This window comes from Streptomyces sp. T028 (genome assembly GCF_048159505.1).
Lineage (GTDB): Bacteria > Actinomycetota > Actinomycetes > Streptomycetales > Streptomycetaceae > Streptomyces.
On record NZ_JBLRVZ010000002.1, the window covers coordinates 1 to 112723 of the forward strand.

102 protein-coding genes, 7 tRNA genes and 4 pseudogenes (1 of these 113 cut by a window edge) are annotated in these 112723 nt (G+C 71.0%); 44 read left to right on the top strand and 69 right to left on the bottom strand.

Going from position 1 to position 112723, the window contains the following annotated elements; genetic code table 11:
• Positions 1–154: 154 nt before the first annotated feature.
• A pseudogene (locus ACLZN2_RS01480) lies at positions 155–268 on the top strand (DNA-binding response regulator); the annotation flags it as partial.
• A gap of 14 nt (positions 269–282) precedes the next feature.
• Here ACLZN2_RS01480 and ACLZN2_RS01485 read toward each other — a convergent pair.
• The 3 genes from ACLZN2_RS01485 to ACLZN2_RS01495 form a co-directional block, all read right to left on the bottom strand.
• A complete protein-coding gene (locus ACLZN2_RS01485) occupies positions 283–927 on the bottom strand; it encodes a hypothetical protein (protein ID WP_416976471.1) in 645 nt (214 codons plus the stop codon).
• Between the two features lie 104 nt (positions 928–1031).
• A complete protein-coding gene (hisS, locus tag ACLZN2_RS01490) occupies positions 1032–2294 on the bottom strand; it encodes a histidine--tRNA ligase (RefSeq protein WP_416976472.1) in 1263 nt (420 codons plus the stop codon).
• A 12-nt stretch (positions 2295–2306) separates the two neighbouring features.
• Positions 2307–3017, bottom strand: a complete 711-nt coding sequence (locus ACLZN2_RS01495) for an MBL fold metallo-hydrolase (RefSeq protein ID WP_416976473.1) — start codon at positions 3015–3017, stop codon at positions 2307–2309.
• Between the two features lie 152 nt (positions 3018–3169).
• On the opposite strand from ACLZN2_RS01495, the gene ACLZN2_RS01500 reads away from it, so the two are divergent.
• Both ACLZN2_RS01500 and ACLZN2_RS01505 read left to right on the top strand, forming a co-directional pair.
• Positions 3170–3991 (top strand): peptidylprolyl isomerase, encoded by an 822-nt coding sequence (locus ACLZN2_RS01500; protein ID WP_416976474.1) that lies wholly within the window; start codon positions 3170–3172, stop codon positions 3989–3991.
• Positions 3992–4158: 167 nt separating this feature from the next.
• The gene (locus ACLZN2_RS01505; RefSeq protein WP_416976475.1) at positions 4159–5388 is read left to right on the top strand and encodes a DUF349 domain-containing protein; all 1230 of its coding nucleotides are present in this window, start codon (positions 4159–4161) and stop codon (positions 5386–5388) included.
• A 65-nt stretch (positions 5389–5453) separates the two neighbouring features.
• Here the strand turns inward: ACLZN2_RS01505 and ACLZN2_RS01510 are convergent, their stop codons facing one another.
• The 15 genes from ACLZN2_RS01510 to pgsA form a co-directional block, all read right to left on the bottom strand.
• Complete coding sequence (locus ACLZN2_RS01510; RefSeq protein WP_416976476.1) at positions 5454–7949, bottom strand: RelA/SpoT family protein; 2496 nt, start codon at positions 7947–7949, stop codon at positions 5454–5456.
• 172 nt (positions 7950–8121) lie between these two features.
• Positions 8122–8661 (bottom strand): adenine phosphoribosyltransferase, encoded by a 540-nt coding sequence (locus tag ACLZN2_RS01515; RefSeq protein WP_416976477.1) that lies wholly within the window; start codon positions 8659–8661, stop codon positions 8122–8124.
• Complete coding sequence (secF, locus tag ACLZN2_RS01520; protein WP_416976625.1) at positions 8658–9758, bottom strand: protein translocase subunit SecF; 1101 nt, start codon at positions 9756–9758, stop codon at positions 8658–8660. The genes ACLZN2_RS01515 and secF overlap by 4 nt, the downstream gene beginning before the upstream one ends.
• A gap of 2 nt (positions 9759–9760) precedes the next feature.
• On the bottom strand, positions 9761–11551 hold the full coding sequence (secD, locus tag ACLZN2_RS01525; protein WP_416976478.1) for a protein translocase subunit SecD: 1791 nt from the start codon (positions 11549–11551) through the stop codon (positions 9761–9763).
• A 130-nt stretch (positions 11552–11681) separates the two neighbouring features.
• A complete protein-coding gene (gene yajC / locus ACLZN2_RS01530) occupies positions 11682–12206 on the bottom strand; it encodes a preprotein translocase subunit YajC (RefSeq protein ID WP_416976479.1) in 525 nt (174 codons plus the stop codon).
• 177 nt (positions 12207–12383) lie between these two features.
• The gene (ruvB, locus tag ACLZN2_RS01535) at positions 12384–13457 is read right to left on the bottom strand and encodes a Holliday junction branch migration DNA helicase RuvB (protein ID WP_416976480.1); all 1074 of its coding nucleotides are present in this window, start codon (positions 13455–13457) and stop codon (positions 12384–12386) included.
• A gap of 58 nt (positions 13458–13515) precedes the next feature.
• On the bottom strand, positions 13516–14121 hold the full coding sequence (gene ruvA, locus ACLZN2_RS01540; RefSeq protein WP_416976481.1) for a Holliday junction branch migration protein RuvA: 606 nt from the start codon (positions 14119–14121) through the stop codon (positions 13516–13518).
• Positions 14118–14660, bottom strand: a complete 543-nt coding sequence (gene ruvC / locus ACLZN2_RS01545) for a crossover junction endodeoxyribonuclease RuvC (RefSeq protein WP_416976482.1) — start codon at positions 14658–14660, stop codon at positions 14118–14120. The genes ruvA and ruvC overlap by 4 nt, the downstream gene beginning before the upstream one ends.
• 205 nt (positions 14661–14865) lie before the next feature.
• Positions 14866–15618, bottom strand: coding sequence for a YebC/PmpR family DNA-binding transcriptional regulator (locus ACLZN2_RS01550; protein WP_416976483.1), 753 nt, complete (start codon positions 15616–15618; stop codon positions 14866–14868).
• A gap of 48 nt (positions 15619–15666) precedes the next feature.
• Positions 15667–16272: a pyridoxal 5'-phosphate synthase glutaminase subunit PdxT gene (pdxT, locus tag ACLZN2_RS01555; protein WP_416976484.1), complete on the bottom strand. Its 606-nt coding sequence runs from the start codon at positions 16270–16272 to the stop codon at positions 15667–15669.
• A 12-nt stretch (positions 16273–16284) separates the two neighbouring features.
• The gene (gene pdxS / locus ACLZN2_RS01560; RefSeq protein WP_133913352.1) at positions 16285–17190 is read right to left on the bottom strand and encodes a pyridoxal 5'-phosphate synthase lyase subunit PdxS; all 906 of its coding nucleotides are present in this window, start codon (positions 17188–17190) and stop codon (positions 16285–16287) included.
• Positions 17191–17309: 119 nt separating this feature from the next.
• Complete coding sequence (locus ACLZN2_RS01565) at positions 17310–17852, bottom strand: hypothetical protein (RefSeq protein WP_416976485.1); 543 nt, start codon at positions 17850–17852, stop codon at positions 17310–17312.
• 355 nt (positions 17853–18207) lie between these two features.
• A complete protein-coding gene (locus ACLZN2_RS01570; protein WP_416976486.1) occupies positions 18208–19380 on the bottom strand; it encodes a glycosyltransferase family 4 protein in 1173 nt (390 codons plus the stop codon).
• Positions 19377–20297: a phosphatidylinositol mannoside acyltransferase gene (locus ACLZN2_RS01575; RefSeq protein WP_416976487.1), complete on the bottom strand. Its 921-nt coding sequence runs from the start codon at positions 20295–20297 to the stop codon at positions 19377–19379. The genes ACLZN2_RS01570 and ACLZN2_RS01575 overlap by 4 nt, the downstream gene beginning before the upstream one ends.
• Entirely contained in the window at positions 20294–21028 is a 735-nt protein-coding gene (gene pgsA, locus ACLZN2_RS01580) for a phosphatidylinositol phosphate synthase (protein ID WP_416976488.1), read from the bottom strand. The genes ACLZN2_RS01575 and pgsA overlap by 4 nt, the downstream gene beginning before the upstream one ends.
• Positions 21029–21331: 303 nt before the next feature.
• Here pgsA and ACLZN2_RS01585 point away from each other — a divergent pair, with 303 nt between their 5' ends.
• Together ACLZN2_RS01585 and ACLZN2_RS01590 are read left to right on the top strand one after the other, a co-directional pair.
• On the top strand, positions 21332–23524 hold the full coding sequence (locus ACLZN2_RS01585; protein ID WP_416976489.1) for an elongation factor G-like protein EF-G2: 2193 nt from the start codon (positions 21332–21334) through the stop codon (positions 23522–23524).
• A gap of 186 nt (positions 23525–23710) precedes the next feature.
• Positions 23711–25363 (top strand): hypothetical protein, encoded by a 1653-nt coding sequence (locus ACLZN2_RS01590; RefSeq protein ID WP_416976490.1) that lies wholly within the window; start codon positions 23711–23713, stop codon positions 25361–25363.
• 36 nt (positions 25364–25399) lie between these two features.
• On the opposite strand, the gene ACLZN2_RS01595 is transcribed toward ACLZN2_RS01590, so the two are convergent.
• The gene (locus tag ACLZN2_RS01595) at positions 25400–25957 is read right to left on the bottom strand and encodes an HIT family protein (RefSeq protein ID WP_416976491.1); all 558 of its coding nucleotides are present in this window, start codon (positions 25955–25957) and stop codon (positions 25400–25402) included.
• Between the two features lie 67 nt (positions 25958–26024).
• Between ACLZN2_RS01595 and ACLZN2_RS01600 the strand changes: the two genes are divergently transcribed.
• Positions 26025–26693: an ion channel gene (locus ACLZN2_RS01600; protein WP_416976492.1), complete on the top strand. Its 669-nt coding sequence runs from the start codon at positions 26025–26027 to the stop codon at positions 26691–26693.
• Between the two features lie 28 nt (positions 26694–26721).
• On the opposite strand, the gene thrS is transcribed toward ACLZN2_RS01600, so the two are convergent.
• The 3 genes from thrS to ACLZN2_RS01615 form a co-directional block, all read right to left on the bottom strand.
• Positions 26722–28698, bottom strand: coding sequence for a threonine--tRNA ligase (gene thrS, locus ACLZN2_RS01605; protein ID WP_416976493.1), 1977 nt, complete (start codon positions 28696–28698; stop codon positions 26722–26724).
• A gap of 157 nt (positions 28699–28855) precedes the next feature.
• Complete coding sequence (locus ACLZN2_RS01610; RefSeq protein ID WP_416976494.1) at positions 28856–30079, bottom strand: hypothetical protein; 1224 nt, start codon at positions 30077–30079, stop codon at positions 28856–28858.
• Positions 30076–30642 (bottom strand): DUF4365 domain-containing protein, encoded by a 567-nt coding sequence (locus tag ACLZN2_RS01615; RefSeq protein ID WP_416976495.1) that lies wholly within the window; start codon positions 30640–30642, stop codon positions 30076–30078. Before ACLZN2_RS01615 ends, ACLZN2_RS01610 begins: the two co-directional genes overlap by 4 nt.
• A gap of 215 nt (positions 30643–30857) precedes the next feature.
• On the opposite strand from ACLZN2_RS01615, the gene ACLZN2_RS01620 reads away from it, so the two are divergent.
• Positions 30858–31583 carry a 3'-5' exonuclease gene (locus tag ACLZN2_RS01620; RefSeq protein ID WP_416976496.1) on the top strand — a complete coding sequence of 242 codons (726 nt, stop codon included), beginning with the start codon at positions 30858–30860 and terminating at the stop codon, positions 31581–31583.
• 189 nt (positions 31584–31772) lie between these two features.
• Here the strand turns inward: ACLZN2_RS01620 and ACLZN2_RS01625 are convergent.
• Both ACLZN2_RS01625 and ACLZN2_RS01630 read right to left on the bottom strand, forming a co-directional pair.
• A tRNA-Val gene (locus ACLZN2_RS01625) sits at positions 31773–31844 on the bottom strand.
• A gap of 39 nt (positions 31845–31883) precedes the next feature.
• Entirely contained in the window at positions 31884–32330 is a 447-nt protein-coding gene (locus ACLZN2_RS01630) for an SRPBCC family protein (RefSeq protein WP_416976497.1), read from the bottom strand.
• A gap of 102 nt (positions 32331–32432) precedes the next feature.
• Between ACLZN2_RS01630 and ACLZN2_RS01635 the strand changes: the two genes are divergently transcribed.
• On the top strand, positions 32433–34757 hold the full coding sequence (locus tag ACLZN2_RS01635) for an SCO7613 C-terminal domain-containing membrane protein (RefSeq protein ID WP_416976498.1): 2325 nt from the start codon (positions 32433–32435) through the stop codon (positions 34755–34757).
• A 7-nt stretch (positions 34758–34764) separates the two neighbouring features.
• Here the strand turns inward: ACLZN2_RS01635 and ACLZN2_RS01640 are convergent, their stop codons facing one another.
• From ACLZN2_RS01640 to ACLZN2_RS01670, 7 genes are all read right to left on the bottom strand, one after another.
• Entirely contained in the window at positions 34765–37497 is a 2733-nt protein-coding gene (locus ACLZN2_RS01640) for a Tat pathway signal sequence domain protein (RefSeq protein ID WP_416976499.1), read from the bottom strand.
• Positions 37498–37579: 82 nt separating this feature from the next.
• Positions 37580–38170 carry a hypothetical protein gene (locus tag ACLZN2_RS01645; protein WP_416976500.1) on the bottom strand — a complete coding sequence of 197 codons (591 nt, stop codon included), beginning with the start codon at positions 38168–38170 and terminating at the stop codon, positions 37580–37582.
• Positions 38171–38189: 19 nt separating this feature from the next.
• A complete protein-coding gene (locus ACLZN2_RS01650; RefSeq protein ID WP_416976501.1) occupies positions 38190–39062 on the bottom strand; it encodes a carbohydrate ABC transporter permease in 873 nt (290 codons plus the stop codon).
• Positions 39059–40015 carry a carbohydrate ABC transporter permease gene (locus ACLZN2_RS01655; protein WP_416976502.1) on the bottom strand — a complete coding sequence of 319 codons (957 nt, stop codon included), beginning with the start codon at positions 40013–40015 and terminating at the stop codon, positions 39059–39061. The genes ACLZN2_RS01650 and ACLZN2_RS01655 overlap by 4 nt, the downstream gene beginning before the upstream one ends.
• Positions 40016–40029: 14 nt before the next feature.
• A complete protein-coding gene (locus ACLZN2_RS01660; RefSeq protein ID WP_416976503.1) occupies positions 40030–41319 on the bottom strand; it encodes an extracellular solute-binding protein in 1290 nt (429 codons plus the stop codon).
• Between the two features lie 554 nt (positions 41320–41873).
• A tRNA-Val gene (locus ACLZN2_RS01665) sits at positions 41874–41945 on the bottom strand.
• A 78-nt stretch (positions 41946–42023) separates the two neighbouring features.
• Positions 42024–42485, bottom strand: a complete 462-nt coding sequence (locus tag ACLZN2_RS01670) for a TIGR02611 family protein (protein ID WP_416976504.1) — start codon at positions 42483–42485, stop codon at positions 42024–42026.
• 191 nt (positions 42486–42676) lie between these two features.
• Between ACLZN2_RS01670 and ACLZN2_RS01675 the strand changes: the two genes are divergently transcribed.
• Both ACLZN2_RS01675 and ACLZN2_RS01680 read left to right on the top strand, forming a co-directional pair.
• The gene (locus ACLZN2_RS01675) at positions 42677–43090 is read left to right on the top strand and encodes an SsgA family sporulation/cell division regulator (protein ID WP_004002642.1); all 414 of its coding nucleotides are present in this window, start codon (positions 42677–42679) and stop codon (positions 43088–43090) included.
• Positions 43091–43418: 328 nt separating this feature from the next.
• Positions 43419–43979, top strand: coding sequence for a CGNR zinc finger domain-containing protein (locus tag ACLZN2_RS01680; RefSeq protein ID WP_416976505.1), 561 nt, complete (start codon positions 43419–43421; stop codon positions 43977–43979).
• 666 nt (positions 43980–44645) lie between these two features.
• Here ACLZN2_RS01680 and ACLZN2_RS01685 read toward each other — a convergent pair.
• On the bottom strand, positions 44646–44798 hold the full coding sequence (locus ACLZN2_RS01685; RefSeq protein WP_416976506.1) for a hypothetical protein: 153 nt from the start codon (positions 44796–44798) through the stop codon (positions 44646–44648).
• 175 nt (positions 44799–44973) lie between these two features.
• Positions 44974–45432 (bottom strand): hypothetical protein, encoded by a 459-nt coding sequence (locus ACLZN2_RS01690; RefSeq protein ID WP_416976507.1) that lies wholly within the window; start codon positions 45430–45432, stop codon positions 44974–44976.
• 237 nt (positions 45433–45669) lie between these two features.
• Between ACLZN2_RS01690 and ACLZN2_RS01695 the strand changes: the two genes are divergently transcribed.
• Complete coding sequence (locus ACLZN2_RS01695) at positions 45670–46212, top strand: DsbA family protein (RefSeq protein WP_416976508.1); 543 nt, start codon at positions 45670–45672, stop codon at positions 46210–46212.
• A gap of 66 nt (positions 46213–46278) precedes the next feature.
• Here ACLZN2_RS01695 and ACLZN2_RS01700 read toward each other — a convergent pair whose 3' ends face one another.
• From ACLZN2_RS01700 to ACLZN2_RS01710, 3 genes are all read right to left on the bottom strand, one after another.
• Positions 46279–47103, bottom strand: a complete 825-nt coding sequence (locus ACLZN2_RS01700; protein ID WP_416976509.1) for a GNAT family N-acetyltransferase — start codon at positions 47101–47103, stop codon at positions 46279–46281.
• A 75-nt stretch (positions 47104–47178) separates the two neighbouring features.
• Entirely contained in the window at positions 47179–48000 is an 822-nt protein-coding gene (locus ACLZN2_RS01705; RefSeq protein WP_416976510.1) for an aminotransferase class IV, read from the bottom strand.
• Complete coding sequence (locus tag ACLZN2_RS01710) at positions 47997–49040, bottom strand: chorismate-binding protein (RefSeq protein WP_416976511.1); 1044 nt, start codon at positions 49038–49040, stop codon at positions 47997–47999. Before ACLZN2_RS01710 ends, ACLZN2_RS01705 begins: the two co-directional genes overlap by 4 nt.
• 268 nt (positions 49041–49308) lie before the next feature.
• Here ACLZN2_RS01710 and ACLZN2_RS01715 point away from each other — a divergent pair.
• The 5 genes from ACLZN2_RS01715 (at position 49309) to ACLZN2_RS01735 (ending at position 49786) form a co-directional block, all read left to right on the top strand.
• A tRNA-Gly gene (locus ACLZN2_RS01715) sits at positions 49309–49381 on the top strand.
• Positions 49382–49418: 37 nt separating this feature from the next.
• Positions 49419–49492, top strand: a tRNA-Cys gene (locus ACLZN2_RS01720).
• A gap of 1 nt (position 49493) precedes the next feature.
• Positions 49494–49565: transfer RNA gene (locus ACLZN2_RS01725), tRNA-Val, on the top strand.
• A gap of 34 nt (positions 49566–49599) precedes the next feature.
• Positions 49600–49671: transfer RNA gene (locus ACLZN2_RS01730), tRNA-Val, on the top strand.
• A 43-nt stretch (positions 49672–49714) separates the two neighbouring features.
• Positions 49715–49786, top strand: a tRNA-Val gene (locus ACLZN2_RS01735).
• 69 nt (positions 49787–49855) lie between these two features.
• Here ACLZN2_RS01735 and ACLZN2_RS01740 read toward each other — a convergent pair.
• From ACLZN2_RS01740 to ACLZN2_RS01755, 4 genes are all read right to left on the bottom strand, one after another.
• On the bottom strand, positions 49856–50143 hold the full coding sequence (locus tag ACLZN2_RS01740; RefSeq protein ID WP_416976512.1) for a zf-TFIIB domain-containing protein: 288 nt from the start codon (positions 50141–50143) through the stop codon (positions 49856–49858).
• 81 nt (positions 50144–50224) lie between these two features.
• Positions 50225–51202 (bottom strand): phosphotransferase family protein, encoded by a 978-nt coding sequence (locus tag ACLZN2_RS01745; protein WP_416976513.1) that lies wholly within the window; start codon positions 51200–51202, stop codon positions 50225–50227.
• Positions 51203–51679: 477 nt separating this feature from the next.
• A complete protein-coding gene (locus tag ACLZN2_RS01750) occupies positions 51680–51859 on the bottom strand; it encodes a hypothetical protein (protein ID WP_416976514.1) in 180 nt (59 codons plus the stop codon).
• Positions 51860–52056: 197 nt separating this feature from the next.
• On the bottom strand, positions 52057–52332 hold the full coding sequence (locus ACLZN2_RS01755) for a hypothetical protein (protein ID WP_416976515.1): 276 nt from the start codon (positions 52330–52332) through the stop codon (positions 52057–52059).
• Positions 52333–52528: 196 nt separating this feature from the next.
• On the opposite strand from ACLZN2_RS01755, the gene ACLZN2_RS01760 reads away from it, so the two are divergent.
• Positions 52529–53950, top strand: coding sequence for a serine/threonine-protein kinase (locus tag ACLZN2_RS01760; protein ID WP_416976626.1), 1422 nt, complete (start codon positions 52529–52531; stop codon positions 53948–53950).
• A 24-nt stretch (positions 53951–53974) separates the two neighbouring features.
• On the opposite strand, the gene ACLZN2_RS01765 is transcribed toward ACLZN2_RS01760, so the two are convergent.
• The 8 genes from ACLZN2_RS01765 to ACLZN2_RS01800 all read right to left on the bottom strand — a co-directional run bounded on the left by ACLZN2_RS01765 (position 53975) and on the right by ACLZN2_RS01800 (position 65793).
• The gene (locus tag ACLZN2_RS01765; protein WP_416976516.1) at positions 53975–54793 is read right to left on the bottom strand and encodes a TrmH family RNA methyltransferase; all 819 of its coding nucleotides are present in this window, start codon (positions 54791–54793) and stop codon (positions 53975–53977) included.
• A 79-nt stretch (positions 54794–54872) separates the two neighbouring features.
• Positions 54873–56105: a uroporphyrinogen-III C-methyltransferase gene (cobA, locus tag ACLZN2_RS01770; protein WP_416976517.1), complete on the bottom strand. Its 1233-nt coding sequence runs from the start codon at positions 56103–56105 to the stop codon at positions 54873–54875.
• Between the two features lie 245 nt (positions 56106–56350).
• Positions 56351–60613, bottom strand: a complete 4263-nt coding sequence (gene cobT, locus ACLZN2_RS01775; RefSeq protein ID WP_416976518.1) for a nicotinate-nucleotide--dimethylbenzimidazole phosphoribosyltransferase — start codon at positions 60611–60613, stop codon at positions 56351–56353.
• A gap of 367 nt (positions 60614–60980) precedes the next feature.
• Positions 60981–62192: a precorrin-6y C5,15-methyltransferase (decarboxylating) subunit CbiE gene (gene cbiE / locus ACLZN2_RS01780; RefSeq protein WP_416976519.1), complete on the bottom strand. Its 1212-nt coding sequence runs from the start codon at positions 62190–62192 to the stop codon at positions 60981–60983.
• 95 nt (positions 62193–62287) lie between these two features.
• Positions 62288–62926, bottom strand: a complete 639-nt coding sequence (locus ACLZN2_RS01785) for a GNAT family N-acetyltransferase (protein ID WP_416976520.1) — start codon at positions 62924–62926, stop codon at positions 62288–62290.
• A 176-nt stretch (positions 62927–63102) separates the two neighbouring features.
• Positions 63103–63939: a MetQ/NlpA family ABC transporter substrate-binding protein gene (locus tag ACLZN2_RS01790; protein WP_416976521.1), complete on the bottom strand. Its 837-nt coding sequence runs from the start codon at positions 63937–63939 to the stop codon at positions 63103–63105.
• 88 nt (positions 63940–64027) lie between these two features.
• Positions 64028–64765 carry a methionine ABC transporter permease gene (locus ACLZN2_RS01795; protein ID WP_416976522.1) on the bottom strand — a complete coding sequence of 246 codons (738 nt, stop codon included), beginning with the start codon at positions 64763–64765 and terminating at the stop codon, positions 64028–64030.
• On the bottom strand, positions 64762–65793 hold the full coding sequence (locus tag ACLZN2_RS01800; protein ID WP_416976523.1) for a methionine ABC transporter ATP-binding protein: 1032 nt from the start codon (positions 65791–65793) through the stop codon (positions 64762–64764). Before ACLZN2_RS01800 ends, ACLZN2_RS01795 begins: the two co-directional genes overlap by 4 nt.
• Positions 65794–66188: 395 nt before the next feature.
• On the opposite strand from ACLZN2_RS01800, the gene ACLZN2_RS01805 reads away from it, so the two are divergent.
• Positions 66189–66548, top strand: a complete 360-nt coding sequence (locus ACLZN2_RS01805; protein WP_416976524.1) for a hypothetical protein — start codon at positions 66189–66191, stop codon at positions 66546–66548.
• A gap of 1 nt (position 66549) precedes the next feature.
• Complete coding sequence (locus tag ACLZN2_RS01810) at positions 66550–66969, top strand: hypothetical protein (RefSeq protein WP_416976525.1); 420 nt, start codon at positions 66550–66552, stop codon at positions 66967–66969.
• A gap of 92 nt (positions 66970–67061) precedes the next feature.
• On the opposite strand, the gene ACLZN2_RS01815 is transcribed toward ACLZN2_RS01810, so the two are convergent.
• From ACLZN2_RS01815 to ACLZN2_RS01825, 3 genes are all read right to left on the bottom strand, one after another.
• A complete protein-coding gene (locus ACLZN2_RS01815) occupies positions 67062–67559 on the bottom strand; it encodes a GNAT family N-acetyltransferase (RefSeq protein WP_416976627.1) in 498 nt (165 codons plus the stop codon).
• 45 nt (positions 67560–67604) lie between these two features.
• The gene (locus ACLZN2_RS01820; protein WP_416976526.1) at positions 67605–68120 is read right to left on the bottom strand and encodes a sigma-70 family RNA polymerase sigma factor; all 516 of its coding nucleotides are present in this window, start codon (positions 68118–68120) and stop codon (positions 67605–67607) included.
• A 67-nt stretch (positions 68121–68187) separates the two neighbouring features.
• Complete coding sequence (locus ACLZN2_RS01825; RefSeq protein ID WP_416976527.1) at positions 68188–69375, bottom strand: glycerophosphodiester phosphodiesterase; 1188 nt, start codon at positions 69373–69375, stop codon at positions 68188–68190.
• A 403-nt stretch (positions 69376–69778) separates the two neighbouring features.
• On the opposite strand from ACLZN2_RS01825, the gene ACLZN2_RS01830 reads away from it, so the two are divergent.
• Positions 69779–70450, top strand: a complete 672-nt coding sequence (locus tag ACLZN2_RS01830) for a lysophospholipid acyltransferase family protein (protein ID WP_133913638.1) — start codon at positions 69779–69781, stop codon at positions 70448–70450.
• Positions 70451–70717: 267 nt separating this feature from the next.
• Here the strand turns inward: ACLZN2_RS01830 and ACLZN2_RS01835 are convergent, their stop codons facing one another.
• Positions 70718–71689, bottom strand: coding sequence for an aldo/keto reductase (locus tag ACLZN2_RS01835; protein ID WP_416976528.1), 972 nt, complete (start codon positions 71687–71689; stop codon positions 70718–70720).
• A 178-nt stretch (positions 71690–71867) separates the two neighbouring features.
• A complete protein-coding gene (gene argH, locus ACLZN2_RS01840) occupies positions 71868–73298 on the bottom strand; it encodes an argininosuccinate lyase (protein ID WP_416976529.1) in 1431 nt (476 codons plus the stop codon).
• Between the two features lie 190 nt (positions 73299–73488).
• On the opposite strand from argH, the gene ACLZN2_RS01845 reads away from it, so the two are divergent.
• The 3 genes from ACLZN2_RS01845 (at position 73489) to ACLZN2_RS01855 (ending at position 76949) form a co-directional block, all read left to right on the top strand.
• A complete protein-coding gene (locus ACLZN2_RS01845) occupies positions 73489–74400 on the top strand; it encodes a hypothetical protein (protein WP_416976530.1) in 912 nt (303 codons plus the stop codon).
• A 111-nt stretch (positions 74401–74511) separates the two neighbouring features.
• Positions 74512–75096: a pyridoxamine 5'-phosphate oxidase family protein gene (locus ACLZN2_RS01850; protein WP_416976531.1), complete on the top strand. Its 585-nt coding sequence runs from the start codon at positions 74512–74514 to the stop codon at positions 75094–75096.
• A gap of 164 nt (positions 75097–75260) precedes the next feature.
• The gene (locus tag ACLZN2_RS01855; protein WP_416976532.1) at positions 75261–76949 is read left to right on the top strand and encodes a peroxidase family protein; all 1689 of its coding nucleotides are present in this window, start codon (positions 75261–75263) and stop codon (positions 76947–76949) included.
• A gap of 57 nt (positions 76950–77006) precedes the next feature.
• Here ACLZN2_RS01855 and ACLZN2_RS01860 read toward each other — a convergent pair whose 3' ends face one another.
• Positions 77007–78491 (bottom strand): sensor histidine kinase, encoded by a 1485-nt coding sequence (locus ACLZN2_RS01860; protein WP_416976533.1) that lies wholly within the window; start codon positions 78489–78491, stop codon positions 77007–77009.
• Entirely contained in the window at positions 78488–79228 is a 741-nt protein-coding gene (locus ACLZN2_RS01865; RefSeq protein WP_416976534.1) for a response regulator transcription factor, read from the bottom strand. Before ACLZN2_RS01865 ends, ACLZN2_RS01860 begins: the two co-directional genes overlap by 4 nt.
• Before the next feature lie 150 nt (positions 79229–79378).
• Between ACLZN2_RS01865 and ACLZN2_RS01870 the strand changes: the two genes are divergently transcribed.
• Genes ACLZN2_RS01870 through ACLZN2_RS01890 form a run of 5 tightly spaced genes read left to right on the top strand, consistent with a single transcriptional unit; the run spans position 79379 to position 84635 of the window.
• Positions 79379–80749, top strand: coding sequence for a ferric reductase-like transmembrane domain-containing protein (locus ACLZN2_RS01870; RefSeq protein ID WP_416976535.1), 1371 nt, complete (start codon positions 79379–79381; stop codon positions 80747–80749).
• A 19-nt stretch (positions 80750–80768) separates the two neighbouring features.
• A complete protein-coding gene (locus ACLZN2_RS01875) occupies positions 80769–81212 on the top strand; it encodes an FMN-binding protein (RefSeq protein ID WP_416976536.1) in 444 nt (147 codons plus the stop codon).
• Positions 81213–81272: 60 nt separating this feature from the next.
• Entirely contained in the window at positions 81273–82655 is a 1383-nt protein-coding gene (locus tag ACLZN2_RS01880; RefSeq protein WP_416976537.1) for a ferric reductase-like transmembrane domain-containing protein, read from the top strand.
• A 59-nt stretch (positions 82656–82714) separates the two neighbouring features.
• On the top strand, positions 82715–83839 hold the full coding sequence (locus ACLZN2_RS01885; RefSeq protein ID WP_416976538.1) for an FMN-binding protein: 1125 nt from the start codon (positions 82715–82717) through the stop codon (positions 83837–83839).
• Positions 83832–84635, top strand: coding sequence for an FAD:protein FMN transferase (locus tag ACLZN2_RS01890; RefSeq protein ID WP_416976539.1), 804 nt, complete (start codon positions 83832–83834; stop codon positions 84633–84635). Before ACLZN2_RS01885 ends, ACLZN2_RS01890 begins: the two co-directional genes overlap by 8 nt.
• 232 nt (positions 84636–84867) lie before the next feature.
• On the opposite strand, the gene ACLZN2_RS01895 is transcribed toward ACLZN2_RS01890, so the two are convergent.
• From ACLZN2_RS01895 to argC, 5 genes are read right to left on the bottom strand one after another with little or no spacing between them, the layout of a single operon-like run.
• On the bottom strand, positions 84868–85413 hold the full coding sequence (locus ACLZN2_RS01895; RefSeq protein ID WP_416976540.1) for an arginine repressor: 546 nt from the start codon (positions 85411–85413) through the stop codon (positions 84868–84870).
• 7 nt (positions 85414–85420) lie between these two features.
• Positions 85421–86617, bottom strand: a complete 1197-nt coding sequence (locus ACLZN2_RS01900) for an acetylornithine transaminase (protein ID WP_416976541.1) — start codon at positions 86615–86617, stop codon at positions 85421–85423.
• Positions 86614–87537, bottom strand: a complete 924-nt coding sequence (argB, locus tag ACLZN2_RS01905) for an acetylglutamate kinase (protein ID WP_416976542.1) — start codon at positions 87535–87537, stop codon at positions 86614–86616. The genes ACLZN2_RS01900 and argB overlap by 4 nt, the downstream gene beginning before the upstream one ends.
• Positions 87534–88685, bottom strand: a complete 1152-nt coding sequence (argJ, locus tag ACLZN2_RS01910) for a bifunctional glutamate N-acetyltransferase/amino-acid acetyltransferase ArgJ (RefSeq protein WP_416976543.1) — start codon at positions 88683–88685, stop codon at positions 87534–87536. The genes argB and argJ overlap by 4 nt, the downstream gene beginning before the upstream one ends.
• Positions 88682–89710 (bottom strand): N-acetyl-gamma-glutamyl-phosphate reductase, encoded by a 1029-nt coding sequence (argC, locus tag ACLZN2_RS01915; protein WP_416976544.1) that lies wholly within the window; start codon positions 89708–89710, stop codon positions 88682–88684. The genes argJ and argC overlap by 4 nt, the downstream gene beginning before the upstream one ends.
• A 107-nt stretch (positions 89711–89817) precedes the next feature.
• Between argC and ACLZN2_RS01920 the strand changes: the two genes are divergently transcribed.
• Positions 89818–90327, top strand: a complete 510-nt coding sequence (locus ACLZN2_RS01920) for a hypothetical protein (RefSeq protein WP_416976545.1) — start codon at positions 89818–89820, stop codon at positions 90325–90327.
• Positions 90328–90879: 552 nt separating this feature from the next.
• Positions 90880–91957: pseudogene (locus tag ACLZN2_RS01925) on the top strand (UvrD-helicase domain-containing protein); the annotation flags it as partial.
• A gap of 31 nt (positions 91958–91988) precedes the next feature.
• Here ACLZN2_RS01925 and ACLZN2_RS01930 read toward each other — a convergent pair.
• Positions 91989–92576 (bottom strand): TetR/AcrR family transcriptional regulator, encoded by a 588-nt coding sequence (locus ACLZN2_RS01930; protein WP_416976546.1) that lies wholly within the window; start codon positions 92574–92576, stop codon positions 91989–91991.
• A gap of 127 nt (positions 92577–92703) precedes the next feature.
• Between ACLZN2_RS01930 and ACLZN2_RS01935 the strand changes: the two genes are divergently transcribed.
• The 8 genes from ACLZN2_RS01935 to ACLZN2_RS01970 all read left to right on the top strand — a co-directional run bounded on the left by ACLZN2_RS01935 (position 92704) and on the right by ACLZN2_RS01970 (position 103027).
• Entirely contained in the window at positions 92704–93744 is a 1041-nt protein-coding gene (locus ACLZN2_RS01935) for a dihydrodipicolinate reductase (RefSeq protein WP_416976547.1), read from the top strand.
• A gap of 41 nt (positions 93745–93785) precedes the next feature.
• Positions 93786–94880: a hypothetical protein gene (locus tag ACLZN2_RS01940; RefSeq protein WP_416976548.1), complete on the top strand. Its 1095-nt coding sequence runs from the start codon at positions 93786–93788 to the stop codon at positions 94878–94880.
• A gap of 33 nt (positions 94881–94913) precedes the next feature.
• Entirely contained in the window at positions 94914–96842 is a 1929-nt protein-coding gene (locus ACLZN2_RS01945; RefSeq protein ID WP_416976549.1) for a hypothetical protein, read from the top strand.
• A 64-nt stretch (positions 96843–96906) separates the two neighbouring features.
• A complete protein-coding gene (locus tag ACLZN2_RS01950) occupies positions 96907–97938 on the top strand; it encodes a hypothetical protein (RefSeq protein ID WP_416976550.1) in 1032 nt (343 codons plus the stop codon).
• Positions 97939–98202: 264 nt separating this feature from the next.
• A complete protein-coding gene (locus ACLZN2_RS01955; protein WP_416976551.1) occupies positions 98203–99729 on the top strand; it encodes a streptophobe family protein in 1527 nt (508 codons plus the stop codon).
• Between the two features lie 64 nt (positions 99730–99793).
• Positions 99794–100483 (top strand): response regulator transcription factor, encoded by a 690-nt coding sequence (locus tag ACLZN2_RS01960; RefSeq protein WP_416976628.1) that lies wholly within the window; start codon positions 99794–99796, stop codon positions 100481–100483.
• The gene (locus tag ACLZN2_RS01965; RefSeq protein ID WP_416976552.1) at positions 100480–102081 is read left to right on the top strand and encodes an ATP-binding protein; all 1602 of its coding nucleotides are present in this window, start codon (positions 100480–100482) and stop codon (positions 102079–102081) included. Before ACLZN2_RS01960 ends, ACLZN2_RS01965 begins: the two co-directional genes overlap by 4 nt.
• A 124-nt stretch (positions 102082–102205) precedes the next feature.
• Positions 102206–103027: an alpha/beta hydrolase domain-containing protein gene (locus tag ACLZN2_RS01970; protein WP_416976553.1), complete on the top strand. Its 822-nt coding sequence runs from the start codon at positions 102206–102208 to the stop codon at positions 103025–103027.
• Positions 103028–103034: 7 nt separating this feature from the next.
• Here the strand turns inward: ACLZN2_RS01970 and ACLZN2_RS01975 are convergent, their stop codons facing one another.
• From ACLZN2_RS01975 to ACLZN2_RS01985, 3 genes and pseudogenes are all read right to left on the bottom strand, one after another.
• Positions 103035–103331 carry a CocE/NonD family hydrolase C-terminal non-catalytic domain-containing protein gene (locus ACLZN2_RS01975; protein ID WP_416976629.1) on the bottom strand — a complete coding sequence of 99 codons (297 nt, stop codon included), beginning with the start codon at positions 103329–103331 and terminating at the stop codon, positions 103035–103037.
• 35 nt (positions 103332–103366) lie between these two features.
• Positions 103367–103615, bottom strand: a pseudogene (locus ACLZN2_RS01980) (CocE/NonD family hydrolase C-terminal non-catalytic domain-containing protein); the annotation flags it as partial.
• A 64-nt stretch (positions 103616–103679) separates the two neighbouring features.
• A pseudogene (locus tag ACLZN2_RS01985) lies at positions 103680–103856 on the bottom strand (hypothetical protein); the annotation flags it as partial.
• On the opposite strand from ACLZN2_RS01985, the gene ACLZN2_RS01990 reads away from it, so the two are divergent.
• Complete coding sequence (locus tag ACLZN2_RS01990; RefSeq protein ID WP_416976554.1) at positions 103855–104106, top strand: hypothetical protein; 252 nt, start codon at positions 103855–103857, stop codon at positions 104104–104106. The pseudogene ACLZN2_RS01985 and the gene ACLZN2_RS01990 sit on opposite strands and share 2 nt — an antisense overlap.
• A 257-nt stretch (positions 104107–104363) precedes the next feature.
• Positions 104364–105023: a hypothetical protein gene (locus ACLZN2_RS01995; RefSeq protein WP_416976630.1), complete on the top strand. Its 660-nt coding sequence runs from the start codon at positions 104364–104366 to the stop codon at positions 105021–105023.
• A gap of 43 nt (positions 105024–105066) precedes the next feature.
• Here ACLZN2_RS01995 and ACLZN2_RS02000 read toward each other — a convergent pair whose 3' ends face one another.
• Positions 105067–107556 carry an alpha-L-arabinofuranosidase C-terminal domain-containing protein gene (locus ACLZN2_RS02000; RefSeq protein WP_416976555.1) on the bottom strand — a complete coding sequence of 830 codons (2490 nt, stop codon included), beginning with the start codon at positions 107554–107556 and terminating at the stop codon, positions 105067–105069.
• A gap of 153 nt (positions 107557–107709) precedes the next feature.
• Here ACLZN2_RS02000 and ACLZN2_RS02005 point away from each other — a divergent pair, with 153 nt between their 5' ends.
• Positions 107710–107961: a hypothetical protein gene (locus ACLZN2_RS02005; RefSeq protein WP_416976556.1), complete on the top strand. Its 252-nt coding sequence runs from the start codon at positions 107710–107712 to the stop codon at positions 107959–107961.
• Entirely contained in the window at positions 107958–108407 is a 450-nt protein-coding gene (locus ACLZN2_RS02010) for a DUF6314 family protein (RefSeq protein ID WP_416976557.1), read from the top strand. Before ACLZN2_RS02005 ends, ACLZN2_RS02010 begins: the two co-directional genes overlap by 4 nt.
• Here ACLZN2_RS02010 and ACLZN2_RS02015 read toward each other — a convergent pair.
• The 3 genes from ACLZN2_RS02015 to ACLZN2_RS02025 form a co-directional block, all read right to left on the bottom strand.
• Positions 108389–108982 (bottom strand): histidine phosphatase family protein, encoded by a 594-nt coding sequence (locus ACLZN2_RS02015; protein ID WP_416976558.1) that lies wholly within the window; start codon positions 108980–108982, stop codon positions 108389–108391. The two genes, ACLZN2_RS02010 and ACLZN2_RS02015, sit on opposite strands and share 19 nt — an antisense overlap.
• A gap of 128 nt (positions 108983–109110) precedes the next feature.
• Complete coding sequence (locus ACLZN2_RS02020; protein WP_416976559.1) at positions 109111–109563, bottom strand: GNAT family N-acetyltransferase; 453 nt, start codon at positions 109561–109563, stop codon at positions 109111–109113.
• Positions 109564–109590: 27 nt separating this feature from the next.
• Positions 109591–111042, bottom strand: coding sequence for a PLP-dependent aminotransferase family protein (locus tag ACLZN2_RS02025; RefSeq protein WP_416976560.1), 1452 nt, complete (start codon positions 111040–111042; stop codon positions 109591–109593).
• On the opposite strand from ACLZN2_RS02025, the gene ACLZN2_RS02030 reads away from it, so the two are divergent.
• Positions 111041–111955 carry a DMT family transporter gene (locus ACLZN2_RS02030; RefSeq protein ID WP_416976561.1) on the top strand — a complete coding sequence of 305 codons (915 nt, stop codon included), beginning with the start codon at positions 111041–111043 and terminating at the stop codon, positions 111953–111955. The two genes, ACLZN2_RS02025 and ACLZN2_RS02030, sit on opposite strands and share 2 nt — an antisense overlap.
• Positions 111956–112057: 102 nt before the next feature.
• Positions 112058–112261, top strand: a complete 204-nt coding sequence (locus ACLZN2_RS02035; protein WP_416976562.1) for a DUF1918 domain-containing protein — start codon at positions 112058–112060, stop codon at positions 112259–112261.
• Between the two features lies 1 nt (position 112262).
• Here ACLZN2_RS02035 and ACLZN2_RS02040 read toward each other — a convergent pair whose 3' ends face one another.
• On the bottom strand, positions 112263–112723 hold the 3' portion of the coding sequence (locus ACLZN2_RS02040) for a glycoside hydrolase family 10 protein (protein ID WP_416976563.1). It continues 784 nt past the right edge of the window; the window shows 461 of its 1245 coding nt (coding positions 785–1245); its start codon lies beyond the right edge, outside the window; it ends in the stop codon at positions 112263–112265.

The window sequence follows — 112723 nt, forward strand, 5'->3', positions numbered from 1 at the left end:
CTTCGGCAAGCTGGGCGTCGACGACCGCACGGCAGCCGTCACCAGCGCCATGCGCCACGGACTCCTCGACCCATAACCCCCTCACCACCTCCCACACCGAACAGACACCCGAGACCGGCAGGCGCCCCGCGCGGCGGCAGCCGCAAATCGACACAGCATCAGGGAGTCGACGGTGAAGACCCATCTCCTGTGGGTCTTCGGCAAGTTGGGCGTCGACGACCGCACCGCGGCCGTGACCAGCGCGATGCGGTACGGGTTGCTGGACTGAGCCGCCGGTGGTCGTCAGGCTCCCGTGCGGCAGGTCTGGGCCGACTCCAGCCAAGGGGCCAGGGTCGTCACGAGGGTGACGAGGAGTGCGGCGAGCCAGACCCGGTAGAGGTCCTGGGGCCGGGCACGACGGCGCGAGACCACCCACACCAGCCACGCGGCCGCCGACCCGGCCGCCAGAGCCAGCGCGACGCAGAGGGGCACCGCGTAGTCGGCGAGCGGACGCTCGGGCGGGTGGATACCACCGGTGCAGTAGGTGCCACGGGTCTGCTGGGACACCACCAGCAGGACGAGGAAGCTCGCGGGGACCGACGGTATCCAGGCCACGGCGGTCAGCAGCTTGTACCAGGCACCCTTCCAGCCCCGCAGGGCACCCTTCAGGGCCGCCCACATCGGCAGAACCGGTACGGCCATGATCACCGCCGTCTGCCACAGAGCGGCGTAGCGGTACTCGTAGCGCACCTGGGCGTTGTCGGCCCAGTAATAGAGCAGGAAGGCCCCACACAACGTGGTGACGAAGAGAAGGCCGGCCAGCGCGTGCGCGGGAACACGGGCCCTGGGCGTGCCGGGAAAGGAGGCCGGCCACAGGATGTGGCGGGCCTCCGTGCCCGGTCCCGGGTCGATCGCCGCCCGCCACCGCTCACTGATCACGGACTTCACGGCAGGGTGCCCCCTCGGCTCTCACGGTACGGACGCACAGCACTCTTGCGCGCCCGAGCCCCGGATCACCTCCGTGGAAACACGTGCATCACCACGTACCCGTGCTAGCCGAGCCGGGACTCCAGCTCCGCCACGATCTCGTTGACGCCGATCGCCGTCTGCTCTCCGGACTGCATGTCCTTGAGCTGGACGACGCCCTCGGCGAGGTCGCGTTCGCCGGCGACGATCGCGTAGCGGGCGCCACTGCGGTTGGCGTTCTTCATCGCGCCCTTCAGCCCCTTCGCGCCGTAGGAGAAGTCGGCCGCGACACCGAGCTTGCGCAACTCCGTGACCTTGGCGAACAGCAGCCGGCGGGCCTCCTCGCCGAGCGGGACGGCATAGACGGAGGTGGTGGACGGCAGGTCGAGCTCGATGCCCTCGGCCTCCAGGGCGAGGACCGTGCGGTCGACGCCGAGCGCCCAGCCGACGGACGGCAGCGCCGGGCCGCCGATCATCTCCGACAGACCGTCGTAGCGGCCGCCGCCGCCCACCGCGGACTGGGAGCCCAGACCGTCGTGCACGAACTCGAAGGTCGTACGGGTGTAGTAGTCCAGTCCGCGGACCAGCTTCGGGTCGTCCTCGAACGAGACACCCGCCGCCGTGATCAGCTCGCGGACCTCCTCGTGGTACGCCTTGCAGGCGTCGCAGAGGTAGTCACGCAGGAGGGGGGCGTCACCGAGCTGCTTCTGGACCGACTCGCGCTTGTCGTCGAGGACCCGCAGCGGGTTGATCTCGGCGCGGCGCAGGGTGTCCTCGTCGAGGTCCAGGCCGCGCAGGAAGTCCTGCAGCGCGGCCCGGTAGACCGGACGGCACTCCTTGTCGCCCAGGCTGTTGAGGAGGATCCGGAAGTTCCGCAGGCCCAGCGAGCGGTACGCCTGGTCGGCCAGGATGATCAGCTCGGCGTCCAGCGCCGGGTCCTCCGCGCCGATCGCCTCGGCGCCGACCTGGGAGAAGTGGCGGTAGCGGCCCTTCTGGGGGCGCTCGTAGCGGTAGTACGAGCCGGAGTACCAGAGCTTGACGGGGAGGTTGCCCGTCTTGTGCAGGTTGGCCTCGAGGGCCGCGCGCAGGACGGAGGCGGTGCCCTCGGGGCGCAGGGCCAGCTTGTCGCCGCCCTTGGTCTCGAAGGCGTACATCTCCTTGGTCACGATGTCGGTGGACTCACCGACACCGCGCGCGAAGAGTTCGACGCTCTCGAAGCCGGGCGTCTCGATGTAGCCGTAGCCGGAGTTGCGCAGCGGCGCGGCGATCGCCTCGCGGACGGCGAGGTACCGGGCGGAGTCGGGCGGCAGAAGGTCGTACGTGCCCTTGGGGGCCTGAAAGGTGCTCACGGAAGTCTCTCGTCACATTCCTCGTCGGGGAGCCTGGGCCGCTCCCTGGCCGCCGGCGGCCACCTGCCGCAGATACGGGTTGGTGGCGCGCTCCTGGCCGATGGTCGTCTGGGGGCCGTGGCCGGACAGCACCACGGTCGAGTCGTCGAGCGGCAGGCACACGCGGGCCAGCGAGTCGAGCATCTCGGCCATGTCACCGCCGGGCAGGTCGGTGCGTCCGATGGAGCCGGCGAACAGCAGATCCCCGGAGAAGAAGACCGAGGGGATCTCGGTCGTCTCGGGCATCCGGAAGGTCACCGACCCCTTGGTATGGCCCGGCGCGTGCGCGACGGAGAACTCCAGACCCGCCAGGCCCAACTGCACGCCGTCGGTCAGCTCACGGACGTCGTCCGGCTCCCCCACGGTCAGCTCGCCCATCAGCGGCATCCCGATGGAACGGCCGAGCGCCTTCTCGGGGTCGCTCATCATGAACCGGTCCTCGGGGTGGATCCAGGCCGGCACGTCGTGCGCGCCACACACCGGGACGACCGAGGCCACATGGTCGATGTGGCCATGGGTGAGGACGACGGCGACGGGCTTGAGCCGATGCTTCGTCAGCGCTTCCTCGACTCCGGGGGCCGCCTGATGGCCCGGGTCGATGATCACGCACTCCTCACCGGCGGCGGGGGCGACGAGATAACAGTTCGTCCCCCAGGCCCCGGCGGGGAACCCGGCAATGAGCACGATCGTCCTTGGTTGTGTCGATTACGGGAGGCTTCTGGGCGGCACAGCCGCTGTCAGAGCCTACCGGCGCTGCCGTTTCCTCAGCGAACCCATATACGGTACGGGGCACACGCAAGCGGTCGATGTCACGAGACGCATGAGGAGAGAACCCGGTGGTCACCCAGGAACAGCGCAAGCGTCAGCTCGCCCGGGAGAAGTTCTTGCGGCAGCAGCAGCGCCGCACGGCCGCGCGGCGCAAGGCACGCGTGCGCAACTCGGTGATCGCGTCGGTGCTCGGCGTGATCGTGATCGGCAGCCTCACGCTCTACACGACGGGCGTCCTGAAGGACGACAAGGACGACAAGTCGAACACGAGCGCGGAGGCCAGCGCGGAGGCGTCGCCGAGCGCCGCCGAGGACCCGTGCGAGAAGGCCGCCGCCGGCAAGGTCAAGGAGCTGAGCTGGAAGAAGGAGCCGGCGATCACCATCGACAAGTCGGCGGACTACACGATGACGCTGGCGACGACGTGCGGTGACATCGGCATAGAGCTGAAGACGGCCGCGGCCCCGCACACGGTCAACTCGTTCGCCTACCTCGCCGGCAAGGGCTACTTCGACCACACGAAGTGCCACCGGCTGACCACCAACGGGATCTACGTGCTGCAGTGCGGGGACCCGACGGGCAGCGGCAGCGGCGGACCGGGCTACACCATCCCGGACGAGAATCTGAAGGACAAGAGCCTCAAGGACAACATCTACCCGGCGGGCACGGTCGCGATGGCCAACACCGGGCAGGCGCACACCGGCGGCAGCCAGTTCTTCCTCGTCTACCAGGACAGTTCGCTCCCGCCGAGCTACACCCCGTTCGGTACGGTGTCGGCCGAGGGCATGAAGGTCCTGAAGAAGATCGCCGCCGCGGGTGAGAACACCGGCGCCGGTGACGGTGCCCCGAACGCGACCGTTGTGATCAACAAGGCGACGGTCACGAAGTCCTGACGGCCGGGGGCGCCGGGTCCCCGCGTCCGGGGCGGCCAACAGCGGAATTTCGGTCGCGCTGGATGCGGACAGGCGCACCGCCGGTCGCCTATGTTGGCCGTGACGAAACTGTGGACGATGCCCAGGGGCGCCGTAGCCCCTCGGAGGCATCATGTGGAGGAGGCGCTGTGAGCAGCGACCCGTGGGGCCGCGTCGACGAGACGGGCACCGTGTACGTGCGTACGGCCGATGGCGAGCAGGTCGTCGGTTCCTGGCAGGCCGGCTCCCCAGAGGAGGCCTTGGCCTACTTCGAGCGCAAGTACGAGGGCCTGGTTGTCGAGATCGGCCTCCTCGAGAAGCGGGTGCAGACGACCGATCTGTCGGCGAAGGACGCCCAGGTCGCCATCGACCACATCCGCGAGCAGGTTGACGCGCATCACGCGGTCGGTGACCTGGACGCGCTGAAGTCCCGCCTCGACAAGCTGGTGCAGACGGTCGAGTCGCGCCGCGAGGAGCGCAAGCAGCAGCGGGCCAAGCAGTCCGACGAGGCCCGTCACGCCAAGGAGGAGCTGGTCACCGAGGCGGAGCAGCTGGCGCAGTCCGACCAGTGGCGGGCGGCCGGTGAGCGGCTGCGGGCGCTGGTGGACACCTGGAAGGGCCTGCCGCGTCTGGACCGCAAGTCCGACGACGAGCTGTGGCACCGGTTCTCGCACGCGCGTTCGGCGTTCTCCAAGCGCCGCAAGGCCCACTTCGCGCAGCTGGACGCGCAGCGCGAGGACGCCCGCCGGATCAAGGAGCGCCTGGTCTCGGAGGCCGAGGCGCTGTCGAGTTCGACGGACTGGGGTCCGACGGCCGCCCGCTACCGTGAGCTGATGGCGGACTGGAAGGCCGCGGGCCGCGCCCAGCGCGAACACGAGGACGACCTGTGGAACCGCTTCCGCGGCGCCCAGGACGTGTTCTTCGCGGCGCGCAGCTCGGTCTTCGCCGAGCGGGACGCCGAACAGTCGGAGAACCTGAAGCTCAAGGAGGAGCTGGCCGAGGAGGCCGAGAAGCTCCTGCCGATCGGTGACCTGAAGACGGCGCGTTCCGCGTTCCGCTCGATCAACGAGCGCTGGGAGACCATCGGCCATGTGCCGCGGGACGCCCGGCCGAAGGTCGAGGGCCGGATGCACGCCGTGGAGCGGGCGATCCAGGAGGCCGAGGAGGCCGAGTGGCGCCGCACCAACCCGGAGGCACGCGCGCGTGCCGAGGGTCTGACCGGCCAGCTGCAGGCCGCGGTGGACAAGCTGCGGACGCAGATCGACCAGGCCCGCGCCCAGGGCAACGCGTCCCGCGCGGACAAGCTGGAGCGCGAGCTGGAGGGCCGCCAGGCCCTGCTGGACCAGGCGCTGAAGGGTCTGCAGGAGTTCGGCGGCTGACACGTCTGCGAAAGAGGCCCCCGTACGTGGCGTACGGGGGCCTCTCGCGTGTCCGCGGCCGGGGGCTACGGCCGACGGGCCGAGGTCACCCGGTAGACGTCGTACACGCCCTCCACGCCCCGTACGGCCTTCAGGACGTGGCCCAGGTGCTTCGGGTCGCCCATCTCGAAGGTGAAGCGGGAGGTCGCGACCCGGTCACGGGAGGTCTGGACGGCGGCCGAGAGGATGTTGACGTGCTGGTCGGACAGGACACGGGTGACGTCCGACAGCAGCCGGGACCGGTCCAGGGCCTCGACCTGGATGGCGACCAGGAACACCGAGGACTGCGTAGGCGCCCACTCGACCTCCAGGATGCGCTCCGGCTCCCGGGACAGTGACTCCACGTTGACGCAGTCGCTGCGGTGAACCGATACGCCACTACCGCGAGTGACGAAACCGATGATCGGGTCGCCCGGAACGGGTGTACAGCAGCGGGCGAGCTTGACCCAGACGTCGTCGACGCCCTTGACCACGACACCGGGGTCCTGGTTGCTGCGCCGCTTGCGGCCGCGCGTGCGGGACGGCGGGACCGCCTCGTCGATCTCCTCGGTGGCCGCCTCCTCGCCGCCGAGCGCCTGCACCAGCTTCTGTACGACGTTCTGCGCGGCCACATGGCCCTCGCCGATCGCCGCGTACAGCGAGGAGATGTCCGGGTAGCGCATCTCGTGCGCCAGCGTCACCAGGGAGTCGCCGGTCAGGATGCGCTGGATCGGCAGGTTCTGCTTGCGCATCGCACGGGCGATGGCGTCCTTGCCCTGCTCGATCGCCTCGTCGCGGCGTTCCTTGGAGAACCACGCCCGGATTTTGTTGCGGGCCCTCGGCGACTTGACGAAGCCCAGCCAGTCCCGGGACGGGCCCGCGCCGGCGGCCTTGGAGGTGAAGACCTCCACCAGGTCGCCGTTGTCCAGCGTCGATTCGAGCGGTACGAGCCTGCCGTTGACCCGGGCTCCTATGGTGCGGTGGCCCACCTCGGTGTGGACGGCGTACGCGAAGTCCACCGGAGTGGCACCCGCGGGGAGCGCGATGACATCACCCTTCGGGGTGAAGACGAAGACCTCGTTGCGGGACAGGTCGAAGCGCAGGGACTCCAGGAACTCGCTGGGGTCCTCGGTCTCCTTCTGCCAGTCGAGCAACTGGCGCAGCCACGCCATGTCGTTGAGGTGGTCGTCCTTGCCCTTGCCGGCCTTGGGGACGTCGGTGCGCACCTTGGAGGCGCCGGCGACGGCCTCCTGCTTGTACTTCCAGTGCGCGGCGATGCCGTACTCGGCGCGGCGGTGCATGTCGAACGTACGGATCTGGAGTTCGACGGGCTTGCCGTTGGGGCCGATGACCGTCGTGTGCAGCGACTGGTACATGTTGAACTTGGGCATCGCGATGTAGTCCTTGAACCGCCCCGGAACCGGGTTCCAGCGGGCGTGGACGGTGCCCAGGGCCGCGTAGCAGTCGCGGACGGTGTCCACCAGGACACGGATGCCGACCAGGTCGTAGATCTCCGCGAAGTCCCGGCCGCGGACGATCATCTTCTGGTAGACGCTGTAGTAGTGCTTGGGGCGGCCGGTGACGGTCGCCTTGATGCGGGCGGCGCGCAGGTCGGACTGGACCTCGTCGGTCACTATGGCCAGATACTCGTCACGCTTCGGAGCCCTCTCGGCCACCAGCCGTACGATCTCGTCGTACATCTTGGGGTAGAGGATCGCGAACGCGAGGTCCTCCAGCTCCCACTTGATGGTGTTCATGCCGAGGCGGTGGGCGAGGGGCGCGTAGATCTCGAGGGTCTCGCGCGCCTTCTTCTCCTGCTTCTCGCGCTTGAGGTAGCGCATGGTGCGCATGTTGTGCAGGCGGTCGGCGAGCTTGATGACCAGGACGCGCGGGTCCTTGGCCATGGCGACGACCATCTTGCGCACGGTCTCGGCCTGCGCGGCCTCGCCGAACTTGACCTTGTCCAGCTTGGTGACGCCGTCCACGAGCAGCGCGACGACGTCGCCGAAGTCGCGGCGCAGGTCGTCGAGGCCGTACTCGGTGTCCTCGACGGTGTCGTGCAGCAGGCCCGCCATGAGGGTGGCCGGGTCCATGCCGAGCTCGGCGAGGATCGTGGTCACCGCGAGGGGGTGGGTGATGTACGGGTCGCCGCTCTTGCGCTTCTGGCCGCGGTGCCAGCGCTCGGCGACCTGGTAGGCCTTCTCGATCTGGCGCAGCGTCGCGGTCTCGACCTTGGGGTCGTTGCTGCGCACTATCCGCAGCAGCGGCTCCAGGACCGGGTTGTAGGGGTTGGCGCGCTGGACGCCGAGGCGGGCGAGACGGGCGCGGACGCGGTTGGAGGAGGCGGAGCGGGCGGGAGGCTGCGCAGCTGCGGGGCGCTCGGGCGGGGCCGGCTTGGGGCGCGACTGCTCGGCCGGCCTCTCGACGGACGCCGAACGGTCGTGCTCGACCGGCCCGCTGGCGTCGGCCTGCGCAGGCTTGGCTGCGGGCGCCGAGGCGGACTCGGGCTTGGCGGCTGTCAGGTGCTGGGCCTCGTCTGGCAAGAGGGCTCCTCGTGCGCGATCCGGGTCCCCCGGTCAGGCTCCGGAGGACCCATCGTAGCGATCCTGGGCTCCGACATCGCCTTCAGGCCGATGTGAGGACCGTCTACCCGTGAAACGCAAGGGGCGGGCGCCGGATTCCTCCGGGCCCGCCTCTTACGGCGTACGACGGTTCTCAGACGGTCAGCAGGGCGTCCAGCGGGGCGCCTCCGAGTGCCGCCTCCAGGCGCGGTCGGCCGTCGAGGAAGCTCAGTTCCATCAGGACGGAGACGCCCGCGACCTCGGCGCCCGCGCGGTGGATGAGCCGGATCGCGGCCTCGGCGGTGCCGCCGGTGGCGAGCACGTCGTCGACGATCAGGATCCGGTCCCCGGCGGTGAGGTCCTCGGCGTGCACCTCGATCTCCGCCGAGCCGTACTCCAGGTCGTAGGCCTGGCTGAGCGTGGCTCCGGGGAGCTTGCCCGCCTTGCGTACGGGGATGAAGCCGAGGCCGGCGCGGACGGCGACCGGGGCGCCCAGGATGAAGCCCCGGGCCTCCAGGCCGACGATCCTGGTGGCGCCGGTGCGCTCGGCGATCTCCGCGAACGCGTCGGTGAGCGCGGTGAACGCCGCCGGGTCCGCCAGGAGCGGGGTGATGTCCTTGAACATCACGCCCGGCTCCGGGTAGTCCGCCACATCGCGGATACGGCTGAGCAACAGCTCCTTGATGCCGGTCATCGGCGCTTCCCCGACGGACGGCGACGGCTGCGCGGCCCGGACTGGTCGCGCGGTCCGACGACCGCCGGGGTGGCGTCCTCGGAGTCGCCCCCGAAGTCACCGCGGGCCTCGGCCAGTTCCTCTTCGGCGGCAGCCTGGGCGCGCTTGGCCAGGACCCGCTTCTTCAGGGCCTTCATCTGCGGCTCGCGCTCCTTGAGGTCGGCGACGAGCGGCGTGGCGATGAAGATCGAGGAGTAGGCACCGGCGGCGAGACCGACGAACAGCGACAGCGAGATGTCGTTGAGCGTCCCCGCGCCGAGGACACCGCCGCCGATGAACAGCAGGCCCGCGACCGGCAGCAGCGCGACCACCGTGGTGTTGATGGAGCGGACCAGGGTGCCGTTGATCGAGCGGTTGGCGACCTCGCTGTACGTGAAGCGGGTCTGCTTGGTGAGGTCCTTCGTCTGTTCCTTGAGGGAGTCGAAGACGACGACCGTGTCGTACAGCGAGTAACCGAGGATCGTCAGCAGACCGATCACCGTACCGGGCGTGACCTCGAAGCCGACGAGGGCGTAGATGCCGACGGTGATGGTGATGTCGTGGATCAGGGCGACGAGCGCCGCGATGGCCATGCGCCATTCGAAGGCGATCGCCAGGTAGATCACGACGAGGATCATGAAGATCGCCAGACCCTGCCAGGCCTTGTTCGCGATCTGGTCACCCCAGCTGGGGCCGACGAGGTCGGCGGCGATCTTCTCCGGGTCGACCTTGAAGTCCTCGGCGAGCTTGGTCTTGATCTCGTCGGACTGCTGGGTGTCCATGCCGGCGATCTGGATGCGCAGCGTGTCGTTGCCGAGCTTCTGCACGACCGCCTGGTGGCCGGAGGCCTCCTCCGCGAAGGTCTCCGCCTGGGAGACGGAGACGCTGGTCTTCGGGGTGGTGAAGACCGCGCCGCCCTGGAAGTCGATGCCCATGTTCAGGCCCCGGACCGCGAGACCCAGGATGGCCGTGATGGTGATCAGGATCGAGATGCCGTACCAGAGCTTGCGGTGGCCGATGAAGTCGTAGCTGACCTCGCCACGGTGCAGTCGGGCGCCGAGGTTGCCGAGTTTCGACACGCTCACGCCTCCTTCGTCTCGACGGGGCCGGCAGGACCGGCGGGACGGCGGGTGCGGCGGATCGGCGGCTGGGCGCCGAGGCTCTTGGGGTCGAGCCCGGACCACTTGTGGCCGTTCGCGAAGAACTTCCGGCGGGCCACCAGCGTCATCAGCGGCTTGGTGAAGAAGAAGACCACGACCACGTCGAGGACGGTGGTCAGACCGAGGGTGAACGCGAAGCCCTGGACCTTGCCGACGGTGACGATGAAGAGCACCGCGGCGGCGAGGAAGGACACGAAGTCGGAGACCAGGATGGTGCGCCGGGCGCGCGGCCAGGCCCGCTCGACGGCGGGGCGCAGGGTCCGTCCCTCACGGATCTCGTCCCGGATGCGTTCGAAGTACACGATGAACGAGTCCGCTGTGATACCGATCGCGACGATGGCACCGCAGACGGCCGGCAGGTTCAGCGCGAAGCCGATGGCCGGGCCGAGCAGCGACATCAGCACGTAGGTGAGGGCCGCGGAGACCAGCAGCGAGGCGATCGCGATGAGCGACAGACCACGGTAGTAGGCCACCAGGTAGATCACGACCAGGGCGAGGCCGATCGCGCCGGCGAGCAGACCGGCGTGCAGCTGGTCACCGCCGAGTGCCGCGGTCACGGTGGTCACGCTCTGCTCCTTGAAGGAGAGCGGGAGCGCACCGTACGACAGCATGTTGGCGAGGTTCTGGGCCTCTTCCTGGGTGAAGCTGCCGGAGATCTGCGCGTTGCCACCGGTGATGGAGGAGCTCACGTACGGGCTGGAGACGACGTTGCCGTCGAGCACGATGGCGAACTCGTTCTGCGGCTGGGTGTTCTGCGCCAGCTGGGCGGTGACGTCGGCGAACTTCTTCGTCCCCGCGGAGTTGAAGTCCATGGTGACCTGCCAGCCGGACGCGCCCTGCGTGTCGAAGACGGCGGAGGCCTTGTCGATCTCGGTGCCGGCGACGGCGGACGGGCCGAGCAGGTACTTGTACCAGACCCCGGAGATCTCGCCGCAGGCGACGGTGGCGTCCTCGGGCTTGACGCCCTCGCCGGCCTTCGTGCGGACGGACTCCTTGGAGCAGTCCAGCGAGGCGTACTTGGCCTGGAGCGCGGCGGACTCGGCGTCCGTGCCCGAGGCGGAGGCCGACGGGCTGGCGGAGGCCTTCGCGCTGCTGCTGGCGGACGCGGACGACGACGGCGTGGAGTCGGCCTTCAGCGCGTCGGTGACGGCGCGGCCCTGCGAGGTGGCGGTGGCCGACGGTGAGGACGAGGAGCTCGCCTTCTCACCGGTGCCGGAGGCACTCGACGACGGGCTCGCGGTCGAGCTCGGCGAGGCGCTGGAGGAGGCGTCGGCGGTCGCGCTGGGCGAGGCGGTGCCCGCGACGGCGCCGGTGGCCTCCTGCGCCAGGACCGGACGGAAGTACAGCTTGGCGGTGGTGCCGACCTGGTCCCGGGCTTCCTTGGAGTTGGTGCCCTTGGGGATGTTCACGATGATGTTGCGGTCGCCCTGGGTCTGCACCTCCGCCTCGGAGACGCCCAGGCCGTTGACACGGCGGTTCATGATCTCGACCGCGGTGTCCATGTTGGCCTTGTTGATCGCGGACCCTTGGTCGGCCTTCGCCTCCAGCGTGATGCTGGTGCCGCCGGCAAGGTCGATGCCGAGTCGCGGGGTCGTGTTCCCGGAGGCGAACATGCCCCCGGTGAGCCCCACGATGGCGATCAGGATCAGGGCCAGTGAGCGCCCTGGCTTGCTCTGGGCGCTCGCGCTCCGGCCCTTCTTAGGTGCTGCCACCTTCTTGTACTCCCTCTCGGGCCGCCACGCGCCTGGTCAGGGCGACGGCCATGACATGTAGTCGGGATCTCCTGCGAGATGCGCACGCCCCGGGGCCCACGGGTGTGATCCGTGTGCCCCGGGGGCGTGACTACTTCTTCGCGTCGGAGTCGCCGTCGGTCTTCTTCGGCTCCTCGTCGCCCTCGGCCTGCTGGGCCTCGGGCTCGTCGGCCTTCACCGCGTCCTCGTCGGACGCGCCCTTCTTGCCGAGGTCGACGGACTTGTCGTCGGAGGCGGCGGCAGCTTCGTCGGCGGGCTCGTCGGCGTCGGCGGGGTCGGTGAGGGAGGAGGCGTCGTCCGGGACGACGTCGGAGTCGGACTTCAGGTCGTGCTCGATGCCGTGGACGATGCGGTTGTACTCGTCGTCGCTCAGGACGGCGCCGATCGCGTTCTTCGCGAAGAGCAGTTCCACGCCGGGCCCGGCGTCGAGGAGGACCGTGTCTTCACTGACCTCCTTGACCGTCGCGTACATGCCCCCGATGGTGCGGACGCCACTGCCGGGCTGCATCTCGTTCCGCATGTCGGCGGCCTGCTGCTGCTTCTTCTTGGCCGACCGCGTCATCAGGAACATGGCCCCGATGAGCACGATGAACGGCAGGAGGGTCAAAGGACTCACGGGTCGGAACTTCCTTCATGCGACCGCGATGGCTGAGCGGCCTGATGGATGGGGGTTGGTTGTGTGCTGCCGACAAAGGCGGCATCGGCGGAGTCTAAGCGAGTCCGCGTGCATGGAACAACGCTCAGCATGGCACCTGGGTTCCTGGCCTCGCCATTGCCCCCGCCGATGGACCGCTCAGGTCCCGAACAGGTCCTGTTGTCCGTTTCCTGCCGTGGCGGTGCGGGGCGGGGTGAGGCCGAGGTGCGTCCAGGCGGCCGGGGTGGCCACGCGTCCGCGCGGGGTGCGGGCGAGCAGTCCCTCACGGACGAGGAACGGCTCGGCGACCTCTTCCACGGTCTCACGCTCCTCCCCCACCGCGACGGCGAGCGTCGACAGCCCGACCGGACCGCCGCCGAACAGTTTCAGCAGGGCTTCGAGGACCGCGCGGTCGAGACGGTCGAGGCCGCGGCCGTCGACCTCGTAGACGGCGAGGGCCGCCGAGGCGATGTCACGGGTGATCACTCCGTCGGCCTTGACCTGCGCGTAGTCACGGACGCGGCGCAGCAGACGGTTGGCGATGCGGGGCGTACCGCGGGAGCGGCCGGCGATCTCGGCGGCGCCGTGGGAATCGATCTCGACGTCGAGGAGGTCGGCCGAGCGGTGGACGACGCGCTGGAGCTCCGCGGGCTCGTAGAACTCCATGTGCGCGGTGAAGCCGAAGCGGTCGCGCAGCGGGGGCGGCAGCAGGCCCGCGCGCGTGGTGGCGCCGACCAGGGTGAAGGGGGGCAGTTCGAGGGGGATGGCGGTGGCGCCGGGGCCCTTGCCGACGATGACGTCGACCCGGAAGTCCTCCATCGCCATGTAGAGCATCTCCTCGGCGGGCCGGGACATGCGGTGGATCTCGTCGAGGAAGAGGACCTCGCCCTCCTGGAGGGAGGAGAGGATCGCGGCGAGGTCGCCGGCGTGCTGGATGGCGGGGCCGGAGGTGATGCGGATGGGGGCGCCCATCTCGGCCGCGATGATCATCGAAAGGGTGGTCTTGCCGAGGCCGGGGGCGCCGGAGAGCAGCACGTGGTCGGCGGTGGCCCCGCGCGCGCGGGCGGCGCGCAGGACGAGGTCGAGCTGTTCGCGGACCTTCTCCTGGCCGATGAACTCGCCCAGGTCCTTGGGGCGCAGGGCGGCCTCGACGGCCTGGTCCTCACCGTCGGCGACAGAGCCCACCAGCCGCTCGGCCGCGGCCTCGGTGTCGGTCGTGTCGTCCCAGTTCATTGATGTGCCTCAGCGGGGTCGGAGGGGGCCGGTGATGGGTGGGCCCGTGGGGGCGGGGTCAGCGGGCGCGGTTCAGGGTCTGGAGGGCTGCCTTGAGGAGCGGCCCGACCTGCGGGGTGCCCTGGGCGGCCTCGGCCTGCGGGGTCACGGCGGCCACGGCCTCGTCGGCCTCGCGGGTGGCGTAGCCCAGGCCGATGAGGGCGGCGTGCAGCTGGTCGCGCCAGCCCTGGGTGACCGGGGCGCCGACCGCGGGGGCGCCGACCGGCTCGCCGAGCCGGTCCTTCAGATCCAGCAGGAGCTTCTGGGCACCCTTCTTGCCGATGCCGGGGACGGCGATCAGCGCCTTCTCGTCTCCGGTGGACACCGCGCGGCGCAGCGCGTCCGGGGTGTGCACGCCGAGCATCGCCTGGGCGAGCCGGGGGCCGACGCCGCTCGCGGTCTGGAGCAGCTCGAAGACCTGGCGCTCGTCGTCGTCGACGAAGCCGTACAGGGTGAGGGAGTCCTCGCGGACGACGAGGGAGGTGGCGAGTCTGGCCGGCTGGCCGAGGCGGAGTGTGGACAGGGTGTTCGGCGTGCACTGGACGGCGATGCCGATCCCGCCCACCTCGACGACGGCGGAGTCCGGGGCGAGGGCGGCGACCGGGCCGCTGACGAAGGCGATCATGCGGTACGGCCTTTCGATGATGCTTGGGCTGTGTGCAGGGCGACGGCCTGCTGCAGGCGGTTCTGGGCGGGGGCGCGCCAGATGTGGCAGATGGCGAGGGCGAGGGCGTCGGCGGCGTCGGCGGGCCTCGGAGGCGCGCTGAGCCGCAGAAGCCGGGTGACCATGGCTCCCACCTGGGCCTTGTCGGCGCGGCCGCTGCCCGTGACGGCGGCCTTGACCTCGCTGGGGGTGTGCAGGGCGACGGGGATGCCGCGGCGGGCGGCGCACAGCATGGCGACGGCGCTGGCCTGGGCGGTGCCCATGACCGTACGGACGTTGTGCTGGCTGAAGACCCGCTCGACGGCGACGTACTCGGGCCGGTACTCGTCGAGCCACTGCTCGATGCCCTGCTCGATGGCGACGAGGCGGTGGCCCAGCTCGGCGTCCGCGGGCGTACGGACGACACCGACGCCGAGCATGGTCAGCGGCCGGCCCGCGACCCCCTCGACGACACCGACACCGCACCGCGTCAGTCCGGGGTCCACCCCGAGTACGCGCACTACGCCCCCCTCCCCTCCTTGCGGCCAAACCGCCGCCGCTCTCGCGGACCTGGCTGAGCACCGTCGTGGTTCCTCAATTGATGGTTGCGGCCCGGGGACGGTGATCTATGGATGGCGCCAGGCTAGTCGCTGCCACTGACAACAGCGGCGGGCCGGTGAGACGTGTCCCACCGGCCCGCCGGTATCCGCTCAGCCCGCGGCAGCGTTACGCGTCGACCTTCTCCATGACCTCGTCGCTCACGTCGAAGTTGGCGAAGACGTTCTGCACGTCGTCGCTGTCCTCGAGGGCGTCGATGAGCCTGAAGATCTTCTTGGCGCCCTCCTCGTCCAGTTCGACCTGGACGGACGGCACGAAGCTGGACTCGGCGGAGTCGTAGTCGATGCCGGCCTCCTGGAGGGCGGTGCGGACCCCGACCAGGTCGGTGGCCTCGCTGACGACCTCGAAGGACTCGCCGAGGTCGTTGACCTCCTCGGCGCCCGCGTCCAGGACGGCACCGAGGACGTCGTCCTCGCTCAGCTCGCCCTTGGGCACGATGATGACGCCCTTGCGGCTGAACATGTACGACACGGAACCCGGGTCGGCCATGTTGCCGCCGTTGCGGGTCATGGCGACGCGGACGTCGGAGGCGGCGCGGTTGCGGTTGTCGGTGAGGCACTCGATGAGCACCGCGACACCGTTCGGACCGTAACCCTCGTACATGATCGTCTCGTAGTCGGCGCCACCGGCCTCGAGACCGCCGCCGCGCTTGATCGCGGAGTCGATGTTCTTGTTCGGCACCGACTGCTTCTTGGCCTTCTGCACGGCGTCGTACAGCGTCGGGTTGCCCTCGAGGTCGACGCCGCCCATGCGCGCCGCGACCTCGATGTTCTTGATCAGCTTCGCGAAGAGTTTGCCGCGCTTGGCGTCGATCACGGCCTTCTTGTGCTTCGTCGTAGCCCATTTAGAGTGGCCGGACATCTGCCTGTCTCCTTCGCGTAACCATCCACATAACGAATGCCAGAGATCCTACAAGGACTCCGCCGTGCGGTTCGCGCGCACCATGTCGACGAACAGGGAGTGCACGCGGTGGTCGCCGGTCAGTTCCGGGTGGAACGACGTGGCGAGCGCGTTGCCCTGGCGGACGGCGACGATGTGGCCGTCGTGCTCGGCGAGCACCTCGACGTCCGCGCCGACGGACTCCACCCAGGGGGCGCGGATGAAGACGCCCTCCACAGGATCGCCCTCGACGCCCCTGACGTCCACGGCCGCCTCGAAGGACTCGTTCTGCCGTCCGAAGGCGTTGCGGCGCACGATCATGTCGATGCCGCCGAACGTCTCCTGGCCCGAGCGCGGGTCGAGGATCTTGTCGGCGAGCATGATCAGGCCGGCGCAGGTGCCGTAGACGGGCATTCCGGCGCGTACGCGCGCGCGGAGCGGCTCCATCACGTCGAACAGGACGGCCAGTTTGGAGATGGTGGTGGACTCACCGCCGGGGATGACGAGGCCGTCCACCGCGGCGAGTTCCTCGGGGCGCCTGACGGGCCTGGCCACGGCGTCGGCCGCGGCCAGGGCGATCAGGTGCTCCCGTACGTCGCCCTGGAGGGCCAGGACGCCTATGACGGGGGTGTTCATGTGTCCGGTGCCTTACCAGCCGCGGTTGGCGTAGCGCTCGGCCTCGGGGAGGGTGTCGCAGTTGATGCCGACCATGGCCTCGCCGAGGTTGCGGGACGCGTCCGCGATGATCTTGGGGTCGTCGTAGAAGGTGGTGGCCTTCACGATGGCGGCGGCGCGCTTGGCCGGGTCGCCGGACTTGAAGATGCCGGAGCCGACGAACACGCCCTCGGCGCCGAGCTGGCGCATCAGCGCGGCGTCGGCGGGGGTGGCGACACCACCGGCGGAGAACAGCACGACCGGGAGCTTGCCGAGCTCGGCGACCTCCTTGACCAGCTCGTACGGGGCGCGCAGCTCCTTGGCGGCGGCGTACAGCTCGTGGTTGTCGTAGCCGCGCAGCCTGGCGATCTCGTTCTTGATCTGGCGCAGGTGGCGGACCGCCTCGACGACGTTGCCGGTGCCGGCCTCGCCCTTGGAGCGGATCATCGCGGCACCCTCGGCGATGCGGCGCAGGGCCTCGCCCAGGTTGGTGGCGCCACAGACGAACGGGGTGGTGAAGGCCCACTTGTCGGAGTGGTTGACCTCGTCGGCCGGGGTGAGGACCTCGGACTCGTCGATGTAGTCGACACCGAGGGACTGCAGGACCTGGGCCTCGACGAAGTGGCCGATCCGGGACTTGGCCATGACCGGGATCGAGACGGCCTCGATGATGCCCTCGATCATGTCGGGGTCGGACATGCGGGCCACGCCGCCGTCCTTGCGGATGTCGGCCGGGACCCGCTCCAGGGCCATGACCGCGACGGCCCCCGCGTCCTCGGCGATCTTCGCCTGCTCCGGCGTGACGACGTCCATGATCACGCCGCCCTTGAGCTGCTCGGCCATACCGCGCTTCACGCGCGCGGTGCCGGTCTCGGGAGCCTGGTTCTCGGTGATGGACACGGGTTGACCTCACTGGAGTGGAAGAGGGGATGGTGCGGACACCGAGGAAACGGGAGTGGACCAGTCCACAGCAAGGGCCAATGGGAAGGCGGTGGATCGTTTTCGGCTCGGGTGGTGGCTCAGGAGGCGCGGTCCGCGAGGGCGGCGGGGGCCTCGTCGTCCATCTCGAAGGCCATCGGGAACGGGGCGTGACCGGCCAGCCGGAACCAGCGCACCTTGCGGTGCTCACGCAGGCGGCGCGCGGCACCCACTGCGTCGTTGTGGAAGCGGCGGGCCATGGGCACCCGGCGGACGGCCTCCGTCAGCTCATGGGTCGCCGCCTCTCCCCCGGGTGCCTCGCGCACGGCCTCCACCTGCTGGGCGTCCGAGAAGACGGCCCGCAGGGCCTGGCTCAGCTCGCTCTCGGCGACCTCCCGCTGCTCCTCCTCGGCCTGCCGGGCGGCGTGCGCGGCCTCGTACAGCACGATCGACGCGGCCGGGTCGAGGACCCCCGCGGTGGCCAGTTCCTGGGCCACGGAGGCCCTACGCAGCAGCTGGGCGTCCAGCGCCGCGCGGGCGGCGTCGATACGGGCGTGCAGACGGTCCAGACGGCCTGCCGTCCAGCTCAGGTACAGGCCGATCGCGACGAGGACGACGAGGGCCCAGATGAGGGTTGCGGTCACGGGCAGCAAGGCTATCGGGGCAGTCTGGCGCAACGAGCGCGGGCTCGGGGCGCCGTACCGAGGCAGGCGCCCAGCCACTCAAGGCCCGACGCGAGCCGCACGCGGCAGCCCGAGGCACCCCGGTCCTGCCCGTCGCGCACCGATCCGAGCGCCCGGCGGCCCCGGCCCACCCCAGTCACGGTCTGCCACGGACGAAACCGAGCCGCACCGCCCCGCTCCCGACCCGTCGCACACGGATCCGAACGCACGGCTGCGCCGCAGCGCCCCCGCCGCGGTCTGCCACGGGGCAATCCGGGCCGTACGGCAACCCCGCAGCATCCCGGCCGTCGTCAGTCGCGGGACGTCCCCGTCGGTGTCAGTCGCGGGCCAGTCCCAGTCGGGCGCGGAGGCCTGGGCCGCCCCGGTCGTCGTCGGCTGCGGCGACCGCTGCCGCGCCCGCCGTGACCGTCTCGTACACCGAGAGGATGTCCGCGCCGACCGTCGACCAGTCGAAGCGGCGGACGTGGATGCTGCCCCGGTCCCGCAGCTCGGCGCGGCGCTCCGGGTCGCCCAGGAGCCGTACGGCCGCCTCGGCCAGCGCGTCGGCGTCCTCGTTGGCGAAGAGTTCGCCCGCCGCTCCCTGGTCGAGGACCTGGGCGAAGGCGTCCAGGTCGGCGGCGAGGACGGGCGCGCCCGCCGACATGGCCTCGACGAGGATGATGCCGAAGCTCTCGCCGCCGGTGTTGGGGGCGACGTACAGGTCGACGCTGCGCAGGAAGCGGGCCTTGTCCTCGTCGCTGACCATGCCGAGGAACTCCACGCGCGGGCGCAGTTCCTTCGGGAGGTTCGCCACCGCCTCCTCGGCGTCGCCGCGGCCCGCGACCAGCAGCCGCGCCTCCGGCCGCTCGGCGAAGATCCTCGGCAGGGCCTTCATCAGCACCGGCAGGCCCTTGCGGGGCTCGTCGATCCGGCCGACGAAGCCGAGCGTCCCGCCCTGCCACTCGGGCCTGGGCTCGGCCTTGGCGAAGAAGTCGACGTCCACGCCGTTGGGGATGACGACCGCGTCCCCGCCGAGATGCTCCACGAGCGTCCGGCGGGCGTACTCGCTGACGGCGATCCGCGCGCTGATCTTCTCCAGGGCGGCCTGGAGGATCGAGTACGCGGCGATCATCGCGCGCGAGCGCGGGTTGGACGTGTGGAAGGTCGCCACGATGGGGCCCTGCGCCGCCCAGCAGGTCAGCAGGCCGAGGGACGGCGAGGTCGGCTCGTGGATGTGGATGACGTCGAACGAGCCGTCGTGCAGCCAGCGGCGCACGCGCGCGGCGCTCAGGAAACCGAAGTTCAGCCGGGCCACCGAGCCGTTGTACGGCACCGGGACCGCGCGGCCGGCCGAGACGACGTACGGCGGCAGCGGGGTGTCGTCGTCCGCGGGGGCGAGGACGGACACGTCGTGGCCCAGCCGGATGAAGTACTCGGCGAGGTCGCGGATGTGGAACTGGACGCCGCCCGGCACGTCCCAGGAGTAAGGGCAGACGATGCCGATCCTCACGCGGTCCCCCCGGGACCGGGGCGCGCGGGGTCGAGATCCGCGCGCCACAACCGCTGAAGCATGTGCCAGTCCTCCGGATGGTCGGCGATGCCCGAGGCGAAGGCGTCTGCCAGCGCCTGTGTCATGACAGACGTCCTCTCCGGCCGCGTACCTGACTGGGGTACCTCGATCGGGGGATGGACGCGGCCCTGCATGACGGGCGAGTCGTCGTACCAGAGCGTCACGGGGAGCAGGAGGGCGCCGGTCTGCTGGGCGAGCAGGGCCGGGCCCGCGGGCATCGTGGCGGTGTCGCCGAAGAAGGTCACCTCGACGCCCGAGGCGGACAGGTCGCGCTCGGCGACCAGGCAGACCAGGCCGCCGTCGCGCAGCCGCCGGGCCAGGGTGCCGAAGGCGGTGCCGCCGCTGTGCGGCAGGACCTCCATGCCGAGGCCCTCGCGGTAGGCGACGAAACGGTCGTACAGGGATTCGGGCCTGAGGCGTTCGGCGACCGTCGTGAACGGGGTCTCGAGCTTGGTGGTGACCCAGGCGCCCGCGAGGTCCCAGTTCGCCATGTGGGGCAGCGCGAGGATGACGCCCCGGTCGGAGGCGATGCCGTCGGTGAGGTGGTGGACGTCCTTGGGGTCGAAGCCTGTCCTTATCCGCTCCTCGCTCCACGCGGGCAGCCGGAACGACTCCATCCAGTAGCGCAGGTAGGACCGCATGCCCGCGCGCGAGAGCTCGGCGAGCCGCTCGGGGCCCGCGTCCGGCACCACGCGCGCGTAGTTGCTCTCCAGCCGCCGTACACCCTTGCCGCGCCGCTTCCAGGCCAGGTCGGCGACGGTCTGCCCGAGGCGCACCGCGGCCGGCTCGGGGAGCTTCTTCACTGTGCCCCAGCCGAGGCCGTACAGCGCGTCGGTCAGCCGCTCCTGGGGGCTCACTTCGCGGCCTCCCTCCCCTGGGCCTCGTGTCCCTGAGCCTCGTGTCCCTGTGCCTCATGTTCCTGGGGGTTGTTCTGTCCCTGCTCGTCCTGGGCCGCCGCGGCCTCCGCCTCGGCCGACTCCCGCCGGACCGTGACGACCCGCTGGATCAGCGTGACCAGGCTGCCGACGGCGACGACCCACAGCGCGACCGGCAGCAGGTACTGGATGCCGGGCACACCGAAGGCGTGCAGTCCCGCGAGCCCGGCCGCGACCAGGGAGACCACCAGGCGTTCGGCCCGCTCGACGAGCCCGTTGACGGCGACCGGCAGGCCGATCGATTCGCCACGGGCCTTGGTGTACGACACCACCTGGCCGCTGGCCAGGCAGAAGATCGAGACGGCGCACAGGACGTTGTCGTCGCCGTTGCCCGCGTACCAGAGGGCGAAGCCGCCGAAGATCGCACCGTCGGCGACCCGGTCTAGCGTGGAGTCCAGGAAGGCGCCCCAGCGGCTGGAGCGGCCGAGCTGGCGCGCCATGTTCCCGTCGACGAGGTCGGAGAACACGAAGAGCGTGATCACGACCGTGCCCCAGAAGAACTCTCCCCTGGGGTAGAAGACCAGCGCTCCCGCGACCACACCGGCGGTGCCGATCAGCGTGACCGTGTCGGGGCTGACCCCCCGCCGGATCAGAAATGCGGCGAACGGCGTGAGAACACGCGTGAAGAACGCACGCGCGTACTTGTTCAGCATGGCCTTCCCGAGGGTCGGTTGGCCGGGCGGCCCCTGCTGGCCACCGGCTGGCCCATCGTAGCCACGCGCGCGTGTGTGCGACGGGCGGGCACCCGCACCCCGTGTCACAGCACGACGGCATCCAGGTCACGCCCCGGTCGCGGCCCGGCCCCGGCCCTCCCGGCCCGGCTTCACGTCCGCCGTATGGACGCGCGGTGACGGGAGTGGAAAGCTCGAAGGACCGCGGGCGTCGCCGGAGCCGCCAGCACGCGGGGCCGTCGTGCCCGCGCCCCCGATGACCTCACCGTGCACGGGAGGCAAGAAATGGGCGACAAGGCCAACACACACCCCGGAGCCGCCGGCAGGGCTACGGCGGCCGACCATCCCGCGTCCGTACGGAATGTGGTGCTGGTCGGCCACTCCGGTTCGGGCAAGACGACATTGGTGGAGGCTCTCGCGCTGACGGCGGGAGCGGTGAACCGGGCGGGCCGCGTGGAGGACGGCGGCACCGTCTCGGACTACGACGAGATCGAGCACCGGCAGCAACGCTCCGTACAGCTCTCCCTGGTGCCGGTCGACTGGGACGGCATCAAGATCAACCTACTGGACACCCCCGGATACGCCGACTTCGTCGGGGAGCTCAGGGCCGGTCTGCGCGCGGCGGACGCGGCCCTCTTCGTCGTCTCGGCCTCGGACGGCGTGGACGGCTCGACCCGCATGGTCTGGGAGGAGTGCGCGGCGGTCGGCATGCCGCGCGCGATCGTCGTCACGCACCTGGAGGCGGCCCGCGGCTTCGGGGAGATGACCCGGGTCTGTGCGGAGGCGTTCGGCGGCGACGACCCGGACGCCGTGCTCCCGCTGTACCTGCCGCTGCACGGCCCGCAGGCGCCCGACGGGCACGCGCCCGTGACGGGGCTGACCGGACTGCTGTCGCAGAAGCTGTTCGACTACTCATCCGGCGAGCGCAAGGAGTCCGAACCGGGCGAGGACCAGCTGCCGGACCTCGAGGAGGCCCGTAACCGGCTCATCGAGGGGATCATCGCCGAGAGCGAGGACGAGACCCTCATGGACCGCTATCTCGGCGGCGAGGAGATCGACGTCAGGACACTGATCGAGGACCTGGAGCGGGCCGTCGCGCGCGGCACGTTCTTCCCCGTCCTGGCGGCCGCGCCCGCCGCCGACGGCGCCCGGCAGGGCATCGGCACGGTCGAGGTGCTGGAGCTGGTCACCAGAGGCTTCCCGACGCCTCTGGAACGCGAGGCGCCGCAGGTGACGACGGTCGACGGCAGGCCGCGCGAGCTGAAGCTGTGCGATCCCGGCGGGCCGCTGGTCGCGGAGGTCGTGAAGACGTCGTCCGACCCGTACGTCGGCCGGGTCTCGCTGGTGCGGATCTTCTCCGGCACCCTGCGCCCCGACGAGACGGTCCATGTCTCCGGGCACGGTCTGGCCGACCGCGGCCACGAGGACCACGACGTCGACGAGCGCATCGGCGCCCTGTCCGCGCCCTTCGGCAAGCAGCAGCGGACGCTGACGCACGCCATCGCGGGCGACCTCGCGTGCGTGGCGAAACTCAGCCGCGCGGAGACCGGTGACACGCTCTCCGCGAAGGACGACCCGCTCCTCATGGAGCCCTGGCAGATGCCCGACCCGTTGCTGCCGCTCGCCATCCAGGCGCACAGCAAGCCCGACGAGGACAAGCTCTCGCAGGGCCTCGCGCGGCTGGTCGCCGAGGATCCGACGATGCGCCTGGAGCAGAACCAGGACACCCACCAGGTGGTGCTGTGGTGCCTGGGCGAGGCGCACGCCGACGTGGCCCTGGAGCGGCTGCGCGCCCGCTACGGCGTCCAGGTCGACGTCGTGCCGCACCGGGTCTCCCTCCGGGAGACGTTCGCGGACCGGTCGGCCGGGCGCGGTCGGCATGTGAAGCAGTCCGGCGGGCACGGCCAGTACGCGATCTGCGAGATCGAGGTGGAGCCGCTGCCGGGAGGCTCGGGCATCGAGTTCGTGGACAAGGTCGTCGGCGGCGCGGTGCCGCGGCAGTTCATCCCGTCCGTCGAGAAGGGCGTCCGGTCGCAGGCGGCCAAGGGCGTCGTGGGCGGGCATCCGCTGGTCGACGTGCGGATCACGCTGCTGGACGGCAAGGCGCACTCGGTGGACTCCTCCGACGCCGCGTTCCAGACGGCCGGGGCGCTGGCGCTGCGAGAGGCGGCGGCCGACGCGAAGATCCATCTGCTGGAGCCGGTGGCCGAGGTGAGCGTGCTGGTCGGCGACGACTACGTGGGCGCCGTGATGAGCGACCTGTCGGGGCGGCGCGGGCGGGTGCTGGGCACCGAGCAGACGGCCGGCGGGCGCACGCTCGTACGGGCCGAGGTGCCCGAGATCGAGATCGGCCGGTACGCGGTCGACCTGCGCTCGCTGTCGCACGGTACGGCGCGTTTCCACCGCGTGTACGCCCGGCACGAGCCGATGCCACCGCAGGTGGCCGAGAGGGTCCGCCAACAGGCGGAGGCAAGCTAGGGATTGAGGCTCCGGCAGTCTCAAGTGACCAGGGAGGAAGGTGATCCTCCGGTTCGGCGGGCGGCTTCGGCCGTCCGCCGACGGATGTCGGTGGCTGGGGATACGCTGATGACCTGATCAACAGGTGTGCGGAGTACGGAAGTCGGGAAGGCCGCAGGAGCGGGACGGCGGCGAGTGGGGGCGGGAATGACCGTGGAGGACTTCTTCGGGCCACAGGTGCCCCGGACGGGCGGAGCGGGGCAGGGCCCGACGTTCGCGCTCGCCTCGGCGGCCTACCGGGACACCCCGATGGAGGAGATCAAGAAGGCCGACAACGAATGGCACCAGTCGACGGTCAACGAGGGCCGCAAGTGGGCGAAGATCTTCCGGCCCAACTTCGGTGAGGCGTACTCCCAGGCAGTGATCGACCGCATGCTGGGCGTCGGCCGCAAGCCGCTCATCCAGTCCTTCGGCAGCGAGCCCCAGGTCGTCGTCGAGCACTGTCTCGCGGCCACCCGCATCAGGCGGCAGCGCGACACCAAACTGACCGGCATCATGCTCCTGTGCGGGGTGCTGTTCCTGCCCGGCCTGCTGGTGTGGCTGCTCGTCTTCCAACTCCGGGCCGGCATGGCCAAGACGGACAACAAGCGGATCTCCGGGCTCGGCACCGGCCTGCTCGTCGCCGTCGCCGCCCTCGCGGTGATCTTCCTGGTCCGGATGCCGTTCACCGGCTTCTGGGGGTGGTACGCGCGCGGGTGCATCGTGGCCCCGGTCGCCGGCTGGTTCCTCGCCAAGCGGATCTGCGAGACCACTGCGAAGGACCTGCGCGAGCGCTGGGACGGGCTGCTGTCCGGCGGCAGCGTCGGCGCGAAGGTCCCCGAGGCCGTACCGACCAGCCCCGACCAGGCGGCGGCCGAGCAGCTGCGCCAGTCCCTGGCCCGGCTCAGCGCCGAGCAGCAGTCCAACTCGGTCTTCTACGCCGGCACCAAGGGCATACTCGGCATGGGCACCCGCTGGGGCGCCTGGCACCTCGCGGAGGAGCTGGTCCCGCTCGACCCGGTCAAGGGCATCCACGAGTTCCGCAGCTGGACGGTGATCCGGGCGATCCACGAGGAACTGACCGTGCTGCACCGGCAGCGGCTGAAGACCGGCGGCTTCCCGGAGCCGCAGGTACGGCACTGGGTCGTCACGCATGTCGGCGAGGGCGCCAAGGAGGTGTCCAGGCCCGAGGGCACGGACATCGAGGCGTACCAGTTCAAGCCCCGGGCCATCGAGGACATCTGCAACAACCAGCAGTTCGACAGCGGCAACCGGCACTACCTGGGCGTGCAGTGGCCGCACCTGTGGAACGGCAGTCTGATCCTCACCCTGATGGTCACCGTGACGGTGCTGAAGGAGACCCTGCGCATCGAGGTCACGGGACACGCCCTGGGCCCGGTCAACGGCCTGTTCGGCGGCAAGCCGGAAGCCCCCACCAAGGAGGTCGCCAAGACCGTCCGCTTCTGGGAGACGCGGACGATCAAGCTGCCGCTGGTCACCACCGACGAGGTGGTCCGGCTGGCCGCGCGGGCCACGATCAGCTGGTACCCGCCCCTGCTGAAGTGGCTCGGCGGCTCGATCGGCCTGCCCGAGCCGTTCGGCCTGCGGCACGCCTGGGCGGACCAGCCCTGGCGGCACCGCTTCATGGCGGACGACGCGCTGCGCACGGCCACGCCGGTGCTGCGCGCGGTGCACCGGGCCGCGTTCAGGGTCCTCAAGGAGCACGACGTGGACCTGGAGAAGTTCAGCTCGCGCTCGTCGGTGCTGAGCGGCGGCGTCCAGGAGGTGTCACCCCGCAAGGCGGACACCTACGACGCGTAGCCGCCCGGGGGCGGCAGCCCCCGGACCCGCTCACGGTCACACAGGCCAGGCCTCGGCCAGCATCTTCCTCGTGTCCGCCAGCAACTGCGGCAGCACACGCGTGTGGCCGACCACCGGCATGAAGTTCGTGTCCCCGCCCCAGCGGGGCACGATGTGCTGGTGGAGGTGGGCGGCGATACCCGCGCCCGCCACGGTTCCCTGGTTCATGCCGATGTTGAAGCCGTGCGCGCCGGACGCGGTGCGCAGGGCCGTCATGGCCTGCTTGGTCAGTTCCGCCAGCTCCACGGTCTCCGGACCGGTCAGCTCGGTGTAGTCGGCGACATGCCGGTAGGGCACGGTCATCAGATGGCCGCCGTTGTACGGGTACAGGTTGAGCACCGCGTACACGTGCTCGCCCCGTTTGACGATCAGCCCGTCCTCGTCGGACTTCGCCGGGATCGAGCAGAAGGGGCAGCCGTCTTCGGCCCCCGGGCCGGTCGGCTTGTTCTCGCCCTGGATGTAGGCCATCCGGTGGGGCGTCCACAGGCGCTGGAACGCGTCCTGCGTCCCCACTCCGATCTGCTGCTCCGGCTCACTCGTCATGCAAGGCAGCATATGGCTTCGCCCGTTCGCGGCGTGTCGCCGGGGTTGAGGGAAAAGCCCGGCAGGCCAAGCTGGGCCGATGGACGAAGTCAGCCGTCAGGCACGCTGGGAGCAGCGCACCGAGATCCCCCTCGCCTTCGCCTCGCTGCTGTTCCTCGCCATGTACGCGATCCTGGTCCTCGCCCAGGGTCTGCCGGACGCCTGGCGGGACCTGTGCACGGCGGTGTTGTCCCTCACCTGGGCGTTGTTCGCCGTCGATTACGCGGTGCGCTGGCGGTTCAGCGGACAGGGGCTGCGTTTCGTCTCCACGCACAAGCTGGACACCGTGGTCGTCGTGCTGCCCCTGCTGCGCCCGCTGCGGGTGGTCAAGGTGTACGAGGCCGTCCAGCACCGGCGCGGAGAACCCCGGCTGTCGCTGTACGCGCGCGTGATCACGTATGCCGGGCTGTCCACGGTCCTGATCGGTTTCGCGTGCTCGCTCGCCGTCTACGACCGGGAACGGGGGGCGCCGGGCACGCAGATGCACAGCTTCGCGGACGCGCTGTGGTGGGCGTGCGCGACGCTGACCACGGTGGGCTACGGCGACGTCGTCCCGGTCACGGCCGGTGGCCGGACGATCGCGGTGGGCCTGATGGCGTGCGGGCTGGCGCTGCTGGGCGCGGTGACGGGCTCGTTCTCGTCGTGGCTGGTCCAGGTGTTCTCGCTGGAGAGCGACCGCGACGACGGCGAAGGGCCCCCGGAGAGCTGAACTCCCCGGGGGCCCGCGCACGACCGGATCAGACCTGCGTCCGCTCCTCGACGACCTTCGCGATCTTCGCGATGGCCTCGTCGAACGGGATGCCGTTCTCCTGCGAGCCGTCGCGGTAGCGGAAGGACACCGAGCCGTTCGACATGTCCTCGTCGCCCGCGATGACCATGAAGGGCACCTTCTGCTTCTGGGCGTTGCGGATCTTCTTCTGCATGCGGTCGGAGGAGGAGTCGACCTCGACGCGCAGCCCCTGCTTGCGGGCGGCCGCGGCGAACTTCTCCAGGTACTCCACGTGCGCGTCGCCGATCGGGATGCCGAGCGCCTGGACCGGGGCGAGCCAGGCCGGGAAGGCGCCCGCGTAGTGCTCCAGGAGCACCGCGAAGAACCGCTCGATGGAGCCGAACAGAGCGCGGTGGATCATCACCGGGCGCTGCTTGGCGCCGTCGGGACCCGTGTACTCCAGGTCGAAGCGCTCCGGCAGGTTGAAGTCGAGCTGGATGGTCGACATCTGCCAGGTGCGGCCGATGGCGTCCTTGGTCTGCACGGAGATCTTCGGGCCGTAGAAGGCGGCGCCGCCCGGGTCGGGCACGAGCGGGAGGCCCTGCTTCTCGGCGACCTGGCGCAAGGTCTCGGTGGCCTCCTCCCAGACCTCGTCGGAGCCGACGAACTTCTCCGGGTCCTTGGTGGAGAGCTCCAGGTAGAAGTCCTCCAGGCCGTAGTCGCGCAGCAGGCCGAGGACGAAAGTGAGCGTCTTGTCGAGCTCCTCCGACATCTGCTCACGGGTGCAGTAGATGTGCGCGTCGTCCTGGGTGAAGCCACGCGCGCGCGTGAGGCCGTGCACCACACCCGACTTCTCGTACCGGTACACGGTGCCGAACTCGAACAGGCGCAGCGGCAGCTCACGGTAGGACCGGCCGCGCGCGTCGAAGATCAGGTTGTGCATCGGGCAGTTCATGGGCTTGAGGTAGTAGTCCACGCCCTCGTCGAGCTGCATGGGCGGGTACATGCCCTCGGCGTACCAGTCCAGGTGCCCGGACGTCTCGAAGAGCTTCCCCTTCGTCGCGTGCGGGGTGTAGACGAACTCGTAGCCCTCCTCCTCGTGGCGGCGGCGCGAGTAGTCCTCCATCACGCGGCGGACGATGCCGCCCTTGGGGTGGAAGACGGCGAGGCCGGAGCCGATCTGCTCGGGGATGGAGAACAGGTCGAGCTCGGCGCCCAGCTTGCGGTGGTCGCGCTTCTCGGCCTCGACGAGGAAGTCGAGGTAGGCCTTCAGCTCGTCCTTGGACGGCCAGGCGGTGCCGTAGATGCGCTGGAGCATGGGGTTCTTCTCGCTGCCGCGCCAGTAGGCGGCCGCGTTGCGCATCAGCTTGAACGCCGGGATGAGGCGGGTGGAGGGCAGGTGGGGACCGCGGCAGAGGTCCTTCCAGCACAGCTCGCCGGTCTTGGCGTCGAGGTTGTCGTAGATCGTCAGCTCGCCGGCGCCGACCTCGACGTCCGCGCCGTCGTCCGAGGACGCGGAGCCCTTGAGGCCGATCAGCTCCAGCTTGTAGGGCTCGTCGGCGAGCTCCTCGCGGGCGGCCTCGTCGGTGACGACACGGCGGGCGAAGCGCTGCCCGCGCCGCTGGATCTCCTGCATCTTCTTCTCGATGGCCTTGAGATCCTCGGGCGTGAACGGCTTCTCGACATCGAAGTCGTAGTAGAAGCCGTCCTTGACCGGCGGGCCGATGCCCAGCTTGGCCTCGGGGAAGATCTCCTGCACGGCCTGGGCCATCACATGCGCGGTCGAGTGGCGCAGGATGTTCAGGCCGTCCTCGGAGGAGATCTCGACGCCCTCGACCGCCTCGCCGTCGGAGAGCACGTACGACAGGTCCCTGAGCTCGCCGCCCACGCGCGCGGCGATGACGGAACGCTCGCCGGCGAAGAGGTCGGCGGCCGTGGTGCCCGTCGTCACCGTGCGCTCTTCCCGCTCGGAATCGCGTTGGATGATCACACGGACGTCTGACACCGGTCTCTCCTGACTGCAGGTGGGGTGCGGCGCCATACCGGGAGCGCGCGCATGAGTGGGATCGTACCGACCCGCACCCACCGACCGCGAAATCATTCCCCGTCCCCTGCCGTCCCGCAGCGGTCCCGGCCCCGGTCCCCTCCTGCCCCGAGCGGTCTCAGTCCCCGTCGTACTCCCCGCCGCAGGCCTCCTCGAAGAAGTCGAGATGCTCCTGGAGGGACTTCATCAGCCGGTCCCGCTCGGCGTCGTCGACCTGCACCGGTACGACCCCGCACGCGCCGGTGAGCCTGCGGAAGCCGCCCCTGCTCTCCAGCCGCCCCTGTACCCGCACCGGCAGTCCGACGAGGTGGGCCTGGCCTGCTATGCGGTAGTCCTCCTCGTCGAGGGTGAGCCGGACGCCCGGGATCTCGGCGCCGGCGAGCACCCGCAGCCGTACGCTGCCCTCGCCGCGCGGCCCCGACCTGCGCAGCCGGACCACGGTGCCGGTGATCCGCACGGACACGGCGGGCTCCTCGCGCAGATAGCGGGCGCCGGCCTCGCGCAGCACGGGCAGGTCGCCGGGCGAGAACTCGACGGGCTCGGTGGTGGCGCAGTCCTCGGGCACTCCGGCGGCCGGGGACCATTCCACGGCGACACGGGCGCCCTCGGTGCCGCGGACCAGGGCGATCAGAGCGTCGGTGAGCTCTCGGCTGGCGCCGGCCTCCACAGCGCCGTCGAAGGCGTCCATGCCGCCGGTGGCCCGCTGGTAGTCGATGGCCTCGCGAACCGCGTAGAGGGCCTGGTGGAGGCGGACGGCGAGAGGGCGGGCCGCGCCGGCCGGCACGAAGGCGGTCAGCCGGCGGCTGCCCGTCCCGGAGCCGACGAGGACCTGGTCGAGCAGCGCGGAGGCGGCCCGCCGGTGCCGGGCGCCGTAGTAGCCGGCCCGCGCGCGGGTGGCGAGGGCGCCGGCGAGGAGCATCTGGCGGGCGGCGCCGCGCAGTTGTTCCTCGACGGTCCAGGGAGCGGCTCCGGCGGGCCCGTGCGGGGTGTCGCGCCACCAGCGGATCTCGTCGCTGGGCACGGCGAGCCCGACGAGCACCTCGCGCGCGGAGGGCGTGCCGCTGCGGGCGAGCGCCTGGAGTGCCTCGCCCAGCAGGTCGTCGCTGTCGGGGAAGGCCCGGCTCTCGGGGACGAGCAGGCTCGTGCCGCCCGCGCCGGGCCCGGGTGGGGTCCACCGGCCATAGCGTCCGGGGGCGCCGCCGCGCCGCTGCCACCCGTGCCGGCGCAGCAGGGCGCCGAGGACGACGGGGTCGACCTCGCCGGGCTCGGGGGCCCGGTCCCAGCAGGGCTCCGGGTGCGGCCGTACCGCCCTCAGGGGCTCGTCGAGGGGCCGGTGGGTCATGGTCTGCCTCCCGTCCCGACCCGCGTCATGATCTCGCACAGGGCCCGGTCGTCGAAGATGCGTGAGGTCGGTATCCGCACGGTGGTCCGGGTCCGCCCGGTGATCGGGTGGCCGGCGAGATTGACCCAGTAGCAGCAGTGCCGCAGGTCGAGGCGGTCGTGTCCGGCACGCAGCCACTGGTCCTGCGAGCGGGGGACGATCATCACGACCAGGATCTTGTGCACCGACACCGGGGTGCGGGCGAGCTTGCGCAGGTGGTCGTTGTCGAGGGTGAAGGAGAAGAACCGGCCCGAAGGGCGGGGCGGTATCTGGTAGGTGGCCTTGAGCTGCACCTTGATGGTGACCTCGTCGTCCACGGTGTGCCCGGGGGCGCTGTGGCTGACGTGCCAGTCGATGCCGTTGTCCGGGAACGGCTGGGACAGCGAGCAGCCGGCGGCCGCCGCGACCGCGTGCAAGTAGCCGACCTGCAATGTCTCCATGCAGGCGGTGGTGGCGAGTGTGCCGCGATGGGGGCCCGTCTGTTCGGGCAGCAGCCCGCCCCGCTCGGGCTGCGCTATCGCCATGACCAACTGCCTTCCACGACAAGTGAGATGCCCGCGACCGGGCCGTACGAAATACCGAGTGAACCTCGGTGTGAATCCCGCCGCGGGCCGCTGAACTGCAAAGACCCGTACTCCTGTTGTGTCCTTCCGGCGTACGGCGCAAACAGCCCGGGTATCACCAAACGGGCAGAAGACGGTGCGTCAGCTGCCGTGGGTGAACGAGGGGTTGTGTTGGTATGTCGTACTGGTACGAGGGCCCGCTGGCCGCTTTCGACACGGAGACGACGGGCGTCGACGTGGAGGCCGACCGGATAGTGTCGGCCGCCCTCGTCGTCCAGGATGCCCCGGGGGTACGGCCGCGGGTGAGCCGCTGGCTGGTGAACCCGGGCGTGCCGGTGCCCGCCGAGGCGACGGCGGTGCACGGGCTGACGGACGACCATCTGCAGCGCAACGGCCGCTGGCCGGCGCCTGTGATGTTCGAGATAGCCGAGCTGCTCGCCGAACAGGCGGCGGCGGGACGGCCGTTGGTCGTGATGAACGCGCCGTTCGACCTGACCCTGCTGGACCGCGAGCTGCGTCGGCACCGGGCCTCGTCGCTGGGCCACTGGCTGGAGCCGGCGCCGCTGCGGGTGCTGGACCCCCGGGTCCTGGACAAGCATCTGGACCGCTACCGCAAGGGGCGGCGCACGCTGACCGACCTGTGCGCGCACTACGGCGTGTCCCTGTCCGACGCGCATGACGCGGCGGCGGACGCGCTGGCCTCGCTGGAGGTCGTCCGCGCGGTGGGCCGGCGTTTCTCGGCCCGCCTGGAGCGGCTGTCCCCCGCCGACCTGCACGCGCTGCAGGCGATGTGGTTCGCGGCCCAGGCGCGGGGCTTGCAGGCGTGGTTCGCGCGCAGCGGCAACCCGGAGACGGTGGACACGTCGTGGCCGGTACGCCCGGAACTGCCGGCGGCGGCCTGAGCGCTCCGCTGGACGTGCCGCGATGTGCCGTCGGTTGTCTGCCTCGCCGTCGTGGCCGGTCGCGCAGTTCCCCGCGCCCCTTCAGGGCGCAGGCGAACCGCAGCGGACTTCACCCGACCACCCGACCTGCCGGGACGGGACCGGGATGCGAAAAGCCGGTCCGCGGAATGCGGACCGGCTTTTTCCCGGTGGGCGATACTGGGTTCGAACCAGTGACCTCTTCGGTGTGAACGAAGCGCTCTTCCACTGAGCTAATCGCCCGGGAACGCAGTGAACAATACAGGTCCCCGCACGCTTCCTTCAAACCGCTTGCAGACGGGCTGCCAGTCCGCGCCGCCCGGACCGCATCATCAACCGGTGATTGGCCCGGAACAGCGGGCGACCGGGTACGGCGAACCTCCTGAGCAGCGGCTTGTGCACGTCGACCACCTGCTCGTAGTGGGCGAGGGTGCCGGGGCCGCCGGCGGTGACCGTCCAGCGGGCCCAGCCCTCGATGTCGCCGGTCATCGCGATCTCCAGGACGCCCGCCGCCGGGTCTCGGCGCGTCTCGCTCGCGGTGAACGTGATGTCGTACGGCAGGAGCGAGCGGATGCGGACGACCCCGGTGGTGTCGTCGAGGCGTGTCACCTCGCGAACCTGTCGCCACCAGCGCGGATAGTCCTCGGCCCGCTCCAGCTCGGCGTATACGGCGGCGGGCGGCGCGGGCAGGGCCCACAGGCTCAGGAAGCGGTAACGGGTCCAGTCCATGGGCCGAGTGTGCCGGTACGGGGGCCCGCCGAACGGCATTTGAGTACGGCCTGAGTACATGTACCCATGCCCGTACGACGTGACGCGGCCCACACTCCAGTCATGACGTCCCTTCCACCACCGGCCGAGGAACTGCGGCTCCTCGATGCCGAGCTGTACCGACTGGACGCCCGGCGCGCCCAGTTGCTGGCCCGCCGGGCCTGGCTGGTCTCCGTGCTCCAGCCGGTGCGGCCCGTGCCCGCGTCCCTGCCCGCGTCCCCGTCCGCGGCCCCCCGGCCGGAGGCCACCGCACCCGGTGTGCAGAACGTCCTGCTGCTGCTCGGCGGCGTCCTGCTCACCGTGGCGGCGATGGTGTTCACCCTGGTCAGCTGGGGTCATCTGGGCATCATGGGCCGGTCCCTGGTGTTGGGCGGGGTCACGCTGGCCGTGCTGGGCGCGCCGGTGGCGCTGTTGCGGCGCGGGCTGCGTTCGACGGCCGAGTCGGTCGCGGGTCTCGGTCTCGCCCTCACGGTCCTGGACGTCTACGCCCTGTACGAGGTCGCGTTCACGACGGCGGACGGCGTGACGTACGCGGCGGTCGCGTCGACGGCGCTGGCGGCGCTCTGGGCGGCGTACGGCACGGCCCTCGACGGGCTGCGCCTGCCCCGCCCGGCCGGCCTCGTGACCGGCCAACTCGCGCTGCCGCTCTGGGTGGTCGCGGCAGGCGGTGGTCTGTACGCGGTGACGGCCGCTCTGCTGCTCACGGCGGCGTTCGACGCCGTGGTCGCGCTGCGGGTGTCCGTGCGGCCCGTCCGGCCGGTCGCCGTGGTGTGTGCGTTCGCCGTGGGCGGTTACGGCGTTCTCTCGGCCGCCGTGCTCTCACTGGAGGCGACCGGTCCGGGCGCCGCCGCACGGGCGGCGGCGCTCCTCTCCCTCGCGGCGGCGATCGCCCTGGGCGTGGCGCGGTTCACGCCTCGGACCGGGCTCGCCACGGGTACGGCGGTGGTGGCCGGTCTGTGCGCGGTCGCCGGCGTCGGTGGTGTGCTGCGGGTGTCGCTGCCCGGTGAGTGGGTCGTGCCCGCGTGTCTGGCCTGCGGAATCGCGCTGCTCGGCGTCGCGTGGGGCACCGAGCCGGTTCGCCGGGGCCTCGTTCTCGCCTCGTACGCCGTGCAGGGCGGCGCGGTGCTGTGGGCGGCGCCGGCGGCGGGTGTCGCGCTGCTGGCGCCGACGGGGTGGCTGGGCCGGGTCTGGGCGGGAGCGCCCGGGGACGCGCGGGCGGCGGCGACAGCCGACGCGTTCTGGCCGCCGCACTCGGTCACCGCTCCCCTGGTGCTCGTCGTGGTCGCCGCGCTCCTCGCGGTCCGCGGCGGTACCCAGTGGCGTCCGTACGCGCTCGTCCCGGCCTGGGCGGCGGCGCTCGTCCTCCCGGCCGCGCTCGAACTGCCCTATGCGGCGGGGCTGGTGACGCTCGGGCTGCTGGTGCCGGTACTGCTGTGGCTCGGCACGCCCCTGGCGGCCGGTCTCGCCGTGGCGACCTCGCTCAGCCTCGGTTTCCTCTCCCTGGCCGCCGAGCCGGCGACCCTGGCCGTCCTGGCCTCGCTGACCGCCGTGTTCGCGGCGGCCGCCCGGCGCGGGCGGCCCGCCCCGGTGTCGGCCGCCGCCTCCCTCGGGTACGCCACGGCCCTGGCGTGCGCGGTGGGTGCCTCGGCCGGCTGGCGGCCGGAGCACATCGCCCTGCTGGTCCTGGTGGTCCCGGTGGCGGCGGCCCTGCTCGCGCCCCGGATCGCCGACCCCGCCACCACACTCGCGGCGGAGATCACCGGTGCCGTCGCGGGCCTGGTCGCCATCGGCCTCGCGGTCCTCGACCTGCCCCTGCTGGCCCTGGTGCTGTCCCTGTGCGCGGTGATCGCCGCGGGCACGGCCGTACGTCCGGACCGGCGCCGTGTCGGCTACGCGGCCGTCGTCCTGTTCCTCCTGGCCGCCTGGGTGCGGCTGGCGGCCTGGCGCGTCGGCGTCCCCGAGGCCTACACCGTGCCGGTCACCGTGCCCGCGCTGCTGGTGGGCGCGCTGCGCCGGCGCCGCGACCCACAGGTCTCGTCCTGGACGGCGTACGGCGCCGGGCTCGCCGCCACGCTCCTGCCGAGCCTGGCCGCGGCCTGGGGCGACCCGGAGTGGACCCGCCCCCTGCTGCTGGGCGCGGCGGCGCTGCTGGTCACCCTGCTCGGCGCCCGGCACCGGCTCCAGGCGCTCCTGGTGCTGGGCGGCTCGGTGCTCGTGCTGGACGCGCTGCACGAACTCGCCCCGTATCTCGTCCAGGTCGCCGACGCGCTCCCCCGCTGGGTGCCTCCCGCCCTCGCCGGACTGCTGCTGCTCGTGCTCGGGGCGACGTACGAGCAGCGGCTGCGGGACGTCCGGAAGGTGCGGGAGGTCCTGGGGCGGATGAACTGACCGCCGGTTACGGCATCCTGTCGCCGAGAAGGGCCAGGTTCTCGATGGCGGCGAGGCCGTAGAGGGCCGTGTCGTTGGTGGACACCCACGTGGCCTCGCTGCCCTCGACGAGGGCGGCGGGGCCGCTCACCGGCTCCGTCCTCCAGGGCGAGGACTCGGTGTAGCCGTCGGAGCTGTAGAACTTCGTCCACGCCCGCTTGGCGAGCACCGCGTCACCGGTCTGTACGGCGGCGTACGCGTCGAGGCGGGAGTGGCCCTGGAACAGCAGCAGGGTGCCGAAGTTGGAGCCGTAGCGTGCCGCCTGCTCGGCCTTGGTGGCGTTGAAGTAGCGGCAGTAGTCGTAGTAGGCCGCGTTGAAGGCCGGCATGTCGACCAGGTGGATGAGCTCGGCGCACAGCTCGTTGAGGCCGAAGACGGCGGACAGGTGGGAGACGCCGACGACGGGGGTCGTGGCCACGGCGAACTTCCCGGTGTCGAGGTCGTACAGCCCGCTGCCCTGCACGAAGCCGTTGGGCTGGGCGGCGATCGTCTCCATCGTCGACAGGACGCGCGCCCTGGCCTTCTCCCACTTGGGGCCCTTGCGCTCCCACTCGGTGAGCCAGGCCGAGACCAGGCCGCTCCAGTCGGTGCCGAAGCCGATCGACAGGGCGCGCCGGTCGGGGGTGTACGGCTCGGTGCGGATCTTGCGCAGCGGGTCCAGGGCGAGGAACGTCTCGTCGGAGTCGACGTTGGCGTGCATGAGGTCGCCGACGCGTTCGTCCGCCGTGAGGAAGTAGTAGTAGCGGCGGTAGGTGGTGTTGGCGATGCGCTGCTGCTTGGCGCTGTCGGCGTAGTGCTGGACACCGTGCCGGGTACCGAGGCCCGCCCACTGGCCGATGTGGTAGACGTCGACCTCGCCGGTGTGCCGGGTCATGGCCTCGGCGAAGCGGAAGATGTCCGCGCGGCCGGAGCGCAGATAGGCGAACCAGAGCCAGAGGTCCGGGGACAGCTCGGAGTTGTCCCAGGCGTAGCCGCCGATGTCATACCGCCACTGGTGCCGAACGGTGTCGTAGGTGTGCATGATGTCGCCGTAGTCCCAGAAGCCGTACCAGCGGCGCTGCTCCACCTGGTCCTTGTAGTAGGTGAAGAGGAAGTCCAGGTGGTCCTCGATCTTCGCCTTGGCGGGGGTGGAGCGGTCGGGCTCGGAGTACAGGCCCGGGCCGAAGACCTTCGCCTTGATGAGCTGCCTGGGCGGGGCGGCGAGCTGCGGGAGCACCCGGACGGCCTCGACCTGTTCGGCGAGTTTCGCGGGCGTCGGCGTCGACTCGTTGACCCAGAACAGCAGTTCGGAGGTACGGGCGATCCCGTAGGGGGTGCCGAACTCGGGCTCGTAGTCCTCGTAGGTGATGTTGAGGCCTTCGAGCTGTTCGGGGAAGGTGTCCTGGCCCATGCCGTCGTGGTAGAAGCGCAGGTCCATGGGCTGGGCCTCGGGGGACCAGAGCCAGAGGGTAACGGTCGCCTCGTCGGTGTGCGCGTCCCGGATGTCGAGCTGGGAGGGGTGTTTCTCCCAGAAGTCCCTGAGGCCGAAGGAGAATCCGCCGCTCACCCCGCCGACGTAACCGAAACCGGAGGCCCTCCTGCCGCCGCCGGCGCCGATCCAGCCGTGGCCTTTCTTGGTGCGCTTGCGCAGGGTGAAGCCGTCGGCGGAGAGCTGCGAGAGGGTGTAGTCGCCCCACTCGGGGATGTACTGCAGACGGGTGGTGACGCGCTGGTCCCAGGTGGACGGGTCGGGCAGCTTCTCCCCCGCGTACTGGGCGGCCTGCACGGCGGCGCCGGGGTCGCGGCGCAAGCCCGTGATGCCCTTGACGGCCTCCCTCAGCAGGCCGGTGCCCTCTCCGCCGATGCGGATGTGGCGGTCGTACGACTCGTCGCGCATCGGCACGGTGAAGCGGACGCCGAGCCCCCGGATGAAGTCGCCGGAGGCCTTGCCCGGCTCCTGGTTCCCGTCGTACGTGATCGTGTGGACCATGCGGAAGGAGTCGGCGCCCGCGTAGAAGTAGAGGCGGATCGAGAACGGCAGCCAGCTGCGGCTGCCCCTGCGGTGCTTGCCGTCGATGCGGACGACCGCGCGGACCGGGCCCTCCTGCTCGACGGTGACCTCGCCGATGGCGCCCTCGAAGCGCTCGGTCCTGACCGTGCCCTGGTCCTCGTCCTCGATCTCGGGCTGGCGGATCAGGACCAGCCGGCCGTTCTTGGCGATCTCCGTGGAGCCGCGCCTGACGGACTTGATGAGCGAGGCGCCGTCCTTGCCGATCCGCACCGTGATCACACCGGTGGAGACGTCGACCGTGCCGCCGCTCCTGTCGACGGTGACCTTCTTGTCGGGGGCGGCGGGGGTGCCGGCGGCGAGGGTGAGCTTGCCGGAGCCCTGGCTCACGGCGTGCGCGGTCCACTTGAGGGAGCCGTCCGGCCAGTATGCGATCGGCCAGGACTGGACGGGCACGTCCTTGCCGTCGGCGTCCGTCAGCGCGAAGGTCTGGTCCTCCTGGAAGGCGCCCATCGGCCAGGGCACACCGAGGGTGGAGCCGGGGGCGGCGCCGAGACCGCCGTCCTCCAGCCAGTCCAGGGTCACCGGATCCGTGTCCGCCGCCGCCGCGGGCGCGGCCTGTGCGTCCCTGGTCCCGAGGGCCCAGGAGAACTGGGCGGCGGCACCGGCGACGGCCGCCGCCTTGAGGAGGGACCTGCGGGGGATGGGAGACATGGCCTTTCCTTTCCCGAGTCTGACTGGTCAGGGGCATGACAGATAGAGGTGCGGCGCCGCTACGGGCGCCGGCCTCGGGGGCTCAGCGAGTGCGCCGACGCTGTTCCACGGCGACGGCGGCGGCCACGACCGCCCCGAGCACCGGGACGGCCAGCGGGGCGATCACCCAGCCGGACAGGGCCACGACGGCCAGTCCGGCGACGAGCAGGAACGATCCGGCAGGGTCGAGCACGGTCCGGCGGCCCGCTTCGGCGAGCAGCGGACGCCAGGGCCGGCCCGGCTCCCAGACCGCCGCCGCGCGCAGGCCCGCCACCGCGAGACCGAGCAGCGCGAACAGTCCTACGGCCCCCACGAGCGGCCCGCCGGGTATCCCGGCCCGCGCGGCCCGGACGTCCACCCAGACCGCGGCCACCGCGGCCCATCCGGCGAGCCCGACGAGCCACCCGCCGCCCACGGCCGAGCGGAAGTCGGCGACGAACTCCCGCAGACCGCCGTCCTCGTGGCGCGTACGACGCCGCAGATGCCGTGCACCGGCGGCGAAGGCCGCGGGGTAGGTGACGAGGCCGAGACAGGCGACGGCGATCCACACGCCGGTGAGCAGGGACTCGGCGAAGAGCGCGAAGCGCTCGCCGAACACGGACTCCTTGCGTGCCTTCACCCGTGCTTGCGCCATGGTGACCGCCTCAGCCCTTTCACTTCAGTCCGGACGTGGCCATGCCGTCGATGAGATAGCGCTGGAAGGCCATGAAGAAGGCGATGACCGGCACCAGGGCCACCAGTGACATCGCGATCATGCTGCCGTAGTTGGAGATGCCCTCCTGATCGCGGAACATCATCAGACCGAGCGAAACGGTGTACTTCTCGGGGGTGTTGAGGTAGATCAACGGCCCCATGAAGTCGTTCCACGCGTTGATGAAGGTGAAGATGGCGCTGGTGATGAGGGCGGGGCGGCACAGGGGCAGCACGATGGACCAGTAGATCCTCAGATGCCCGCAGCCGTCGAGCCTGGCGGCCTCGTCCAGTTCGCGCGGCAGCCCGCGCATGAACTGCACCATCAGGAAGACGAAGAACGCCTCCACGGCCAGGAACTTGCCCGCCACGAGCGGCACCAGCGTGTCGATGAGCTCCAGCTTGCGGAACATCACGTACTGCGGGATCAGCAGGACGTGATACGGCAGCAGCAGCGTGCCGATCATCAGCGTGAACAGCAGGTTCCGCCCGGCGAACCGGATCTTGGCGAAGGCGTACGCGGTCAGCGAGCTGGACACCACCACACCGGCCACGGCGAGGACCGCGTACGTCAGCGAGTTCACGAAGAAACTGCTGATGGAGATGCCTGAGATACCGTCGGCGAGGCCCGAGAAGTTCGCCCAGACCGGCTCGGCCGGCAGCAGGTCGATACTGGCGATGATGTCCTTGCCCGGCTTGAACGCGGCACCGACCACCCAGATCACGGGATACAGCACAACCGCGAGGACGGCGAGCGCACCCACGTGCCAGGCGATCGATCCGACGCGCCGCCGCTCGTCCACGGTGCCCACGACGGGACTGGTGGCACTGGTCACTTGGCGGCCTCCTCGTAGTGCACCCACTTCTTCTGCGACCAGAACAGGACCGCCGTGACGAGAGCCACCGCGACCACCAGCGTCCAGGCCATCGCGGAGGCGAAGCCCATCTGGGCCTCCTTGAAGCCCTTCTGGTAGAGGTAACAGGTGTAGACGAGCGTGGCGTCGGCGGGCCCGCACCGGGTGTCGGAGACCACGTACGCGGAGCCGAACACCTGGAACGCGTGAATGGACTCCAGCAGCACGTTGAAGAACAGCACCGGGGAAATCATCGGCAGCGTGATGTTCCAGAACCGCCGGAAGGGACCGGCCCCGTCCATCTCGGCCGCCTCGTACAGCTCCCGCGGGACCTGCTTGAGACCGGCCAGGAAGATGACCATCGGCGCGCCGAACTGCCAGATGCTCAGGGCCACCAGCGCGTAGATGACGTAGTCCGGGTTGCCGATCCAGCCCCCCACGTCGAGACCGAAGATCTTCTGCGTACGGTCCACGATCGCGTCGTCCGAGAACAGCGCCCGCCACACGAACCCGACGGAGACGCTGGCGCCGATGAGCGAGGGCATGTAGAACGCGGCCCGGTACAGGCCCTGTCCACGCCGCTTCTGCGCGAGCAGCAGCGCGACACCGAGCGCGAGGAGAAGCTTCAGCGGTGTGGCCACGACGACGTACTTCAGCGTGACCTCGACCGACTTCTGCCAGCGCGGGTCCTGGAACATCGTCGTGAAGTTGTCGAGCCCCACCCACTTGGGCGGCGTGAACAGGTTGTAGCTGGTGAACGCGTAGTACAGCGACGCGATCATCGGCCCCGCCGTGAGCAGCAGGAATCCCGCGATCCACGGCGACATGAAGAGATAGCCGGCGAGGTTCTCGCGGCGCCGTCCGCGCCGGCCGGCGGCGGGAGCGGCGGACCGCTTCCCGGCCGGGCGCGCGGGCGCTTCCTTGACGAGCGTCATGGTGGTACGTCCCCTCAGCCCGCGAACGCGGCCTTGGCCTCGCTGAACAGCGCCTTGGCGGCGTCGGCCGGCTTGCTCTTGCCCTGGGCGACCTCGCCGCCGATGCGCAGGAAGGCCGCCTCGATGACGTCCGTGCCGGACGGGTGCGGGGTGATCTTCCCGAGGACGCCGGCCTTGGCGACCTCGTCCTCGTACGCCGCGACGCCCTTGTTGTTGGGGTCGGTCGGGGTGAAGGCGTCGTACTGCTCGGTCGTGGCGAGGATGCCGCGGTCGTAGCCCATGATCTTGCCGACCTCGGGGTCGTGGACCATGAAGTCGATGAACTGCGCGGCCTCCTTGGGGTGCTTGGTCCCGGAGAAGGCGCTGAGCATCAGCGAGCCGAGGTACTGGCCGGTGTCCTTGCCGTCGGTGGTGGGAATCGGCGCGAGCCCGTAGTCCGACTCGCCCTCGCCCTCGTAGCGGATGGAGAAGTTGTCCCAGGTGAACTCGGAGGCGGCGAGCCCCGCCGAGAGACCCGACTTGGGCTTGGCCTGCTCGATCTTCTTCGGGTCGGCGACGAGCCCGGACTTCACGCGCTTGTAGCCGTCCTCCCACCACTGCGTCAGATCGTCCTCGGTGAAACCGAGATCGGAGTCGGTGAAGAAGGCCTTGCCGTTCTGACGGAGATACAGGTCGTAGAGGTACATGATGCTGAAGTAGCCCGTGTCACCGGCGATCTTCAGCTTGTCCTGGATCGTCTGGAGGGCGTCGAAGTACTCGTCCCAGGTCCAGCCGAACTTCGCCTCCACGCCCGCCTTCTCGAAGGCCTTCAGGTCGATGACGAGTGCCATGGTGTTGGCGCCGACGGGTATGCCGATCTGCTTGCCGTCGACCTGACCGTTCGCCAGGACGCCGTTGCGGAAGTTCTCCAGGCTCAGATTCCCCGCGTCCGCCTGGCTCTTGAGGTCCATCAGAACACCGCGCTTGTCGTACTTGCGCAGGAAGCCGACCGCATTCTGGAAAACGTCCGGGGGATTCCCGCCGGAGGCCTGGGTCTGGAACTTCTCCCAGAACGATTCATAATCCGTGAATTCAGGCTTGATTTTGATCTTCGGGTACTTCTTCTCGAAGAGCGCGATCGTCTTCTTGATGGCGATGGTGCGCGGCTCACCACCCCACCACGCATAACGCAGCGTCACAGTCCCGTCTCCGGAACTGCCACTGCCCCCGCCGCACCCGGTCGTCGCGGCCAGCCCCAGCGTCGCCGCCGTCGCCCCGGCCGCCTTCAGGATCGTTCGCCTCTCAACATTCCTGCTGGTTCCCACAGTTGGGCCTCCCCGCGGCATCCGCGCCGCTGCATGAATCGTTTCAAGAAAGCGCTTGCTGGCAAAAGGTACGAGGGGGCTGAGGGAGCGTCAATGATTCGGACAGGAATTTCTTGTGAGGGGGCGGAGCGGTGGAAGCTGCGGAAGGAGGGGGCGCGCTGCGGGTTGGGGGGCGAAGTCGCAGGTGAGGGGGGCGCGTTCGTGCTGTCGAACTGGTGGGTGGGGCTTGGGCGGGTGGAGGGAGGGACGGAAATCCGCCTGGGTGGGGGTGGGAGTTGGGTGGTGGGTGTGGCGGGTGAGGCGGAGGGGTGGGGCAGGGGACAGAGGGAGGCGGAGGGGCAGTGACGCGGTGGCGTGCAGCGACTGAAGGGGGCTGGGGTGGCGCGGCGCCTGAGGCGGGGGCGGGCGGGCGCGGTGACTGCGTACCGTCACGCAAGCCGGGGTGCGGGGGTTACCGAAAGGGCAGGGGGCGGCCGGGATTCCAGCGGGGATGTCCGCGCACCACGAACGACGGTGGCCCGTCCGCTTGTCGCAGACGGGCCACCGTTCCGGGGTGGGCGATACTGGGTTCGAACCAGTGACCTCTTCGGTGTGAACGAAGCGCTCTCCCACTGAGCTAATCGCCCGGGCGCAGGAAGAACATTACCCCATGTCACGGGGTGCCTGTGACCGCGGCGGCCCGGCCCCCGGGCTCCTCCGGAAGATCACTGGTCCTTGATGTTCCAGGGCATCTCGAAGCCGAACTTCCACAGGTAGACACCCGTGAGAACACCGATGATCACCAGACCGATCGAGGTCAGGATGATGTTACGGCGGCGCACCTTGGGGTCGAGGGCGCGCGCGGCCGCCTCGGTGACCTTGCGCTTGGTCCAGCGCAGCACGAGCTGGGCCCAGACGAACTCCGTCGCCCAGATCGCCATACCGCCGAAGATCACGACCCACCCGGGTCCGGGCAGCGGCAGCATGACGATGCCGGCGGCCACCACGGCCAGGCCGATCACGAAAACGCCGACCTGCCAGCTCAGATGCAGCACGCGGCGCGCCTTGACGAACTCGGGCGCCCTGGAGCCGAGCCCCTGATCCTGAGGCTCTTCCGCCGACCCGCCCATCTTGGCCCCGTCCGCCGCCACGGCTACCTCGCCAGGCTCGTTACTCCCCGTATTCATACAGCCAGACCCTACCCGAGAGATTCCAGTCACCGGAATGGTGGTACTTCGCGAACAGGCTCTCGGCCGGAAGAGTTACGTAAAGGCACGCAAAACACTCAGAGGGGTTTACAACGGCACCGTAGGTGGCATGTCGATTTCGCCGACGTGCGAATCCCCGAGCGCACACTGAGCGAAAGGCCCTGGCGCTTATGAACACCACGGTCAGCTGCGAGCTGCACCTGCGCCTCGTTGTGTCGAGCGAGTCCTCCCTGCCTGTCCCCGCAGGCCTGCGGTACGACACGGCCGACCCCTACGCCGTGCACGCCACCTTCCACACCGGAGCCGAGGAGACCGTCGAGTGGGTGTTCGCCCGCGACCTCCTCGCCGAAGGCCTGCACCGGCCGACCGGCACCGGCGACGTCCGTGTCTGGCCGTCACGCAGCCACGGCCAGGGCGTCGTCTGCATCGCCCTCAGTTCTCCCGAGGGCGAGGCCCTGCTCGAGGCCCCGGCGCGGGCCCTGGAGTCCTTCCTGAAGCGAACGGACGCGGCCGTGCCTCCCGGCACGGAACACCGGCATTTCGATCTCGACCAGGAGCTCTCGCACATCCTGGCGGAAAGCTAGGGCGAGGCTCATTCCGAGCTGCCCGGCGCCGTCCACTCGGGGAGACGGCTCGGGCCAGAACAATCGCACAGGGAACGCGCCGACGCCGCCCCACGGCCACCGTGGGGCGGCGTCGGTGCGCGTGGACCTGCCCCGGGCTCGCTCGCACATGCCCCAGGGACAGGGCTGAAAGCACCTTTGCAGACACTCACCCGCAGCTCAGGAGGACAGTCCCGGAGCTGTCACGGGCATCCGGCGCCGGGAGCCCCGTGGCTTCCGGGCTCCGGGCGGCTACCATCGGCCAGCATCGGCGGGCGCCCGCCCGACCCCCCAGGCCAGGGAGCGAAACGTGCTGATCACCCACGACACCCGGTGTGCGCTTGATGCCGTGGTGGATCTGGTGAACACCGCGCCGGAGGACGAGACCACCCCGGACGCGCTGCCGGATGTCGCCGCCCTCGCGGAGTTCGTGCACAAGCACGCCATCAGTGACGTCGGAACGCTGTCCGAGTTCGACCTCTCCGCGGTGCGCAAGATCCGGGGCCGGTTCGCCGGGATCTTCGCGGCCCGGGACGCCCGGACGGCCTCCGGGCTGATCAATGAGCTGGTCGCCGCCGCGGGCACCACGCCCCGGCTCACGGATCACGACGGCTACGACTGGCATGTCCACTACTTCGCGCCCGGCGCCTCCGTCGCCGACCATCTCGCGGCCGACTGCGGAATGGCGCTGGCCTTCTTCGTGGTGGCCGGCGAGCAGGAGCGGCTGCGGCGCTGTGAGGCCCCCGACTGCCGGCGCGCCTTCGTCGACCTCTCCCGCAACCGTTCCCGCCGCTACTGCGACAGCCGCACCTGCGGCAACCGCCTCCACGTGGCCGCCTACCGCGCCCGCCGCAAGGAAGCGGCGGGCTGACCGAACGCCAGCGCTGGGACGGCCGGCATGCCGGAGCGAAGGGGCCGGTCACGCCGGGGTCAGGAGGGCTGGTCACGCCGGGGTCAGGAGGGGCTGGTCACGCCGGGGTCAGGAGGGCTGGTCACGCCGGGGTCAGGAGGGGCTGGTCACGCCGGGGTCAGGAGGGCTGGTCACGCCGGGGCAGGCAGGCCTCGCGGGCCGGGCAGGAAGAGTGAGCGGGCGCACCGGGGCAGCGGTGGCCGGTCACGCCGGGGCGAGGAAGGCCGGTCACGCCTGATCAGGCAGCACCACGCAGACCGGGGCAGAAAGAGCCGGCGGACGCACCAGGACACTCGCGGCCTGGCAAGCCCGGGCGAGAAGGGCCGCTCACGCCGGGCAAAGAAAGCAAGTCACGCCGGGGCGACGAAGGCCGGTCACGCCTGATCAGGCAGGGCCACGCAGGCCGGGGCAGGAAGAGGCGGCGGGCGGACCAGGGCAGGGGTGGCCGGGACGTCGGGGTGCGCTGTGGAGGGACCGCGAGCGAGGGCAGTAGAGCGCGTCGCGGCAAGGGGGCAGTCGAGGCGGGGGATGGGAGCGGACCCGGTCGGTTTGGTGGGAAGTGCGGGCACAGAGTTCTCGGTGCCGACGCGGCCCCGGCGGGTGGCGCCGGGTACCGCGGGGTACGGCTCAGAGCAGCAGCAGATCGTGCAGCGACGCAATGAGCAGCAGACACCCGATCACCGCTAGGAAGATCATCAGCGGTGGCTGGGAAAGGGCGAAGAGGCATCCGCGCGGCTCGTCCTGAGGCGGCGCGGGGTCGCTTTGTTTCGTGTCCAGCATCTCGGGGGCGATGATGGCGCAGGTCAGCCGTCCCGCGCGATCAACGCGCCCGGAATGAGCGGGTGTTCGCCGTATTCCGTGACGACGGTTTCAGGCCGTGATCGTTTCCGCGCGTCGGCGGGCCGACTGTGTCGTTTCAACCGTCATCGGGCGCCCCGTCACCCAGGACCCGGCTTCATATGCCGTGCTTCTTGAGGATCGCCTCGATGTCACTGAAGTCGTCGGCGGAGTCGGTCCCCCGCGTGGTGGACGTCGGTCGGGAAGCCGGGCGGGGCGAGGCCGGGCCCAGGGAGGGGGCCGAGGCCGTGGGGGCCACTGCGTCGGGCCGGGCGGAGCGGGCTGCCGCCTTGCGTTCCTTGCGGGTGGCGCGGCTGCCGCCACGGCGGCGCTCCACCGCTCGGGTGGTCGCGAACAGGGCCCAGGCTGAACCCAGCACCACGAAGCCGGCCCAGGCGGTCGGGCTGAAGGCGGTGTCGGCGAGCCACTCGACGACTCCGGTCATCACGAGCCCGAGCGGCACGAGCGAGTAGGCGGCGATACGGGCGGCCGCGAGGAAACGCTTGCGGTAGGCCGTGACCGCCGCGATGCCCAGGCCGGCCACGGCGACGGCGGAACAGACGGTCTCGGCAATCATCCGGTCCTCCAGGCAGGGCTGACTCGGGCAGGGACACCACGACTCCACGCCTCGCGCAGGCAGGCGCTTCGTCCCTTCCATCCTGCACCTTCGTCCCCCTCCCGGGCCATGCTCGGAGCCGGACATCAGGGACATCTCCGGGTCGGCTCCTCCGCAGGACCTGGTCGGCGCCCCGGATCCGCATCCGGGGCGGTGGTCCGGATTGGGGCGGGCGGTGCGAACTGGGAGACTGGTGTCATGAACGACTCCGCCCCGGCCTCCGCCACCGCCCCGGCCTCCCCCCGTCCCGCCGTCGTCCTGGACGTCTGGTGCGAGCTGCAGTGCCCGGACTGCCGCAGTGCCCTCGACGATCTGCGCGCCCTGCGTGAGCGGTACGGCGACCGGCTGGAGCCACGGCTGCGGCACTTCCCGCTGGAGAAGCACAAGCACGCCTTCGCCGCCGCGCAGGCCGCCGAGGAGGCCCTGGAGCAGGGCAGGGGCTGGGCGTACGTCGAAGCCGTGCTGGGCCGGGTCGAGGAGCTGGACCGTGAGGGGGAACCCCTCCTGGTCGCGGTGGCCGGTGAACTCGGGCTGGACGCAGAGGAGTTCGACACCGCTCTGATCGACGGCCGGCACATCCTGATCGTGGACGCCGACCAGGCCGAGGGCAAGGCGATCGGCGTCACCGGCACCCCGACCTACGTCATCGGCGGCGAGCGTCTCGACGGCGGCAAGAGCCAGGAGGGGCTGCGCGAACGCATCGAGGAGATCGCGGACCGGCTGCTGGCCGAGGCCAAGTAGCTCCGGGCGTCACCGCAGGTTCCTGAGTCTTCCTGCGTCGTCTTGCGTCGTCTTACTGACTGGGCCTCAGAGCAGGTTCTTGTACATCGAGTAGCCGACGGTCACGTACCCGAGGGACTCGTAGAGGCGCTCGGCCGGTGTGTTGCCCGCGAAGACGTTGAGACCGAGCACCTGCCGGCCGGCGGCCAGTGCCTGGGCCTCGGCCAGCAACAGCAGGGAGCGGCCGTGGCCCCGGCCGCGATGCTCCTCGTAGGCCTCGACGTTGTAGACGAACGCCTTGTCGCCGGGAAAGGCGAGCCACAGGTCTCCGACCGGGGTGCCCTCGTGCTCCAGGACGCTGATGCGGGCGTTCTCCGTCGCCAGTCCCCGGGGCAGCAACCGCTCGTAGTCCGCGTGCGCCCTGGCCAGGGCGGGCTCGGCGGGCACCCCACGGTCGATCCAGTCCTGCGCGTACTCCACGGTGCCGCGCTCGGCCCACGGGCCGTACTCGGCCTCCGTCATGGGCCGGGCCCGGCTGCCCGGGGGCAGTTCGGGCGCCACGGCGCCCAGTCGCTTCTCCATGCCGCGGTTGCGGTGGACGTATCCGAGGGCCGTCGCGAGCCGCAGCGCGGCCTCGGAATCGCCCGGCACCCTGATCTCGACCTGTCGGCAGCCCCAGCCCCGGGCCACCTCCTCGGCGGCGAGCGCGGCCACCGTGCCCCGGCCACGGCCGCGGTCCGGCTCCTCGATGTGCAGGTCGTCGATGTGGGCGACGGCGAGCCCGAAGGCCGGATCGGTGGAGAGGCGGACCGCTCCGACGGGGCGGCTGTTCACACACACCCGGAAGTGGCGGGACAGAGCCCCGTCGGCAGCGCGCTGAAGCGGCTCGGTCGGCCGCAGGGTCGTGGTCATCAGGGGGTTTCTACCCGTGTCCACGGGCCGAAGTCAGCTCGTTTTCCGCGCGGTGGCGGGCGACCCGCAAGGGGACTACGGGTCCAGGTCGTTCCCGGCCCGTTCGTCGAAGATCCGCATCGCCTTGGCGGTCACCGGGCCCGGGGCTCCGGGGAGTTCGCGGGTGTCGACGCGGTGGACGGCCTGGACGTCGCGGAGGGTGGAGGTGAGAAAGACCTCGTCGGCGCGCTCCAGCACGTCGAGCGGAAGGTCGGTCTCCTGGGCGCCGGTCCACTCGACGGTCAACTGGCGGGTGATGCCCGCGAGGCAGCCGGAGGCGAGCGGCGGGGTGTGGATCTCGCCGTCCAGGACGACGAAGACGTTCGAGCCGGTGCCCTCGCAGAGCTGTCCGACGGTGTTCGCGAAGAGGGCCTCCGAGGCGCCGTGCTCGTGGGCGCGGGCCAGGGCGACGACGTTCTCCGCGTACGAGGTCGTCTTGAGGCCGGTCAGCGCGCCGCGCTCGTTGCGGGTCCAGGGGACCGTGATCACGGCGGTGGAGTCGGGACGGCGGGTGGTCTCGCCGAGGGCGACGACGAGGGTGGGGCCCTGGTCGCCGCGGTCGGAGCCGAGGGGGCCACGGCCGCCGGTGTAGGTGATGCGCAGGCGGCCGAGCCGCATCGGGTTCGCCTCGAGGACGGCGGCGCAGGCCGCGCGGACCTCGTCGTGGTCGGGGTCCGGCAGGCCGAGGCCGCGCGCGGAGCGGGTCAGCCGGTCGAGGTGCCGGGTCAGCGCGAACGTCCTCCCGTCCGTCGCCTTCACCGTCTCGAAGATGCCGTCGCCCACGGTCAGTCCGTGATCGAGGACGGAGACGCGGGCGGACTCGATGTCCTGCAGTGCGCCGTCGAGCCAGATCTTCACCTCAGGGTCCCTTCACTCACCTCGTACGTCCCCGACGCTACCGCGAGCAGCCGGGCCGCCTTCAGTTCGGTCTCCAGCCACTCCGCCTCGGGGTCGGAGCCCCACGTGATGCCGGCGCCGGTGCCGAAACGCAGCACGCCGTCGGCGCGGTCGATCCAGAAGGTGCGGATGCCGACGGCCAGCTCGGCGGTGCCCCGGTCGGCGTCCACCCAGCCGATGCCTCCGCAGTACGGCCCGCGCGGTGCCGTCTCCAGCGCGTCGATGATCCGCAGGGCGCTGGACTTGGGGGCGCCGGTGACCGAGCCGGGCGGGAAGGCGGCGTCGAGGAGTTCGGGCCAGCCGGCGCCGTCGCGCAGCTCGCCGCGGACCGTGGAGACGAGGTGAACCAGTCCCGGGTGCTTCTCCACCGCGCACAGGTCGGGGACGGTCACGGTGCCGGTGGCGCAGACGCGCCCGATGTCGTTGCGGACGAGGTCCACGATCATCACGTTCTCGGCGTAGTCCTTGTCGAGGAGGTCGGCCTCGGTGCGTCCGGTGCCCTTGATCGGGCCGGACTCGACGGTCCGTCCGTCGCGGCGGAGGAAGAGCTCGGGGGACGCGGTGGCGATCTCGACGCCGTGACCGGGCAGGCGAATCGTTCCTGCATAGGGTGCCGGGTTACCGCGGGCCAGCAGCGCGGTCAGGGCGTCGACATCGGCGCCGGACGCGACGGGCGCCGTGAGGACGCGGCAGAGGTTCGCCTGGTAGACCTCGCCGGCCGCGATGTGTTCCCGTATGCGGCGCACGCCCGCGGTGTACGCGGCGCGGTCGAGCGACGACGTCCAGTCGTCCGCGGCGGGTCCCCGCCACTCCCCCGGCAGGGGCTCCGGCACCGGCTCGTGCCGTACGTCGGCGAAGCGGGCGCAGACGACACGGCCCTCGAAGTCCGCGCAGACGGCCCAGAAACCGGCCGAGTCGAGGGCCTCGGGGTCGTCGGTGACGTCGAGAAGGCCGGTGGCGACACGGCCGCCGAAGCGGGCGAGAGGAGACAGATCGAGCACGGTGTCGAGTCTAGGTCGGGTGCCGGCGGGGCGGTTCGGGGATGTCCCCGGCGGGACCCTGAGCAGGTCCGTAGTACGACCGTGAGCAGGTCAGCGGTACGACACCGAGGATGTTCGCGGTACGACCGTGAGCCGACCGGGACGTGTCCGGTGCGGGTCGGGGCGGGGCCGCAGGGGCGCACGCTGCACAAACGCGTTTTTGTACTGGCCCAGGAATCCGCTAGAGTTCATCACGTCGCCGGGACGCGAGAGCGCACCGAAACGACAAGCGGACGTAGCTCAGTTGGTAGAGCGCAACCTTGCCAAGGTTGAGGTCGCGAGTTCGAGCCTCGTCGTCCGCTCGAAGGAAAGTGGGGACTCCCGGTCCCCTACACTCCTGGTGGAGTGGCCGAGAGGCGAGGCAACGGCCTGCAAAGCCGTCTACACGGGTTCAAATCCCGTCTCCACCTCCAAGGACGATTAGCTCAGCGGGAGAGCGCTTCCCTGACACGGAAGAGGTCACTGGTTCAATCCCAGTATCGTCCACTGGATCTTGGCCGGAAGGCCCGGGATCCACCCCGCGCGATTAGCTCAGCGGGAGAGCGCTTCCCTGACACGGAAGAGGTCACTGGTTCAATCCCAGTATCGCGCACGCAGTGTTTGTGATCCGCTCCCCGGAGTGATCGCGGTCCCGAGGACGATTAGCTCAGCGGGAGAGCGCTTCCCTGACACGGAAGAGGTCACTGGTTCAATCCCAGTATCGTCCACGCACCGGAAGCCCCCGGCCGTTTCGTACGGCTGGGGGCTTCGTCGTGTGTACGGCTCGCCTGCGCGCCTCAGCTGGAGAACAGCATGTGGCCGAAGCTCTTGTGGCGGTGGTGGCCGCCGTGGTGCCCCCCGTGGTGGCCGCCGTGCGGGGCGCCCCAGGCCGGGGCGGGAGCGGCCGGGTACGCCTGCGGGGCGGGCGGCGGGGGCGCAGGCTGGGTCCACTGGGACTCCAGGCGGGTCAGCGCCTCCAGCTCGCCGTAGTCGAGGAAGATCCCCCGGCAGTTGGCGCACTGTTCGATCTGGACGCCGTTGCGGTTGTATGTGTGCATCTGTCCGTGACACTTCGGGCACTGCATGGTTCGGCTCAACTCCTCGCCGGTCGGTCCTGTTTCGCGTACCGCCAGGACAGACTCTGTCCGGCTGCGGTCGGTTGCACCCTACTTCGCGGAACTCGACGGCAACTGGGGAGGTACCGAACCCATTCGGGCACACGCGTCGACGAGGGACTGCTCGACCTCGTCCAGCGGTCGGCCCTCGGTGAGCGCCTTGGTCACGGCGCGGGCCGCGGTCTGGACGGTGAGGGCGCGGGCAGGCACGTCGAGGGCGGGCCAGGGGTCGCCGTCCGCGGGAACGGCCGGGCCGGCGGCGGTGCGGTAGGCGTCCAGGAAGCGGGTCCATTCGTCGGGCGGGAGCAGGCCGCAGGCGTACCAGGCGGCGGGGCGGGCGAGGTCCCAGGCGGGGACTCCCACGCCGAGGTCGTCCACGTCGATCAGGCGCCAGGGGCCGTCGGGGGCGGGATGGCGGACCAGTTGGCCGAGGTGGAGGTCGCCGTGGCAGAGGGTGGTGGTGTCGGGCATGGGGGCTGCCGCGCGGGCCCAGGCGGGGAGGGTGGACCAGGCGCGGAGGACGGGGGCGGTGGCGGGGTGCGGGCCTGCTGCCTGGAGGCGTGCGACCGCCTGGGCGGCCTTGGCGGGGCCTCGCATCGGGGGGAGGCCGGGGGTGGGGACGGGGGCGTGGTGGAGGCGGGCGAGGAGGGTGGCGGCCTCTTCCCAGGGGGCGGCGTCGGGGTCGTCGGGGTCCACGGGGGTGCCGTAGGGCCAGAACGTGACGAGGCGGTCGTTCAGGGGGACAGGGGTCGGGGTGAGTGGGGGGAGGAGGAGGTCGGGGTGGTGGGTGGCCGTGGCGAGGCGGGGGGTGAGGTCGGTGGGGGTGGTGGTGGGGGCGTGGGCCTTCGCGACGGTGTCCGCGTGGCGGACGACTGTGGCGTCGGGGCGGTCGGTGAGGGTCCCTGCGGGGCAGGAGCAGGGGTATGGGTGAGGGTGAGGGTGGGGGTGAGGCTGAGGCTGAGGGGAACTGGGGTGGGCCTTGGCCTTGGCTCGGGCTGTGAGGGCGGTGAGCAAGGGGGTGGCGGTCACGGGGCTCCCTGGGGTGGTGCGGGATCTGGTGGTGAGCGTACGGCGTTGAGTCCCGGGGCTGCCGGGGAACCGGTGTCGCTGCGGGCCTCTGCGTCCCTCGCCCCCGCCGCCCTTACCCTTCCCATCCCCCAGGGGGCTCCGCCCCCTGGACCCCCCATCGGCCCTGAACGGGCCTCGTCCTCAAACGCCGGACGGGCTGAATTCGCTGGGCCCGCGCTGAGACGTGCCGCCATCGGCCCTGAACGGGCCTCGTCCTCAATCGCCGGACGGGCTGAATTCGCTGGGCCCGCGCTGAAAGGCGCAGCCCCCAAAGGGCTGAGTCGACCTGCGTTGAAAGGTGCAGCCCAGGCAGAGCAATGCCGGCGCAGCTCCCCAGCTGCGCCGGCATTTATTGCCGTCCGCCGCACCCCCGTCCCCACGGGGTTTCATGGATGGATGTCCCCGCCCGGACCGCTCTTCCGGGCCTGGGGTCGCCGCTCAGCGCCCCAGCATCACACCCACGGACGACGCCTGTGTGGCCACTGTCTCCCAGCCGTCGAAGACGAGGAGGAGCAGGGCCGCCAGGGGAAGGGCCATGAGTGTCGCCACCGCGGGGTGGCGGCGGCCCGTGCGGCGTGTGCGAGTGCGGAGCTGTGTCCGCGGTGCCGTGTGGGCCATGGTCCCTCTCCTGACCGTCTTGGTTGTCCTTGGCAGCGGCGGGTGTCTGACCTCGGGGGACGAGTGCTGCACCCGCCGCTTGACCTCAAATCTAGGCGCGCGGCGGATGGAGCACGTCATGCCCTCGTATCGATTGCCGGGCCTCCCGGAGGATGAGCCATGAGCCGGGGAGTACTCCCCTGGGTGGAGACGAAGTCCTAGGTCTCGGGGTCTTCCCGGAGGGGGTGCCCGGTGCGGGACGGTTTTTCCGAGCTGTCCTCGCGCGGGATCGGGTGCTCGACCAGGGCGAGGACCCTGTTCGCCATGAAGCGGGCGGTACGGACGGCCGTCCCGGTCCGCGTGACTTCGCTCACTTCCACCACCCCCCGACGGACCGCCGTCTCCACCCTGCGGCCCGCCCTGCTGGCCACCACCTCATACGTCCGTGTCGTGTCGCCGGCGTCCACGACTATCTCCACTCGGTCGCCCTTCACCGATCCAATCCCCCTTCTGTGACAGGTGGTTGAGGTCACAGCATCGCCAAAGGGCGCCTGTTCTCAGGCCCTCTGACCACTCTTCAAGTCTCCCACCCGGCACTGACAATCGATCGGGACCGGAGGGCGCGGCCTCTGCGCGCGAACGGCCGCGGAAACGTAAGCTGTGCCACGTCACACGGACCGGGCAGCGGGGATGAACATGGCGATGATGCGCCTGAGGCGCGAGGACCCGCGTGTCGTCGGCTCGTTCAGGCTTCACCGACGGCTCGGCGCGGGCGGAATGGGCGTCGTCTATCTGGGCTCCGACAAGAAGGGGCAGCGGGTCGCCCTGAAGGTGATCCGGCCCGATCTGGCGGAGGACCAGGAGTTCCGGTCGCGCTTCGCGCGCGAGGTGTCGGCCGCCCGGCGGATCCGGGGCGGGTGCACGGCCCGGCTGGTCGCCGCCGATCTCGAGGCCGATCGGCCGTGGTTCGCCACCCAGTACGTTCCCGGGCCCTCCCTCCACGACAAGGTCAACGACGAGGGGCCGGTCGGCGCCGCCGAGCTGGCGGCGATCGGGGCCGCGTTGTCGGAGGGGCTCGTCGCCGTCCACGAGGCCGGAGTCGTGCACCGGGACCTCAAGCCGTCCAACATCCTGCTGTCCCCCAAGGGGCCGCGGATCATCGACTTCGGCATCGCCTGGGCGACCGGCGCCTCGACACTCACCCATGTCGGTACGGCCGTCGGCTCCCCCGGCTTCCTCGCGCCCGAGCAGGTGCGGGGGGCCGCCGTCACTCCGGCCACCGACGTCTTCTCGCTCGGCGCCACGCTCGCGTACGCCTCCACGGCCGACTCCCCCTTCGGGCACGGCAGTTCCGAGGTGATGCTGTACCGCGTGGTGCACGAGGAGCCCCAGTTGCACGGCGTGGCCGACGCCCTGGCCCCGCTGATCCGGGCCTGTCTGGCGAAGGACCCCGACGAACGGCCCAGCACCCTCGATCTCTCACTGCGGCTGAAGGAGATCGCCGCCCGCGAGGCCCACGGCATGGGCGATGCGCGACCGCCCGTGCCCCGGGCCGCGGAGGCGGACCGGCCCACCGGGCGGCTCACCCACTCCAGCTATCCGGAGCGCACCCTGCGCCAACCGCCCCCGTCCGGTACAGGGGCCGGCCAGGGGTCGGGGGCCGGGACCGGGAGCGGTACTCCTCCGCCTCGGGGTGGAGTGCCCTCCTCCCGTGGGTCGGTTTCCTCTCGGGGTGGGGTTCCGTCGCGGGGCGGCAGCGCATCACGGGGTGGTGGCGGTCCCTCCTCCGCGTCGCGGTCCGGGAGCCGGCCCGCTCCCTCCTCACGCGGTGGTCGTCCCGGCGGCAGCGGCAGTCGGCCCGCGCCCCGCAGCGGGGCCGGACGGCCGGGGTCGAGGAACACGGGGACCGGTCGGCGGCCCGCCAATCCGCGGCTGCTGCGCCAGCGGCTGTTCGTCTTCGTCGTCGTGACACTGCTGGTGGCACTGGGCATCGGTATCGTCCAGGGCTGCCAGGGGCCGGCCCGTGGCCTCGGCGGCGAGGACGGCGTCGTACGGCAGCAGCAACCCCACTCGCAGTCGCAGGGGTACGTTCCCTCCGTCGACGGAGATTAGGGGCAACCGGTCTCGATCGGTGCGTCAGTTTCGGGGGCGGCCCGTCGCCACCGCATAGAAGGCGACCGCCGCCGCCGCGCCCACGTTGAGGGAGTCGACGCCGTGGGACATGGGGATGCGGACCCATTCGTCGGCGGCGACCAGGGCCTGGGTGGACAGGCCGTCGCCCTCGGCGCCGAGCATCAGGGCCACCCTGTCCATCCGGTGCGGGGCCGCCTCGTCGAGGGAGCGCGCCTTCTCGTCCGGGGTGAGGGCGAGCAGGGTGAACCCGGCCTCGCGGACCGAGTCCAGCCCCTTGGGCCAGGTGTCCAGACGGGCGTACGGCACGGAGAAGACCGCACCCATCGACACCTTCACGCTGCGGCGGTAGAGCGGGTCGGCGCAGTCCGGGGAAAGCAGGACCGCGTCCATGCCCAGGGCCGCGGCGGAGCGGAAGATCGCGCCGATGTTCGTGTGGTCGTTGACCGATTCCATGATCACGACGCGGCGCGCGGTCTGGAGGAGTTCGGCGGCCGTCGGGAGCGGCTTGCGCTGCATGGAGGCGAGGGCGCCCCGGTGCACGTGATAGCCGGTGACGCGTTCGGCGAGCTCCGGGCTGACGGCGTAGACCGGGGCCGGGAGCTCGTCGATGACATCGCGCATGACGTCGACCCACTTGGCGGAGAGCAGCATCGAGCGCATCTCGTACCCGGCGTCCTTGGCCCGCCGGATGACCTTCTCGCCCTCCGCGATGAACAGGCCCTCGGCGGGCTCGCGCTTGCGGCGCAGCTCGACGTCGGTCAGGCCGGTGTAGTCGCGCAGGCGCGGGTCGTCGGGGTCCTCAACGGTGATGAGATCGGCCACAGGGTGATACTGCCTTGTCCTGGGTGTGGTGCCAACGGCTGTGAACGGGTTGTGTTACCCGGGGTTACGCCAGGCCTGGTCAGGCCGCCGGGTCCGGGCCCACGGTGACGACCTCGCCGATGACGATGACCGCGGGAGGCTTGACCTCCTGGGTCCGTACCGTCTCGGCGACCGTCGCCAGGGTCGCGTCGACACGGCGCTGGGCGGCGGTCGTGCCTTCCTGGACCAGGGCGACGGGCGTCCCGGCCGGCTTGCCGTGTGCGACGAGCGTCTCGGCGATCTTCCCGATCTTGTCGACGCCCATCAGGATCACGAGGGTGCCGGTGAGCTTGGCGAGAGAGGGCCAGTCGACCAGGGAGCGCTCGTCGTCGGGGGCCACATGACCGCTGACGACCGTGAACTCGTGGGCCACGCCGCGGTGGGTGACCGGGATGCCGGCCGCGCCGGGGACGGAGATGGAGCTGGAGATGCCCGGGACGACCGTGCAGGGGATGCCGGCCTCGGCGAGGGCCTGCAGTTCCTCCATGCCGCGGCCGAAGACGTAGGGGTCGCCGCCCTTGAGGCGGACCACCGACTTGCCCTGCTTGGCGTGCTCGATCAGCGCGTTGTTGATGGCCTCCTGGGCCATGTAACGGCCGTACGGGATCTTCGCCGCGTCGATCACCTCGACGTGCGGGGGGAGCTCGGCGAGGAGGTCGCGCGGGCCGAGGCGGTCGGCGATGACGACGTCGGCCTCGGCGAGGAGGCGGCGGCCGCGGACCGTGATCAGGTCGGGGTCGCCGGGGCCGCCCCCGACGAGTGCGACGCCGGAGGTGCGGGTGCGGTGGTGGGGGGCGACGAGCGTGCCGTCGCGCAGGCCCTCGACCACCGCGTCACGGATGGCGGCGGTGTGGCGGGGGTCGCGGCCCTTGGCGTCCGTGGTGAGGACGGCGACGGTGACGCCCTCGCTGGTACCGGTGGCCGGGGTCCATGCGGTCGCCTTGTCGGCGTCGTCGGAGCGGACGCACCAGACGCGGTGGCGCTCCGCCTCGGCCGAGGCGAGGGTGTTGGCCTCCTGGTCGCTGGTGGCGATCAGGGCGTACCAGGCGTTCGCCAGGTCGCCTTCGGCGTAGGGGCGCCTGTGCCAGGTGAGTTCGCCGGCGTCCGCCATCGCCTCTACGGAGGGGGTCGCCTCGGGGGATACGAGGTGGATGTCCGCGCCTGCTGCGATCAGGGCGGGGAGGCGGCGCTGGGCGACCTGGCCGGCGCCGAGGACTACGACCCTGCGGTCGGTGAGGCGGAGGCCTACGGGGTAGGGGGGGTGTTCGGCCATGAGGGGCGGCTCCTCCGGGCTTGGCGGTGGCCCTGACGTGCAGATTTTAAGCGGCGGGTGGATTTGGCGGATCGGGTGTCCGGTGGGTGGGCGCTGTGTGCCGGGTGCCGGGCCATGGGTGGTTGTGCCCACCCTCCCAGGCCCTTAAGGCACTGGGGGAGGAACGACTGCCCACAACCACCGCCATGCCGACTGCGCACCCGGTACCGCCGTACCGGAGCTGCTCGACCGGACTTCGGGAACCGCTACTTCTCGGTGACCCCCGCCGAGTCGAAGGTGGCTACCTCGTGCATGGCTCGGGCTGTGCTCTGGACCAGGGGGAGGGCCAGGAGGGCTCCGGTGCCTTCGCCGAGGCGGAGGTCGAGGTCGACCAGGGGGCGCAGGCCCAGCTTGTTCAGGGCGGCCACGTGGCCCGGTTCGGCGCTGCGGTGGCCGGCGATGCAGGCCGCGAGGACCTCGGGGGCGATCGCGCGGGCGACCAGAGCGGCGGCGCCGGCGCTGACGCCGTCCAGGATCACCGGCGTACGCAGGGACGCGCCGCCGAGGAGGAGGCCGACCATCGCCGCGTGTTCGAAGCCGCCGATCGCTGCCAGGACGCCGATGGGGTCGGCCGGGTCCGGCTGGTGGAACTCCAGGGCACGGCGGACCACCTCGGTCTTGCGGGCGAGGGTCTCGTCGTTGATGCCGGTGCCCCGGCCCGTGACCTCGGAGGGGTCGGCGCCCGTGAAGACCGAGATGAGGGCGGCGGAGGCGGTGGTGTTCGCGATGCCCATCTCACCTGTCAGCAGTGCCTTGTTGCCCGCCGCCACCAGGTCGCGGGCGGTCTCGATGCCGACCTCGATGGCCTGCTTGGCCTCCTCGCGGGTCATCGCCGGGCCGGTGGTCATGTCGGACGTGCCGGCGCGGACCTTGCGGGGCAGCAGGCCGGGGGTCGCCGGGAGGTCGGCGGCCACGCCCACGTCCACCACACAGACCTCGGCGCCCACCTGGCTCGCGAAGGCGTTGCAGACCGCTCCCCCGCCGAGGAAGTTGGCGACCATCTGGGCCGTCACCTCCTGCGGCCACGGGGTGACGCCCTGGGCGTGGACGCCGTGGTCGCCCGCGAAGATCGCGACGGCCGCGGGCTCCGGGATCGGCGGCGGGCACTGCCGGGACAGGCCGGACAGCTGCGCGGAGATGATCTCCAGCATGCCGAGCGAGCCCGGCGGCTTCGTCATGCGCTTCTGCCGCTCCCACGCCTCGCCGAGCGCCTTGGCGTCCAGCGGGCGGACGCTGGCGACGGTCTCGGCGAGCAGGTCGTGCGGGTCCTCGCCGGGCAGCGCGCGACGGCCGTACGTCTCCTCGTGCACGACCCAGGACAGCGGGCGGCGCTTGGCCCAGCCGGCCTGCATCAGCTCGGGCTCGGGCGGGAACTCGTCGACGTAACCGACGCAGAGGTAGGCGACCACCTCGAGGTGCTCGGGCAGGCCGAGGGCGCGGACCATCTCACGCTCGTCGAAGAAGCTGACCCAGCCGACACCGAGGCCCTCGGCGCGGGCGGCGAGCCAGAGGTTCTCGACCGCGAGCGCGGAGGAATACGGCGCCATCTGCGGCTGCGTGTGCCGGCCCAGGGTGTGACGGCCGCCGCGCGTCGGGTCCGCGGTGACCACGATGTTCACCGGGGTCTCGAGGATCGCCTCGATCTTCAGTTCCTTGAACTGCTTCGCCCGGCCCTTGGGGAGGGACTTCGCGTACGCGTCGCGCTGACGCATCGCCAGTTCGTGCATCGCGCGCCGCGTCTCGGCGGAGCGGATGACGACGAAGTCCCAGGGCTGCGAGTGGCCGACGGAGGGCGCGGTGTGGGCGGCCTCCAGGACGCGCAGCAGCACCTCGTGCGGGATCGGGTCGCCGCGGAAGCCGTTGCGGATGTCACGGCGCTCGCGCATGACCTTCAGGACGGCCTCGCGCTCGGCGTCGTCGTACGCGGGCGCGGCAGGGCCGGTGGACTCTCTGGCTTCTTCCACGGTGGCCGGGCTCTCCTCCTGGTCGGCGGCCCTGGTTTCCAGGTCCTCCGGGCTCTGCGCGACCTCGGGGTCGGGGTCGGCCTGGACGTCGGCCTCGGGCTCAGGGTCCGGGGTCGCCGGGACGGGAGCGGGGTCGGCCGCGCGGGGGGCGGGGACGGTGGGGGCGGTAGGGGCGGTGGGGACGGCCGCGGCGGCTGCGGCGGCTGCGGGCTGTGCGAGCGCCGCCTCCGGCTGTTCCACAGGTACCTCTGCCGGTGCCTCGGGCTGTGCCTCGGCGGGCTGCCGGTCCTCCGCGGGGGGCGTCACCTCCTGAGGCGGGATCGGAGCGAGGTGCGGGGTGGTCGGCACGTTGCCCTCGACCGGTACGAACGTGCCGACGGGCTGGACCGGCTGAGGGATGGGGACGGGGATCGCCCCGACCTCCTCGGGGATCCCGCCAGGGATCTCCTCGGGGACCTCTGCGGAGACCTCTGCGGGAGCCGCCGCGACTGCTTCGGTCGGTGCCTCCGGGGCCGGGGTGGGAGCCGACTCACGGGCGTCCGGGATCTGATACGGCTCGTCCGATTGGTGAGCCCCGGGGGCGAGAGGCTCGGTCGCCGCCGTCTCCTCCGGGTTCGCCTCGGGCTCCGGCTGCGCGTCCGCGGTCGGCTCGGCGGCCTCCACCTGCACGGGGGCGGGGTGGGTCTCCGCCACGGGCTCGGGCTGCGGCTGCGCTGCGTCCGGTTCGGCGGGCGGGGCCACCGCGGGCTGGGCGGGCTCGGCGGGCCGGCCCGCTTCGGCCTCGGCGGGAGCGACGGGAGCGACGGCGACTGCCTCGACGGGGGCAGCAGAAGTCTCTGCGAGCGGGGAGGCCTCGGCGGGCCGCGGGGCCTCAACAGCGGTGGGGGCCTCGGGCGTGGCCTCGGCCTCGGCCTCTGCGGGCTGCGCGGCGTCGGGGGTGGCCGCCGGCACCGGAGGCTCGGCGGCTGCTGCGGGAGCCTCCTGCTCTACGGCCACGGCTTCCTGCGTGGGCTCGGACGGTTCGGGTGCCTCAGCGGGCGCGGCGGGCTCGGGCGCCTGGACCGTGGTGTCGGGCGTGGGGGTGACGGCCTGCGCCGCCTCCGGGGCCGGGGTCTCGTCCGGAACCGGAGTCTCCGACATGGGCTGAGCCTCGGGTGCCGGCACCTCGGCGGGCTGGGTCTCCTCGGCGGGGCTCACCTCAGCCGCCTGCGCCTCCACGGGCTCGGGCTCAGGCTCGGGCGCCACGGGAACGTCCACCGCGTCGGGGGCAGTTACATCGGTGACCTCGGCAGCCTCGGAAACAGCCTCTTCGGGAGCCTGCGTCGCCTCGGACAGGGCGGCCTCCGCAACCTGAGCCGCCTCGGACACGGGCACCCCAGCACCCTCGGCGGCACTCGCCTCGGGCGCCTGCGCCACCTCGGCCGCGGCCGTGGCCTCGACCGCCGGTACGTCCTCCCCCGAGTCGGCAACCTGCGGGACCTCCGGGGCCACCGGCGCGGGCACCGCGTCGACAGGCGGCGAGGCGACAGGCTCGACGAACGCGGCAGGCTGTTCGCCGCCGGCCACCGGCCCCGTCTCCTCCACCTCGTCGGCGACATCCTGCTCGCCCTCGGCGATCAGAGCCGCTCCGAGCAGCTGCCCGGTGTCGACGATCCCGGACGCGGTGGGGGAAAACGGCTCGGGCACCTGCACGTGATCAACGGTCACGGCTCCGGGAACCTGCGCCGCAGGGGTCGTAGGCATGGCGTCACCGCCACCGCCACCGACACCGCTCCCGCCGTACGCCGCCGCAGCGCTCTGCGCCCCCTGCGGGGCGGTCGCGGCGATCGCCTCGGTCGCCACCCGGGCCACGACGGCGTCGGCGACGCCCAGCGGCCCCGGCTCGGGGGTCGCCGGCTCCACCGCCGGAACCGGAACAACCGTTTCCGCGATCGTCACCCCGGAAGCGACCGACCCCTGGGCCGGAGCGGCAGCCGGAGCGGCCACCGGCGCCGTGGCCTGAGCCGGCGCCGCGGCACCCCAGGGTGCCGCCCCCTGCGGAGGCATCTCGCGCAGGGGTGGGACGTCGAGGTACTCGGGGCCGGAGGCGGGCTGGGCCGGGTGGCGGACCGGAGCGCCGGCCGGGCCGCGGTCGGCGAGGGAGCGGACCGGGCTCGCGGAGGCGTCGGGGATCGGCGGGCCCAGGTGGAGGGGGCGGCGCGGGGCCGGCTGCGAGGGCGCGGCGGGGCCGGGCAGACGTACGGCGCTGAGGTCGACCGAGCCGCTGTCGCGGCCGGAGATCTCGTGCGGGCCGGGTTCGTGGACCGTCTCGACGACCGGCTCGGGCGCGGGCGGCGCCACCTCGTTGCCCCATGCGCCCTGGGCGCCCGGCAGCAGCAGGTCTTCGTCTTCGGCGGTGGTCTCGGAGAGGTAGGTGTACGCGCCGTGCGCGGAGGCGCCCGACTGTTCCACCGTGCCTGCGTTCTCCGGCAGCCCCTCGCCCGGGACCTGGCCGGTGTCGGTCATGCGTACCCCTCGCCCATCGGTTTAGTGCTCCTGCGACCAGCTCACCCGGAACGGCGCACCGATCGCCCCGTAGTGAAGAACGAGCGTCCGTGCCCAGCGGCACGAACGACCGCCCGAAAAAGCGACAAAGCCATTCAGTGGCATTGTCCCGGTCGTCGTCGTCTCGCGACAGGTTGATCTCCGTCGCTCCGCTGTGGACTGCGCCACGTTGCGCGCCCTCCGGTTCTGCCGTACCACGTCCCACCCCAAAAGGGATGTGTTTTCCGGACATTGGCCGACGAAGTGCCGGGCGAACGGAAGCGGTACGACGATCGTTCAGCCTACCGCGAGCGGTACGACAACAGGATCACGGGGAGGGCGGACCGGGTCAGGTCCGGCGGTCCGGAAGAACCCCGCTGAGCAGGAACGCGACGCTCCGTTCGGTCTCCGTCCAGAGCCGCGTGTCGAGTTGGACGGACTGGACGAGGGCGCACTCGACGAGGTATCCGTGCTCGGTCAGGTCGCGGCCGACGCGTTCGGCGGCGTCGCGGGTCGCCGCGTGGGTCACGATGCGCTGCGGACGGCGGTCGGCGACCGCGGAGACGACGGCCGCTCCCCCGCCGCCGACGCGGACGACGTCCGGTTCGGGCAGGTTCTCCAGGACGTGCGGGGCGGTGCCGCGGACGATCTGGAGTTGGACGCCGTAGCGGCGCGCGACGGCGTCGGTGCGGGCGCAGGCGTCCAGGTCGTGGTCGACGGCGAGGACGGCCGCTCCGGCCCGCGCGGCCTCGGAGGCGAAGGCGCCGCTGCCGCAGCCGATGTCCCAGACGAGGTCGCCGACCCGCGGTCCGAGCCGGGCGAGTTGGGCCGCGCGCAGCAGGTCCGACTCCCCTTCGCCGAGGCCGCCGCCGTAGGCCTGGGCGGGCAGGGTCCAGCCGCGCGGTCCGGCGGCCGGGTCGCGTCCGGCGATCCAGTCGCCGTCGCCCCCGGCGCTCGCGGGGCCGCCGATGACGATGACGACGTTGGGGTCGCGCCAGGTGTGGTCGACGGCCTTGTCGGAGGTGAGGACGCTGACCCGCTCGTGGTCGGTGCCGAGTTCCTCACAGACCACGAACGTGCGGTGCACGCCCTCCAGGAGCAGACCGAGTTCGGCGGGCCCGGCGCCGGGCGAGGTGAGGACGGCCACCTTGGTGTGGGCGCGGCAGACGTTGACCGCGCGGCGCAGGGTGCGCCGGTGGGCGACGACGACCTGGGCGTCGTCCCAGGGCATCCCGGCGCGGGCGAAGGCGGCGGCGACCGAGGACACGGCCGGGACGACCTCGACCTCCAGGCCGAACTCGGGTGCGCGCAGGGTCCGTACGACACCGAAGAAGCCCGGGTCCCCGTCGGCGAGGACGACCGCGGTGCCCCGGTGGCCGGCGATGCGGCGGGCGGCGAGGGAGACGCTGCCCAGGCGAACGCGCTCGGCGGTGGGCGGCACCTCGGGCAGCGCCAGGTGGTGGGCGGCGCCGGCCACGAGGGTGGCGGCGCCGAGTGCCGAGCGGGCCGCGGCGGTCAGCGGCGAGCCGTCCCAGCCGATCACCGTGACGCGGTCGGCCATCGTCGTCAGTCTCCCGGGGGTTCACGCAGGCAGCGGGCTCCGTGAGGGTACCTGGTCGCGTGGGCCGGGGAGCCGTGCGATCACGGGCCCGGGGGTCAGTTCCAGTCGGTGTAGGAGGTGAAGCCGCCGCCCTCGGCGAGCTGGTCCGCTGCGCCCTCCAGGTCCTCGGGCAGCAGGCTCCACACGATGTAGTCGGTGCGGACCTCGGTCCAGGTGCCGTCCTCGGCGCGGGCCCGGGCTATGCAGGCGTTACGCAGGACGCCCTCGCTGATACAGCCGATCTTCTGCGCGACCTGCTGGGAGGCCGTGTTGTCGGCGGCCGTGCGCAGCTCGATGCGTTCGAACTTCTGGTCGGTGAACAGCCACTGGGCGGTGGCCAGCGCGGCCTCGGAGGCGTAGCCCTCGCCGCGGGCCCAGGAGGCGACGATGTACGACAGTTCGGTGGACCGGACGTGCCAGTCGGTCCTGGCCAACTGGATGACGCCGACGAGCCGCTGGGTGAGGAACTCGGCGACGGCGAGGGCGAGGCCGCGTCCGGCCGTGCGTTCGTCGGGCGCGTACTCGGTGATCCACCGGTGGGCGGCCTGTTCGCTGTAGGGCTGCGGGACGCCCGTCCAGGCCCCGATCTGCTCGTCGTTCATCATCTCGGCCAGGGCGGGCACGTCGTCCTCGTCGAGGGGACGCAGCACCAACCGCTCCGTGCTGATGGAGATGGTGGGGAAGGTGCTCGTCATGAAGCCGCTCCGTAGCCTTCGAAAACCTCGGTGCCCGACCGGTCTGTACCTACCGGACCGTCAGGACCGCTGAACTGCCCAGCATGCAGCATGAAAGCACTGAACGGCACCACGGGGTCCCCACCCTTCGTGAGGGAGCGGACCCCGTGGGTTGCCGAGGCGACCGGTGAGAGCGGTCAGAACGCGGCGACGACGGCGCCGTCGTACTTGTCCTCGATGAACTTCTTCACCGCGTCCGAGGTGAGCAGGTTCGCGAGCTTCTGGATCCGCGGGTCGTCCTCGTCGCCCTTCTTCACGGCGAGGAAGTTGGCGTACGGGTTGTCCGTGGCGGACTCGGCGACGAGCGCGTCCTTGGCGGGGCTGAGGTCGGCCTCCAGCGCGTAGTTGCCGTTGATCACCGCGGCGTCGACGTCGGCGAGCGAGCGCGGCAGCTGGGCCGCCTCCAGCTCCTTGAACGTCAGGTTCCTGGGGTTGGAGGTGACGTCCTTGGGGGTCGCGTCGTAGCCGACGCCGGACTTCAGCTCGATCAGGCCGTTGGCTTCGAGGAGCTTCAGCGCCCGCGCTTCGTTGGTGGTGTCGTTCGGCAGGGCGACGGTGGCGCCCTTCTTCAGGTCGTCGAGCTTCTTGACGCCCTGGGAGTACAGGCCGAGCGGTTCCAGGTGCACGGTGGCGCCGGGTACGGCGACGATGTCGGTGCCGTTCTTCTTGTTGAAGTCGGTGAGGTACGGCTGGTGCTGGAAGTAGTTGGCGTCGACCTCGCCCTGCTGGACGGCCGTGTTGGGGGTCACGTAGTCGGTGAACTCCTTGACCTCCAGGTCGAGGCCGGCCTTCTTGGCGAGGTTGTCCTTGATGTAGGTGAGGATCTCGCCCTGCGGGGTGGGAGTCGCGGCGACGGTCAGCGTGGCGTTCGCGTCGGTGGCGGCGGAGTCCTTGTCCGCGCCGCACGCGCCGAGCCCGAGGGTGAGGGCTCCGGCGGCGAGGGCGGCGGCGGTGATCTTGGCGGTGTTACGCACGAAAAGTGCCTTTCCTAGGGGTGGTGCGGCCCCGCTGTGGGTGTGCGGGGAGTTCATGGGGGGGTGCACGGAGGGTGCGGGGGTGTGCTCAGGCGACCTTGCCGATGTCGGCCTTCGCCGGCTCCTCGGTCTTCAGCAGCCGCAGCTTCGGGGCGGGGCCGGAGCGGCCGCCGCGGCGGTGCAGGGAACGGGCGGCCCAGTCGCCGGCGAACTGGATGAGGGAGATGACGACGGCGAGGATCGCGACGGTGATCCACATCAGCTCGGTCTCGAAGCGCTGGTAGCCGTAGCGGATCGCGATGTCGCCGAGGCCGCCCGCGCCGACCGTGCCGGCCATGGCGGAGTAGCCGATGAGAGCGACGACCGTGGTGGTCGTGGAGGAGATGAGCGAGGGCAGCGACTCGGGTACGAGGACCTTGCGCACGACGGTCCAGGTGTTGCCGCCCATCGACTGCACGGCCTCGACGAGCCCGCCGTCCACTTCGCGGACAGCCGTCTCGACCAGGCGCGCGAAGAACGGGATGGCGCCGATGGCGAGCGGCACGATGGCGGCCTCGCGGCCGATGGTCGTCCCGGTGATGGTGCGGGTGAAGCCCATCAGAGCGACCATCAGGATGATGAACGGCATCGAGCGGGCGATGTTCACGACCTGCCCGATCACCTTGTTGGCGACGACGTTCTGGAGCAGTCCGCCCTTGTCGGTGAGGACGAGGAGGAGGCCGAGCGGGAGTCCGCCGGCGACGGCTGTGAGCGTGGACCAGCCGACCATGTAGAGGGTGTCCCAACAGGCCTGCTCCAGCAGGGGCTGCGTCTCCGACCAGGTCACTTGGCACCTTCCTTCACCAGCTGCGGCTCACCTACGACGTCGATCCGCAGGCCCTGTTCGCGCAGGAAGCCGATCGGTACGACGTTGTCCTCGTAGCGGCCGGGCAGTTCGATGCGCATCCGGCCGACCTGGAGGCCGGCGACGGTGTCGATGGCGGCGCCGAGGATGGAGATGTCGATGTTGTAGGTGCGCGAGAGCTGGGAGATGACCGGCTGGGTGGCGCTCTCGCCGTGGAAGGTGACGTCGACCACGGTGCGGTCCTCGCCGGTGGCCTCGCCGCCGACCGGGAAGAGCGCGGCGGCCAGTTCGGAGCCGGGGGTGGCGAGCAGCTCGCCGACCGTGCCGGACTCCACGATCCGGCCCCGCTCCATGAGGGCGGCGGAGTCGCAGATCGACTTGACCACGTCCATCTCGTGGGTGATGAGCAGGACGGTCAGGCCCAGCTGCCGGTTCAGGTCGCGCAGCAACTGGAGGATGGAGCGGGTGGTCTCCGGGTCGAGAGCGCTGGTCGCCTCGTCGGACAGCAGCACCTTGGGGTCGCCGGCGAGGGCGCGGGCGATGCCGACGCGCTGCTTCTGGCCGCCGGAGAGCTGGGCCGGGTAGGACTTCGCCTTGTCGGCGAGTCCGACGAGGTCGAGCAGTTCGAGCGCCTTGCGGGAGCGTTCCCCGCCCGAGACACCGAGGATCTCCAGTGGGAGTTCGACGTTGTCCTGGACGGTCCGCGAGGACAGCAGGTTGAAGTGCTGGAAGACCATGCCGATCCGGCTGCGCGCCTGCCGCAGTTCCTTGCCGGCGCGCGGTCCGCGGCCGGCGAGGGCGGTGAGGTCCTGGCCGGCGACGGTGACCGTGCCGGAGGTGGGGCGCTCCAGGAGGTTGACGCAGCGGATCAGCGAGGACTTGCCGGCGCCGGACTGGCCGATGACGCCGTACACCTCGCCTTCGCGGACGTGCAGGTCGACGCCGTCCAAGGCGGTGACCTCACGGCCGCGGGAGCGGTAGACCTTGGTGAGGCCCGTGGTGGTGATCACGTGGGTTTCCGTCACTGTCGAGTGCGCGGGCGTGGGTGTGCCCGGGCGCACGGATGCGTTCGTTCAGGACGCGGCACGTCTCTGGCCGGGGTTTCCCGGAGAGAACAGGTGCGCGGAGCGGAGGCTCTGGGGGGGTGGTGCGCGGGCCTGCTAGCAGGCGCACATTCGACACATACAGCGCACGCCGGGCGTCAGAATCGCCTCGGTCGCAAGGGTGCGGCTGCTCGTCGTGGTCATGTGCATCAGTAAACCAGACGTACGGTGCTGACGAAGAAACGCCTGTCCGTATTCTGGACAGCCGTGGACAGCCATGGACAGCCGTGGACAGCCGTGACGGTCGTGGACAGCACCGGGCCCGACGCGGGGTGCCGCATACGGCGTAATAAGGTCACTGCATGCTTGATGCCCTGATGCCGGTGACCGGCGTCGCCGCGCTGCTGCTCGCCGCCTGGTGCGGCTGGGCGGCCCATCGTGACCAGCCCACGAAGGACTGGCACTTCATGGGGATGGCCGTGGTCTCGGTGCTGGCGCTGGTGCAGCTCGTGACCGGGATCGTCCTGCTGGCGTGGGGCCAGAAGCCGGTACAGGGCACGACGATCTTCGTGGCGTATCTGCTGGGCGCGTTCGCGTGCGTGCCGGCGGCGGGGCTCATGTCGCTGTCCGAGCGGACGCGGTGGGGGTCGGTGACGGTCGCCGCCTCGGCGGTCGTGCTCGCCGTTCTGGAAGTGCGGCTCTATGACATCTGGGGAGACTGAGATGACGGCCGTTCAGGAGAAGCCGGGCCGGCTGATCAGCGGGCCCGGCATGGTGCTGGTGTGGTTCTACGGCGTGATGGTCGTCGGGGCGGTGTCGCGGTCCGCCTATCAGATCGCCACGGACTTCGAGCGGGCGCCGCTCGCGTACTCGCTGTCGGCTGTCGCCGGTGTGGTGTACGGGTTCATCACGTACTCGCTGGTGCGGGGTGGGGAGACGGCGCGGCGGGCGGCTCAGGTGTGCTGTGCCGCCGAACTCGCGGGTGTGCTGATTGTCGGTACGTGGACTTTGGTGGAACCGTCCGCCTTCCCCGACGCGACCGTGTGGTCGGATTTCGGGATGGGGTACGTGTTCATTCCTGTACTGCTTCCGCTTTCTGCCTTGTACTGGTTGCGGAAGGCGCCTTCTCAGCGGGGTGAGTGAGGTGCGTTTGCGGGCGCGGGCCGTCTGTGGCTGATCGCGCAGTTCCCCGCGCCCCTAAAAGCAAAAAGCCAAAAGGCCCCAGACCGCTCATCTCACGCTGTTTTTGCGTACTCCCCCGCCGGCTTCTCCAGAACGAGCATCGGGACTCCGTCCGTGCCCTCGGCCGTGCCCACCGTTTCGTAGCCGACTCGGCGGTAGAGGCGGAGGTTGCCCTCGCTGCGGTGGCCGGTGTGGAGGACGAACTTCTTGGCGCCGCGTTCCTCGGCGAGGGCGGATTCGGCGGCGCGCAGGAGGCGGGCGCCGATGCCGTGGCCCTGGAGGCGGGGGTGGACGCAGAGGCGGCCGATGGACGCGGCGCCGTCCTCGGTGATGTGACCCCGGACCGAGCCGACCACCTCGTCGCCGAGCCTGGCCACGTAGACGCAGTCGGAGGCGAGTTCCTCCTTGACCGAGTCCAGGGTCTGCACGAGCGGGGCGATGCGGTAGTTGCCGTACAGCGCGGCTTCGCTCTGGAAACACAGGTACTGCAGCACGAAGATCTGCTCGGCATCCTGCTCGGTCGCCACCGAGATGGTCACGCTCATGCCCATGTGCGCACGCCTCCCGCTCACCTGATCGCCTTTGGTCCTTCACTCCTATCCCCGCAGTTGGCGGGCCGCAACCTCCGGTGCAAGCAAACGCCGCAGACATCCCAGACATCTGGAACGTTCCGGTCCGAGACTCCCCTGTGAGATACCCAACTCGCCCGCGATCTCCTGGTAGGTGGGGTCCTCGGGTGAGAGGAACGCCTCAAGGAGGCGGGGGCAGCGGCCGGGCAGGCGGCGCACGGCCTCGCGCAGGGCACGGCGGCGGGCGGCGGCGAGGGCGAGCTGCTCGGGACCGCGGTCGCGGTCGTCGGCCGGGTCGGTGTCGTAGGTGTCGTACGGCTGCTCGAAGCGGGTCGTGCGGCGGGTGCGGCGCACCTCTGCGCGCACGGCCCGGCGCAGCCAGCCGTGGGGGTCGGACGGCGGGCCGTCGGAGGCGAGGTGCTCCAGGAGGCGGAGCCAGACCGCCTGTTCCAGGTCTCCCGGTTCGGTGCCGGTGGCGTGGGCCTCGGCGCAGGCCTCCGCGGCGAGCAGGGGGCGAAGGTCGGTGAGCAGGTCGTGCGTCATGTGCCGGACGATGCGGTCGCGCGGGCGGCTGGTTGCCCGCGCGGCCGTATGTCACTCCAACGGGGACTCAGCCGTTGACGAAGTCCTCGCGGGCCAGGATGCCGGTGTCCGCGTTGTCGGTGAAGACACCGTCGATGCCGGTCGCGAAGTAGGTGCGGTAGGCGCCGAAGACATCGCCGTACGCGTCCACGTCCGTGCCCTTGCGGAAGTTCGCCGGCAGGAACGGGTTCTCGTTGCGCATGGTGTACGGGTGCAGGATCAGGCCGACGCTGTGGGCGTCCTTCACCAGGGTGGTGGGGGTGGTGAGGTTGCCGCTCGCGTCCTTCGGGATGACGAGGTCGAGGGTGGGTCCGATGCCCTGGGCGTAGCCGGCGATCTCCCGCAGCCCGGCCCGGGTGATCAGGTCGGCGACCGTGCGCGGGTCGCCCGCCTCGACGAAGTCCCAGGGGCGGGTGGTGGCGGCGGACAGCAGGACGACGAGGGGGTTGTCGACCAGCTTGTTCAGGCGCTGGATGCTGCTCGGCTCGAAGGACTGCAGGATGACCGGCGAGTTCTTCCTGTCCTTGCCGTGCTTGTGCAGCAGCTTGGCGACCCGCTCCTCCAGGCCGAGGCCCAGCTTGCGGAAGTAGGTGGGGTGCTTGGTCTCGGGGTAGATCCAGACCTGCTTGCCACGCTTGCGGGTCTGCTCGTCCTGCCACTTCAGGACTTCCTCGAAGGTGGGGATCTCCCAGCGGCCGTTGTAGAGCGTGTTGTGCGGGCGGTTGGCCGGGATGCGCTCGATCGCACGCAGGGTCTTCAGCTCGGCGAGGGTGAAGTCCTCGGTGAACCAGCCGGTGACGGAGACGCCGTCCAGGACCTTGGTGGTCTTGCGGTCGGCGAACTCCTTGTGGTCGGCGACGTCCGTGGTGCCGCCGATCTCCGGCTCGTGACGGCAGACCAGATGGCCGTCTCTGGTGGGGACCAGGTCGCCGGCCTCGACGATGTCGGCGCCCAGGTCGAGGGCGAGCTGGTAGGAGCCGAGGGTGTGCTCGGGGCGGTAGCCGCTGGCGCCGCGGTGACCGATGATCGTCGGTACCGGGAGGCTCCGCAGGCCGCTCTTGGCGGGGCGGCCCGCCTCGGTGGCGCGGGCCGTGCCGGCCAGGCCGAAGACGCTTCCCGTGGCGCCGAGCACGGCCGCACCGAGCAGCGCGCGCCGTCCGGTCGTCCCGCCCGTGCTCGTCCGCTCGTTCGGCTCCCACGCGTCCTGCGATCCCATTGCGGCCCTCCTGCCGTCGGTCCTTCGTGCGGCCCGATCGTAGGGGCGTGGACATGACCGTCGGGAGACGTCGGTCCTAACACGCGGGTGACGGTGGATGGCAGGTGCCGGGCAGGAATGTGACGGGGCGTCGGAATACCCCGAGGAGGACGGGGAAGGCGTGCGGTACGAGCACGGACGGGACGAGGGCCGCGGCTCTCCTACGGGCTTCCCGCCTGTTTCGCGGCGTCGCCGCCCTCGTTCCGCGCAGGTGACGGGTGGGCGAATATGCCGCCATCCAGGTAAACCTACGTCAACAGTGCGTAAGGCCTCGGTGAACCCGATGTGCGTCACCCCGGGGGCCGCGAGTATCGTCCTCACCTGCACAGACTCGTACCGTTTTCCCTTGGCATCGGAGGGCCCGTTGTCCCGCTTCGCGCTCATCAAGGCAGTGCTCGGACCGGTCATGCGCCTGATGTTCCGCCCCCGAGTGGAGGGCGTGGAGCACATCCCCGGCGACGGCCCGGTCATTCTGGCCGGCAACCACCTGACCTTCATCGACTCGATGATCCTGCCGCTCGTGTGTGACCGTCAGGTGTTCTTCATCGGCAAGGACGAGTACGTCACCGGCAAGAGCCTCAAGGGTCGGCTGATGGCCTGGTTCTTCACCGGCGTCGGCATGATCCCGGTGGACCGGGACGGCGGCCGCGGGGGCGTGGCCGCGCTCATGACCGGGCGACGGGTCCTGGAGGAGGGGAAGGTCTTCGGGATCTACCCCGAGGGGACCCGCTCCCCCGACGGGCGGCTGTACCGGGGGCGCACCGGTATCGCGCGGCTGACTCTGATGACCGGGGCGCCCGTTGTCCCGTTCGCGATGATCGGCACGGACAAGTTGCAGCCGGGCGGGGCGGGGATGCCGCGGCCCGGGCGGGTCACTGTCCGGTTCGGTGAGGCGATGGAGTTCTCCCGTTATGACGGGATGGACCGGGATCGGTATGTGCTGCGGGCGGTGACCGATTCCGTGATGGCCGAGGTCATGCGGTTGTCCGGGCAGGAGTATGTGGACATGTATGCGACCAAGGCGAAAGCCGCGTAGCGCCTCCGGCGTCGGCCGCCGTGTGGGTGCGAGTGCGTTGTGGCTTGTCGCTCCCCCACTCTCGACTTCGCTCGAGCGGGGCCCCCATCGCGGCGGAGCCGCAAATCGAGAAAACCGGCCCGGACATACCGAGCACGGTCAGCCTGGGGGCGCGAGGAGGCCCCGGCGGGCTCGATCTCCGTCGGGAAGCGCCGCAGGCCCTCCTGAGCCGAGCCGGGCGGGGTCCGGCGCCCGCGCACGTCTTACTGTGCGGGGCCAAGCGCGCCCTCAGTGCCAGGGCAGCTGTCCGCGCCGCTCCCAGTAGGCCGTCGGCTCCTCCACCAGCGTCGCCAGGCGGGACAGCTGTTCCTCGTCCAGGTCCACGACCGCCGCGTGCAGGTTGGAGGCGAGCTGGGTGGCGGTCGCCGCGCCGGAGAGGACGACCCCGGCCCACGGCTGCCGCAGCACGAGCGCGAGGGCGACCGCGTCGCAGCCGAGGCCCGTCTCGGCCGCCACGGCCTTCAGGAGTTCGGGCGCGTACGGGTCGGCGAGGCGGCCGTTGGCCATGCCCTCCTTCACGATCACGGTGAGACCGGCGTCATGGGCCTCCGCGAGGGCGGGGGCGGCCGAGGTCTCCAGCACGTTGTACGTCGACTGGACCGTACGGAAGAGGGGTTCGCCGTCGACGGTGACGGCGAGGGCGGCGCGGATGGCGTCGGCCTGGGCGGGGCCGCTGGTGGAGAAGCCGACGGTGACACCCTGGGCGGCGGCCTCCGCGAGCTTCGCGTGGAGTTCCTTGTCGGTGAGGGCGGGGCTGTCCGGGGTCACCGAGTGGATCTGGTAGAGGTCGAGGCGGTCGCCGAGGAGTTCGGCGGTCTCGGCGCGCTGACGGTCGTACGCCTGGACGCTGTGGTCCTTGACCTCGTGTTTCTCCGCGTCGGTGGTCCAGTCGGCGGTGTAGGTGTAGCCCCACTTGCTGCCTACGACGACATCCGTCACGTCGGGGCGCGCCCTGAGCCAGTCGGCGAGGAACTCCTCGCTGCGGCCGTAGGAGCGGGCCGCGTCGAAGTAGCGGACGCCTTGCGCGTACGCGGCGTCGAGGAGGCCGTGGGTTCGGGTTCGGAGGGCTTCTACGGTGCGGTTCTCTCCGAGGTCTTCGTCTCGGCCGAGGTTGATGTAGCCGGGGCGGCCGACTGCGGCGAGGCCCAGTCCGATGTGGCAGGTGGGCGTGGTGGCGGTGGCGAGGCGGGCGAAGGGCATCGCAGGCTCCGTTGGGTCGGCTCCGGTTCGGCTCCTGCCCAACGTAACGTGCGATGCCCTTTCACCTCAGAGCTCGATGCGGTCGGTGCGTCGGCGGGTACGGGTGCGTTGCGGCTTGTCGCGCCCGTGCGCCGGAGCCGCACATCGATACAGCCCCACCGCCCCTGGGGTGCTGCCCTCAGGCCTTCTTGGCGGTCGCCCACTCGTGCTGGGCCGCCACGTTCGACTTCACCTCGGCCAGCTGGATCGCCACCGCGCTCGGGGCCGTCCCGCCTCGGCCGTTGCGGGAGGCCAGGGCGCCCGGCACGTTCAGCACGGACCGCACCTCGGGGGTCAGGTGGGCGGAGATCTTCGCGAACTGGTCGTCCGTCAGTTCGTCCAGTTCCTTGTTCTCGGCCTCGGCGGCCTTGACGCACTCGCCGGCGACCTCGTGGGCGACCCGGAAGGGGACGCCCTGCTTGACGAGCCACTCGGCGATGTCGGTGGCGAGGGAGAAGCCGGCCGGGGCCAGTTCCTCCATGCGCTCGCGGTGGACGGTGAGGGTGGCCATCATGCCGGTGAAGGCGGGGAGCAGGACCTCGAGCTGGTCGCAGGAGTCGAAGACCGGCTCCTTGTCCTCCTGGAGGTCGCGGTTGTAGGCGAGCGGGAGCGCCTTGAGGGTCGCCATGAGGCCCGTCAGGTTGCCGATCAGGCGGCCGCTCTTGCCGCGCGCCAGCTCCGCGATGTCCGGGTTCTTCTTCTGCGGCATGATCGACGAGCCGGTGGAGAACGCGTCGTGCAGGGTCACGAAGGAGAACTCCTTCGTGTTCCAGATGATGATCTCCTCCGCGATACGGGAGAGGTTCACCCCGATCATCGCCGTGATGAAGGCGAACTCCGCCACGAAGTCACGGGAGGCCGTGCCGTCGATGGAGTTGCCGACGCTGCCGTGCTCGAAGCCGAGGTCGGCCGCGACCGCCTCCGGGTCCAGGCCGAGGGAGGAGCCGGCGAGGGCGCCGGAGCCGTACGGCGAGACCGCCGTGCGCTCGTCCCACTGGCGCAGGCGCTCGGCGTCCCGGGAGAGGGACTGGGCGTGGGCCAGGACATGGTGGGCGAAGAGGACCGGCTGGGCGTGCTGGAGGTGGGTGCGGCCCGGCATCGCGACGTCCGGGTGGGCCTCGGCGAGGCCGATGAGTGCGTCCTGGAGGTCGGCGATCAGGCCGCCGATGATGCGGGCGTGGTCGCGCAGGTACATCCGGAAGAGGGTGGCGACCTGGTCGTTGCGGGAGCGCCCGGCGCGCAGCTTGCCGCCGAGGTCGGGGCCGAGGCGCTCAAGGAGGCCGCGCTCCAGGGCCGTGTGGACGTCCTCGTCGGCGATCGTGCCCACGAAGGTGCCGGCGGCGACGTCGGCCTCCAGCAGGTCGAGGCCCGCGATCATGCGGGTCAGCTCGTCCTCGGTGAGCAGGCCCGCCTTGTGCAGCACGCGCGCGTGGGCACGCGAACCGGCGATGTCGTAGGGCGCGAGCCGCCAGTCGAAGTGGACGGACGCGGACAGCTTGGCCAGGGCCTCGGCGGGACCGTCGGCGAAACGGCCGCCCCAGAGCCGGACGTCACCGCTGTTGCTGCTCACTGCGTTGCTCCTCACCGCTGCACTCAAGGACATGCATGAGTATGCAGAGCTCTGCATGATTCGTCAATTCGGGGATCTTTGGCAAGAGATTTGAAGACGCCTTGAACAACAACAACCGCTTACCCGTACTTCACACCGAACGCCGGCGCCGCGTTTGTAAACCCACTCCTGACCCAAGTGAGGCATCCGCATGTCCAGGGCTCTTCCGAAGTACAACAAGCGTCGTGTGGCGATCATCGGCGGCGCCGCCGCTCTGGCCCTGACCGGTGCGGTGGTCGTGAACCAGGCCCTCGCCGGCGAGTCGTCCAAGGACAGCACCGCGAACGCCAACACGCTCGCCGCCGCCGGCCCCGGCACCATCACCTGCCCGGACGTCGCCTCGCAGCTCCCGGAGATCCCCGCCTCCGCCCAGGCCGAGATCGACCGCAACCTCGCGCTGCTCCAGACGCAGATCGACGAGGCCAACCAGCGCCTGGTCGACACCGTCGGCCAGGGCGGTCCGAACTTCGTGCAGAACGCGATCCTCGGCCCGCTGGAGGACAAGCGGATCGCCACCGTCAACCGCATCGCCACCGCCATCGGCCGCACCGCCGAGAAGCCCCAGGGTCTCGAGGCGCTCGCGCCCTGCACCCTCAACGCGGACGGAGCGGCGGCCGGTGACGAGGCCGCCGCCGGTGACGACGCGGCCGGCGCGGGCGACGCGGTGGAGGCCACGCCCAGCGCGACCGAGACCGCCGCCGAGGGTGCCGGAGGCGCCGCGGAGGACACCGGTGACGCCGCCGAGGACAACGGCGCCGACGCGAGCGGTGTCGGCACCATCACCTGCCCGGACGTCGCCTCGCAGCTCCCGGAGATCCCCGCCCGCGCCCAGGCCGAGGTCGACCGCAACCTCGCCCTGCTCCAGACGCAGATCGACGAGGCCAACACCCGTCTGCAGAACACGGTCGGCCAGGGTGGCCCCAACTTCGTGCAGAACGCGATCCTCGGCCCGCTGGAGGACAAGCGCGTCTCCACGATCGACCGCATCGCCATCTCCATCGGCCGCGCCGGCACCAAGCCGCAGGGCCTGGAGGCCCTGGCCGCCTGCACGTTGAACCAGTGACGTGACAGGCGCGGTGGCCGCCCCGAGGAAGCGCCGGCCGGGGCGGCCACTGCGGCGTGTACACGCGAAACGCCTTTCCCGAGCAGACACTTTCCCGAATAATCGTTAGACATGGGAAAGACCTATGAGCGCATCGACGGCAGGCTCCGTACGTTCATCGAGGAGCAGCCCCTCTTCTTCACCGCGACCGCTCCGCTGTCCGGCGACGGCACGGTCAACCTCTCCCCAAAGGGTCTCAAGGGCTCGTTCGCGGTGCTGGACGAACTCACCGTGGCCTACCTCGACTTCGCCGGCTCCAACGCGGAGACCATCGCCCATCTGCGGGAGAACGGGCGGATCACGCTGATGTGGTGCGCGTTCCAGGGGCCGCCGAACATCGTGCGGGTGCACGGGCGGGGCGAGCCGGTCTTCCGGGACGACCCCCGCTTCAAACAACTCCTGGGCCGTTTCCCCGGTATCGACCCGACGCCGCACGGACTGCGGGCGATCATCGTCGTCCACGCCGAGCTGGTCCGGGACACCTGCGGATACGCGGTCCCCTTCATGTCGTACGACGCGGACCGGGATCTGCACGGGAAGCGGTTCGCCCGGGAGGACGACGCCTCGCTGGACGCGTACTTCGGCAAGAAGGAGCACATCGCGAGCAGTATCGACGGCCTCCCCGGGCTGCCGCTGCCCCTGCCGCCCACACCCTGAGCAGGCGCCGAACCCTCCAACCTCTGTCCGGTTTACGCGCTTTGACTGATTGTACAGAAATAATCAATCATCAGATGATGTGACGGAATTTCCCCTTCCGGGCGTCTTGTCGCCTAGCGTGGCCCCCATCTACACGCGCGACCTCGGGAACACATGGGGGAAACATGTTCCGACCCGCACGCGAACCACAGAGCAAACGTCACGTCAGGTCCTCGTACTACGTCGTCGGTGAGGGCGTCCTCGCCGACTCCCGGGACGAGCAGCCCGCCGAGCCGCTGGCCGCCTCGACCGTCGAGGCCCTGCGCAAGTTCCAGTTCTCCCGGCTGGGACCCCAGGCCAAGCCGGAACGGCAGCTGGACCGGCCCGCCCGCACCGAACTCGCCCAGGCGATGACCGACACCACCCGGACCCAGCCCGACTCGGCCAATCCGAAGGTGCCCGCCGGTTTCACCTACCTGGGCCAGTTCGTGGACCACGACCTCACCCTGGACGCCACGGCGGCGCAGCTCGAGGACGACATCACCGTCCGGCAGCTCCTCCAGGGCCGCTCGCCCGCCCTCGACCTCGACTCGCTGTACGGCCTCGGTCCGGACCACCGCTTCGACGGGCGGTTCTACGACGCCGACGGGATCCACCTGAAGTCGGGCATCACCCAGGGCATCCCGGGCGCCCCCGACATCACCGGGCAGCCGCTCGCCGGCTTCGACCTGCCCCGGGTGGGCGTCGGCTCGCTGAAGTCCGAGCGACGGCGGCCGCTCATCCCCGACCCGCGCAACGACGAGAACCTCGCGGTCGCCCAGATCCACTGCGCGTTCATCCGGTTCCACAACCGGCTGGCCACCGAGCTCGCCGACAAGGGCGTCTCCAGCGCGGTGCTGTTCGAGTCGGCGCGCGAGGCCGTCGTCAAGCACTACCAGTGGATGCTGCGCACCGACTTCCTGCCCAGGATCGTCGACGAGACGATCGTCAAGGAGGTCTTCGCCAAGGGCCGCAAGGTGGTCGATCCCGCGCCGGGCGAGCACGACTTCCCGACCATGCCGATCGAGTTCTCGGTGGCCGCGTACCGCCTCGGCCACAGCATGGTGCGCGGCGCCTACAACTGGAACCGCGTCTTCGACAACGGCCGGGGCACCCTGGCGCTGCTGTTCCAGTTCACCGGCACCAGCGGCATCCTCTCCCCGCCTCCGGACAGCCCGGACGACCCCGAGGCCGGCGCCTTCGAGCGGCTGCCCAGCAACTGGATCGCCGATCTGCGCAGGCTGTTCGACTTCCGCGAGGCCGGCCGCGACGACCTCGGGGTGACGGACGCGCAGTTCAACGTCGCCAAGCGCATCGACACGCTGCTGGTGAACCCCCTGGCCAAGCTGCCGCTCGGCTCCTTCGGAGGACGCGGGACCACCCCTGACGACATCGAGCGCAATCTCGCGTTCCGCAACCTCACGCGCAGCACGATGCTGCGGCTCGCCTCGGGGCAGCAGCTGGCCAAGCACCTCATGGCCAAGGGGGTGGGGGTCAAGCCGCTGAGCGCGTCCGACTTCGAGAACCGGGACGGGGCGCAGCTGAGCGAGGCGCTGCGGAAGCGGCTGGCCGCCGACTGTCCGCTGTGGTTCTACGTCCTGCGGGAGGCCGAGGTGAACGGGGGTGGACGGCTGACCGGGGTCGGGGGGCGGATCGTGGCCGAGACGTTCCATCGGGCGATGGAGGGGAGTCGGTACTCGATCGTGCGGGATCCGTTCTGGCGGCCGTTCCTGAGTCCGGTGGACGCGAGGCGCGATGCGGATGTCTTCCAGATGACCGACCTGCTGTTGTACGCGTTCGAGGGGAAGGCGGAGCTGCTCAATCCGTTGGGGTGAGTCGGTTCGTCGTCGGGTGCGGGTGGTCTGGGGCCGATCGCGCAGTTCCCCGCGCCCCTAAGTCGGACCACTCATCCCGATCTCAACAGTGAACGTGGTTGAGCCCGGGGTGCTGGTCAAGGTCACCGTTCCTCCGTGGGCCTCTGCCACCGCCGCCACGATGGACAGGCCCAGGCCCGTGCCGGTCTTCGTGCGGCGGTGGTCGGCTCTGGTGAAGCGGTCGAAGATCCTCGGCTGGAGGGCCTCGGGGATGCCGGGGCCGTCGTCGTGGACGCGGAGGCGGGCCGTGTCGGCGTCCGTCTCCAGGGTGACCGTGACCTGGGTGCCCTCGGGGGTGTGCAGGCGGGCGTTGGCCAGGAGGTTGGCGAGGACCTGGTGGAGGCGGTGTTCGTCGCCGGTGACGGTGACCGGTTCCTCGGGCAGGTCGAGGGTCCAGCGGTGGCCGGGGCCCGCCGCCCTCGCGTCGGTCACCGCGTCGAGGACCAGCCGGGTGAGGTCCACGGGGCGGCGTTCCAGGGGGCGGCCGGCGTCCAGGCGGGCCAGCAGGAGCAGGTCGTCGACCATCTCGCCCATGCGGGAGGACTCCGCCGCGATGCGTTCCAGGGCCCGGGTCACCTCCGGGGGGACCGGGCCGGGGTGGAGCAGGGCCAGTTCGGCGTGGCCGCGGACCGAGGCGACCGGGGTGCGCAGTTCGTGGCTGGCGTCGGCGGCGAAGCTGCGCAGCCGTTCCTCGCTGGCGTGGCGTTTCGTGAGGGCGTCCTCGACATGGCCCAGCATGCGGTTGAAGGCCCCGGCCATCTGGCCGACCTCGCTGCGGGGGTCCGGCTCGGGGGCCCGTGGGGGCAGGGCCACCTCGCCGCTGGCGAGCGGGAGTTCGCTCACCCTGGTGGCTGTCGCCGCCACCCGGCTCAGGGGGCGCAGCGACCAGCGCACCCAGAGCGCCCCGGCCACGCCGGCGAGCGCCAGGGTCACGCCGAAGACGATCCCGGCGACCAGTTCGAGGCGGTGGACCGTCGACTCCACCGGCTCCAGCGGGAGACCGGTGATCAGTACGTCCCCGTCGAGGCCCTCCGTCGCACGGACCCGGTACTCGTCGAGGGCGGAGAGGTGGAGGGTGTGGGCGCGGCCGTCGACCGGGACGGCGGCCAGGGCGTGCTGGTCGGCGGTCGTCAGGTCGACCGTCAGGTCCGTCGTCTCGGCGCCGGAGGAGGGGACCACCGCCGCGTGGGTGACGGTCCCGTTCAGCAGGCGCGCGCCCAGGGTGCCCGACGACTGGCGGCGGGTGTCGCCGTCCTCGTCGTGCTCGTCGCCGCCGGGCAGCCGGCCGCCGTGTTCCAGGCTGGCCGGGAAGCGGACGCCGACCTCGCTGAGCTGTTCGTCGAGGCGGCTGGTGAGGAAGCCGTTCAGGCCCACGACCGCGGCCACGCCGACCGCCGCGCAGCCGAGCGCCAGCAGGACCACGAGGCCCGCGGTGAGGCGGGCGCGCAGCGTGCGGGGCAGCAGGGTGCGGGGCCGCAGGGTGCGGGGCCGCAGGCGCCTCATGACACCGCCGGTTTCAGCACGTACCCGGCCCCGCGCACGGTGTGGATCATCGGTTCGCGGCCCGCGTCGACCTTCTTGCGCAGGTAGGAGATGTACAGCTCGACGACATGGGCGCGGCCTCCGAAGTCGTAGGACCACACCCGGTCGAGGATCTGGGTCTTGCTGAGCACCCGCCTTGGGTTGCGCATCAGGAAGCGGAGGAGTTCGAACTCGGTCGGGGAGAGTTCGATCAGCTCACCCGCGCGGGTCACCTCGCGGGCCTCCTCGTCCATGACCAGGTCGCCGACGATCAGCCGAGGCCCCTCCTCCTGCTGGCGGGCCATGCCCGCGCGGCGCAGCAGTCCACGCAGGCGGGCGACGACCTCCTCCAGGCTGAAGGGCTTGGTGACGTAGTCGTCGCCGCCGGCCGTGATGCCGGCGATCCGGTCCTCCACGGCGTCCCGCGCGGTGAGGAACAGGACGCAGACGTCCGGTTTCACCGTGTGCAGGGAGCGCAGGACGGCGAAGCCGTCGGTGTCGGGGAGCATCACGTCCAGCACGACCGCGTCCGGCATCAGCTCCCGGGCCGCCGCCAGGGCCGAGGCGCCGTCGCCCGCCGTGCGGACCTGCCAGCCCTCGTAGCGCAGGGCGCCGGAGAGCACCTCGGCGAGGTCGGGGTCGTCGTCGACGACGAGGACGCGCAGCGGGGTGCCGTCGGGGCGGGTGAGGGCGGGGCGGCCGGAGCGGGTGGTGTTCATGGCTGCTTCCAGGATCGCTCCCGGCCGGGCGGAACGGGCTCTGTGGATGCTCTGAGTTTTCTCTGAGTCCGCGTACGGGGCGGCGGCTCAGAGCGGTCTCAGAAGTTCGCCGCGCACAGTGGGCTCCCCGACCGGCGAAAGGACGTCCTCATGACCACCGTGTACGAGCGGAGGGCGGTACCCCCGGTCCCCCCGGCACCCCCGGTGGCGCCGACCGCCCGGCGCTCCCCCGCGGGCCCGCTGCTCGCCGTGCTGTGGGCGGGGGCCGCGGCCGTGCTCGCCCTGTGGTGGTCCGGCACCGGCTCGGTCGTCGGGGCGGCGGGCTGGCTGACCGGGGCCGGGCGGATCGCCGGACTGCTGTGCGGGTACGCCTGTGCGGTGCTCGTCGGGCTGATGGCGCGGGTGCCGCTGCTGGAGCGGCGGATCGGCTCCGACCGGGTCGCCCGCTGGCACGCGATGGCCGGCCGCTACACGATCTGTCTGCTGGTGGCGCACGTCGTGCTGATCCTGGCCGGGTACGCGGCCCAGGACCGCCGGTCGCTCGTCGACGAGACGCTGACGGTGGTCCTCGACTACCCCGAGATGCTGAAGGCGACCGCCGGCACGGTGATCCTCCTCGCGGTCGGGGTGACCTCGGTGCGGGCCGTGCGCCGGCGCACGAGCTACGAGTTCTGGTACTACGTCCACCTCCTCACCTACGCCGCGGTCTTCCTCGCCTTCGGCCACCAGCTGGCCCTCGGCAACGATCTCAACGGCAGGCCGGTGGCCACGGCCGCCTGGTACGCGCTCTACCTCGGTGTGGCGGGGTTGGTGCTGTGGTTCCGGGTGCTGGCTCCCGTACGGCTGAACCTGCGGCACCGGCTGCGGGTGGAGTCCGTGCAACGGGAGGCTCCCGGGGTGTACTCCGTCGTCGTACGGGGTCGGCGGCTCGACGAACTCGGGGCGCTGGCCGGGCAGTTCTTCCGCTGGCGGTTCCTCGGGGCGGGACTGGGGTGGACGTCGACGCCGTACTCGCTGTCGGCGCCGCCGAAGCCGGAGCTGATGCGGATCACGGTCAAGGCGCTCGGCGGGCACAGCGCGGGTGTCGCGCTGCTGCGGCCCGGCACGCGCGTGTGGGCCGAAGGGCCGTACGGCGCGATGACCGCCGAGCGGCGCACGGCACCGAAGTCGCTGCTGATCGGGGCGGGTGTGGGCATCACCCCGCTGCGGGCGCTGTTCGAGACGCTGCCCGGAGAGGTGACCGTGCTGTACCGGGCACGGTCGGCCGAGGATCTCGCGCTGGGCGCGGAGTTGGAGGCGATCGGGCGCTGGCGCGGGGCGAAGGTGCTGTACGCGCTCAACGGGCCGGACGGGCGGCGTCCGGATCTGGGCGCCGAGTCCCTGCGCGCGGCGGTGCCCGATCTGGCCGGGCACGACGTCTACCTCTGCGGTCCGCACGGCTTCGCCCGAGACGTGTACGAGGCCCTGCGCGCCGCCGGGGTGCCGGACCGGCGGATCCACCACGAGTCGTTCGAGCTGTGAGAGTTGTGAGGTCGTAGCAGTGCATCCGCTGAAGAAGAACCGCCCCCTGCGCCGGATCATGCTGGCGAGCGCCGCCACCGTCTCCGGGGTGGTGATGCTGCTGGCGCTCAAGCCGCACACGGCACCCCAGTTGGCGGTGGCGTCCCCGGCGCCCTCCTCCAGCAGCCCGGCCTCGACGGGCAAGGGCAGCACGACAGTCACCGGAGACTCGGTGCAGACCCGCTGGGGCCCGGTCCAGGTCCGTATCACCGTCCAGGACGGAAAGATCACGGACGTGACGGCGGTGACCTACCCTCAGAACAATCCGCGCGACCAGCAAATCAATTCGTACGCCATCCCCCAGCTGCGCAGCGAGGCGCTCGAGGCGCAGAGCGCGGACATCGACACCGTCTCGGGAGCGACGTACACGAGCGACGGTTACCGCCAGTCACTCCAGTCCGCACTGGACTCGGCGGGGCTCTGAACACAAAGCGGTCGAGGCACGTATCTGTGGGCGCCAGGGTCAAGTCCCCACGGAGGAACCGTGACCACCACGATCGCAGGCGGACGTGCCGCCCGCCGCCAGACGATGCGCCGCATCCGCCCGCGCCGATCCCCCGCCGTCCCGTTGCTGCTAGCCGTATGGGCGGGCGCGGCGGGCGTGCTGTGGCTGTGGTGGGCCAACACGCCGAACATCGCGGACAACAACAGCAAGATACTCAACGCGGGGCGGATCACCGGTCTGCTCGCCGGCTATCTGATGGCGCTCGTCGTGCTGCAGATGGCGCGGGTGCCGGCCCTCGAACGCCGGGTGGGCTCGGACCGGGTGGCGCGCTGGCACGCGATGAGCGGCCGGTACACGCTGTGTCTGACCTTCGCGCACGTGTTCCTCATCATGTGGGGGTACGCGCTGCAGGCGGGCAAATCGCTCGGCGACATCGTCCAGCAGACGATCGACTCCATCAACCAGCTGCCCGACATGGGCAAGGCGGCGATCGGCACCGGTCTGCTGCTGGTCATCGGCCTGGTGTCGATCGGCCCGGTCCGCCGGAAGATGCCGTACGACACCTGGTACCACATCCATCTGATGACGTACGCGGCGGTGTTCCTGACCTTCTGGCACCAGATCACCACCGGCAACGAGTTCGCGATCGAGCCCGCCGCCAAGACCGTCTGGTACGGGCTGTACGGCACGGTCACCGCGCTGGTGATCTGGTACCGGATCCTCACTCCGATCCGGCTGAACCTGCGTCACCGCATGTACGTCGAGGCGGTCATCGAGGAGACGCCGGGCATCGTGTCCGTCCTGATCGGCGGCCGCAAGCTGCACCGGATCGGCGCGGAGGCCGGGCAGTTCTTCCGGTGGCGGTTCCTCGCGCCGGGGATGCGGTTCAGCTCCCACCCGTACTCGCTCTCGGCGAACCCCCGCCCCGAGCTGCTGCGGATCACGGTCAAGGCGATCGGCGACCACACCGCGGCGCTGCGCGAACTGCGGCCCGGCACCAAGGTGTGGGCCGAGGGCCCGTACGGCGCGATGACCGCCTCCCGGCGCAGCCGCGGCAAGGTGCTGCTGGTCGCCGGCGGTGTGGGCATCACCCCGATGCGGACGCTGTTCGAGACGCTGCCGGGCGCGCCCGGTGACATCACGCTCCTCTACCGGGCCAACAGCACGCAGGACCTGGCGCTCTGGGACGAGCTGGCGAAGATCGCCGACGAGCGCGGGGCGCGGCTGATGTACGCGGTCAACAGCCCCGACGGAGAGCGCCCCGACATCTCGGCGGAGTCCCTCCAGCGCAAGATCCCCGACATCGACGACCACGACGTGTTCATGTGCGGGCCGAACGGCTTCGCCCAGGGCGTGTACGAGGCACTGCGCGGCGCCGGGGTCCCGGCCCGCCGTATCCATCACGAGTCGTTCGAGATGTGAGCGGCACGACTCCCGGCCCGTGACGTGGCCTTCTACATGAATCAGGAGCTCAGAAGCAGATGAGGAAGAGCCACCCTCTTCGGCGGGTCGTGCTGGCCAGTGCCGCCACCGTGTCCGGGATCGTGCTGCTGCTGTCGCTGAAGCCGGCGACGGACCCGACGTCCACCCAGGCGGCGGGGACCGGCGGGACGGCGGCGCAGGAAGCCGCCCAGGGCGGGGCCGGGGCGCCCGTGACGGGCACGATGACCGGTGACGCCGTCAAGACGCAGTACGGCGACGTCCAGGTGCGGATCACCGTCGTCAACAACAAGATCACCAAGGCGGAGGCCGTCAAGGCGCCGTCGGGCGGCACCAGCACCCAGAAGTCCGAGCTGGCGATCCCCAAGCTGAACGCGGACGTCGTCGCCAAGCAGAGCGTGCAGATCGACACCGTCTCGGGCGCGACCTACACCAGCGAGGGCTACAAGAAGTCCCTCCAGTCGGCGATCGACAAGGCGAACGCGAGCGCGGGCTCCTCCCAGGGCTCCGGCTCGGGCGCCGTGCAGGCCTCCGGCACCTTCACCGGTGACGCCGTCACGACGCAGTACGGCGACGTCCAGGTGCAGATCACGCTCGCCGACGGCAAGATCACCAAGGCGAACGCCGTCAAGGCGCCGTCCGGCGGGACCAGCACGCAGAAGACGGAACTCTCCGTCCCGAAGCTGAACCAGGCGGCGGTGCAGGCCGGCAGCGCGGACATCGACACCGTCTCCGGGGCGACCTACACCAGCGAGGGCTACAAGAAGTCGCTCCAGTCGGCGCTGGACAAGGCGAAGGCGAGCGCGGGTTCGTCGTCGGACTCGGGGTCCGGGTCGGGATCGGGGTCCGGCTCCGGTTCGGAATCCGGCTCGGGTTCGGGTGCGGCTCAGGCCTCGGGCACCTTCACCGGCACGGTGGCGCAGACGCAGTACGGTCCGGTGCAGGTCCGGATCACGGTCGCGGGCGGCAAGATCACCAAGGCGGAGGCCGTCCAGGCTCCATCCGGCGGCACCAGCACCCAGAAGACCGAGCTCTCCGTCCCCAAGCTCAACCAGGCGGCGGTCGCGAAGTCCAGCGCCGACATCGACACCGTCTCCGGGGCCACCTACACCAGCGAGGGCTACAAGCAGTCCCTGCAGTCGGCGCTGGACCAGGCCGGTGACTGACACGGTGGCCGAGTCGGCAGCAGCTCCCGCCGCGGTACGTCATGCGGAGGAGGTCATGGGGACCGTCTTCTCCTTCGACGTCCGCGGCGGGGAACCGGTGGCGGTGCGCGCGGCGCTCGACGAGGCGGTGGCCTCGCTGCACCGGGTGAACGAGGTGTTCAGCACGTACCGCGAGGACAGCCAGGTCTCCCGGATGGCGCGCGGTGAGCTGACCGTCGGGGAGTGCGGTCCCGAGGTGGCCGAGGTGCTGGAACTGGGCGCCGAGGCGGAGCGGGTGAGCGACGGCTGGTTCAGCATGCGCTACGAGGGCCGGCTCGACCCGACCGGGATCGTCAAGGGCTGGGCCACCGAGCGGGCGGCGCGGCTGATCTCCCGGGTGGCGGGGGTGAGCGGGGTCAGCGTCAACGGCGGTGGGGACGTGCAGTTGCTGGGCGTGCCCGGGCCGGAGCGGCCGTGGCGGGTGGGGGTGTCCGACCCGCTGCGGCCGGGTGGGCTGGCGGCGGTCGTGTCGGCGGCGGGGGCGGACGAACTGGCGGTCGCGACGTCCGGGACGGTGGAGCGGGGGGCGCATATCGTCGATCCGCGTACGGGGCGGTCCGCGGTGACCGATCTGGTCGCCGTGACGGTGGTCGCGCCTCGGCTGACGTGGGCGGACTGCTGGGCCACGGCCGCGTTTGCGATGGGCTCGCGAGAGGCGTTGGCGTGGCTGGAGTCGCTGCCCGATGTGGAGGCACTGCTGATCACGGCGGGCGACGAGGTGCGGTGTACTGGGGGACTGGCCGCGCGTCTGGGCTGAGCGGGGGTGGGTCACGCAACCCGGCGCTGACGGGGTGCCGCCGCGCCCACCCGTGCCGCCCCAGGCGGCACGCATGCCCGCAGCTTACGAGCGGTGGCCGGGGGGCACGCATGCCCGCGGCTTACGAGCGGTGGCCGCGCAGCGCGCGTGGCTGCGACTCCCTAGGGGCGCGGGGAACTGCGCGATCAGCCCCCACTCGCCCGCAGTCGGCCCATCCCCGCAGCCACCCCCCTCAGTGGCCGTTCTGAGCCAGCCGCAGCAAGTGGTCGGCCAAGGCCTGACCCCCCGTCGGCTCCCGGCTGATCAGCAGCAGCGTGTCGTCGCCGGCGATCGTCCCCAGGATGTCGTGCAGTTCCGCCTGGTCGATCGCCGAGGCGAGGAACTGGGCCGCGCCCGGCGGGGTACGCAGGACCACGAGGTTCGCGGAGGCCTCCGCGGAGATCAGCAGCTCCTGGGACAGCCGCCGCATCCGCTCCTCCTTCGCCGACTCCCCCAGCGGTGCCCGAGGGGTCCGGAAACCCCCTTCGCTCGGCACCGCGTAGATCAGGTCGCCGTCGGTGTTGCGGATCTTCACCGCGTTCAGCTCGTCCAGGTCCCGCGACAGCGTCGCCTGCGTCACGCTCAGTCCGTCGTCGGCGAGCAGCTTCGCCAACTGGCTCTGCGAACGCACGGGTTGCCGGTTGAGGATGTCCACGATCCGGCGGTGGCGGGCGGTGCGGGTCTGCGGCACGGCGGGCCCGTTGCCCCCCGGCTGCTCGTGGTCCTGCGCCTGGCTCATCGTCGTCTCATTCTCCGGATCCGTCCCCGCTGGCTGTGTCGAGGATGCCGGGCAGCGCCCCGAGGAACGCCTCCACCGCGTCGTCGCCGAGGTTCAGCGGCGGCATCAGCCGGACGACGTCGGGGGCGGGCGCGTTCACGAGGAATCCGGCCTCCTGAGCCGCCTGCTGCACCTGGGGCGCGAGCGGCTCGGACAGCACGATACCCAGGAGTAGACCCGCTCCCCGGACATAATCGATCAACGGGTGGCCCAGACCCTCGATTCCGCCCCGCAATGTCTCGCTCTGCCGCTTGACGTTCTCCAGCAACCCCTCGTTCTCGATGGTGTCGAGAACGGCGAGGCCGGCCGCGCAGGCGACGGGGTTGCCGCCGAAGGTCGTCCCGTGGTGGCCGGGCTGGAGGAGGTCCGCGGCCCGCCCGAAGGCGACGGTCGCGCCGAGCGGCAGCCCGCCGCCGAGGCCCTTGGCGAGGGTCACGACGTCCGGCAGGACGCCCTCGTGGGCCTGGTACTCGAACCACTGCCCGGTCCGCCCGATGCCGGTCTGCACCTCGTCGAGGACGAGGAGCGAGCCGGTGGCGGCGGTGATCGCCCGCGCCGCCTTCAGATAGCCGGCCGGGGGCACGACCACGCCGTTCTCACCCTGGATCGGCTCGATGATGACGAGGGCCGTGTCCTCGGTGACCGCGGCGGCCAGCGCCTGGGCGTCGCCGTACGGGACGTGGGTGACGTCGCCGGGCAGCGGCAGGAACGGCGCCTGCTTGCCGGGCTGTCCGGTGAGCGCGAGGGCGCCCATGGTGCGGCCGTGGAAGCCGCCCGTCGTGGCCACCATGTGCCCGCGCCCGGTGAGCCGGCCGATCTTGAAGGCGCCCTCGTTGGCCTCGGCACCGGAGTTGCAGAAGAACACCTTGCCGTCCCGGCCGAAGTGGTGCAGGAGCCGTTCGGCGAGGGCGACGGGCGGTTCGGCGATGAACAGGTTCGACACATGGCCGAGGGACGCGATCTGCTTACTGACCGCCTCGACGACCGCCGGGTGGGCGTGGCCGAGCGCGTTGACCGCGATACCGCCGACGAAGTCGACGTACTCCTTGCCGTCGGCGTCCCACAGCCGGGCGCCCTCGCCGCGCACGAGGGGAAGCCTCGGGGTGCCGTAGTTGTTCATGAGCGCGCCCTGCCACCGCTCGGTCAGCTCGGCGTTCCCGGTCATGCGTCCCCCTCGTGCGTCGCGTCGGGCACGACCATCGTGCCGATGCCTTCGTCGGTGAAGATCTCCAGCAGGATCGAGTGCTGGACCCGCCCGTCGATGACGCGGGCGGTGCGCACGCCGTTGCGTACGGCGTGCAGGCAGCCCTCCATCTTCGGGACCATGCCGGAGCTGAGGTCCGGCAGCAGCTTCTCCAGCTGGGAAGCGGTGAGGCGGCTGATCACCTCGTCGGACTCGGGCCAGTTCTCGTAGAGGCCCTCGACGTCCGTGAGGACCACGAGGGTTTCGGCGTCCAGTGCCGCAGCGAGTGCCGCAGCAGCCGTATCAGCATTGACGTTGTAAACTTGGCCCCCTTTGTCGAAGGCGTCCTGGGAGCGGGCGATGGAGGAGACGACCGGGATGCGGCCGTCGGCGAGCAGGGCCTCGATCGCGCCCGTGTCGATCGCGGTGATCTCGCCCACCCGCCCGATGTCGACGAGCTCGCCGTCGATCTCGGGCCGGTGCTTGGTGGCGGTGATGGTGTGCGCGTCCTCGCCGGTGAGACCGACGGCGAGTGGGCCGTGCTGGTTGAGCAGGCCGACCAGCTCGCGCTGGACCTGTCCGGCGAGCACCATCCGTACGACGTCCATGGCGTCCTCGGTGGTGACGCGCAGGCCCGCCTTGAACTCGCTGACGATGCCGTGCTTGTCGAGGGCGGCGCTGATCTGCGGGCCGCCGCCGTGCACGACGACGACATTGAGGCCGGCGTGGCGCAGGAAGACGACGTCCTGGGCGAACGCGGCCTTCAGCTCCTCGTTCACCATGGCGTTGCCGCCGAACTTGATGACGACGGTCTTGCCGTTGTGCCGGGTCAGCCAGGGCAGGGCCTCGATGAGGATCTGGGCCTTGGGGAGCGCGGTGTGCTTCCGCGTCGGGTTGCTCATGACGAGTACGCGCTGTTCTCGTGGACGTAGTCCGCGGTCAGGTCGTTGGTCCAGATGGTGGCGGTCTCGGAGCCCGCGGCGAGGTCGGCGACGATGTGGACCTCGCGGTAGCGCATGTCGACCTTGTCGCGGTCCTCTCCGACGCCGCCGTTCTTGCAGACCCAGACGCCGTTGATGGCGACGTTGAGCCGGTCCGCCTCGAACGCGGCCTTCGTGGTGCCGATCGCGGAGAGGACGCGGCCCCAGTTGGGGTCCTCGCCGTGGATGGCGCACTTGAGGAGGTTGTTGCGGGCGATGGAGCGGCCCACCTCGACGGCGTCGTCCTCGGAGGCCGCGTTGACCACCTCGACCTTGATGTCCTTGCTGGCGCCCTCGGCGTCGCGGATGAGCTGCTGGCCGAGGTCGTCGCAGACGGTGCGTACGGCGGCGGCGAACTCCTCGTACTCCGGGGTGACTTCGGAGGCGCCGGAGGCGAGCAGCAGCACGGTGTCGTTGGTGGACATGCAGCCGTCGGAGTCGACGCGGTCGAAGGTGACCCTGGTGGCGGCGCGCAGTGCCCTGTCCAGGGTCTCGGCGTCGACGTCGGCGTCGGTGGTGAGGACGACCAGCATGGTGGCGAGGCCGGGGGCGAGCATGCCCGCGCCCTTGGCCATGCCGCCGACGGTCCAGCCGTCGCCCTGGGCCACGGAGGTCTTGTGGACGGTGTCGGTGGTCTTGATGGCGATGGCGGCCTTCTCACCGCCGTGTTCGGACAGCTGGGTCGCGGCCGTCTCGACGCCCGGGAGCAGCTTGTCCATGGGGAGCAGGACGCCGATGAGACCGGTGGAGCAGACGGCGACCTCGCCCGCGCCGACGCCCAGCACGTCCGCGACCTTCTCGGCGGTGGCGTGCGTGTCCTGGAAGCCCTTCGGTCCCGTACAGGCGTTGGCACCGCCGGAGTTGAGGACCACGGCGGAGAGCTGACCGCTCTTGAGCACCTGCTCGGACCACAGGACCGGCGCGGCCTTCACACGGTTGGAGGTGAAGACGCCCGCGGCGGCGCGGCGCGGCCCGGTGTTGACCACGAGGGCCAGGTCGGGGTTGCCGTTCTCCTTGATCCCGGCGGCGATCCCCGCCGCCGTGAATCCCTTGGCTGCCGTGACACTCACGGTGCGACTCCGATCGTCGAGAGCCCGGTGTTCTCGTGGAACCCGAGGGCGATGTTCATGCTCTGGACGGCGCCACCGGCCGTGCCCTTGGTGAGGTTGTCGATGGCGCTGATCGCGATGATGCGGCCCGCCGCCTCGTCGTACGCGACCTGGATCTGAACGGCGTTGGAACCGTAGACGGACGCCGTGGCGGGCCACTGGCCCTCGGGCAGCAGGTGCACGAAGGGCTCGTCGGCGAGGGCCTTCTCGTAGGCGGCGCGGACGGACTCGCCGGTGACGCCGGGCTTCGCCTTCGCGCTGCACGTGGCGAGGATGCCGCGGGGCATCGGCGCGAGGGTCGGTGTGAAGGAGACGGAGACCCGCTCCCCCGCCGCCGCGCTCAGGTTCTGGACGATCTCGGGGGTGTGCCGATGGCCGCCGCCGACGCCGTACGGCGACATGGAGCCCATGACCTCGGAACCCAGCAGATGCGGCTTGGGCGCCTTGCCCGCACCGGAGGTGCCGGACGCGGCGACGATCACGGCCTCGTTCTCGGCGATCCCGGCGGCGTAGGCCGGGAACAGCGCGAGCGAGACGGCCGTGGGGTAGCAGCCGGGGACCGCGATGCGCTTGGACCCCTCCAGCGCAGTGCGGCCGCCCGGCAGTTCGGGGAGGCCGTACGGCCAGGTCCCGGCGTGCGGGGAACCGTAGAACTTCTCCCAGTCGGCCGCGTCCTTCAGCCGGAAGTCGGCGCCCATGTCGACGACGAGGACGTCCGGGCCGAGCTGTTCGGCGACGGCGGCGGACTGACCGTGCGGGAGGGCGAGGAACACGACGTCGTGTCCGGCGAGGACCTCGGCGGTGGTCTCCTGGAGGACCCGGTCGGCCAGCGGGAGCAGCTGCGGCTGGAGTCCGCCCAGCTTCTGCCCCGCGTTGGAATTGCCGGTCAGGGCGCCGATCTCGACCTCGGGGTGCGCGAGGAGCAGGCGCAGCACTTCGCCGCCCGCGTACCCGCTCGCTCCGGCCACTGCCGCACGTACCGCCATGGACTCCTCCTCTTCGATGGCATGACTATACGTATCGCTGCACTTTTATGCAATCCATGCATGATCTGCGTGAGGCTCGTCCTGTGACTGAGATTTTTAGTTGGCACATGGAGAACGCAATTACCCGCCGTCTGCTCGACACCGGAGTCCTCGCTCCACCCGCCACACCGGCAGGCAGCCCGTCGCCGGGCGAGGCTGTCTGCCGTCCGGCCCGGCCCGTCGTGCAGCTGCTCTTCGTTCGCTATCTGGCCTCCCGCCCCGTCGAAGAGATCCAGTGCGTCGCCCAGACCCGACGCCGCACCCGCTGCACCGCCGAGATCCTCGGCCCCGGTGCGCTGCACGGGGTGTGGACCCTGGTACCCGTGACCGTGCACCACGGCCAGCTCGCCCTGCCGTCGGATGTCATGGCCGTCTACACCCTGTCCGCGCTGCCGTACGAGGAACAACTGCGATGGCGCACCCAACGGTGCCGGGACCATGCCACAGCGTCCACCGCCGGTGACCTCGCCGTCGCGGACTGGGAACCCTTCGACCCGCTCCGCCACCACGAGCACATCCACACCCGCCTGCCCACGCGCGGGCGCCGCCCCGGCGGCCACACATCCCGGCGGGTCTGACTGTGGCGCATCAGTACGCCGTCGAGATCGTCCTGACGCGGCCCGCCACCGTTCGGGAGCTTGATCAGGCCCGCCACCGCATGGCATTCGCCGCGAACGCCGACCGCACCCGGCTGATGACGGTGCAGCACGGCAAGAACGCAGGCCGCGCCCTGCACCGCCTGCGGCGCCGTCTGGACACGGTCCTGCCGATCGACGTGCTGACCACGCACTATCCCGACCGCCGTGGCCACGTCCTGCTCAATGTCGTCCTCAGCCACCATGCCGACGCGCAGATCCGCCGGAGGCGGCCGCTCTTGGCCAACGCGCCGGTGACGTCTTGGCCGAACGGATCACGGCCAGCCTCGCGCATGAGCAACGCCAGCGGCACCACCGCCTCGAATCACAGATGCAACGCTTACTCACCCACCACACCCCGCAAGAAATTCTGGCCTGCGCCGCAGGACGCCTTCTGCAGGTACGTCTGCCGAGCTGAACCCGCCGTCGTCTCCCCGGCGGACGCAGCCATCCGCTGCGCCCCGTCCCGGCCGTTCCCCTCCCACGGAGCCCACGTTGCACACCCCCACCCACGAACAGGTCCACGCGGCGGACACATTCCGCGTCGGCCGACACCTCGCACTCCAGGCAGGAGCTGGAACGGGGAAGACCAGCACCCTGGACGCCGCAGCCCGCTTCCCCTCCACGGTGCAATGCCGCACCGCCCACGCCACCGCCTTCGCCGCACTCGGCCACCGCTACGCCGACCGGCTCAACAGCCCCCGCCAGCCGGCCTGGAAGACCGGACAGTCCCTCGGCATCCTCCGCCCCGTACGGATCGCAGACCACGAGATCAGCCCAAGAACCCTGTCCCACAACGTGCTGCGCACCGTCATTCGCTTCTGCCACTCCGCCGACAGCACACTGGCCAGCCACCACGTGCCGCGCCTGCGCGGCCTCGACGCCCCCGCCGCCCACCGGCAGTTCGCCGAACTCGTACTCCCCTTCGCCGCCAAAGCCTGGGCAGACCTTCAGCGCCCCGACCACGGCATCGTCCGCTTCGAACACGACCACTACCTCAAGATGTGGGCGCTGACCAGCCCGAAGATCGAGGCCGACTTCCTCTTCCTCGACGAGGCTCAGGACACCAACCCGGTGCTGGAGCAGGTGTTCACCGCACAGCGCGACCACGCCCAACTCGTCATGGTCGGCGACTCCGCACAAGCCATCTACGGCTGGCGAGGCGCAACCGACGTGATGACCGGCTTCGACGCCGAACAGCTGACCCTCACCCGCTCGTTCCGCTTCGGACCACAGATCGCCGACGAGGCCAACCGGTGGCTCGCGCTCGCCGACGCCCCCATCCGCCTGACAGGAACCACCAGCATTCCCGCAGAGGTCAACAGCATCACCCCCCGACGCCGTGCTGTGCCGCACCAACATCGGCGCCATGACAGAGGTCATGCGTCTGCTCGACGAAGGGCACCGCGTCGCCCTCACCCGGGGAGGCCAGCAGCTGACCCAACTCGCCTCTGCTGCACGTGACTTGAAGGAAGGACGCCGCACCCATCACCCCGAACTCGTGCTGTTCGCGTCCTGGGGCGACCTGCAGGACTACGCCACCTACGATCCGGCCGGCACGGACCGGAAGCCTGCGGCACGGGACCTAACCCCCGCGTAACCGCTCAGTTCTCGTCGAGGAAGCGTTGTGCGATCGGCAGCAGTTGGTCCCGGAGGGAGTCGTCGTCGAGGTCGGCGACCAGCGGGTGCACGGCCGCACCACTGATCACGGCGATAAGTGTCGCGGTTCGGGCGGCCGTGTCCGGGCCGGCCTCGCTCCCCATCAGCAGCCGGTTCATCCGGCTCATGACGCGACGGTACGACGAGGTGAGGGGCGCGAAGCGCACGATCTCTGGATCCATGAGGACCGCCCTCATGGTGCGACGGCGCTGAACGGCCAGGCAGACCATGTTGTTGAGCAGCCGCTCGCGGGCCCGCGACCAGGACTCCTCTTCCTCCGCGTCGTCGAGGGTCGCCTCCATGCGGGCGAGTTCGGCCTCGGCGACCGCCAGGACGATGTCGTCCCGGGTCTTGTACTGGTGGTACACCGCCGCCTTCGTGACGCCGAGTTCGTCGGCGATCATCCCCAGCGATGTGCCTCCGACCCCGTGCTTGGCGAACAGTTCCAGCGCGGCCGAGATGATCCGGGCCCGGGCGGCGGACACCGTGGGGCGGGCGGCTCGCGGGGGATGCGGGTCTTCGGCCTTGTTCACGGCAGAAGCATACAGACGGGTTGACCCTGGAATAGCCGCGTGACTAACTTGCAACTGGTCGATCGACTATCTAATGCCTAGTCGATCGACTACAAGCTCGCGAGGCTCCCGATGACCGAGGTGAGTGATGAGCGACAAGAGATACCGCGTGGCGCAATGGGGCACCGGCCACAGCGGGATGGCCGCGCTCCGCGCCCTGATCGACCACCCGCAGTACGACCTCGTCGGCGTGCATGTCCACTCCGACGGCAAGGCCGGGCGCGACGCCGGTGAACTGAGCGGCAAGGAGACCACCGGGGTCCTGGCCACGCAGGACATCGAGGACATCGTCGCCGCCAAGCCGGACTGCGTCGTCTATATGCCCGTGACCTACGACCTCGACGAGCTGTGCCGGCTCCTCGAAGCGGGCGTCAACGTCTCCACCCTCCTGGAGCACTTCCACGATCCGGAGGCCCTCGATCCAGAGGTGCGGCGGCGCATCGAGGAGTCCTGCCGCCGCGGCGGCGCCTCCCTGTTCAGCGCCGGGACGAGCCCCGGGTTCGTCACCGAGGCCCTCCCGGTCGTCCTCACCTCGCTCCAGCGCAGGCTCGACCGGCTCACCATCCACGAGTACGCCGACATCTCGGAGCGCAACTCGCCGGAGATGCTGTCCATGCTGTTCGGCGGCGACCCCGCGGCCGCCCACGTCACCGGCGTCGCCGCCTCGACGAAGGAGCACTACGGCTCCTCGCTGCGTCGGCTCGCGCGGACGCTCTCCATCCCCCTCGACGACATCACCGCGACCGCCGAAGTGGCCGTCTCCACAAGGCCGTTGACCACCGCCGCGGGCACCTTCGAAGCCGGAACCGTGGCGGCCTGGCGCATCGAGATCCAGGGCGTCCGCGCCGGTGAGCCGGTGCTGCGGATGATCCCCACCTGGTACATCGCCACCGACCTCGATCCCGCCTGGGAGTTCCCCTTCGAGGGCCAGGGCTGGCGCGTCGTGGTCGACGGTGACGTACCGCTCGACACCACCATCCGCTTCACCTGGCCGACGGAGAAGGAGCGCTCGCTCGTCGGCTACGGCAACGCCAGCCGCCCCGTGAACGCCGTGCCGTACGTCTGCGCGGCGCCGCCCGGCATCGTGACGTCCTTCGAACTCCCGCAGATCATCGCCCACTTGGGCTGACACCTCGACAACACCGGCGACAGACAAAGGAGTACGACGCGATGAAGGTGGCGAACCCCGAGGTCACGCTCGACGAGGAAGGGCACGGCTTCCCGAAGGAGGCCCGTAACACGGCGATGATCGGCTGGAACATGGTGGCCGCCGTCCACGGCGACGACGGGAACCCGTACTGGTTCAACATGGGCGCCATGTCCCTGGCTGAAGGCTGGGGCAACCTCGACTTCTGGCAGATGTGCGTCCGTACGACACCGGGCAAGGTCATTCAGCCCAGCGGATCGGTGCACAAGGTCGCCCAGTTCCCAGCGGGCCTCGCGACCCAGTGGCACGTCCAGCCGCGTGGCGCCCTCAAAGTGACCAGGACGGACGACCAGGTCACGGTGGACATGGAGAGCGCGCACATCGTCTGCAAGCCGGACGGGACCTGGCACTTCTCCGTGCGGGACGAGGAGTCGGGGATCGCCGGGGAGTGGGTGCACACCGGCAACGGATTCCCGATGTGGTACGGCAAGGAGACCCCGCAGACGTACGTCCCGCACAGCATCTCCTACGGCTACATCTGGGCCGGAGCGGTCGAGGGGACGCTCACCGTGCAGGGGAAGAAGGTCGCGATCCGCGGGGCCGGCCAGCGTGAGCGTTACTACGCGGTCGACGCCTGCCCCGCCGAAGTCGGGGCGTGGCACGACTGGATGTGGTTCCACTTCGACGAACTGAGCGGAAACCTCGACGAGATGAAGCTCGGCAAGCACAAGGACATGGCCCTCTACCTCAACGAGGAGAAGCGCTACGTCCAGGCGGGCGACTTCCGGATCGACCACCACGACTGGGCCTACAACCCGGCCACGGGCACGTTCGTGCCGACCCGTTACGTGGTCACGATGGAAACGGAGGCCGGGGTCCTTCAGTTCACCGGCAGCGCGGTGGGGAGCCACGCCGCGAGCTCGGTCGGCGAGTCGCCGGACTCCCCGACGATCCTGCTGGACTGGCCGGGCATCGAGGGCACCTTCACCTACCCGGACGGCCGCGTCCGGACCCTGACCAACGGCCTCGGCGGCACCCTCATCCGCCAGTGGAAGCCCTACCCCGATCTCCTCGTCGGCGGCGCGGAGTTCAAACCCCTGGACGTACCTCGAGTCTGACCCCACAACAGCTCATTCCAGAAGGGCGAGAACGTGAACAGAGGAAGACGCATCCGCAACAGCGCTTACGTGGCCCTGCTCATCGGCGTGACCCTGGGGGCAGCCCCCGACGGGCCGCAGCAGACCGCGGTGGCGAAGCCCAGCAGGCCGACCACACCGGCCCGGGCACTCGCCTCGATCGAGGCGATCATCGACGCCTCGGCGGGCCGGGTCTCCGCCTCGTCGGACCAGTCGGTCGCGGGGCTGGAGACGTTCCTGGCGAAGGCCGGCGTCGCAGACGACAAGTCGATGAAGACCGCAGGAGTCGAGACCCAGGCGAAGCTGGAGCGCGACATCAGCGGACTTCTGAAAACGGCGGGAGAGGCCGTCCCCTCGGCGGAGAGCCTCGACCCCGCCTGGAACACCGGTGCGGCGAACGCCTGCAAGCAGCAGGACGGCACCGACACCGCGAAGTCCGGCACCGCAGTGTGCACCACCAACGACGACCGCGACAAGCGGGCCCGCGCTCGCGCCGAGGGCAACGAGGCCGCAGCCACCGCGAACGCCGTCCACACCGGGGACGCCGACGCCAAGGCCCAGGGCGACGACTCGGCCGCCACGGCCAGGTCCGGGGACGCGTCCCGTACCGGGCAGAAGGGCAACGAGTCGGACGCGATCTCCACGGCCGGCTCCACCACCACGGCCACCTCCGGCAACGCCGATCACGACCAGCACGACAAGGCGACGGCCGTCGCCCACGACCGCTCGCTCGCCAATGCCGACAGCGTCGCGGGCGACCGCAACGACTCGTTCGCGGGAGCCTCCGACAACGGAGAGGCGACCGCCCTCTCCCGGTACGGCGACGACAACCGTTCCATCGCCCTGGGCTACAACGGCAACAACGACGGCAGCGGACCGGCCGGCGCCCGCGCCATCACGCTCATGGGCTTCAAGAACCAGGCCCTGTCCATCGCCAACGGCCAGAACTCCGCCGCCGTCACCAACGCCGGCTACGGCGACGGCCACCGGGCGGCCGCCACCTCCGGCCCCAACTCCCACGCCCGCGCCGACGCCGCCCAGGGCGAGGACAGCGAGTCGTTCGCCAAGGCCACCGAGCGAGGACACGCGCTCGCGTACGACAGCTACGGCGACGACATGCTCGCCATCGCCACATCGAAGGGCGACGGCTCGATCGGCTCATGCTCCCCGATAGGGCAGGCCCTGAACTCCGGTGAGACCACCTACCCGCTCGACGCGTGCTCCAGTGCCAACGCCCGTGCCGTGGACGGGGAGTCCAACACCGCGATCTCCACCGTCGACAAGGCCAAGGCGTACTCGGTCGCCGAGCGCGGCAAGTACAACACAGCGGTCACCGACGCCAAGAACGGCGGAGACATCATCTGGAACACCGCCAAGTCGGCCGCGGGCCAGCCCGCCAACCCCCACGAGGGCATGAAGGCCGACTGCCCGTGGCCGCTGCCCCCGCTGCCCCAGGCCCAGCAGCCCTGCGGCAACGCCACCGCCAAAGCCTCCTACGGCGACGGCAATCTCGCCGTCGCAAAACCCGACGGCGACCACGTCTTCACCTGGTCCGAGGCATCCGGCGGCAGCTACAACCAGACTCTCGCCACCGGCGAGGGCAAGGACTCCCAGGCTCGCTCCCGCGCCATCTACAACAACTACGGCACCGCGAAGTCCGCGGCCACCGGCGGCGGCAAGGCGGACTCGCTGGCGGTCATCGGCTACGAGAACATCGCGGTCTCCAACGCGGACGGCACCGGCTCCGTCGCCAATGCCACGGCCGCGGGCCCGCACTCCCAGGCCACCGCCACCGCGAGCAAGGGCGGCACGGTGACGGCGGTACACAACACCACCACCGCCGGCTTCCTGGGCGTCAACCTCACCACCGGCGTCAGCTGCTCCGACACGAGCGTCACCTACGCCCTGATCGGCACCGGCCAGAGCTGCGGCAGCGGCTTCTGATTCCGAACGTCAGGGGGCGGCCCCCGCCGCCCCCTGACGACCCGTCTGTGAGAAGGAGCCGCCGATGCGTGCCATGTGGACGAACTCCCGCAAGTCCCGATGCCTGCGACGCGTCGCGGTCGCAGCGTGTGCGACCCTGCTCGTGGGATGCAGTGCGAGCGCCGCCGACCAGACGTCCGCGCCCGAACAGCCGCACCGGTGCGGACAGGTGAACGGAGTGAAGAGCGGACCGCAGACGGGCAAGGCGACCTGCGAGTCGTACGTCCTCGGCGGTGACGGCAACCGGGCGTCGGCCGACGCCGACGGTGACGGCTCGACGGCGGGTGCGATCGCCGGCTCGCTGGCCCGCTTCGACGACGGCAAATCCAAGCTCACCAGCGACGACAACTCCTCCTTCGCCACCGCGACCCATGGCGCCGGTGCCCTCGCCCGGTCCGGCGTGAACGGCGAGGGCGCCCAGGGCACGAGCGGGAACAGCGCGGTGGCGCGGGCCGACCACCCGAAGGCTTTCGCCAACGCCAGCGCCGCGAACGGCGACGACAACTCCGCCACCGCTAACGCCGACGGCTGCGTCGGCACCGCGGACAACGCCTGCGCCTTCTCCGCGGCCGGCAACGGCGACCGCAACTCCGCGACCGCGGACTCCGACGGCAAGGACTCCATCGCCCAGGCCGGCGCGCTCGACGGGGACCGGAACACGTCATCCGCCAGGAGCAGGGCCGGTGGCCGCGCCTCGGGCAGCGCCCAGGGCGGCGACGGCAACTCGGCGGACTCCCAGGCCACGGGCAACGGTGCCTTCGCCTCCTCCCAGGCCACCGGCGGCGACAGCTTCGCGCTCGCGCGCGCCGAGGACGCCAAGAGCACCGCCAGTGCCATCGCCCGGCTCGCCGCCGTCGTCCGGGCGTTCGCGAGCATGGGCGCCACCGCGACCGCCACGGCGACGGGCCGCGGATTCACGGCGTACGCCTTCGCCTCCGGCGCCGGAACCACCGCCTCCGCGACCCACGACGCCGACACCGACACAGGGAGCTGCTCCGGTCCGGGTGTGGCCTTTGCCATGACGGGCGGCACGTTCCGCTGTGTCCAGGGGTTCTGAGGACATCGTGCCGCAAGCCGGGCCGGATGCCGCGCCCACACTGGGACCACGGGCGACCTCGCGGAGCGCGGATCGGTACCCAGGTCCCATTCGGTTCTGGGAGTTTCCTGAGAGCCTCGACGGGAACCGGGACGGGCGCGGGGGCGCGACCAGAGACTCTCTGCCGAAGGCTCTCGGGAAACTCCCAGAACCTCTCCGGAACGTGCCAGTCGCGTACGTCAGTTTGTGCGCACCACGTCCCCGGAACGAAGCGGAGCAGCACCCATGTCCGTCATCAACCCCAGGCCCGGACCCAAGTCCGGGCCCGCACGTCCCGACAGCCCCCTGCGGTACGCCTCGCAGGGGGCGTCGGCCGCCCTGTGCGCGGTGGCCGCGATGGCCGCGGTCTCGGCGCTGGCGCTGTGGCTGCTGGACGCCGGTCAGGTCGGCTCGATGTGGTCCCTGACCATGGCGCTGACGGCGCTGGCCGTGGGCGGCTCGGTGAACGCCGGTTCCGACACAGCCGGGGCGACCACGGGTTCGGGGATCGGCGACCTGCTGGGCGGCCTCTTCGGCGGCGGGGGCATGGCCCCGTCGATGAGCGGCGCGGCCGACGTCGCGCCGCTCGGTGTCACGCTGGCCGGTGCACTCATGCTCTGGGGAGTCTTCTCCCGGCAGTTGCACCAGCGCCGGTGCGACACCCGTGAACTGGCGGCCCGCGCGGGCGGAGCCGCTGCGGCGGCCCTGGTCGCCGTCCTGGTCGTGGCGAGCCTCGCGCACGGAACGTTCAGCATGCCGGCCTCGGCGATGAGCGGACTGCGCGACGGCCAGCGCGTGGGATCCGGCGGCTTCGCCGGTGGCGAGGGCGACCTCATGGGCGGCCTGTTCGGCGGGGGCGGAACACCGCAGGACATGACGATGGCGTACGAGGTCCATGCGGGCGCGGCGGGCGTCGGCGCGGTGCTGTGGGCCGCGGTGGTGCTGGCCGTCGGCTGCCTGATCAGCCGCAAGGTCAGGATGCCCCTGGGCGGCACGGTCGATCGGTTGCGGCCCGCCTGGGTCCCCGGTATCGCCGCGATCATACGGACCCTTCTGGTGGTGGCGGCTGTGCCGCTCGTCCTGGTCACCCTGCTCGGCGCGGTGGTCGGCGGGCGGGCCGCCACCGCCGCGGGAGCCGCCCTGCTGCTTGTGCCGAACGCCGTGGCGGTGTTCCTGACGCTCGGCGTGGGTTCCCCGTGGACGGCTTCCACGGAGCAGGTGCAGAGCGAGGGTGGCAACCCGTTCGCCGCGTTGATGGGCCAGATGGGCGGGCAGCAGGCCAGCACTCCGCCCGATCGGACCGCGCACCTGCGGGATCTGGCCGCCGGCGGCTGGCCCCTGTGGCTCGGGGCGCTCACGGTGACCGCACTCCTGCTGCTGGGGTGCGCCTACCGCGCGGCGAAGGCCACGGACCCGGCGCGCACACCCCCGCTGCACCGGTACCGCGGCCCTTTCGGTCCGCACCTCGGCTTCGCCGAGAGGTTCGCCGTCGGCACGGCGCTGATCATGGGGGCGGCAGCCTGGCTCGCCGGGGCGTCGGGCCACTTCGGCATCACCATGTTCGGCAGCGAAATGGGCGGCACCCGGGCGGAGCTGACCGGCAACGTGCTCGTCACGGTGGTGTTCGGCCTGCTGGTCGGGGGTGTTGCCGGATTGGCCGGGTGCTCGCTGCGCGGCGTCGTCGACCGCCGTTCCCGCCTCTTCGTGCGGAGGAAGGCGCCCCAGGAGACCACGACGGTGAGTGGTATGGAGGTATCCGTTGGCAACCGTTGAACGATCCCCCGAGAACGGTGCCCGGCACGGGCGGGCGCCGACCGGCCCCACCGGCGGAACGCGACTGCTGGTCGTGGACGATGAACCCACCGTACGGGGGCTGCTGTGCGCGGCGCTGCGGCACGCCGGGTTCGCCGTCGGGGCGGCCGGGACGGGGCAGGAGGCACTGGCTTCCGCCAGGGCGATCGCGCCGGACCTGGTCCTGCTGGACGTCATGCTGCCGGACACGGACGGATTCGAGGTGATACGGCAGCTGCGCGCGCAGAACCCTCCGACCGGACCCCGCGCCGGCCACATCCCCGTGGTGTTCCTCACCGCGCGGGACACCACCCGGGACAAGATCGACGGGCTGCAACTCGGTGGGGACGACTACGTCACCAAGCCCTTCGACCTGGAAGAGCTGATCGCCCGTATCCACGCGGTGCTGCGCCGCACCGGCGGTGATCCGGCGACCGTGCTCCGGGTGGCCGACCTGGAACTCGACCCCGAGGGAGTGCAGACCAGCCGGGCGGGCAACCCGATACGCCTGTCGCCGACCGAGTTCCGGCTGCTGCACCACCTGATGGTGAACGCGGGACGGACGGTCTCCAAGCCGCAGATCCTCGAACGGGTGTGGGACTACGACTTCGGGGGCGACGTCGGCATCGTCGACACCTACATCAGCTATCTGCGCCGCAAGCTCGACAACGGCGGACCGAAGCTGATCCACACTGTCCACGGAGTCGGCTACGTCCTGCGTGAGCCCCGGGCATGACAGGGCACGTCCGCACCGTATGGGGGCGTGCCTCGCTCCGCGTCCGCGTCCTGATGCTGGCGGTAGCCCTGCTGACTGTCGGATTCACGGCGTTCAGTCTGGTCACAGGCAATGCCCTGCGCTCCTACATGGAAGCCCGGGTCGACGATCAACTCCGGGCCTCCGCTCAGGTCTTCGCCCTGCTGCCGTCGACCGTGGCCCGCGGCGGAGCCGAAAGTACCCTGCCGGCCGGACTCGCCGACTTCAGCACCGACGTCATCGGCAATCCCGTCATCACCTATGTCGGCGCGGACGGCACGGTCGAGAGCAGCATCGACTCCCTCGCCGGCGAGAACCGGACGACGCTGACCACCGGCCCGGCGCTGCCGCGGCTGGACGCGACGGCGGTCCGTGCGTACGGCGGCCGCCCGTTCACCGTCGGGAGCACCAAGGGCGACACGCGCTGGCGGGTGATCGCACTGCCCAAGGCCGACCCCCTGGCGCAGTGGAGCACCGCCGACAGTGTTCAAGGCAGCGTGGCCGTGTCGACGTCACTGGCCGAGGTGGACGGCACCGTGGACAAGATGTGGCGGATCTACGAGATCGCCGGGCTCTGTCTGCTCGCAGTGCTGGCCGCAGCCGGCTGGTTCGCGGTCCGTTCCGGGCTGCGTCCGCTCGTCCGCATCGAACAGACGGCGGCCGAGATCGCGGGTGGCGACCTGTCGCGGCGCGTGCCCGAACTCGCCGGACCGAACACGGAGATGGGCCGCCTGGCGACGGCCTTGAACGGCATGCTGGGACAGCTGGAGACCGCCTTCGCCGCCCGCGCCGAGTCGGAGATGCGGATGAGCCGTTTCGTCGCGGACGCCAGCCACGAACTGCGCACCCCGCTCGCCGGGATCAAGGGCCTGACCGATCTGTACCGGATGGGTGCGCTGCCCGAACAGCGGGACATCGACGCCACCATGGCCCGTATCGCCCGTGAGTCCGAGCGTCTCACCCGGCTCGTGGAGGACCTGCTGCTGCTCGCCCGGCTCGACGAGGGCTCGCTCAGGTCCACGCGGCACTCCGGGCATTCGGCGGGCATGGATCTGGCCCCGATGGATCTTCGTACCCTCGCCGCCGACGCGCTCCACGACGTGCGCGCCCTGGACGTGACCCGTCCCGTAACCCTGACAGGCCCCCTCGGTGAGGGGCCGCCCGCCTGCGCTCCTGCGCTCGCCGACGAGGCCCGGCTGCGTCAGGTCGTCACCAATTTGGTCGGCAACGCCGTCACTCACACCCCCTCGGGCACACCCATCCGCATCGGGGTCGGCACAGTCGGCGAGCACGTCGTCCTCGAAGTTGCCGACGAAGGACCGGGGTTGACGGCAGCTCAGATGAGTCACGTCTTCGACCGCTTCTATCGCGCCGACACCTCCCGCACCCGTGCGACCGGCGGAGCGGGTCTGGGCCTCGCGATCGTCCGTTCCCTTGTCAGTGCCCACGCGGGGCATGTGGAGGTCCGCGCGACTCCCGGCCGGGGCGCCACCTTCCGCGTGCTCCTTCCCCGCCACACTGAGCACCCGGCGCTCATACCGCCCGGGCAACGGCGGATCGCCACCGGGGCGGTCCCCTGACGGCCTCGAGTCGAAACGATCAGTGCTCGCACACCTTCCGGTACCGCGAGCCGGGCACGTACGCCCTCTTCTGCGCGGGTGTCAGCTCCCCCCGGCCCGGGAACACGCCTGGCCGATCACGCGTATGGGGTCGACCTCGTACCGACGGAGGGGGACGCGGCGGCTGGTCGCGTACAGCGTGCGATCGTCCGCGCCGAACGCGAGCGAGGGCTTCCACCAGCGCCTGCGACTGCCGAACGGCCGCCCGATCTTCGACGGCTACCTGATCGGCAATCCCGGCGACCACCAGCCGATCAACTCCACCGCACCGGCGGTGGCGAAGGACGACCCGCGGCAGAAGGTGCGGAACCTGGACGTCCCGGTCATGGTGCTGCTGACCGGCCCCCAGGAGGAGCAGCGGCGCCGCCCCGACGGCCCCAACTACCGTGTCTACGAGCTCGCCGGCGCCTCCACGGCCTCCCCACGCGCCGCCCGCGCCTACGGCCAGACCCCCGAGGCCTTCCTCACCACCGGCCCGTTCGCCTGCGACTACGACGTCAGCCGCTTTCCCTTCAACCAGTTCTTCCAGTCCTCGCTCACCCGCCTCGAGGACTGGGCGTCGAAGGGCGTCACCCCGCCCGCCTCGCAGCAGCTCGCGCGCGAAGCCGACGGCACCGCGAAGCTCGACGCATACGACATCCCGCTGGGCGGTGTCCGCTCCACTTACGCCGACCTGCCGACGGTCCGCTACTTCGCCAACTCCACCGACCAGCGGTACTCGATCTGCGCCAGGACCGGAGCACAAGAGCCACTGTCCGCAGAGGAGTTGAAGCAGCTCTACGGCAGCAAGGACGCCTACGTGAAGAAGGTGAACCGGCAGGCAGACCGGCTGGAGCGGCAGGGCCGGCTGCTGCCCACCGACGCGGACGAGATCCGGGGCGAGGCACAGACGGTCGTCGACTTCTGACGGCACGTCAATCCCGGGACCGGACCGGGAGGATGATGGCCGAGGGATGGTCCCGGTCGTGGAACACCAGCTGATCCGCGGCCCGGAGCGTGGGCACCGTCGCCCTGGGCTCTCCAGTCCCGGGGTTGCGGTTGTAGCGCGGGAAGGCACCGCTGGAGATCTGGACGCGGATGCGGTGACCGTGCCGGAAGCGGTAGGCCGTCGGCCACAGCCGCACCTCGGCCCGGGTGATCTCGTCGGCACCGGTGAGACCGACCAGGCCGTCGCAGACGTTGGTCGAGCCCCCTCGGCGTCCACGTCGCACAGCCGGACGAAGACATCGGCGTACGGCAAGCTGGAGCAGAACCAGATCTCGGCGCTCACCTCGCCGATCACCTCGGTGTCCTGCTCCAGCTCGTCCGTGGTGTACGTCAACACGTCGGGCCGGGCCTCCAGCTTCCGGTTGTCCACCCGGCCCGCCTTCACCCCCATGGCCATCCGGACCCCGCCGACCGCCGGAGTGGGCTCGGCGGGGTCGTAGCGGTAGCTGTCGGGGGCGGACGGGGCGGAGGCCTCGGCGGTCAGTGCGCCGCCCGGCTGGAGGCGCAGGCGCTTCGGCTCGACCGCCTGAGCCGAAGGTGCCGCGGGTGCTCTGCACGACGACCTGGTAACCGCGTTCGGCCGACGGCCGCGCGAGCTGGGCGGCGATCATCCCGGTGCGGCCGTAGGGGGAACGCAGCAGGGCGGTGGGCAGGCCGTCGCCGCCGGAGCCGGGCCGCCATGAACGCGGCCACCGGCCACGCCACACCGGTGGACCTCGGCGGCGCGGACATGACCTGGGCGACGGCATGCGCCTGGAGGGCCGCACCCTCTACGTCGTACGCAACACGTCCAACAAGCTCGCCGTCCTGCGGCTCGACAGGTCCGGCACGGTAGGACGGCTCACCGCCGAGGTGAGCGACCCGCGGTTCGACGCCCCCACCGCCCTCGCCCGTCACGGCGACACGCTCTATCGGACGAACGCCCACTTCTACTCCACCGACCCCGCGAACACCGAGTACGCGATCACGGCGATCCCGGATCCGGTCCGACACCCGTGACAGCCGGGACAGCAGTTGCGGTCCGCGGTCCGCTGGCCCTGGAGATCCGGACCCCTCTGGCCGCAGCCTCCTTGCGCCACGGTAGCTCCGAGGACTGACAACGGACGCTTCTGCCCAACCCCGGGCGTCCGACGCCCAAAGGCGTCTCAGTCCATGATTCGCCAACTAGACTTCTCGGTCACACGTCCCGTGGATGACACAATCGGCGACTCCGTGATCATGCCCGGATGCAACAAGGGGGAAATCCGATGATCGCCATGACGCCCGTCACCAGCCTCGACCTCACCGGCTTCACCGAGCGCGAGCCGGGGGTGTGGACCGATGCGGCGGGGCTCGTGCTGTCGGTCCACTTCTTCCCGCTGGTGCCGGACCTGCCGGCCCCGCTGCACGACCTCCAGCTCCTTCAGGCGGGGCTGGCCCAGCTGACGGCCGGGGCGGGCGGAGGTCTGATCGAGGCGGTGCCCGGCGCGGTGGACGGGGTCCCGGCCGTGCGCCAGCTGGTGAAGGTGCCGCTGGGTAACCGGCCGGGGCAGGCCTTCATCGGCAGTTTCACGATCCCCAGGGCGGCCTGCAGCACCGTGGTGAAGGTGCAGGCCGCCGAGGGCCCGATGACGGGGATGCGGGAGGCGGTGATCATGGCCCAGGTGGGGCCGGACGCCTACTTCCGGGCGAACCCCTACGTGGGCGGCCAGATCGGCGGTCTGCCGTCCCATGCGGGGGACGACGAGCAGTGGGACGCGCAGTTCCCCGAGCATCCGCTCACGCTGGTGCGGGCGGCGCTGGCGCGGATCGCGCCGACGGTGACCTTCGACGACCGCTTCAAGGGGCTGCCGCCGTTCGGCGGGCCGGTCCCGGCTCAGTGGGCGCCGCAGGCACCTCCGGCCAAGAGAGGCTGGTTCCGCCGCAACGGCGGCTGAGAGGCGGGCGTGGACGGCTGCCGTCCCCGCCCGCCCGTACCGGCTACCTCTGCCTGATCCGCAGGAACGTGATCGAGTTCGCCGGGAAGGTGTACGTGAACGTGTCGGCGACGCCGGTGAAGGTGGACGTCACCGGCGCGACCGGGGTGTCCGTCTCCGTGTTGACCGCGTTGGGGGCGGCGGTCAGGGTCGTCACCCGGGCCTTGGACGCGACCTTCGCCCCGCCGAGGTCGATCGCTGTGCGGGCGTCGGCGGACTGGGCGTTGACGACCTTGACGATCAGGTCACCGGTCTTCCTGTCCTTGGTGACGACCTGGCGGAACGGCTCGGCCGGCTTGTCGTCGGTGAAGCTGCCCCACTCCTGGCCGTCGAGGTACAGGGTGACCTGGCGGCCCCGCACCTTGATGTCGATGTCGTAGGCGCGGCCCGTCTCGATGGTCCCGGCCTTGGAGATCAGCGTGGACTTGCCGCCGTCCACGGCCTGCTCGACGGCGCTGGTGGTGTTGTTCCAGCCACCCAGGTTCCACCAGTAGTAGTTGCCGGTGTCCTTGACGCCGAAGGCGACGAGGAAGCCCTCCTTGCCGGACTTCTTGGTGGCCTTCGCGTGCAGGTCGTAGTCGTGCCAGTTCACGTCACCGGCGGAGACCATGGTGTTCTCGGCGGCCACGTCGGTCTGGACGTACTGCCCGTCCTGGAGGGACCAGCTGCCGCCCCCGGTGTGCGTCCACTGCGAGGCGTCGCCGGAGAAGTCGTCGCTCAGGAGCGTGGCGCCGTCCGCGTCCGTGACCTTCACGTCGTCGTACGCCGCCGTCGTCGCCCACGTCGACAGGCCCACCGCGCCGCTGATCGGACCCGTGAGGGACGGGGTGCCGGTGGCCGCCGAGGGGACGACGCGGTCACCGACGTTGGTCATGAACAGCTTCTGGACCTCGTAGTTGGCGGAGTTCCAGGAGGCGTGGTTGTTGAACCACACCATGTCCGGGCTCCACTGGACGTAGTCCTCGTTGGCGAACAGCGGGGCGTAGGAGGCGAGTTTGACGACGTCCGCGTTGCGTTCGAGGCCGGTCATGAACGCGGCTTCGGCGAGGCCGTTCTTGAAGGCGTTGCCCCAGGAGGCGTACTCGCCGAGGAAGACCTTCGGGCCGCCGCGGTCGTAGGAGTCGTAGCGGTCGTTGTTCTGCAGGAACCACTGCGGGCTGTTGTAGTAGTGCTCGTCGACCATGTCGACCTTGGCGTCCCTGTTGAGCTGCCAGGCCGTGTCGAAGGTCGAACCGGCGTCGTCCGGGCCGGAGTTGGAGATCACCGTGATGTCGGGGTACTTGGCCTCGATCGCGGCGCGGAACTCCTTGAAGCGGGCGAAGAACTCGTTGGGAAGGTTCTCCTCGTTGCCGACCTCGATGTGCGTGAGGTGGAAGGGCTTCGGGTGGCCCATCCGCGCGCGCAGCTTGCCCCAGGTCGAGGTCGCCGGGCCGTTGGCGAACTCGATGAGGTCGAGGGTGTCCTGGACGTGCCGCTTGAGCAGGGCGTCGTCGACGACGGCCTTGTTCTGCCCGCAGCCGGTGACCAGGGCCGGGACGACGGGCAGCGGCATCGCGCCGATGTCCTCGGCGAGGCGGAAGTATTCGTAGTAGCCGAGGCCGTAACTCTGGTTGTAGCCCCAGAAGTTGGAGTTGGTGGCGCGCTCCTCGACCGGGCCGACGGTGTCCTTCCACTGGTACGAGCGGGCGCGCTGCCAGTTCGAGGCCTCGCTGTAGTCCTGCATGGAGCCGGTGTTGACGAGGCAGCCGCCGGGGAAGCGGACGAAGCCCGGGCGCAGGGCGGCGATCTTCTCGGCGAGGTCCTTGCGCAGGCCGTTGGCCTCGTGCTTGTAGGTGTCGCGCGGGAACAGCGACACCATGTCGAGGGCGGCCGCCTCCGAGGACGCCACGGTCAGCCGGCCGGTGCTGCTGGTGCGGGTGGCGGTGAAGGTGGCCCGGTACTTCGCCCAGCCGCCCGTGCCCACGGCGACCTGGCGGGCGGTGGCCGGCGTGCCGTCGGCGTCCTGGAGGGAGACCGTCAGCGTCGTACCGGCCTCGGCGCGGGCCCACACCGAGAAGTCGTACTTCTTGCCCTCCTCGACACGGACCCCGGTGTTGTAGCCGGCGTTCGTCACGGACGAACCGGCGCCCAGGGAGAGGTAGTTGCGGTTGCGGTCGTTGAGCCGGCCGTCGTCGTTCACGACGTTCGCCGAGCCGGAGACCGTCCAGGAGGTCAGCGGGGTGTACGAGCGGTTGTCGACGGTCGCGTACTCGAAGGACCGGTTCTGCACGAGTTCGGCGTACAGACCGCCGTCGGCGGCCCGGTTGATGTCCTCGAAGAAGACGCCGTACATCGTGTCGTCGATCTTCGCGCCCTTGGCGGTGGGGTCGACGGTGATGGCGTAGTCGGTGGTGTCGGCGGCTCCGGCCGGGGTGGCGGGGACACCGCCGACGGCCAGCAGGAAAGCGCTTGCTCCGAGGGCGAGTCTCAGGCGGTTGCGGGTGGTGCGTGGCATGTACACTCCGCGGCTCTTGGGGGTCGTGTGCAGGTGCGGCTGTAGCGAAAGTGGCCCGCTTGTTCGAAATACTGAACGGCGGTCAACACTTCGAACGGCAAGATATGTATGGGGCATGAGCGCGTCAATGGGGCGGGCACGTATCTTCGACGCATGGAGGCTCTCGTGCCCTTCGTCGTGCTCGGCGGTTTCGCCGCGGTTCTCGGGCTTCTCACCTGGGTGGCGCGGCTGAATCGCCGGCGTGGCGGTGCCGGGACCGGGGTGAGCGGGGCGCTCGCCGCCTACGAGGAGGCCTTCCGGGCCACCAGTCACGCCTCGCACCACGAGATCCGCGCCCAGGCGGAGCGCAAGGCACCCACCGACTCGCCGGACGGGTGGCGCCGCCGGCGGCCGAGGGGAGGGTGACGTCGGACGCGCTCTGGCCGGTTCCCGATGTCCTGGCCCATCTCGAAGGGCGGTGGCACGTGGAGCGCGTGGTGCGGGATCTGGCGGACGGCGGCGAGGGCCGCTTCCGGGGCACCACCGTGTTCAGCCCGCTGGACGGCGGGGGTCTGCTGCACGAGGAGTCCGGCACGTTCACCTGGCAGGGATCAGGCCGGCCCGCCGAACGCATCCTGCGCTTCCTGCCCGGTCCGGTGCCGGGCACGGCGGACGTCCGGTTCGCCGACGGCCGGCCCTTCCACGACCTGGACCTGACGACCGGCCGGCACACCGCCGACCACCCGTGTGCCGCGGACCTCTACCGGGGCGAGTTCACCGTCCGGGACGTGGACCGCCGGCGCACGGTGTGGCGCGTCGGCGGTCCCGCCAAGGACCTGCTGCTGACGACCGACTACGCGCGCGTGGGCTGAACCGACGCCCCTTCCAGGCGCAGGTTCCAGCGTCCGCCCAGGCCGGTGACGGTGGTCGTCGACAGGGGGCGTACGTCGATGTTCCAGTACGTCGACGGAGGCGCCTTGAGCGCGTACACCAGGGCCGCGCGGATCACGCCGGGCTCGGCGACCGCCACGATCCGGTCGCCGTCCCCGAGCGGGCGGGTGTCGAGCCAGTCGCCCACCCGGGTGATGAAGTCCAGCAGGGACTCGCCGCCGTGCGGGGTGGCCAGCGGGTCGGCCAGCCAGGCGTCCACGGCCGCGGGTTCGCGGGCCATCGCCTCGCCCAGGGTGAGACCTCTCCAGCGGCCCATGGCGCAGTCGCGCAGGGCGAGTTGCGCGAGCGGGGCATAGCCGAGGGCGTCGCCGGTGGTGCGGCTGCGCGGGGTGGGCGAGCAGTAGCGCAGCTCGGCGGCGGCGAGGGGCAGGAGGTCGGGGACCACCCGCTGCACCTCGTCCCAGCCCGCCTGGTCCAGCGGCCGGTCGTCCTCGAAGCGTTCCGCGAGCAGCGGTGAACTGCGCGCGGCTGCGACGAACGTCACCCGAAGTGGCATGCGGTGATGGTGAGCCGAGCAACTGCGCAGGTCAAGGGATGCCGGGCGACAGGCACCGGAATTCTTACCGGCGAGTCACGAAGTGCCGGACAAGTCCCGAGAAAACGAGCGGCCCGAGAAAAGTAGCCTCACGCCACCCCGAGCTTCGCGAAGACCAGCGCCATCCACTGGCCCGGCGTCTCCAGCGCCTCGAAGCCGACCTTCTCGTACACCCCGTGCGCGTCGTGCGTCGCGAGCAGGATCCGGCGCAGCCCGTGCGGCAGCAGGTGGTCGCGTACGGCGGCGACGAGCGCGGTGCCGATGCCCTTGCCACGCGCCGCCGGGTCCACGTACACGTCGCACAGCCAGGCGAAGGTGGCGAGGTCGGTCACCACGCGCGCGTAGGCGACCTGCTCGCCGGAGGCGGAGTCGTAGACCCCGAAGTTCAGCGAGCCGGCGATCGCCCGGTCCTGCTTCTCGCGTTCGCGCCCGATCGCCCAGTACGCGTCGGTGGACAGCCAGCGGTGGACGCGCCCGGCGTCGATGCGGGCGGGGTCGACGGAGATCTCGTAGCCCTCGGCGAGGGGCGGGACGTCGTTCATGGCCGGATCCTCACAGCGGGCGGCTCGTCATGTCGAACGGTTTGCGGGCAGCACCTCGTCGCAGGCGGTACGCAGCCGTCGTACCCCTTCCGCGATCTCCTCCGTGCCCGCGACCGCCGCGAAGCTCAGCCGGACGTGGGCGGCCGGGGGTTCGGCGCTGAAGTACGGACGGCCGGGGGTGAGGGCGACACCGGCGCGCAGGGCGGCGGCCGTGAACGCGGTGTCGTCCGCGCCCTCGGGGAGTCTGAGCCACAGGTGGTAGCCGCCGGACGGGATGTGCGGGAGGGCGAGTTCGGGCAGGTGCAGCCGGAGTGCCGAGGCCATCGCGTCCCTCCTGGCCCTCAGTTCGGCGGCGACGGTCCGCAGATGCCGCGGCCAGGCGGGCGAGCCGACGAGTTCCAGGGCCGCCTCCTGGAGCGGGCGGGGCACGAAGAAGGTGTCGACGACCTGGATCGCGCGCAGCCGTTCCAGCGCCGGTCCGCGCGCGGCGAGGGCGCACACCCGGAAGCTGGGCGAGGTGGCCTTGGTGAGCGAGCCGACGTGGACGACGACTCCGTCGGGGTCGTCGGCGGCGAGCGGGCGTGGCAGCGGACCCGCGTCCTCGTGCGCGAGCCGCCGTACGAAGTCGTCCTCGACGACGAAGGCGCCCGCCTGCCGGGCGATGCGCAGCACCTCGCCGCGCCGGTCGGGGGCGAGGACGGCGCCGGTCGGGTTCTGGAACAGTGGCTGGCAGACGAACACCCGGGCGCCGGTGGCCCGGAAGGCGTCGGCGAGCAGGTCCGGCTTCACTCCGTCCGCGTCGACCGGGACGGGGACCGGGCGCAGGCCCGCCGCGCGGGCGATCGCGAGCATGCCGGGGTAGGTCGGCGACTCGACGAGCACCGGGGCGCCGGGCGGGGCGAGGGCGCGCAGGGCGGTGGTGAGCGCCGCCTGGCCGCCGGCGCTCACGAGCACCTCGGCCGCGCCGACGCTTCCGCCGATGGTGCGGGCGAACCACTCGCGCAGCTCGGGCAGGCCCTCCATGGGCGGGCGTCCCCAGGCGCCTGGCCGGCGTCCGGCGCGGGCCAGGGCCTCGGACATCGCGCGCTCGGGCTGGAGCGAGGGGTGCAGATAGCCGCCGTTGAACTCGACGACGCCGGGCGGCGGGGCGGCCAGGGAGACGGTGACGCCGGTGGCGTCGACCGAGCGCGGGACGAGGTCGGCGGCGCCGTCCGCGCTGAGGGCGACCTCCTGCCAGGAGGTGTCCCCCGCCGGCGCGGCCGCGGGGCGCGGTCCCGCCCGGAACGCACCCGCCCCGGGCCGGGTCACCACCAGTCCCTCGGCGGCCAGTTGTGCCAGCGCCCGCGAGACGGTCACCGGGCTCACCCGGAACCGTTCGACCAGCGCCCGGCTCGATGGGAGCTTTCCATCGGGAGAGTAGCGATCCAGCTCCCTTCGCAGCTGATTCGCCAGGTCACTCACACTGCTACGCTCTTGCATGAAGACACAGAGTAGCGCTATCGCACCCTCCGCGATAGCGGTCAGCGCCTCGCCCGCCCGTGGCCCCGGCACCCTGCAGGCCGCCCTCGGGGTCGTGGCCTTCTCCCTCACCTTCCCCGCCACGGCCTGGGGCCTGGAGGGCTTCGGCCCCTGGTCGATGGTGGCCGTCCGCAGTGTGCTGGCGGCGCTGATCGCGGGTGGCTGTCTGCTGGTGCTCCGTGTCGCGGTGCCCGCCCGACGGCACTGGGCGGGACTCGCGATCGTGGCCGGCGGGGTCGTCGTCGGTTTCCCGCTGCTGACCACCCTCGCGCTGCGGACCTCCACCACCGCCCATGCCGCCGTCGTGGTCGGGCTGCTGCCGCTGACCACCGCACTGCTGTCCGCCCTGCGCATGGGCACCCGGCCCTCGCGCACCTTCTGGGCGGCGGCGCTGGCGGGGGCCGCCGCGGTGGCGGCGTTCACCGTGCAGCAGAGCGGCGGGGCTCTGACCAGCGCCGATCTCTATCTGTTCGGGGCGCTGCTGGTGTGCGCGGCCGGCTACACGGAAGGCGGCCGGCTGGCCCGGGTGATGCCGGGCTGGCAGGTGATCGGCTGGGCGCTGGTGCTGTGCCTGCCGCTCAGTCTGCCCGCCGCCGCCCTCGCGCTGACGTACGAGCCGGTCGGGCTGACCGCGCACAGCGTGACCGGGCTGCTGTGGGTGGCGGCGGGTTCGCAGTTCCTCGGCCTGGTCGTCTGGTACCGGGGCATGGCGGCGATCGGCATCCCCAAGGCCAGCCAGTTGCAGTTGGCGCAGCCGCTGCTCACACTGGTGTGGTCGGTGCTGCTGCTGGGCGAGGACCTCACGCCCGCCGCTCCGCTGACCGCGGCGGCGGTGCTGGTCTGCATCGCCGTCACCCAGCGGGCGCGCGGCTAGAGATGCCAGGGCCCGCGACTCCCGGGCACGAGCCGGGAGGCAGACCCTAGAATCGACACCACGGACCACTGCTCTCTTCCACACGGCGAGGAGGCCCCGCAGATGCGTGCAACCGCGGGCGACCAGTTTGTCCAGCACGGCAGGGTGGTCGGCCAACACGACAAGGTCGGCGAGATCGTCGAAGTACTGGGCCAGGACGGCAACCCGCCGTTCCGCGTCCGCTTCACCGACGGGCATGTGGGCCTGTGCTCACCCGGCCCGGACACCGAGATCCGCCACCGCACCAGGACCGAGGAACAGCGATAGATCAGCGCGGGGGCTTCGCCGGCTGCCCGTAGTGGTCGGCGACCACCCGCGCCATCGCCCCGATCCGGTCCGTCCGGACGTCCTTGGCGGCGAAGAAGACATGCCCGCGCGCCTGCGGGTATTTCTTCGCCAGTGTGAGATGCCTGCTCAGTTCGGCCTTGGCCGCCCAGGCGGCGGGCTGCCCCGAGGCACCCGCCTTGTACAGGCCCTCACCGAGGTAGAGCCGGGTGCGGCTGCCCTTGGCCACGTCCGCCCACCAGGCCACGAGCTTGGCGTAGTCGGCGGCGGAGTTGCCGATCTCCCAGTACAGCTGCGGGACGACGTAGTCGATCCAGCCCTCCTTCACCCACGTGCGGCTGTCCGCGTAGATCTCGTCGTACGACTGGAACGCCCGCGTGTCCGAGCCGCGTGAGTCGGTGGAGGCGTTGCGCCACACCCCGAACGGGCTGATGCCGAACCGGG

Bases quoted from the DNA above. Each gene is read 5' to 3' on its own strand.
- ACLZN2_RS01515 (WP_416976477.1), bottom strand. From the start codon at position 8,661: ATGACCGGCATCAAGGAGCTGTTGCTCAGCCGTATCCGCGATGTGGCG.
- ruvB (WP_416976480.1), bottom strand. From the start codon at position 13,457: ATGAACTGGGACGACACGACCGACACCGAGGCCGCGGCCGAGCGGCTG.
- ruvA (WP_416976481.1), bottom strand. From the start codon at position 14,121: ATGATCGCCTTCGTCAGCGGCCCGGTCGCCGCCCTCGCCCCGGACTCC.
- ACLZN2_RS01550 (WP_416976483.1), bottom strand. From the start codon at position 15,618: ATGTCCGGCCACTCTAAATGGGCTACGACGAAGCACAAGAAGGCCGTG.
- pdxT (WP_416976484.1), bottom strand. From the start codon at position 16,272: ATGAACACCCCCGTCATAGGCGTCCTGGCCCTCCAGGGCGACGTACGG.
- pgsA (WP_416976488.1), bottom strand. From the start codon at position 21,028: ATGCTGAACAAGTACGCGCGTGCGTTCTTCACGCGTGTTCTCACGCCG.
- ACLZN2_RS01585 (WP_416976489.1), top strand. From the start codon at position 21,332: ATGGGCGACAAGGCCAACACACACCCCGGAGCCGCCGGCAGGGCTACG.
- ACLZN2_RS01590 (WP_416976490.1), top strand. From the start codon at position 23,711: ATGACCGTGGAGGACTTCTTCGGGCCACAGGTGCCCCGGACGGGCGGA.
- ACLZN2_RS01595 (WP_416976491.1), bottom strand. From the start codon at position 25,957: ATGCTGCCTTGCATGACGAGTGAGCCGGAGCAGCAGATCGGAGTGGGG.
- ACLZN2_RS01600 (WP_416976492.1), top strand. From the start codon at position 26,025: ATGGACGAAGTCAGCCGTCAGGCACGCTGGGAGCAGCGCACCGAGATC.
- ACLZN2_RS01610 (WP_416976494.1), bottom strand. From the start codon at position 30,079: ATGACCCACCGGCCCCTCGACGAGCCCCTGAGGGCGGTACGGCCGCAC.
- ACLZN2_RS01615 (WP_416976495.1), bottom strand. From the start codon at position 30,642: ATGGCGATAGCGCAGCCCGAGCGGGGCGGGCTGCTGCCCGAACAGACG.
- ACLZN2_RS01620 (WP_416976496.1), top strand. From the start codon at position 30,858: ATGTCGTACTGGTACGAGGGCCCGCTGGCCGCTTTCGACACGGAGACG.
- ACLZN2_RS01630 (WP_416976497.1), bottom strand. From the start codon at position 32,330: ATGGACTGGACCCGTTACCGCTTCCTGAGCCTGTGGGCCCTGCCCGCG.
- ACLZN2_RS01635 (WP_416976498.1), top strand. From the start codon at position 32,433: ATGACGTCCCTTCCACCACCGGCCGAGGAACTGCGGCTCCTCGATGCC.
- ACLZN2_RS01640 (WP_416976499.1), bottom strand. From the start codon at position 37,497: ATGTCTCCCATCCCCCGCAGGTCCCTCCTCAAGGCGGCGGCCGTCGCC.
- ACLZN2_RS01645 (WP_416976500.1), bottom strand. From the start codon at position 38,170: ATGGCGCAAGCACGGGTGAAGGCACGCAAGGAGTCCGTGTTCGGCGAG.
- ACLZN2_RS01655 (WP_416976502.1), bottom strand. From the start codon at position 40,015: ATGACGCTCGTCAAGGAAGCGCCCGCGCGCCCGGCCGGGAAGCGGTCC.
- ACLZN2_RS01670 (WP_416976504.1), bottom strand. From the start codon at position 42,485: ATGAATACGGGGAGTAACGAGCCTGGCGAGGTAGCCGTGGCGGCGGAC.
- ACLZN2_RS01675 (WP_004002642.1), top strand. From the start codon at position 42,677: ATGAACACCACGGTCAGCTGCGAGCTGCACCTGCGCCTCGTTGTGTCG.
- ACLZN2_RS01685 (WP_416976506.1), bottom strand. From the start codon at position 44,798: ATGCTGGACACGAAACAAAGCGACCCCGCGCCGCCTCAGGACGAGCCG.
- ACLZN2_RS01690 (WP_416976507.1), bottom strand. From the start codon at position 45,432: ATGATTGCCGAGACCGTCTGTTCCGCCGTCGCCGTGGCCGGCCTGGGC.
- ACLZN2_RS01695 (WP_416976508.1), top strand. From the start codon at position 45,670: ATGAACGACTCCGCCCCGGCCTCCGCCACCGCCCCGGCCTCCCCCCGT.
- ACLZN2_RS01700 (WP_416976509.1), bottom strand. From the start codon at position 47,103: ATGACCACGACCCTGCGGCCGACCGAGCCGCTTCAGCGCGCTGCCGAC.
- ACLZN2_RS01740 (WP_416976512.1), bottom strand. From the start codon at position 50,143: ATGCAGTGCCCGAAGTGTCACGGACAGATGCACACATACAACCGCAAC.
- ACLZN2_RS01750 (WP_416976514.1), bottom strand. From the start codon at position 51,859: ATGGCCCACACGGCACCGCGGACACAGCTCCGCACTCGCACACGCCGC.
- ACLZN2_RS01760 (WP_416976626.1), top strand. From the start codon at position 52,529: ATGAACATGGCGATGATGCGCCTGAGGCGCGAGGACCCGCGTGTCGTC.
- cobA (WP_416976517.1), bottom strand. From the start codon at position 56,105: ATGGCCGAACACCCCCCCTACCCCGTAGGCCTCCGCCTCACCGACCGC.
- cobT (WP_416976518.1), bottom strand. From the start codon at position 60,613: ATGACCGACACCGGCCAGGTCCCGGGCGAGGGGCTGCCGGAGAACGCA.
- cbiE (WP_416976519.1), bottom strand. From the start codon at position 62,192: ATGGCCGACCGCGTCACGGTGATCGGCTGGGACGGCTCGCCGCTGACC.
- ACLZN2_RS01785 (WP_416976520.1), bottom strand. From the start codon at position 62,926: ATGACGAGCACCTTCCCCACCATCTCCATCAGCACGGAGCGGTTGGTG.
- ACLZN2_RS01805 (WP_416976524.1), top strand. From the start codon at position 66,189: ATGCTTGATGCCCTGATGCCGGTGACCGGCGTCGCCGCGCTGCTGCTC.
- ACLZN2_RS01810 (WP_416976525.1), top strand. From the start codon at position 66,550: ATGACGGCCGTTCAGGAGAAGCCGGGCCGGCTGATCAGCGGGCCCGGC.
- ACLZN2_RS01815 (WP_416976627.1), bottom strand. From the start codon at position 67,559: ATGGGCATGAGCGTGACCATCTCGGTGGCGACCGAGCAGGATGCCGAG.
- ACLZN2_RS01820 (WP_416976526.1), bottom strand. From the start codon at position 68,120: ATGACGCACGACCTGCTCACCGACCTTCGCCCCCTGCTCGCCGCGGAG.
- ACLZN2_RS01825 (WP_416976527.1), bottom strand. From the start codon at position 69,375: ATGGGATCGCAGGACGCGTGGGAGCCGAACGAGCGGACGAGCACGGGC.
- ACLZN2_RS01835 (WP_416976528.1), bottom strand. From the start codon at position 71,689: ATGCCCTTCGCCCGCCTCGCCACCGCCACCACGCCCACCTGCCACATC.
- ACLZN2_RS01845 (WP_416976530.1), top strand. From the start codon at position 73,489: ATGTCCAGGGCTCTTCCGAAGTACAACAAGCGTCGTGTGGCGATCATC.
- ACLZN2_RS01850 (WP_416976531.1), top strand. From the start codon at position 74,512: ATGGGAAAGACCTATGAGCGCATCGACGGCAGGCTCCGTACGTTCATC.
- ACLZN2_RS01855 (WP_416976532.1), top strand. From the start codon at position 75,261: ATGTTCCGACCCGCACGCGAACCACAGAGCAAACGTCACGTCAGGTCC.
- ACLZN2_RS01860 (WP_416976533.1), bottom strand. From the start codon at position 78,491: ATGAGGCGCCTGCGGCCCCGCACCCTGCGGCCCCGCACCCTGCTGCCC.
- ACLZN2_RS01865 (WP_416976534.1), bottom strand. From the start codon at position 79,228: ATGAACACCACCCGCTCCGGCCGCCCCGCCCTCACCCGCCCCGACGGC.
- ACLZN2_RS01870 (WP_416976535.1), top strand. From the start codon at position 79,379: ATGACCACCGTGTACGAGCGGAGGGCGGTACCCCCGGTCCCCCCGGCA.
- ACLZN2_RS01885 (WP_416976538.1), top strand. From the start codon at position 82,715: ATGAGGAAGAGCCACCCTCTTCGGCGGGTCGTGCTGGCCAGTGCCGCC.
- ACLZN2_RS01895 (WP_416976540.1), bottom strand. From the start codon at position 85,413: ATGAGCCAGGCGCAGGACCACGAGCAGCCGGGGGGCAACGGGCCCGCC.
- ACLZN2_RS01900 (WP_416976541.1), bottom strand. From the start codon at position 86,617: ATGACCGGGAACGCCGAGCTGACCGAGCGGTGGCAGGGCGCGCTCATG.
- argB (WP_416976542.1), bottom strand. From the start codon at position 87,537: ATGAGCAACCCGACGCGGAAGCACACCGCGCTCCCCAAGGCCCAGATC.
- argC (WP_416976544.1), bottom strand. From the start codon at position 89,710: ATGGCGGTACGTGCGGCAGTGGCCGGAGCGAGCGGGTACGCGGGCGGC.
- ACLZN2_RS01920 (WP_416976545.1), top strand. From the start codon at position 89,818: ATGGAGAACGCAATTACCCGCCGTCTGCTCGACACCGGAGTCCTCGCT.
- ACLZN2_RS01935 (WP_416976547.1), top strand. From the start codon at position 92,704: ATGAGCGACAAGAGATACCGCGTGGCGCAATGGGGCACCGGCCACAGC.
- ACLZN2_RS01940 (WP_416976548.1), top strand. From the start codon at position 93,786: ATGAAGGTGGCGAACCCCGAGGTCACGCTCGACGAGGAAGGGCACGGC.
- ACLZN2_RS01950 (WP_416976550.1), top strand. From the start codon at position 96,907: ATGCGTGCCATGTGGACGAACTCCCGCAAGTCCCGATGCCTGCGACGC.
- ACLZN2_RS01955 (WP_416976551.1), top strand. From the start codon at position 98,203: ATGTCCGTCATCAACCCCAGGCCCGGACCCAAGTCCGGGCCCGCACGT.
- ACLZN2_RS01965 (WP_416976552.1), top strand. From the start codon at position 100,480: ATGACAGGGCACGTCCGCACCGTATGGGGGCGTGCCTCGCTCCGCGTC.
- ACLZN2_RS01970 (WP_416976553.1), top strand. From the start codon at position 102,206: ATGGGGTCGACCTCGTACCGACGGAGGGGGACGCGGCGGCTGGTCGCG.
- ACLZN2_RS01990 (WP_416976554.1), top strand. From the start codon at position 103,855: ATGCGCCTGGAGGGCCGCACCCTCTACGTCGTACGCAACACGTCCAAC.
- ACLZN2_RS01995 (WP_416976630.1), top strand. From the start codon at position 104,364: ATGACGCCCGTCACCAGCCTCGACCTCACCGGCTTCACCGAGCGCGAG.
- ACLZN2_RS02000 (WP_416976555.1), bottom strand. From the start codon at position 107,556: ATGCCACGCACCACCCGCAACCGCCTGAGACTCGCCCTCGGAGCAAGC.
- ACLZN2_RS02005 (WP_416976556.1), top strand. From the start codon at position 107,710: ATGGAGGCTCTCGTGCCCTTCGTCGTGCTCGGCGGTTTCGCCGCGGTT.
- ACLZN2_RS02015 (WP_416976558.1), bottom strand. From the start codon at position 108,982: ATGCCACTTCGGGTGACGTTCGTCGCAGCCGCGCGCAGTTCACCGCTG.
- ACLZN2_RS02020 (WP_416976559.1), bottom strand. From the start codon at position 109,563: ATGAACGACGTCCCGCCCCTCGCCGAGGGCTACGAGATCTCCGTCGAC.
- ACLZN2_RS02030 (WP_416976561.1), top strand. From the start codon at position 111,041: ATGAAGACACAGAGTAGCGCTATCGCACCCTCCGCGATAGCGGTCAGC.
- ACLZN2_RS02025 (WP_416976560.1), bottom strand. From the start codon at position 111,042: ATGCAAGAGCGTAGCAGTGTGAGTGACCTGGCGAATCAGCTGCGAAGG.
- ACLZN2_RS02035 (WP_416976562.1), top strand. From the start codon at position 112,058: ATGCGTGCAACCGCGGGCGACCAGTTTGTCCAGCACGGCAGGGTGGTC.